Raw genomic sequence first — 115,343 nt, 5'->3', positions numbered from 1 at the left:
AAATTACCGCTTGAGTACGATTTTTTACTCCGAGTTTACGGAAAATCGCCGTCATATGCGCTTTGATGGTCGCTTCAGATACGTTGAGTTCGTACGCGATCTGTTTGTTGAGCAAGCCATCAGACAGCATGCCCAGTACCTTGTATTGCTGCGGTGTCAGGGTGGCAATTTTTTCCGCGAGATCGGTACACGCTGCGTTATTGGTAATGGATCCTTCGGGGAAGAAAGGTTCGCCATTGAGTACCTGATTGAGCGCACTGATCAGCTCGCGCATATCGCTCGATTTAGGGATAAAACCAAACGCACCGTGGCTTTTCACTTGAGTGACAACCGATGGTTCTTCACTGGCGGAAACGACGACAATCGGTAGATCAGGGTATTCAGCTCGAAGCTGAATTAAGCCTGACATGCCATTTGCCCCCGGCATTTTTAGATCAAGTAACAACAGATCCGGATCCGACTCTTTCGCCAACAATGTGAGCAGTGCTTCCAACGAGTCCGCTTCAAGCAAGTTCGCGCCACTGATAGCCATATGAATGGCTTGAAACAAGGCATTTCGAAATAGCGGGTGGTCGTCAGCAATAATAATCGTGTAAGTCGAATCCATGACGTTAATCACTTATTGTTATTTGGTTAATAGAATTATTATGTTGTTTGACTGATTGAACAATGTTTGTACGCTAAAAGTCTGAACTAAATCGACTTTTGTCTTAGAAATAAAAACGCCCCAGACAAACTGGGGCGTTTAACTTAACCATGATTGCGCTTAGAGCTGGTGGTTATCAAGATGCTGAATGAAGCTTGGCGCATCCATAAAACCTGTAATACGAGCACTAACTAAGTGCTGACCACTGTGGTCCCAAAACTCGATAGTCGGCAGTCCAAGTACGTTAAGGCGCTGAAGTAATTCAATATCTTGCATCTGATTTTTCGTTACATCGGCTTGCAGCAAAATGAAGTCTTGCAGTTTGGCTTCGACTTCTGGCGTATGGAAGGTGTATTTTTCAAACTCTTTACAGGCGACACACCAGTCTGCGTAGTAGTCGAGCATCACAGGTTTACCTGCTTGTTTCGCTTTTGCTAGTTGTGCTTCAAGCTCGCTGACCGTTGCAACCTTGATAAACTCAACGCGCGCTTGATGCTCTTGTGCGGGTGGGTTTATCCAGGTGCTGTATAGCGGTTGAACCGAAGTCACTAAGCCAAGTACCGCGATAATGCCGACCATGCTTTGCTTCCAACCACCAAATGTGAGGCTGTTTTTTATATGGTAGAGCCAACCAAAGGCTGCAATACCGAGAACAGACCAAAGTGTCGTTGCCCAACTTTCTGGCAAGATACGTTCAAGTAAGAAAATCGGCGCAGCAAGGAGCACGAAACCAAACAGGATTTTAACGCGATCCATCCAGCCGCCGGCTTTTGGTAGCAGTTTGTTGCCAAACACTGCCGCGAGCATCAGTGGAATACCCATACCTAATGCCAGCGCATAGAGTGCCACCGCGCCAGTTAGGAGATCGCCACTTTGAGCAACATAAAGCAGAGCACCAGAAAGCGGCGCTGTTGTGCAAGGTGAGCAGACTAAGCCTGATATCGCCCCCATGGCAAATACGCCAGCGTTACTGCCACCTTGCTGTTTGTTACTTAAACCACTTAGCCAGGTTTGCACACTGGCAGGCAGTTGTAAGGTGTAAGCACCAAACATCGACAGGGCAAGAGCAACGAACATGATGCTAAGACCAATCAATACGTATGGATGCTGCATCGCCGCTTGAAACTGCATGCCAGCGGAAGCCACGACTAACCCCAGCAGGGTATAAGTGAGCGCCATACCTTGCACATAAATAAACGATAAGCTTAGTGCTCGGCGATGGCTGAGCTTGCCACTGCCCAATACGATACTCGTAAGAATTGGGTACATCGGTAGTACGCATGGTGTGAAAGCCAGACCTACCCCCAAAGCTAAAAATAGCAGTGGTGTCCACCAGTTATCGGCAAGCTTGCTGGCAAGAGAACTCTCTTGCGACTGCGGTGCGCTTGATTGAGTCGCAGTGGTTTGAGCTGTTGTGGTGTTGGTCGTCAAGTTATCCGGTGCGCTTTCAACAGAGTCTGATTTGCTTGCGACGAAAGGGTCTACATCAATAACGCGTGTTTCTGGCGGGTAGCAAAAACCAGCTTTGGCACACCCTTGATATTGGACGATCAAACGTGCGCCAGTTTGATATTGTTCAAGTGGCACTTCAACAAACAGCGGCTCGGTATAGATGTGTACGTCACCAAAAAATTCATCGTTGTATGGTTCACCATTGCGCATGGTGATCTCACCAAGAGTGACATTTTCTGCGCTCACGGAGATACGTTCTTGGTATAGGTAATAGTCCGGTTTGACCTGCCAGTCGAGGAAAACACGGTTGCCTTGTTGAAAATGGTTGAACGGGAATGCTTCATCAACCGGCACAAAGCGGTTGTTGTCAGTGGCAAAACTTGGTGTGCTGCTATTGTTGTTAAACAGCGCCATTGCAGGTGTCGCCACGACACTCAGGCATAAAATCAGAATGGAAAAAACTGAGCGCATAAAAAAATCACTTAATTTAACTTGCGGGTATTTTACGTACAGGTTGGATTTTTATCCAATGCAACCTTCATTTGACTTAATAGGACAGAGAAAACAGCCAAATAGTTTCAGTATTGAGGCTTTTTATTGTCGAGTGACGATTGTAAGGGGAAAGAAAAAAGGCGCCGCAGCGCCTTTTGAGATGTTGTGTTGACTTGACGTTCGTCAGTTTGTGCGAGGTGAGTTAAATCACCATACCGCCAAAGATAAAACCAAGTGTCACCGCAGAGGTAATCGTGACCACACCAGGAATAAAGAATGGGTGGTTGAATACGTATTTACCAATGCGCGTTGAGCCAGTGTCATCCATTTCGACTGCGGCGAGTAGAGTTGGGTAGGTAGGCAGAACGAATAGGGCACTGACGGCGGCAAATGATGCAACTGCCGTTAGCGGTGCCACACCAATCGCAAGCGCTGCTGGCATGAGTGCAACCGTGGTCGCCCCTTGAGAGTAGAGCAGCATCGACGCGAAAAATAGCACCAGCGCAAGCATCCATGGGTAGTCTGCTAATAGTTCACCAGCGAGCTCTTTAATGCCATCAACGTGTGCGTTAACAAACGTTGCCCCAAGCCATGCCACACCAAGAACACACACACAAGCTGTCATACCTGAGCGGAAAGTGCTGGCTGATGGAATTTGGTTGGCATCAATTTTAGTGGTCATTACAATCACAGCTGCCGCGGCTAGCATAACGGTCATGATTGCTTCATTACGACCAAGCGCAGGGTTATCAATAAGACCGATTGAGTCAGAGATCATCGCGGCGTAACACACCACAAGCGCGATTGCGGTTAAGAAAATGTAGGTCGCTTTTTTGGCGGTCGGTAGGATGTCACGTTTTTCTTCGCTGGCAAGCTTGATAAGCCCCTGCTCCAAACGTTGTTGGTAGATAGGATCATCTTTGAGTTCGCAGCCCATGAAGTTCGCGACGAATGCGCCGATCATACAAGCGATGAAAGTGGTTGGAATGCACACTGCCAGCAGCGTGAGGTAATCAACACCAACTGGTGCTAGCATTGCCGCGAAAGCCACCACCGCCGCTGAAATTGGCGAAGCTGTGATAGCGATTTGTGATGCAATGACCGCGATAGACAGTGGGCGAGACGGGCGCACACCTTGACCTTTTGCTACTTCTGCAATCACAGGTAAGGTTGAAAATGCGGTGTGACCTGTACCTGCCATAAGCGTCATTAGAAAAGTCACAATTGGCGCATAGAAGGTGATTCGCTTAGGGTTTTTACGCAGAAAGTTTTCCGCGACTTGTACTAGCCACTCTAAACCACCGGCGACTTGCATAGCGGCGATAGCGGTAATCACCGACATGATGATTAAAATTACATCGATTGGGATGAACGCTTGGCTGGTTGGTACACCTAATCCCAGTGATAGAGCGATAACACCAGCACCACCTGCGAAACCAATGCCAATGCCCCCGATTCTTGCTCCCAAGAAGATAAAGAGCAGAACGACGAACAGTTCGACTGCTACCATAAAATGACCCCCGTCTTTTTAAGTTTTATTCCATGATGTTAGCGGCATAAGCAAAAAGTGCTTAGGCAAAACGCGCAATACATCATAAGGTAAATTTAATCGCCAAATTGCGGCGTTAAAAAAGGGTCCTTGCGGGACCCTTCTGGTATTTGTTATTCGTAACGTTTGGCTTTATACGTTGGATGCATGAAGTTTTCAACGCAAAGGATCTCGTCAAGCTCCTCAGCGGTCAATAATCCGCGATCCAGCACCACTTCGCGCACGCTCTTACCGGTTTCTGCACAGATTTTGCCCACGATGTCGCCTTCATGGTGACCAATGTATGGGTTTAGGTAAGTCACGATACCGATTGAGTTGTAAACGTAGTTCTCACAGATTTCTTTGTTCACTGTGATGCCGTCAATACACTTATCGCGTAGGTTCACACATGCATTGTGTAGTAGAGAGATAGACTCAAACATGCTTTGTGCGATAACCGGTTCCATTACGTTCAGCTGTAGCTGACCGCCTTCTGCGGCAAATGAGATGGTGTTGTCGTTACCGAGTACTTTAAAGCACACTTGGTTTACTACTTCTGGAATTACCGGGTTGACTTTTGCTGGCATGATTGATGAACCGGCTTGTAGTTCAGGTAGGTTCAATTCATTTAGACCTGCGCGAGGACCAGAAGAAAGCAGACGTAAGTCGTTACAGATCTTAGACAGTTTAACCGCTAGGCGTTTTAGGGCGCCATGCGTCATTACGTAAGCGCCACAGTCTGATGTCGCTTCAATCAAGTCTTCAGCTGGCACGACTTCTAAGCCCGTCACTTCACTTAGGTGTTTAACCGCAAGACCTTGGTAACCAGCAGGTGCGTTTAGACCTGTACCGATGGCTGTTGCACCTAGGTTGATTTCAAGCAGTAGCTTTGAGGTGTAGTCTAGAGCACGAATCTCTTCGTTTAGTGTCACAGCCCATGCGTGGAACTCTTGACCAACGGTCATTGGTACCGCGTCTTGCAGCTGAGTACGACCCATTTTAAGTACGCCTTTAAACTCTTGAGCTTTCAGTTCAAATGCGCCTTTTAGGTACTCAATTGCGTCCATTAGTTTATGTACGCTGTTGTAAACCGCGATACGGAAACCGGTTGGGTAAGCACAGTTGGTTGATTGGCTCTTGTTAACGTGATCATTTGGGTTGATGAAGTGGTATTCACCTTTCTCTTTACCCATCAGTTCAAGCGCAACGTTAGCAATCACTTCGTTGGTGTTCATGTTTACAGAAGTGCCAGCGCCGCCTTGGAAGACGTCTGATGGGAATTGATCCATGCACTTACCTGTTTCAAGGATCAAATCACACGCTTGAAGAATGTAATCAGCCACTTCTTTTGGAATTGCGCCTAGCTCTTTGTTGGCTAGTGCTGCAGCTTTCTTCGTCATTACCATGCCGCGCACAAACTCTGGTACATCTGAAATGGTAACGTTAGAAATGTTGAAGTTTTCGATTGCGCGTAGCGTGTGGATACCGTAGTAGGCATCTGCTGGAACGTGACGCTCGCCCAGTAGATCTTCTTCGATACGAGTAGCTGAATTAGTCGCTGTAAGGGTAGCCATAGGTGGATCCTTTAAGAATTATTATCAAATTAAGCTGAATGTCATGCCAATTCTGAAATTAAGAATCCATTCGCCAGAAATGTTGGCTGAAAATCCGTCCTGACTTATGTGCCACATGATACTGGACCCAATTCATAAAAATAGTAACTGGATCACTATTTGCACCAAAGCAATGAAAAATATTTCATTGCTTTGACGTACTTCATCCAGTAACCCTCGCTTGTTAACCAGAGTCGAAAACTAGGCATTTTTATTGTTAACACCCTCCGCTATTTTGGGGTGTTTTCCTAGTCACGATGGACTCGACCAACCATACTTAACCCTATTGATGATGTGATATCTGTCAGTTTTCGTACACTTAAGATGAACGGTCACGATTTCTAACATTTCGAATAGGGAAACAGTTGTCGCAATGGTGAGTTAGCGCTAATGTGTGCGTAACAAAGGAGGGCCTGTGTTTCCTATCTTACTTTTACTATTTATCTTAGTACCGATTATTGAAATTGGCCTGTTTATCCAAGTAGGCGGGTTTCTTGGTTTATGGCCGACCATTGCGCTGGTGCTGATCACCGCGTTTGTCGGGGCATCATTAGTGCGCAGTCAAGGTTTGCAGACGTTGATGAACGTGCAAAATCGTCTGCAGCAAGGTGAGTTGCCGGCTCAGCAAATTTTTGAAGGTGTGATGTTAGCGGTTGCAGGTGTATTACTGCTGACTCCGGGTTTTATGACCGATGCCTTGGGTATGTTAGTATTGCTGCCAGCGCCTCGCGCTGCAATTGCTAAGTATCTGATGAGCAAAATGGTGGTGAAATCCGTCGGTGGCAGTTTCCACGGCGGGTTTGGCAATCAAAGCGGCTTTGGTGAGCAAGGTGGTTTCGACCAAGATCCATTTCAGCGTAATCCATTTGATCAACGCGGTGATAATGGCAACACCTTTGAAGGTGAATATGAGCGCAAAGATGACGATGACAATGATCGTCACAAGCTCAACTAAGCTTGGTATTCATTCACACAAAGGGCGCTTCGGCGCCCTTTTTATATCGAAGCTATATCGAAGTTATATCAAAAATCTACGCTTACTGCGCACCGTCAAATCCCATCTGGCGCCACGCTTCGTACGCGATGATCGCCACTGCATTCGACAAGTTGAGGCTACGCGCATCTGGCATCATAGGAATGCGGATGCGTTGTTCCATTGGCAAGCTATCAATTACATCGGCAGGCAAGCCGCGAGTTTCCGGACCAAATAGCAGCACGTCGCCTTGCTGGAACTTGGCATCAACGTGATGACCGGTTGTTTTGGTGGTACAAGCGAAAATACGGTAATCGCCTTCACGTTCATCACGTAAATAGTCGAGGAATGCTTGTAGGTTTTTATGACGTTTCACGCGGGCAAGATCGTGGTAATCCAATCCAGCGCGGCGGACTTTTTTCTCTTCTAAATCGAAACCAAGTGGCTCGATTAGGTGTAGGTTGGCGCCACAGTTGGCACACAGTCGAATAATGTTGCCAGTATTTGGCGCAATTTCCGGTTCGTATAGAGCGATATCAAACATGGAATCTAACGGTATAAGTGAAGAAAACTGCATCGAGTATACCAGTATGCACGGATGTGGGGGATAGAGAGGCGAAATTTAGCGACGTTATGCACGTCGCTGACTGACGTTGTTAGTAAACTGACTATGCGATAGCTTGTCTATAGTTATCTTCAATCGCTGACCAGTTGACCACATTCCACCATGCATCGATGTATTCCGGGCGACGGTTTTGATAGCTGATGTAATAAGCATGTTCCCACACATCCAAAGCAAGGATGGGCTCGCCTTGTGTCGAGGCGACATCCATCAGTGGGTTATCTTGGTTAGGGGTGGAAACAATCTCTAGTTGACCATCTTTGACGATTAACCACACAAAACCAGAACCAAAGGTATTGACGGCGGCTTGTGCGAATTGCTCTTGAAACTCACTGAAGCTACCAAAGGTTTGAGTTATCGCTTGGGCTAATTGACCACTCGGTTGCCCACCACCATTTGGCGCCATACAATTCCAATAGAGAATATGGTTGTAATAGCCTCCACCATTATTGCGCACAGCGGGTGATAACTGAGAGACATTGGCGAAGATCTCTTCTAGGCGGGCGGCTTCAAGGTCGCTACCTGCGATAGCGGCAATAAATTTATCGTAATAAGTACGATGATGTTTGCTGTAATGAACTTCCATTGTTTTAGCATCGAGATATGGCTCTAACGAGTCATAAGCATAAGGAAGTTCTGGAAATAAATGCGACATAGTAAATCCTCCTTGGTGAAGGATTTACTTTAAATGATAATGAGATCGATTATCAACTGTGTTTTTGTAAGGGTATTCGCGGTTACGTAGCAAATAGGCTTATTCGTAGAGCAGTGGTAAACACACCGTTACTCGCAATCCACCAAGTGGGCTGTGGCTTGCTTCGATAGTACCGCTATGTTGACGCACTGCGGTTTGAGTAATCGCTAGCCCTAATCCAGTACCACCACTCACTCGGTCTCGCGCCGTTGAGACTCGGTAGAAAGGACGGAAAATCGCTTCGAGTTCCTGCTCTGGCACGCCTTCACCATTGTCATCAACATGGACGATCACTTGTTCACGATCGGCGAAGATCGACACTTCGATTTGATCTTTTCCGTAGTGGATCGCGTTGCGTACGATATTGTCTAACGCACTCATCAATAACTTGGGCTTGCCAGAAATGGTTCGCTCGGGAATCGGTGAGTAGCTGAGTGTTTTATTCATCTGCTCCGCTTCAAATTGCGCATCACTTAATATGGCTTCCCATAAACTGGATAGTGGTTGCTGTTCTCTGTCTGTATGACTGTCTAACTGTGTTCGTGACAGTTCAAGCAGTTCAGCGATCATCTGCTCTAGGCGCTGCGCTTCGGTATCAATACGCGTTAGCTCTGGACTCTCGCCTTGCTTGCGCGTTGCCAGTGCGGTTGCCATGCGTAGACGAGTCAATGGTGAGCGCAATTCATGGGAAATATCCGATAACAGGCGCTGCTGACCGGAGATCATCTGATTGACGTCTTGGACCATTTGGTTGAACGCCGTCCCCGCTTGACGAAACTCAGAGGTACCTTTTTCTAAGCTTGGATCGGCAATGAATTCTCCTTTGGCGACACGTTTCGCCGCGCGTTCTAACTTGCGTGCTGGTTGGCTCAACGCCCAAGCAAGCCACAGTAAAAATGGGGTACTCACTAGCATTACGGTCAGTAGCAGTTGTAACGGGTGATCGAAAAGGCGTAACAGAAACGGTGGCGGCTCATCCCACTTGAATGAGATGTACATATGCAATGGCTGATTGGCTAAGGTAACAGGGACAGGACCTGCGACCATAAACCGACCGTATAGTCGTTGTTTTGGTTGCTCTGGTGACTCAATGGTGGAGATGAGGTTTTGCAGTGCACGAATTTTGAAGTCATGCTGTTTCTGAATACTGACAATATTGCCATCGAGATCGGTGAGAAAGTAGAGTGGCTTTGGCGTTCGAGCGCGAGATTTAGCATCACGTGAATCTGACTTCGAGTGGTAAGGGGCAGGGCGATCCGCCTCTATTCTGCGCAGTAGCCGTTTGAAGTTGGTTTCACCTTGATAGCGTTTTTCCACCGATGCCGCGAAAAGTTGCATCTGTTTGTAGTTTTCCGCCGGAATAGCATGAGGCTTACGGGGATCGAGATGGGGCAGCGCAAGCACGGCAATCACCACTAACAACATAGTGAGCCAAAAAATCGCAAAGATACGCCCATATAGGCTGGTGAAACGCGGAAAGCGCATTAATCTTCCTCCACCAATAAGTAGCCACGTCCGCGAAGAGTTTTAATCCTTGGTTTACCATCGGTACGTTCAGGCAGTTTCTTGCGTAGGTTAGACACGTGCATATCAATGGCGCGATCAAAGGCTGCGAGGCGCTTGCCAAGCACATCTAAACTGAGTTCTTCTTTGGTGACGGTCGCACCAGGGTGAGCAATAAAGTGACTCAATAGGGCAAACTCGGTCGTAGTTAAATCAATCAGCTGCTCTTGGCAGTAAGCTTCCTGTTTGCCCGGGTAGACTTTGATATCTTGATACTCAAGGCAATCGCTTGATTTGCTGGTGGTATTTTGCGTGCGACGTAAAATAGCGCGAATGCGCGCAAGCAACTCTCTATCGCTAAATGGCTTGGGTAGGTAATCATCTGCGCCGAGCTCTAAACCGATAACGCGATCAATTTCTTCCCCTTTGGCGGTAAGCATCAAAACTGGGGTTTCCCACTTGTCACGGATACGTTTTAGAGTTTCCGTGCCATTGAGTTTTGGCATCATCACATCCAGTAGAATCAGATCGATCTCTTTGGTGAGCGCAGCTAAGCCTGCTTCACCATCATTGGCTTCAGAAACCGTGAAACCTTCAAAGCTAAGAACTTCTTTGAGAAGACTGGTTAATTCAGTATCGTCATCAATCAGTAAGATATGCGCCATTTCGTTGCCCTTCATATAAGCGTTACCTTGATTATATTACTGGTTATTGCTGTTAAGCATTAGCGTAAATTTTGCTCTTTACGTATCTTTACGCTCTCTAGACGCCAATTTACCTCCAGGGATCTAATCTATATTCAAGCGCTGCAATCGCAGCCTCACTAACACACTTAAAAGGTATAGATTATGAAAACTGTTAAGAAACTTGTATTGGCTGCGGCGGTTGTTCCAATGGTATTTGCATCAGCAAGCGCACTGGCATTTGGCGGCAAAGGCGAGCATAAAGGTGGACACTGTCAAGGTGGAATGGACCGCGGCATCATGAAACAGTTGGACTTAACCGATGCACAAAAAGATCAACTTAAAGAGATGCGTGAAGCAAACAAAGCGCAGATGAAAGAGCACTACCAAGCGAACTTTGAAGCGCGTAAAGCCGAGCGTCAAGCTCATCACGAGAAAGTGCAGCAGTTGGTATTAGCGGACAACTTTGACCAAGCGGCAGCCAACGATTTGGCGAAGCAAATGGTTGAGCAGCAAACTGAGCGTAAGGTTAAAATGCTCGAGAAGCAGTACCAAATGCTAAGTGTTCTGACGCCAGAACAAAAAGCTAAGTTTGTTGAACTGAGCAAAGAGCGTATGGACAAATGTGGTGAAAAACGTAAACACCGCAGCTAATTTAATTAGATATGATCCCAAGGCAGCCAAATGGCTGCCTTGTTGCTTTTTGGCTAAGCTGGTTATAATTGCGGCATCACAAATGATGAAAAAACAACGATGAAACAAGATTACGCAAAGCTTGTCACTATGGCGGCATGGGCTGCGACCCTAGTCGCGACTTTTCTATTAATTATTAAGCTAGTGGTTTGGTGGGTCACGGGATCGGTGAGCTTACTTGCTTCACTGATTGATTCAATGCTCGATATTGCCGCATCAGTCGTTAACTTAGTGGTGATTCGCTTCTCGTTGCAACCAGCAGATAAAGAGCACCGCTTTGGTCATGGTAAAGCGGAGTCGCTCGCCGCGTTAGCACAGGCGATGTTTATCTCGGGTTCTGCGGTGTTTTTGATCCTCAACGGTATTGAGCGTTTCTTTAGACCGCAAGATTTACAATCCCCAGAACTCGGTGTTTATGTGAGTTTGTTTGCCATCTTGGTCACTTTTGCTTTGGTGCGTTTCCAAAAGAGCGTTGTGCGAAAAACGGGTAGCCAAGCCATTGCAGCCGATTCCCTTCATTATCAAACTGACCTTTATATGAATGCGGCGATTATGTTGGCGCTGGGCTTAAGTTGGGCAGGGCTTGGACAGGCGGATGCGGTATTTGCAGTGGGGATTGGCATCTATATTTTGTATAGCGCGTTCAAAATGGTACACGAGGCGATTCAAACTCTGCTTGATCGCCAACTCCCTGAGGAAGAGCTTCTGAAAATAAAACAGGTCTGCTTACAGGTTGAAGGGGTGCTTGGGGTGCATCAGTTACGAACTCGTATGTCGGGTCCAGTGCGTTTTATCCAGCTGCATCTCGAATTGGAGGATGAATTAAAATTAATAGAAGCGCATCGAATTTCTGATCAGGTTGAACTCAGTTTACTGGCAGCCTTTCCGCAAGCGGATATCCTGATACACCAAGACCCATACTCGGTTGTGCATACTTCCGAGCGACTGCAAAAGTCTGCAGATTGGTAACAAAACAGAGGTTGGATTACGCGTTTTAATTGACTATCTTTTCAACGATACGACAAATAAACGTGATACTGATATGTATCAACAAAGTTAACCAATAAAACTGTAATACTCTTACATAAGTAGAAAACTTACATAATTTCGTGCAAATAAAAGTAGTATTCCTTACAAGGCAAGGTAACATATTGCACAACTAAAGAATCTGGTTAGCGGCTTGTTTTGAAAGCCTCTAACGTAAAAATTGAAACAAGATTCCCAAAAATCGAGGGTGAGCATGATTAAGAAGATCGGTGTTTTAACGAGTGGTGGTGATGCACCTGGTATGAACGCAGCTATCCGTGGCGTAGTACGTACAGCGTTATCTGAAGGTTTGGAAGTATACGGCGTTCAAGACGGTTACTTAGGTCTATACGAAGACCGCATCGTGAAACTGGACCGCTCTAGCGTGTCTGATGTGATCAACAAAGGCGGTACTTTCCTAGGTTCTGCACGTTTCCCAGAATTCCGTGAAGTTGAAGTTCGTGAAAAAGCGATCGAAAACCTGAAGAAGCACGACATTGATGCACTGGTTGTTATCGGTGGTGACGGTTCTTACATGGGTGCGAAAAAGCTAACTGAAATGGGTTACCCATGTATCGGTCTGCCAGGCACTATCGATAACGATATCGCAGGTACTGATTACACAATCGGTTACCTAACTGCACTAAACACCGTTATTGATGCGATTGACCGTCTTCGTGATACTTCATCATCTCACCAACGTATCTCTATCGTTGAGATCATGGGCCGTCATTGTGGTGACCTAACGCTAATGTCTGCGATTGCTGGCGGTTGTGAGTACATCATTACTCCTGAAACTGGTCTAGACAAAGAGAAGCTAATTGGCAATATCCAAGATGGCATCGAAAAAGGTAAGAAACACGCAATCATCGCTCTAACTGAGCTGATGATGGATGCTAACGAACTAGCGAAAGAGATTGAAGCGGCAACAGGTCGTGAAACTCGTGCAACGGTTCTAGGTCACATTCAACGTGGTGGTCGTCCGACTGCGTTTGACCGCGTACTTGCATCGCGCATGGGTAACTACGCTGTTCACCTACTTCTAGAAGGTCACGGTGGTCGTTGCGTGGGTATCGTTAAAGAGCAACTTGTTCACCACGATATCATCGATGCGATCGAGAACATGAAACGTCCAGTACGTAACGATCTATACAAAGTTGCTGAAGAACTATTCTAAACTGCTTTGATTGAGATAAAAAACCACCGCTTGAGGTGGTTTTTTTGTCTCTGAGATTAACCAACCTTTGGTCGTACTCGAACTCTCTGATAGCGCTAGCAGCCGCTAGTGGTAAATTCAAAGCGGGGTGGCTCAGTGGCGCTGGCTTCATAGTAGGTGAAGTAGCACTGTTCACTTGATGACTTGCGAGACTTTGGCATAAAACGTATCCAACCATCCTCATCGCTCCCCGGATTGTGGAAGTACCATTCACTCGGAATGTTTGCATCATGCTCACCATCGACAAAGGTGGTTTGAATAAGGTTTGCCCAATTCTCTTTGGCGATAGCAGCAGGGTAACCGTAAGCAAGTTTTACCTTATCACCTTCAATCGTCATCTCTGCACGGCTGACGCTGCCGAATCCTTCTCGTATCGCAATGGGGTGCACCATATCAGCAGCGCTTTGCATGCCCGCTTTTAACCCTTGCAGTGCCGAGATGCGAGCATCTGTCTGTAGATTTACCATGCGCGGTAAAGCGGTGACAGCCAGTATGCCAAGAACAACAATCACGACAACAAGTTCGATAAGGGTAAAGCCGATCACTTTTTTATACATGGTCAGTTAAAAGTTGGGTAGTTAACAGGCTGGAGTATTGTAACAACATCGCCTACCTGTTTACTGTGCGCTTAGTGTAAAAATTATTCTAAATGCAAATCGAGCGGCGTTTTGCTTGGGCGACCACCGATTTCTCGGGTTAAGGTTGGTACGAGATAACCCGAGACCTCTTCAATGAGACCTGCCATCAATCGTTTGGCTTCTTGATCACTCACCAAGAAATGCGCAGCCCCCTGCACCTTATCCAGCACATGTAAGTAATAAGGCAAAATATTGGCATCGAATAACGCTTCGCTGAGGGCGACTAACGCTTTAACACTGTCATTGACGCCCTTAAGTAACACGCCTTGATTGAGTAGGGTGACGCCGTTTTGCTTAAGCTGTGCGGTTTTGTCTGTCAGCTCTTGGTTGATCTCATTAGCGTGGTTGATGTGGGTGACCAAGATCACTTGCAAGCGAGTCGAACGGAAGATTTCTAGCAGTTCATCCGTGATACGCGCTGGGATCACTACGGGCAAGCGAGAGTGAATACGCAGACGCTTAATGTGTGGAATGGTAGCGATACGCTCAATTAGCCAACGCAGCTCATCGTCTTTTGCCATTAAAGGGTCGCCGCCGGAAAAGATCACTTCATTGAGTTCACTATGCGCAGCGATGTAATCCAAGCTTGCTTGCCACACCGATTTGCTGCCCTTGTTCTCTTGGTAAGGGAAGTGACGGCGGAAGCAATAACGACAGTTTACCGCGCAGCCACCTTTGACAATCATTAACGCTCGATTGCGGTATTTGTGCAAAAGCCCTGGGATTTGATTATCTTGCTCTTCCAACGGGTCGGTTGAGTAACCTTCATGTACCGCAAATTCTTCTGATAACGGTAAAACTTGGCGTAAAAGCGGATCAAAAGGATTGCCTTTTTCCATTCTATCGACAAAACTTTGCGGCACACGCTGTGCAAAAAGCGTCCTCGCTTCAAATCCGTGTTGCCATGGTGATGGATCGATCTCCAATTGTTCCAGCAGTTTTGCAGGATCAGAGATCCCATTAGCTAGCTGTTTGAGCCAGTTTTGCTCAACAGAATCGGCATTTCGGGTTATGATGTGCGGCATTAAATTTAACTCGAAGAATGGTAAGAGGAAAAAATGGCTACTGTTAGCACGAATGAATTCAAAGGCGGTCTTAAAATTATGCTTGATAACGAGCCTTGTGTCATTCTCGAAAACGAGTATGTAAAACCAGGTAAAGGTCAAGCATTCAACCGCGTTAAAATCCGTAAGTTGCTTTCAGGTAAAGTTCTAGAGAAAACATTCAAGTCTGGCGACACTGTTGAAGTGGCTGACGTAATGGATATCGATCTAGATTACCTATACAACGATGGCGAATTCTACCACTTTATGAACAACGAAACGTTCGAACAAATCGCTGCAGACATGAAAGCAGTTGGTGAGAACGCTAAGTGGCTAGTAGAAAACAACACTTGTATGCTAACACTTTGGAACGGTAACCCAATCGCTGTTACTCCACCAAACTTCGTTGAGCTTGAAGTTGTTGAAACAGACCCAGGTCTAAAAGGCGACACTCAAGGTACTGGTGGTAAGCCAGCAACACTGTCTACTGGTGCAGTGGTACGTGTTCCACTATTTATCGCTATCGGTGAAGTAATCCGCGTTGACACTCGTTCAGCAGAATACGTAAGCCGCGTAAAATAATCTATGCGAAATTTATAAAAGGTCACTTCGGTGGCCTTTTTATTTTTCTGCTAACTTTGATATGACACAATTCCTATTATTGGATAACTCACTAAACTGACGAGTATGAAACAGACGCTGCAAATATGGCTTGATGCCGCTCGACCAAAAACTTTGCCTTTGGCGCTGGTCTCTATTTTGACCGGCAGTGTTTTGGCGTTCTCGAGCCACCATTTTTCACTCTCCGTTGCGGTATTGGCATTTGTTACTGCGACTTTGTTACAGATCCTATCGAATCTGGCCAATGATTATGGAGATGCAGTCAAGGGAACCGACAACGAAGTACGCTTAGGTCCAACAAGGGCAATCCAATCGGGCGCGGTAACGCCTAAAACCATGAAACAAGCCATTATCGTCAATGTCATTCTGACTATGATTGCTGGTCTGGTATTGGTGCTGCATGCGCTCAATAGCTGGGAAAGCATCTTAGCGTTTATTGGGCTTGGCTTATTGGCGATAGGCGCTGCAATTGCTTATACCGTGGGAAACAAACCCTATGGCTATGTTGGCTTAGGTGATATTTCGGTATTTATCTTCTTCGGTCTTCTCGGTGTTGCTGGAACGTACTTTTTGCATACTGGCATTGTCGACCTGTCACTGGCTTTACCAGCGGTAGGTTGTGGACTTTTAGCTGTAGCCGTACTGAACATCAACAATATGCGTGATATTGAAAATGATGAGCGCTGTGGCAAACGCACAGTGGCTGTTCGTCTTGGACAAAAGCGCGCGAAGCAGTATCACTTTGTACTGTTGGGTGGTGCGGTAGCGGCGTTTATCGCTTATCTATTGCTGCAACCTTCTCCTGTGTGGGTAATGTTGCCATTTTTATTGAGCCTGATGGTGACCTTTAAACATGGTAAAGCGGTATGGCTCGCGGAGCAGCCAGCGCAAATTGCACCTATGATGCCGGTTGTGGTTAAGTGCTCTTTAGTAACCAACTTGCTGTTTGCAGGGGTGGTTATAGCTCAAACTCTGGTGAGTTAATTTCAGCTTGTCGTTGCAATGATAAAGTGACTGGATATACTCGATTTATATGACCAATGCTATGAGAAGAAAGGCTATGGAATACAATACTTCTGCATTATGCGATATCTACTTGGATCAAGTGGATGTGGTAGAACCTATGTTTAGTAACTTTGGCGGTAGTGCGTCGTTTGCCGGTCAAATCACTACGATTAAGTGTTTTGAGGACAACGGCATTATCCGCGATATTCTAGAGCAAGATGGTGTTGGTCGAGTCTTACTGGTCGATGGTGGCGGTTCTTTGCGTCGAGCTTTAGTTGATGCGGAGATCGCGGCACTGGCTGAAGAGAACGAGTGGGAAGGTATTGTCGTGTACGGTTGTGTGCGCGAAGTCGATGAACTGGAAGACATGAGCATTGGCATTCAAGCTTTGGCTTCTATCCCAGTGGGAGCAACTAACAAAGGTGAAGGGGAAATTGATGTACCGGTTAACTTCGGTGGCGTGACGTTTATCCCAGAAGATTACCTCTATGCCGATAACACTGGTGTCATTCTCTCTCAGGAACCTCTCAATATTGACCTCGAACTAGACGATGAGGTTGATGACGAAGACGTCTAAATGTAAAAAGCCAGCTGACTAAGCTGGCTTTTTTGCATCATGGGCGGCTGATTTGAGCGCTCATTCTGCCGAGAGGTGACGATATTGCTCTCGCAGTCTAACTGCATAGAGGTAACTTAAGCTTCCGCCGAGGATGTTACCCAACGCAATACCAAAGAATACGCCTTCGACGCTATAGTAAACCCCACCAATCCAAGCGAGCGGGAGTGTAAATAGGAACAAACGCATTGCACTCCATTGGAAGGCTTTAATCGGTTGATGCATCGCGTTGAGACCGGAAACTAGCATCATCATGATCCCTTGGAAGCCATAGCTAAACGGCACCACAATGAGATAATGCCACAGTTGGTTTTGTACGGCTTGCTCTTGCGAGAACATCGCTGACAATGGAATGCTGAGCGGTACCATCATGATGAAGACGACCAACTGGAAACCAATCGCGAAGCGCATACTGAGAAAGAGCCCGGCAAAGCTGCGCTGTGGATTATCTGCGCCAAAGTTTTGTGCCATAAATGGGGTTAATGCTGAGGTTAGGGACATTAAGACTAGAATCAAAATTGACTCGATGCGTTGCGCTGCGCCGTAAGCGGCAACGACCGATGTACCGTGCGTCGATAAGATCATCATCAGCAGTGCTCCCGATAGTGGAGACATGGCGTTTGACAGGGCTGCTGGCGTACCAATTTTTAAGATCATTCGACAGTCTTCAACCAGATAGTTGAAGTTGGGTAAAGCCAGCAACTTTTCACGCTTGATCAGTACATACAAAGAACCCACTAAAGCTCCTAACCAACTGACAGCGCTGGCAATCGCAGCGCCTTGAATACCAAGTTCAGGGAACGGACCGTAGCCAAATATCAATAATGGATCGAGCACACCGTTAATCAGCCCAGCCAGCATCATCATTTTCGCGGGTGTTTTGGTATCTCCAGTCGAACGAATGGCACTGTTGCCTGCCATGGGAATCACTAACAATGGGATCGAGAAGTACCAAATCGCCATATACTGCTCAATCAGCGGGATCAGTTTGGCTTCGGCACCCAGCGCAAGGAAGAGCGGCTCGATGGTTAGCAAACCTAAAGTCGAGGCGAGAGTGACTAAGACGACCGCAAGCAGCAGACCGTGGGTGGTAAAACGGGCTGCGTCTTGAGCATGACCTTGCCCCAACAAACGACCAATGTTGGTGGAGAGCCCAACGCCGATGCCCATAGTGATGCAGTTGACGGTAAACGTAACTGGGAAGGTATAACTGACGGCGGCTAGGGCTTGAGTACCCAATAGCGAGATAAAAAAGGTATCGACTAGGTTAAACATTAATATGGCGATCATGCCCATCGTCATTGGGATGGTCATTTGCCGCAGCACTTTAGGTATGGAGCCAGTCAGTAGACCGTGTTTATCGTGCATAAAGTAGTCGAACTTGGGGAAAAGCGTAGAATACTTGATTCACCGCGTGGGTGATAGGGCAAAGGTGTGAATTTGCCGCAAACTATAATTGTTACTTAGGTGGGTAGCAAAAAGGCCAGCCGAAGCTGACCTTTGAATCTATTTCGACAATGAAATCGAAAATTAAGCTTTCGCTGCTGCTGCCGCTTTAGCGATCGCTGCGAAGCTCTTAGCGTCTAGAGAAGCACCACCAACTAGAGCACCATCGATGTCTGGTTGTGAGAAGTAAGCTTCAGCGTTTTCTGGTTTAACAGAGCCGCCGTATTGAATGATTACTTGTTCTGCTACTGCTTCGTCTTTCGCTGCGATTAGAGCACGAATAGATGCGTGGATGCGCTGTGCATCTTCAGCAGTTGCTGCTTTACCAGTACCGATTGCCCAGATTGGTTCGTAAGCGATGATTGCGCCGTTTAGAGCTTCAACACCGTATGCGTCGATAACTGCGTTGATTTGACGTGCACATACTGCTTCAGTTTCGCCCGCTTCGTTTTGAGCTTCAGATTCACCGATACAGAAAACTGGAGTTAGACCATTTTCTTTTAGGAAGTTGAATTTCTTCGCGATGAACTCGTCAGATTCGTTGTGGTATTCACGACGCTCAGAGTGACCGATGATGATGTGAGTTGCACCGAAATCTTTTAGCATTTCTGGAGACATGTCGCCAGTGAATGCACCGCTGTTGTTTAGGTCAGTGTTTTGTGCACCAAGGATGATTTTGCTTTCGCCTTCTGCGATCACGCGCTCAGCTAGGTCGATGTAAAGTGCTGGTGGAGCAACTGCCACGTCTACACCTTCAACGCCTTGAAGTTCAGCGTTAAGACCAGTTAGCAGCTCTTTAACCATTGCTTTGCTGCCATTAAGTTTCCAGTTACCCATCACTACAGGACGACGCATAGGAATATCTCCATATTTAAATTAAAGCGTTAATGTAAAAAATCTACGTAAGAATATAACAGAATAAATCTTGTAGATCATGACCCGTATCATTTCTTATTTAGGAACTTTCTTTCGCTTTGATACAAACGTCTTTAGATGAGGGGCTTTGGGCTTGTATCAGTGATCTCCTAGACAGAATGATAGCAATTGGCTCGGCATCTGCTGATGAAATTGGTATTAGTGCGAGGTCAGAAGGGATCAACAACGCAATAGGGACATCTATGCCACATCTTGTTATGGAATATTCAAACTCAGTCGAAGAGCGCGTCAACATCCAACGATTATTGGAAGATTTACATCACGTTGCGATACAATCTGGTCTGTTTGATGCGCCCTCACTCAAATCGCGCGCGCATCGCTATCACGATTGGTTGATCGGAGAACACGCGGATAGTGTAGACTTTATCCATGTTACGTTTGATTTGTTAGATGGTCGTAGCGCAGAGCAAAAGCGGGAGTTATCGCGGATGCTTATGCTCGTGCTGCAAGAGCAGGCGAGTCACGTGCATAGCCTCACCATTGACATTCGTGATATGGACCGAGAATGTTTTCAAAAAGTGGTGAATTAGCCCATTTATTAGGTGTGTAAGATGTCGATAAAAGAACTACTATTTTCTTTTCAAGGTCGCATTGGACGTAAAGTCTACTGGACTTGGAATATTTTCTATTACTTATTAATTGTGGGTTTTGGTATAGGTTTAAACGCCTTATTCCCCGCACTGGCGCATTTGATTTTACCGGTGTTTTTGATTGTGGTGTTGATTCCAGATTTAGCGATCACCGCTAAGCGTTGGCATGACCGTGGCAAATCGAGCTGGTGGTTATTGCTTAATATTCCACTTATCATTGGACGTATGGCAGTACCGGCTGCTGATCCCGGTGTGCCTGTTGAAACTTCGACGTTACAGATGCTGATCTCATTAGCAGCCTTGGTGTGTGGTGCATGGATTCTGATTGAATGTGGTTTCCTTAAAGGTCAAGCGGGTGAAAACCAATTTGGACGTGAACCAGTTTAAGCGGAATGAGCGTGATGAGATAAACAAAAGAGCAAGCCATTGGCTTGCTCTTTTGTTATCGGAACTGAAAGTGAAACTGAAAGTGTTACGTTTCTACTTACGCAGTAAAATCTTTTCAACTAAGTGATGCGAGCCTTTTTTCAAAACGAGCTGCGCTCGCCCTTTGGTTGGCAAAATATTCTCTTCTAAATTGATCCCATTGATGCTGCGCCAAATGGCGCGTGCTTTATCAATCGCTTCTTGTTCGCTCAATTGAGTGTAGTGACTAAAGTAAGAACCAGGCTTGGTAAACGCACCTTGACGAAATTTCAAGAAGCGTTCCACATACCAGCTCTCTATCACATCCGTTTCAGCATCAACGTAGATAGTGAAATCGAGAAAATCGGAGACAAATACTCGATGGGGATCGTGTGGGTAATCCATACCACTTTGCAGTACGTTGAGACCTTCAATGATTAATACGTCTGGTCGGTCTACCGTTTTAAGCTCATCGGTGATGTCATAGGTAATATGCGAATAGACCGGAACTTGAAGTTCTGGTTTACCAGCTTTGATGTCAGAGACAAACTCGACTAAGCGTTTAATGTCGTAAGATTCAGGGAAGCCCTTACGATGCATAATGCCGCGCTCATCAAGTACCTTCTTCGGATAGAGAAAGCCATCGGTGGTCACTAACGCCACTTTAGGGTGGTCTTGCCAACGAGCAAGGAGCGCTTGAAGCAAACGAGCGGTGGTGCTTTTACCGACTGCGACACTGCCTGCAATACCAATAATAAAAGGGGGAGCTGCATTGGTAGCGCCAAGAAAATTTTGCAATACCGAATTGCGATTTTTACGCGCAGCAATATACAGATTGAGTAAGCGGGCGAGTGGTAGGTAGATCTCAACCGACTCTTCCATGGTTAGGTTTTCATTGACCCCTTGCAGCTCTTTTAAGTCTGCTTCGGACAAAGTCATCGGTACTGAATTGCGCAGTTCAGCCCATTGTTGCCGATTAAAAGAGAGGTATGGCGTCATAGTTGTCCTAACTGTTTTTATCGCTTAGAAGTTGCGAAAATACATCATGCGCATCAGAAAGCAAATCACTAGCGAGTCAGATTCATTATTTTATCGATAAAACTGTGCGAAATTTCAGCAAATGAACGGAATCTTGGCAAAAAAAATACTTTTTTTGATTTTGCTATTGCAAGCTAGAAAATCATTCAATAGAATGCGCACCACTTATGCCGACTTAGCTCAGTAGGTAGAGCAACTGACTTGTAATCAGTAGGTCACCAGTTCGATTCCGGTAGTCGGCACCATTCCCTCCTGTTCTAGGAGCAGGGTAGAGTGAATGGTTGAAAAATTTGGAGGGGTTCCCGAGTGGCCAAAGGGAGCAGACTGTAAATCTGCCGGCACTGCCTTCGATGGTTCGAATCCGTCCCCCTCCACCATATTCTTTAGGAAATAGCTCGAAGAGTTACGTGTGCGGGCATCGTATAATGGCTATTACCTCAGCCTTCCAAGCTGATGATGCGGGTTCGATTCCCGCTGCCCGCTCCAATCACATTTTGTTGCTGATATAGCTCAGGCGGTAGAGCGCATCCTTGGTAAGGATGAGGTCCCCAGTTCGACTCTGGGTATCAGCACCAGCTCTCAAAGCAAAATTTTCCTTTTGATATATACTTTATCACCAATAAGTTTGGTTACGTGGTCATTCGCGCCACTTAAATCCGTACCTAGAGGGACAACTCATGTCTAAAGAAAAATTTGAACGTGTAAAACCGCACGTAAACGTTGGTACTATCGGCCACGTTGACCACGGTAAAACAACTCTAACTGCAGCTATCTGTACTACTCTTGCAAAAGTTTACGGCGGTGCTGCTCGTGACTTCGCATCTATCGATAACGCTCCAGAAGAGCGTGAGCGCGGTATCACAATCTCTACTTCACACGTAGAGTACGACACTCCAACTCGTCACTACGCACACGTAGACTGTCCAGGACACGCTGACTATGTTAAAAACATGATCACTGGTGCTGCACAGATGGACGGTGGTATCCTTGTAGTTGCTGCGACTGATGGTCCAATGCCACAAACTCGTGAGCACATCCTACTAGGCCGTCAGGTTGGTATCCCTTACATCATCGTATTCATGAACAAATGTGACATGGTTGATGACGAAGAGCTACTAGAGCTAGTAGAAATGGAAGTTCGTGAACTTCTATCTGAATACGACTTCCCAGGTGATGACCTACCAGTTATCCAAGGTTCTGCACTAGGCGCACTAAACGGCGAAGAGCAGTGGGAAGCTAAGATCATCGAACTAGCTGAAGCACTAGATTCTTACATCCCAGAACCTGAGCGTGCAATCGATATGCCATTCCTAATGCCAATCGAAGACGTATTCTCAATCCAAGGTCGTGGTACAGTAGTAACTGGTCGTATCGAGCGCGGTATCCTAAACGTAGGTGACGAAGTAGCAATCGTTGGTATCAAAGATACAACAACTACTACTTGTACTGGTGTTGAGATGTTCCGTAAGCTTCTTGACGAAGGTCGTGCTGGTGAGAACGTTGGTGCACTTCTACGTGGTACTAAGCGTGATGACGTTGAACGTGGTCAAGTACTAGCTAAGCCTGGTTCAATCACTCCACACACTAAGTTCGAGTCAGAAGTATACGTACTATCTAAAGATGAAGGTGGTCGTCACACTCCATTCTTCAAAGGCTACCGTCCACAGTTCTACTTCCGTACAACTGACGTAACTGGTGATATCTCTCTACCAGAAGGCGTAGAAATGGTAATGCCAGGCGACAACATCCAAATGACTGTTGAGCTAATCGCACCAATCGCAATGGACGAAGGTCTACGTTTTGCGATCCGTGAAGGCGGCCGTACAGTAGGTGCTGGTGTTGTTGCTAAGATCTTCGAATAATTCATAGAATTAACGAAGTCTTCGGAAAATCTTTTGAATAAGATTTGACGAACCAGTAGCAAAAAGGGCATCATTTGATGCCCTTTTTCTGCACAAGACATAATGTTTGCTGATTTCTTGTCCAAGCAGATGTTAAGCAGGATTTTTTTGCTGGGGATTTTGTTCTCGGTGAAAGAAAAGAGTACGTCAATTGATTTTAAATTGCCGTTTCATGGATTTGCCCTGCAACAGCGGGGTTGTTGTCGTCTATATTAAGACTTGTGACAGGTTGGTTTTATGAAAGCAAATAATGCTGAAACTCCTGAAAGCTCAAATGGCGCAGATATCTTTAAGTGGATTATCACTTTTGTTCTGCTAACTGCCGCTGTTGTGGGTAATTACCTGTATGGTGATATGTCTGTAGTGGTTCGCGCTGCAGGTGTTGTTGTTCTAATTGCTGCTGCACTTGGTGTTGCTGCTACAACAACTAAGGGTAAAGCTGCGATCGCATTTGCGAAAGAATCTCGCATGGAAGTGCGCAAAGTGGTATGGCCAACGCGTCAAGAAACTTTGCAAACGACGCTGATCGTTCTAGCTGTAAGTATTGTAATGGCTCTAGCGCTATGGGGTATCGACGGCATTATGGTTCGTTTGGTAGCTCTAGTAACTGGGGTATAGAGGGTTTATTTACATGAGTGAAGCTCCTAAAAAACGCTGGTATGTAGTTCAAGCCTTTTCTGGATTTGAAGGTCGTGTAGCTCAGTCTCTACGTGAGCATATCAAAATGCATGCTATGGAAGAGCTATTCGGTGAAGTACTTGTCCCTACTGAAGAAGTAGTGGAAATCCGCGCTGGACAACGTCGTAAGTCAGAGCGTAAGTTCTTCCCAGGTTACGTCCTTGTTCAGATGATCATGAACGATGAATCATGGCACTTAGTGCGCAGTGTTCCGCGTGTCATGGGCTTCATTGGTGGTACCTCTGATCGTCCAGCTCCTATCACTGATAAGGAAGCTGACGCGATTCTTAACCGTCTTGAGAAAGCGAGTGAAGCTCCACGTCCACGTACTATGTACGAAGCGGGTGAAGTGGTACGCGTTACTGACGGTCCATTTGCTGACTTCAACGGTACGGTTGAAGAAGTGGATTACGAGAAGAGCCGCATGAAAGTGTCTGTATCGATCTTTGGTCGTGCGACACCAGTTGAGCTTGAATTTGGTCAAGTGGAAAAACTTGATTAAAAAAACACCTTATAAAGGCTTGTTAAAGGCGCGGATTATGACTATAATTTCGCGCCTTTTTACTTCTCCCTGAAGTAAAGAGTTTTGTAATAACCGGGGAGCTGATCAGTGGATTAGCGCTAGAACCCAAATTTAGGAATTATCATGGCTAAGAAAGTTGAAGCTTACATCAAGCTACAAGTTGCAGCTGGTATGGCGAACCCAAGTCCACCAGTTGGTCCTGCACTAGGTCAACACGGTGTTAACATCATGGAATTCTGTAAAGCGTTCAACGCAAAAACAGAATCTATGGAGAAAGGTCTACCAACACCAGTTGTAATCACTGTTTACAACGACCGTTCTTTCACATTCATCACTAAGACTCCACCTGCTGCTACTCTTCTTCTGAAAGCTGCTGGTCTTAAGTCTGGTTCAGGCCGTCCAAACACTGAAAAAGTGGGTACTGTAACTGAAGCTCAAATCCAAGAAATCGCTGAAACTAAAGCTGGCGACATGACTGGTGCTGACATTGAAGCGATGAAGCGCTCTATTGCGGGTACTGCTCGTTCAATGGGCCTAGTGGTAGAGGGTTAAGAACATGGCAAAACTTACTAAGCGCATGCGCGTAATCCGCGAAAAAGTTGACGTAACTAAAGAATACGAAATCAACGAAGCTGTAGCTCTTCTAAAAGAACTAGCAACTGCTAAATTCGTTGAGTCTGTAGACGTTGCTGTTAACCTAGGTATCGACGCTCGTAAATCTGACCAAAACGTACGTGGTGCAACTGTACTACCACACGGTACTGGTCGTGATATCCGCGTTGCTGTATTCACTCAAGGTGCAAACGCTGAAGCTGCTAAAGAAGCTGGCGCTGACCTAGTGGGTATGGAAGACCTAGCTGAGCTAGTTAAGAAGGGCGAAATGAACTTCGACGTAGTTGTTGCTTCTCCAGATGCAATGCGCGTTGTAGGTCAACTAGGTACTATCCTAGGTCCTCGTGGTCTTATGCCAAACCCTAAAGTTGGTACTGTAACTCCTAACGTTGCTGAAGCGGTTAAGAACGCTAAAGCTGGTCAGGTTCGTTACCGTAACGACAAAAACGGCATCATCCATACAACAATTGGTAAAGTGTCTTTCGGCGCAGAACAATTGCAAGAGAACCTAGAAGCACTTCTAGTGGCTCTTAAGAAAGCTAAGCCATCTTCAGCGAAAGGTACTTTCCTGAAGAAAGTTAGCATTTCTACTACAATGGGTGCTGGCGTTGCAGTTGATCAGGCTAGCCTGAACACTCAAGCTTAATTCATTTGATTAGGTGCAAAATTAGTGTATAATTCTGCGCCTAATATTTGTGGTTGGGGCTGAACTTTGGTTCGTTAAACTCTCGAGTTTAACTGAATTATGACCCAGTCTCCGTCCAAGACCGTAGGTGTTGAGCTTTGTTTACAAAGCCTGACTTAATCATCCTACGTAGATGGTGCCCGAACTGACAGAAAGCTCTATGTAAATAGTTACCTTTCTTCTGGGAAGCACCTAAATAGCTCTCACTGTTGTGATAATAGTGAGTGGTGTAATAACAACCAGGAGTAAATCCAAGATGGCTTTAAACCTTCTAGACAAAAAAGCAATTGTTGCTGAAGTCAACGAAGCTGCCAGTGGTGCACTTTCTGCAGTTGTAGCTGATTCTCGCGGTGTAGCTGTGGGTGAGATGACTGCTCTACGTAAACAAGCTCGTGAAGCTGGCGTTTACCTACGAGTTGTTCGTAACACTCTAGCACGTCGTGCAGTTGAAGGTACACAGTACGAGTGTCTAACTGACACTTTCACTGGTCCTTCTCTAATCGCGTTCTCTAACGAGCACCCAGGTGCTGCAGCGCGTCTTTTCAAAGACTTCGCTAAAGAGAACAAAGATTTCGAGATCAAAGCTGCTGCATTTGAAGGCGCTCTAACTGACGCTGAAGTACTAGCGACACTACCAACTTACGACGAAGCGATTGCACGCCTAATGATGTGCATGAAAGAAGCTTCTGCTGGCAAGCTGGTACGTACTATCGCTGCTATCCGCGACCAAAAAGAAGAAGCAGCGGCATAAGCCTTGCTTTTTACTGGTTGCTTAATAAACTTATTGTTGACTTAAAAGAGAATTGTTATGTCTATTACTAACGAGCAAATCCTAGACGCAGTTGCAGAAATGTCTGTAATGCAAGTTGTTGAACTAATCGAAGCTATGGAAGAGAAATTCGGTGTTACTGCAGCTGCTGCTGTAGTTGCTGGTGGTGCTGCTACTGAAGCTGCTGCTGAGCAAACTGAATTCGACGTAATCCTAACTTCTGCTGGCGCTAACAAAGTTGCTGTTATCAAAGCAGTACGTGGCGCTACAGGTCTAGGCCTTAAAGAAGCTAAAGCTCTAGTAGACGGCGCTCCTGCAGCACTTAAAGAAGGTGTTGACAAAGCTGAAGCTGACGCACTTAAAGCTCAGCTAGAAGAAGCTGGCGCTGCTGTTGAAGTTAAGTAATTATTACTTAATTTCTTAGCCGACAGGCTATGGCTGGTGGTTTTATGACCACCGGCCTTTTTGCGCTGTAGGGTATAGGTGAATTTTCCCGCTGTTTAAGCACCTTTACCTGAGCAAAAAACATGTATTCGATCAGAATAACATGTCCTACAGTAAACAGTTGTTAGTCACTGTCCCTCCCCATCAAACTAGATGAAAGGCGGACAGTTTGGGTCACTTATCAGCGAGCTGAGGAACCCCATGGTTTACTCTTATACCGAGAAAAAGCGCATCCGTAAGGACTTTGGTACTCGTCCACAAGTTTTGGACATTCCATACCTGCTATCGATCCAGCTCGATTCGTTCGAAAAATTTATCGAACAGGATCCTGAGGGACAATACGGTCTTGAGGCTGCTTTCCGTTCTGTATTCCCAATCCAGAGCTACAACGGCAACTCTGAGCTGCAATACGTTAGCTACCGTCTTGGTGAGCCAGTATTTGATGTTAAAGAATGTCAAATCCGTGGCGTAACGTACTCAAAGCCACTACGCGTAAAACTACGTCTAGTAATTTTTGATAAAGACGCGCCAGCAGGCACCGTTAAAGACATCAAAGAACAAGAAGTCTACATGGGCGAAATTCCGCTTATGACAGACAATGGTACCTTCGTAATTAATGGTACCGAGAGGGTTATCGTATCCCAGCTGCACAGAAGCCCTGGCGTTTTCTTCGACAGCGATAAAGGTAAGACCCACTCATCAGGTAAAGTTCTATACAACGCACGTATCATTCCTTACCGTGGCTCATGGTTAGACTTTGAGTTCGATCCTAAGGACAACCTGTACGTACGTATCGACCGTCGTCGTAAACTGCCTGCGTCAATCATCCTACGTGCACTTGGTAAGACTACCGAAGAGATCCTTGATCTATTCTTCGAGAAAGTGAACTTCCAAGTGAAAGATCAAACTCTAATGATGGAGTTGATCCCTGATCGTCTACGTGGTGAGACTGCTTCTTTTGATATCGAAGCAAACGGCAAAGTTTACATTGAGCAAGGTCGTCGTGTAACTGCGCGTCACATTCGTCAGCTTGAAAAAGATGGCGTTGACCACATCGAAGTACCAGTAGAGTACATCGTTGGTAAAGTTGCATCGAAAGATTACATCAATGAAGCGACTGGCGAGATCATCGTTGGTGCAAACCAAGAAATTAGCTTGGAAGCACTAGCTAACCTATCTCAAGCTGGTCACAAAGCTCTAGAAGTTCTATTTACGAACGATCTAGACCACGGCCCATTCATGTCAGAAACACTGCGCATCGACAGCACTGTTGATCGTATTTCTGCACTGGTAGAAATCTACCGCATGATGCGCCCTGGCGAGCCACCAACGAAAGAAGCTGCAGAAGCTCTATTCGAAAGCCTATTCTTCTCTGAAGAGCGCTACGATCTATCAACTGTTGGTCGTATGAAGTTCAACAGCTCGATTGCTCGTACTGACGCAGAAGAGCAAGGCACACTAGATGAGCAAGACATCATCGAAGTGATGAAGAAACTGATCGCGATCCGTAACGGTATCGGTGAAGTCGATGATATCGACCACCTAGGTAACCGTCGTATCCGTTCTGTTGGTGAAATGGCTGAAAACCAATTCCGCGTTGGTCTTGTACGTGTTGAACGTGCAGTGAAAGAGCGCCTAAGCCTTGGTGACCTTGATGCAATCATGCCTCAAGATCTAATCAACGCTAAGCCTATTTCAGCAGCGGTTAAAGAATTCTTTGGCTCTTCACAGCTTTCACAGTTCATGGACCAAAACAACCCGTTATCAGAAGTTACGCACAAACGTCGTATCTCTGCATTGGGTCCTGGCGGTCTAACTCGTGAACGCGCTGGCTTCGAAGTACGTGACGTACACGTAACTCACTACGGTCGTCTATGTCCGATCGAAACGCCAGAAGGTCCAAACATCGGTCTGATCAACTCTCTATCTGCGTTTGCGCGTTGTAACGAGTACGGTTTCCTAGAGACTCCATACCGTCGCGTTGTAGATGGCGTAGTAACAGACGAAGTAGATTACCTATCTGCAATCGAAGAAGGTCAATTCGTAATCGCTCAGGCGAACACGGTTCTGACTGAAGACGGTACATTTGCAGAAGAGCTGATCACAGCTCGTCAAAAAGGTGAATCTGGTCTTCACCCTCGTGAGCACGCTCAGTACATGGACGTTGCGACGAACCAGGTAGTATCAATTGCAGCCTCGCTAATCCCGTTCCTAGAACACGATGATGCGAACCGTGCCCTAATGGGTGCGAACATGCAACGTCAGGCAGTTCCAACACTGAAAGCTGACAAACCTCTAGTAGGTACTGGTATCGAACGTAACATCGCTGTTGACTCAGGTGTAACTGCAGTAGCGAAACGTGGTGGTGTAATCCAGTCTGTAGATGCTTCTCGTATCGTTGTTAAAGTGAACGAAGAAGAATTGATCCCTGGCGAAGCGGGTATCGATATCTACAACCTAACTAAATACACTCGTTCTAACCAGAACACTTGTATCAACCAGCGTCCATGTGTGATGCCAGGTGAACCAGTGGCTCGTGGCGACGTTCTAGCTGATGGTCCTTCAACAGACCTTGGTGAACTAGCACTTGGTCAGAACATGCGTATCGCGTTCATGCCTTGGAACGGTTACAACTTCGAAGACTCGATCTTAGTATCTGAGCGCGTAGTTCAAGAAGACCGCTTCACGACAATCCACATTCAAGAACTATCTTGTGTGGCACGTGATACTAAGCTTGGTGCTGAAGAGATCACAGCTGACATTCCAAACGTAGGTGAGTCTGCTCTATCTAAACTAGATGAGTCAGGTATCGTTTACATCGGTGCGGAAGTGAAAGGCGGTGACATCCTTGTAGGTAAAGTAACGCCTAAAGGTGAAACTCAGCTAACTCCTGAAGAGAAGCTACTACGCGCTATCTTCGGTGAGAAAGCGTCAGACGTTAAAGACACGTCTCTACGCGTACCAAACTCTGTTTCAGGTACTATCATCGACGTTCAAGTATTTACTCGTGACGGTGTTGAAAAAGACAAACGTGCACTTGAAATTGAACAGATGCAGCTGAAAGAAGCGAAGAAAGACCTAACTGAAGAATTCCAGATTCTTGAGGGTGGCCTTCTAAACCGTGTTCGCGCTGTATTGATCGAAGGTGGTTACGCTGAAGCGAAACTAGACACGACTGATCGTAAGAAGTGGCTAGAGCTAACGCTTGAAGATGATGCTCTACAGACTCAGCTTGAGCAACTAGCAGAGCAGTATGACGAGCTACGTGCTGACTTCGATAAGAAGTTCGAAACTAAGCGTCGTAAGATCACACAAGGTGATGATCTAGCACCTGGCGTACTGAAGATCGTTAAGGTTTACCTAGCGGTTAAACGTCGCATCCAGCCTGGTGATAAGATGGCGGGTCGTCACGGTAACAAGGGTGTAATCTCTAAGATCAACCCTGTTGAAGACATGCCATACGATGAAACTGGTCAGCCAGTAGATATCGTACTTAACCCACTGGGTGTACCTTCGCGTATGAACATCGGTCAGATCCTAGAAGTACACTTAGGTCTGGCAGCGAAAGGTATCGGTGACAAGATCAACAAGATGGTGAAAGAGCAGCAAGAGCTAGCGAAATTCCGCGAATTCCTGCAAAAAGTTTACGATCTAGGCGACACTCGCCAGAAAGTAGACATTGCTTCTCTATCTGATGCTGAAGTACGCACATTGATTGGCAACCTACGTGGTGGTCTACCAATCGCGACTCCAGTATTCGATGGTGCACCTGAATCATCAATCAAAGCTCTTCTAGAGCTAGCAGACCTACCAACATCTGGTCAGCTAAAACTGTTTGATGGTCGCACTGGTGATGAGTTTGAGCGTCCTGTAACTGTAGGTTACATGTACATGCTGAAACTGAACCACCTTGTTGATGACAAGATGCACGCTCGTTCAACTGGTTCGTACAGCCTAGTAACTCAGCAACCACTTGGTGGTAAAGCTCAGTTCGGTGGTCAGCGTTTCGGTGAGATGGAAGTATGGGCACTAGAAGCATACGGTGCTGCTTACACGCTACAAGAAATGCTAACCGTTAAGTCGGATGACGTTAACGGCCGTACTAAGATGTACAAAAACATCGTAGACGGTAACCACAGCATGGAACCTGGCATGCCAGAATCGTTCAACGTACTGTTGAAAGAGATTCGCTCGCTAGGTATCAACATCGAGCTAGAAGACGAAGAGTAATCTCTTATCTCCCCAAGCTAAGGCTTGGGGAAGTAAAAGCGATTATTAGGTAGAAGGTGCTCACTTAACGGTGGGCTCCTTTTAACTCCTTACAGGAGCTGATTGTGAAAGACTTATTAAACTTTCTAAAAGCACAGCATAAGACCGAAGAATTTGATGCAATCAAAATCGGTCTATCTTCACCAGACATGATCCGTTCATGGTCTTTCGGTGAAGTTAAAAAACCTGAAACGATCAACTATCGTACGTTCAAACCTGAACGCGATGGTTTGTTCTGTGCGCGTATCTTTGGTCCAGTTAAAGACTACGAATGTCTTTGTGGCAAATACAAGCGCTTGAAGCACCGTGGTGTTATCTGTGAGAAGTGTGGCGTTGAAGTTACACAAACTAAAGTTCGTCGTGACCGTATGGGCCACATCGAGCTTGCATCGCCAGTTGCTCACATCTGGTTCCTAAAATCACTACCGTCTCGTATCGGTCTACTAATGGATATCCCTCTACGTGATATCGAACGTGTTCTTTACTTCGAAATGTACGTAGTAACTGAACCAGGTATGACTGATCTAGAAAAATCTCAGATGCTGACTGAAGAAGAGTATCTGGATCGTCTAGAAGAGTGGGGCGATGAGTTTACTGCTAAGATGGGTGCAGAAGCGATCAAGGACCTACTAGGTTCTATGGATCTGCACGCTGAAGTTGAGCAGATGCGCGAAGAGCTAGATACAACTAACTCTGAAACTAAGCGTAAGAAACTAACTAAGCGTTTGAAACTGGTTGAAGCGTTTATCTCTTCAGGTAACAACCCTGAGTGGATGATCCTAACGGTACTTCCAGTTCTTCCGCCAGATCTACGTTCACTAGTACCACTAGATGGCGGTCGCTTTGCGACTTCAGATCTGAACGACCTATACCGTCGTGTGATCAACCGTAACAACCGTTTGAAGCGTCTTCTAGAGCTAGCTGCTCCGGATATCATCGTACGTAACGAAAAACGTATGCTGCAAGAGTCTGTTGATGCGCTACTAGATAACGGTCGTCGTGGTCGTGCGATCACAGGTTCGAACAAGCGTCCTCTGAAATCTCTTGCTGATATGATCAAGGGTAAACAAGGTCGTTTCCGTCAGAACCTTCTAGGTAAACGTGTAGACTACTCAGGCCGTTCTGTAATCACAGTTGGTCCATACCTACGTCTGCACCAGTGTGGTCTTCCTAAGAAGATGGCACTTGAGCTATTCAAACCATTTATCTACAGCAAGCTAGAGACTCGTGGTCTTGCGACTACAATCAAAGCTGCTAAGAAGATGGTAGAGCGTGAAGAAGCGGTAGTTTGGGATATCCTAGACGAAGTAATCCGTGAACACCCAGTACTACTAAACCGTGCACCTACACTTCACCGTCTAGGTATCCAAGCGTTTGAACCAGTACTAATCGAAGGTAAAGCGATACAGCTACACCCACTTGTTTGTGCGGCGTACAACGCGGACTTCGATGGTGACCAAATGGCGGTTCACGTGCCTCTAACTCTAGAAGCACAGCTTGAAGCACGTACACTGATGATGTCGACAAACAACATTCTGTCGCCAGCGTCAGGTGATCCGATCATCGTACCTTCTCAGGACGTTGTATTGGGTCTGTACTACATGACTCGTGAAAAGATCAACGCGAAAGGTGAAGGCATGTACCTTTCTGGCCCTGCAGAGGCTGAGAAAGCATACCGCACTAAGACGGCTGAACTACACGCACGCGTTAAAGTACGTATTACTGAAACTGTTGTTGATGAAGACGGCAACAGCACAACTGAAACGAAGATGGTTGATACAACTGTCGGTCGTGCAATGTTGTGGCAAATCGTACCAGCAGGTCTACCGTACAGCATCGTTAACCAAAAACTAGGTAAGAAGCAGATCTCTAGCCTACTTAACGAGGCGTACCGTAAACTAGGTCTAAAAGACACAGTAATCTTCGCTGACCAAATCATGTACACAGGTTTCGCATACGCGGCACTTTCTGGTGTATCTGTAGGTATCAACGACATGGTTGTTCCTGCGGCTAAGTACACTGAAATCGCAGCAGCGGAAGAAGAAGTACGTGAAATTCAAGAACAGTACCAATCTGGTCTTGTAACAGCGGGCGAACGCTACAACAAAGTGATCGATATTTGGGCATCGACCAACGATCGCGTAGCAAAAGCGATGATGTCAAACCTATCTTCTGAAACGGTTATTAACCGTGACGGTGAAGAAGAGCAACAAGAGTCGTTCAACAGCATCTACATGATGGCTGACTCGGGTGCTCGTGGTTCTGCAGCTCAGATTCGTCAGCTAGCTGGTATGCGTGGTCTGATGGCTCGTCCAGATGGTTCGATCATCGAAACGCCGATCACTGCGAACTTTAAAGAAGGTCTAAACGTACTTCAGTACTTTATCTCAACGCACGGTGCTCGTAAGGGTCTTGCGGATACGGCACTGAAAACAGCGAACTCGGGTTACCTAACTCGTCGTCTAGTAGACGTAGCGCAAGACGTTGTTGTAACTGAACATGACTGTGGCACTGTAGAAGGTGTTGACATGATGCCTCACATCGAGGGTGGTGATGTTAAAGTTGCTCTAACTGAACTTGCTCTTGGTCGTGTAGTTGCTGAAGATGTTCTAAAACCAGGTACAGAAGAAGTTCTGATCCCACGTAATACTCTAATTGATGAGAAGTGGTGTCAGATCATGGAAGAGAACTCAGTAGACAGCATTAAAGCTCGCTCTGTAGTTACTTGTGACTCTGACTTCGGTTGTTGTGCGCTATGTTACGGTCGTGACCTAGCACGTGGTCACCTAGTGAACCAAGGTGAAGCAGTAGGTGTAATCGCTGCGCAATCTATCGGTGAACCAGGTACACAGCTAACGATGCGTACGTTCCACATCGGTGGTGCGGCATCGACAGCAGCAGCAGAGAACAGCGTTCAAGTTAAGAACACTGGTACGATGAAGCTAAACAACGCTAAGTCAGTACTAGCAGACGACGGTAAGATCGTAATCACTTCTCGTGCAGCAGAACTAACCATCATTGATGAGTTCGGTCGTACGAAAGAGAAACACAAACTTCCATACGGTACACTACTAAACAAAGCTGACGGTTCTATCGTTGAAGCTGGTGAAACAGTAGCGAACTGGGAAGCGCACACTATGCCAATCATCACTGAAGTGGCAGGTCGCGTACAGTTTGTTGACATGATCGATGGCGTGACTATCTCTCGTCAAACGGATGATCTAACTGGTCTATCTTCAAGTGAAGTGACTGAACCAGCAGCTCGTCCAGCAGCAGGTAAAGATATGCGTCCAGCTATCAAACTTGTTGACGAGCAAGGCAACGATGTAATGATCCCTGGTACCGATATGCCAGCTCAATACTTCCTACCAGGTAAAGCGATTGTAAACATCGTTGATGGTGCAGAAGTGGGCGTGGGTAATACGCTAGCACGTATTCCTCAGAAATCTGGCGGTAACAAGGACATCACGGGTGGTCTACCTCGCGTAGCTGACCTATTCGAAGCACGTAAGCCGAAAGAGCCTGCGATTCTTGCTGAGCACACAGGTACTGTGAGCTTCGGTAAAGAGACCAAAGGTAAGCGTCGTCTAGTTATCACTCGCGAAAGCGGTGAAGCTTACGAAGAGATGATTCCTAAGCACCGTCAATTGAACGTGTTCGAAGGTGAGAAAGTTGAACGTGGTGACGTTATTGCAGATGGTCCAGAGACTCCGCATGACATCCTACGTCTACGTGGTATCCACGCAGTAACTCAATACATCGCTAACGAAGTACAAGAAGTTTACCGACTACAAGGCGTTAAGATTAACGATAAGCACATTGAGACTATCGTTCGTCAAATGCTACGTAAGTGTACTATTACACACGCAGGTGACTCTGAGTTCCTACCTGGCGAGCAAGTTGAATACTCACAAGTTAAGATTGCTAACCGTAATCTAGAAGCTGAAGGCAAAGAGCCTGCACGTTATGAACGTGACCTTCTAGGTATCACTAAAGCATCTCTAGCGACTGAGTCGTTCATCTCTGCGGCATCGTTCCAGGAGACAACTCGCGTACTAACAGAAGCTGCGGTTTCTGGTAAGCGTGATGAGCTACGTGGTCTGAAAGAAAACGTAATCGTGGGTCGTCTGATCCCAGCGGGTACTGGTTTCGCATACCACCAAGAGCGTCAAGCTAAGCGCGCTGAAGAGCAAGAAGGTCCATCAGCTGAACAAGCAACTGATAACCTAGCGGCACTTCTAAACGCAGGTTTCTCATCAGAAGACTAATTCGTCGCTGATAAAGAAATGATAAAAGGCACCTTCGGGTGCCTTTTTTGCGTTTGGGGGTGATGGAGCGCTCAACTAAGTTGAGATAGCGGAACACCAAGCGGTGCTTGGCTTCGGGATGCGGGAACGCTCAACGAAGTTGAGCTTACGGAGCGTCAAGTGTAGCCTGGCTTTGGGAACGTTGAGCAAAGCTAAATTAAGAGAGCGTTCAGCTTAGCGCCTCACTTTTAGAAGCGAGAAGGAAGTTCTAAGAAGTGAGATCAGAGAGTTGAGAGCCGAGATCGAAGAATCTAGATGCGAGATTGAAGAGTAGAAAAAATAAGTGCGAGAGAGATATGAACCGTTTTCACGGTTTATAACGAGCGAATAAAGCAAGGCTGACGCTTGAGAGACATATTCCGTAGCGCAGCGGTCTGTAGCCCAACAAGGTTGGGCATTCTATTTTCATAGCCCAGCTAGGCTGGGCGTTCCAATACCTGCGCGTTAATACCTACGCACCTGGCGGCACGGCTAAGCTATCAGCGATCAGTTGGATCAGGTGATCTTCTACCCCAAAACGAATTTCTAGAATTTCACCGACATTGGAAAGATCGGCATCAAAATCATCCAGCGTATCGTCGTCACTAACATCGGCGTACTTATCGGTAAAGTTCAGCAGTGGGTCGGTAGTTAATACTATTTTCGCGTAAGCGGCGTTGATCTCATCGGTGGCTTGAAATCCGGTTGAGCGCCACTGATCCATTACCATATCGTAGATCTTAAAGTGACCTTCCGAGATATAGTCGACCAGATGTTGGCAAAAGCTTTGCAGCTCTGCTGGGGTAGGAAGCGAAGAAAGTGGTGCTTTCTGACTAGCGGGTTGAAGTGCGGCAAGCTTACAGTATTCGACAATCAGTGATTGACGAGTCTCTAACCAATGGTCGATGACCTCACTTGAGCCACCCCACTGTTCCTGTGTTTGTTGGAATTTTTTTAGCATGACCATGCCCTCATGATCTAATCACACTCCGGTGATTATTTAGCCTTGCTGAGCAAAGCGATGATAGATATAAAACCTATTGTCCTTACCAAATTTGTAGTCAAAAAATTCAATAGATACAAACTCTGGTATGAAATTAGATTGCCAGTAAAATGGATGAACTGCAAGCATAGAGGGAAGGTAATGAGCGAGAAGGGTGAAGTTAGCATAGAACAAAAAGCCTATTGGTGTGTGGTGTCCGGTAGTGATGTTTGGCTTCAAGCAGGCGAGCTTCCAATAGGCACAGCAAAGCAATTTGGCTTCGATATCGAGAAATGTATTTGCATCGGTGAGTTTAATGCCCTGCCAGTGATTTGGCTCAATGATCAGGATGTTGAAAAGCAGTTGCCGCTTACCTCGCTAAGGGAGTGCCTTGGTTTTAGTGAGCCGTTATTTTTGTTGATCAGTAAAGCGGTGCAATATGGTCATATGTCACAGAGCATGCGCTTTTGTCCGCAATGTGGTGGTCGCAATCATCTCAACCACAATCAGTTGGCGATGCAGTGTGGCGAGTGCCGTACGTTGCATTATCCGAGGATCTTCCCTTGTATTATTGTTGCGGTGCGTAAAGACGATCAGATCTTACTTGCTCAGCACCCTCGTCATCGCAACGGTATGTACACGGTCATTGCGGGTTTTCTCGAAGTAGGTGAGACGCTTGAACAGTGTGTCGCACGTGAAGTGCTTGAGGAAACCGGTATTGTTGTGACCAATATACGTTATTTTGGTAGTCAGCCATGGGCTTTTCCATCCAGCATGATGATGGGATTTCTCGCCGATTATCATTCGGGTAATGTTAAGCCTGACTACACTGAGCTCAGTGATGCTCAGTGGTTTACGCCCAATAACATGCCACCAGTGGCACCAGAAGGCACCATCGCTCGTGCATTGATTGAGCAGACTCTTGATGATATTAAAACTACATCTCACTGAAATTTAGATAAAAAAAAACCCTCCGAGAGGGAGGGGGTAAGTAAGATGTCGTTATGAGATGCTGAGTACTAGGTACTCAGTTAATTATTGTAGTTTTCGCTAGCGAGAGAATTTTTAACACTGTTAAGAGTAGGGTGCAAATTAACCAATCAATAAAAAGTTAATAACTTGATCTAGGTTGCAAAGCACTCGGCTTTTGCGAGCAAAACAGTGTTAGAATACGGGCGTTAAAATAAGGCCCAAGATTGGAAAAGCATAATGACAGAATTAAAGAATGATCGTTATCTGCGCGCGCTTTTAAAACAGCCAGTAGATTACACCCCAGTATGGATGATGCGCCAAGCAGGTCGTTACCTACCTGAATACAAAGCGACGCGTGCCCAAGCGGGTGATTTTATGTCACTGTGTCGTAACGCAGAGCTAGCTTCGGAAGTGACTCTACAGCCATTGCGTCGTTTCCCACTCGATGCGGCTATTTTGTTCTCTGATATTCTGACCATCCCAGATGCGATGGGTCTAGGTCTACGCTTCGAAACAGGCGAAGGTCCAGTGTTTGATAACCCAATCACTTGTAAAGCGGATGTAGAGAGGATCGGGATCCCTGATCCAGAAGGTGAACTGCAATACGTAATGAATGCAGTGCGTCAGATCCGCAAAGATCTGCAAGGTGAAGTGCCACTTATCGGTTTCTCTGGTAGCCCATGGACGCTGGCGACTTACATGGTTGAAGGCGGCAGCTCGAAAGCGTTCACTAAGATCAAAAAGATGATGTACGCAGAGCCACAAACTCTGCACCTACTACTTGATAAGCTAGCAGACAGCGTTATCGAATACCTAAACGCACAGATCAAAGCGGGTGCTCAATCAGTGATGGTATTTGATACTTGGGGTGGCGTTCTGACTCCTCGTGATTACAACCTGTTCTCGCTGCAATACATGCACAAGATCGTGGATGGTCTGATCCGTGAAAATGAAGGTCGTCGCGTACCAGTAACGCTATTCACTAAGAACGGCGGCATGTGGCTTGAGCAGATCGCAGCAACGGGTTGTGATGCTGTCGGTCTAGACTGGACAATCAACATTGCTGACGCAAAAGCACGCATTGGCGATAAAGTGGCACTGCAAGGCAACATGGACCCCTCCATGCTATACGCGTCACCTGAACGTATTCGCGAAGAAGTCGCATCAATCCTCGAAGGTTTTGGTGATGCAGGTACCGGTCACGTGTTTAACCTAGGTCATGGTATTCATCTAGATGTGCCGCCAGAAAATGCGGGTGTATTTGTTGAAGCGGTTCACGAGCTATCTAAGCCGTACCACAAGTAACCAAACCGATAATAAAAGCGCCTGATTAGACCAGGCGCTTTTTTGTTATTAGGTACACTTGTGCATATATACTTATGATAACTCAGTTATACTAATATCGAACTCATTGAAAGGAATACGCTAATCATGAAGACGCGCGATAAAATTGTCCTCGCGGCTCTGGATCTCTTTAACGAGCATGGTGAGAGAAATATCACCACCAATCATATCGCCGCGCATATCGATATTAGCCCGGGCAACCTCTACTACCACTTCCGCAATAAGCAGGAAATCGTGCGTGAAATTTTTGCCCTTTACTCAAATGAGTTGCTAGAGCGTTTTACACCGATCTCGGTGCAGCAAGAGAGCTTAGTGATGCTCAAGCGTTACTTGAACTCTATTTTTACTTTGATGTGGAAGTATCGCTTTTTCTACGCCAATCTGCCGGAGATTTTGCAACGTGATGAAGATCTGCATGATGATTACATTGCGGTGCAGGAGAAGCTCCAAGCAAACCTAGTCAGTATCATGGCTGAATTTGTGTCATTGGGTTTACTTGATCTAACGCCGGCAGAAATGAAATCACAGGTTCGCACTTTACACCTGATTGCGACCAGTTGGTTGGGTTACCAATCAGCCATGTCACCTAAGACACAAATCACCGAAGAGATCATTCATCAAGGCATGCTACAGATGATCTCTGTGGTCAAACCGCGTGCGACACAAACCGGTCTCGAGCAACTGCAATTGCTTGAAGAAGGCGTCAAAGCAATGCACGCTTGAGACAAGAGCGATAGATATAATTGAAGCGGAGGGTTTATAACCTTTCGCTCTTTGTTTAATTGCATAGCAAAGGGTAGATTAATCATAATCTTATGATTTGAGTATTGTTATGCACTATGACGTTTTTAATGGTGATGCAGATGGCATCATCTCTCTGTTGCAGCTTCGCTTAGCTGAGCCCAAGCAAGCTAAGCTCATTACTGGCGTCAAACGTGATATCCAACTGCTCGATGGGCTTACTCTGCATCACAATGACTCCTTGACCGTGTTAGATATCTCAATGAGTCGTAATCAGCAGGGTTTACTACGCGCATTAGACAGTGGCGTATCAGTCTTCTATGCCGATCATCATCAAAGTGGTGACATTCCTCAAGCGACCAATTTAGACGCGCACATCAACCTTGATGCTAATACTTGTACAGCTTTGATTATTGATCAGCTTTTACAGGGGCGTTTTCATCATTGGGCGATAGCCGCAGCTTTTGGTGATAATCTGATAGATCGTGCGCAGCAACTCGCCCACGCGGCAGAGCTCTCGGCGTTGCAGACTGAGCAACTGAAAGAGTTGGGCACTTTGATAAACTATAACGGCTATGGTGAGAGCGTTGAGGACTTGCATTTTCATCCCGCAAAGTTGTTTGAGGCGCTTTTAGCCTACGATGATCCTTTTGCTGTTATCGCTGCACCTAATTCCCCTTACCATATTTTGCGTGATGCTTACCAACAAGATATGGCGCTGGCACAATCTCTTGAGCCCTATTATCAAGATGAGAATTTGGCGGTATTTATATTGCCAAATAACGCCGCGTCACGGCGTATTAGTGGTGTTTATGGCAACTGGCTAGCCAATCAGACACCACAACGAGCCCATCTTGTTTTGAGCGAGAATAGCCAGCAAGGCTGGACGGTATCGTTACGTGCACCTTTGCAGGACAAACAAGGGGCGGGAGAACTGTGCGGTCGATTTAGCACTGGTGGTGGTAGAGAAGCGGCTGGTGGCATTAATCACCTCCCCACATCACAGCTGGAGGAATTGATTGCTCTGGTGACGAGCTATTATCGTTAGGCTAATGGCATCGATAGAATTCGGGCGCTACGATGAGCGCCCGAATGATTGAGTTTAACGGCGTTTTAGCCAAGCGATCGGATCTTGAGTTTTGCTGTTGCGGCGGATCTCGAAGTAGAGTGACGGCTGGGCTTGACCACCTGTATCGCCAGCTAAAGCAATCGACTCACCGGCTACCACCTTATCGCCTTCTTTTTTCAGTAAACTTTGGTTGAAGCCATACAAAGTCATGTCGCCTTTACCATGATCCAACAACACCACTAAACCATAACCGCGCAAGTAGTCAGCAAACACCACCGTACCTGAATATACCGCTTTGACTGACTGTCCATAGTTGGCTTTGACCACCATGCCTTTCCAGTTGATCTGACCAGTTTGGCGCGAACCATAGCTGTTGAGTACCTTGCCTTGAATTGGCCAAGGAAGTTTACCTTTTTGACGAGCAAGACCGTCCATTGGAACCGCATTACGTTTGGCGGCTTTGGCGATTTCGGCTTTTAGACGCGCTTCATTGCGTTGTAGCTCAGACAAATAGACCTTATCACTCGAGATACTCTTTTTGATCTTCCCGACCGTACCTTTACGCTGAGATTGAGCTTTACTCAGTTGGTTGCGCTTGGTGGTCTGCTGTTCGAGCAATCGGGTGATTTGCTGTTTTTCTAATTGAAGTTGCTCTTCACTCTGTTCGAGTTCAGACACCGTTTTTTCCAGCTCTTCAATGGTTTCTGCACGCTGTTTGGCGAGATGCTGAAAATACTGACTCATACGATCTTCTTCTACGCCTTGGGTGAGAATATTGGCGGAAGATTTAGCACGTTGCGTCACGTAGTAGGTTTGCAGTAATTGGATCAACTTTTCGCTTTGGGCTTTTTTCTGCGTTTTCAGTGTGCCAATTTTGCCATCAAGGGCGGCAATATTGTTGTTGGTCTGCGTCAGCGAGGATTTGGTTTGTTTTATTTCTCGCTCAAGTTTGTTGATGCTGAGTTCTTGATCCTTTAACGACTTCTGTAAGTTATCGAGTTGCTTTTGTTGTGACGTCAGATTTTGCTTTTGGCGTGAGATCTCGCTTTTAACCCCAGTTAACTCGCTTTGTGATGCGCCATAGGCAAGCGGTGATGCGAGCGTGCCAATACACGCAGACATTGCCAGTAAGGTGGTGATTTTTCGGCGTAAACCTGATGTAGCTTGAAGCGTCATTAGCGCGAATTATCCTAAGGGGTTGAATTGCTGCCAGTATACATAAAGAAAAACCGCGGGCGAAAGCACTAAGTCAAATCTTGCGTTGAAACTGGCATATCGAGATACAGTCACATTGTTGCAATGCCAATACAAAAACGCCCAAGCTAGGCTTGGGCGTTTATCCAGCGACGTTAAACTTATTTAACGATAACTTGACCAGACATTTCTGCTGGGATTTCTAGACCTGCTAGCGATAGCATGGTTGGCGCTAGGTCAGACAGTTTACCGCCTTCAACGAACTCAACCGATTTGTTGCCTACATATACTAGTGGTACTGGTAGGTTAGTGTGAGCTGTGTGGATACCACCAGTTTCAGGATCAACCATCATTTCTGCGTTACCGTGGTCAGCAGTGATAAGCATTTGACCATCAACTTCGTTGATTGCTTCTACTACACGACCAATACACTCATCGATCGCTTCGATAGCTTGTTTAGCCGCTTCGTAAACACCAGTATGACCAACCATATCTGGGTTAGGGTAGTTACAGATGATAGTGTCGTACTTACCAGACTTGATCGCAGCAATTAGCTTCTCAGTAAGCTCTGGAGAGCTCATTTCTGGTTGAAGATCGTAAGTTGCAACTTTAGGCGATGCCACTAGTTGACGCTCTTCGCCTGCAAATTCGTTTTCAACACCACCGTTGAAGAAGAATGTAACGTGTGCGTACTTCTCTGTTTCAGAGATACGTAGCTGAGTTTGACCTTGCTTAGATAGCCACTCACCGTAAGTGTTCTCTAGCGATGCTGGTGGGAATGCGGTAGCTAGCGGGATATCGGCTGCGTATTGAGTTAGCATTACAAAGTTGATTGCTGGGAATACAGCGCGCTCGAAGCCATCAAAACCAGGTACGAAAGTACGAGTAATTTGACGTGCACGGTCAGCACGGTAGTTCATGAAGATAACCGCATCGCCATCTTGCATGATTGCATCTTCTTGATCAGCGGTTTTGATTGCGGTTGCTTTCACAAACTCATCATTTTCATCACGAGCGTAAGCCGCTTCTAGACCTTCAACAGCAGTGTCAAAAGTGAATTCAGCTTTAGCTTGAGTCAACAGATCGTAAGCGACTTGAACGCGATCCCAGTTGTTGTCACGGTCCATAGCGTAGTAACGACCCACTAGTGAAGCCACGCGACCTTTGCCTAGTTTAGCAAATAGCTCTTGGAAGCGTTGTAGAGAGCCTTCAGCACTGCGTGGTGGCGTATCACGACCATCTAGGAAGCAGTGTAGGTAGATCTTTTCAGCGCCACGCTCAGCAGCCATTTCAACTGCAGCATAGATGTGATCTTCGTGAGAGTGAACGCCACCTGGTGACATTAGACCCATGATGTGAACCGCTTTGTCTGCTTTAACTGCAGCGTCAATGGCTTCAACTAGTGCAGGCGTTTGTACGAATTCACCATCAGCAATTGATTTAGTGATACGAGTAAGATCTTGGTAAACAATACGACCAGCACCGATGTTGGTGTGACCAACTTCAGAGTTACCCATTTGACCATCAGGTAGACCCACATCCATACCAGACGCAGAGATTAGCGTGTTAGGGTGGTTAGCAAATAGCTTGTCCAAGTTTGGAGTATTAGCGTTTGCGATAGCGTTATTTGCTGTATCTTCACGGTGACCGTAACCGTCAAGAATAACTAGAGCCAATGGCTTCTTAGCAGACATAGATTGAACCTCGTCAAATTTAAGTAACTGTCGGTGTTGGGAAGTTTCCCAAGTACCTTGAAACAAAACTAGCGTAATTTTACTACACTTTTTAACCAAAACTGTAGGCTAAGATCAAATATTGTTCGCGATTTCGCGTAGCAATCTTTCAGCGTATTGTCTATTTCGCCAAAATCTTACACTGATAATAGCTCTTATTCTCACCGATTTTCAGGCATTGTAAATTCGGTAAAACCAATCATTTTGATAGCTAGTACGCGAGAAAATACTCATTGCACCAAAATCGCCGTGCCTGATACCGCTAATATCGCTCCAAGCCATGCGTAGCGGTTGGGAACTTGTTTGGTATAAATCCAAAGTATAGGTAGTAACATGATCGGTGTAGTGGAAGAAAGCAGTGCCACCATACCGACGTTGCCTTTTTGCAGCGCGTATAGGATCAGCGTCATGCCGACAGCCATGGCAACAAACGCGTTTAAAGCGGTCAGAGTAAAGACTTGCATATTGATCGTTTGATTAGCTTTCGCAATTCGAGCACCGCTGAATAATAAGATCGAATGGGCGGTAAACGCAGTCATCATGCGCATCGCGGAAGCGGCCACAGGATCAATCTCGGTCTGCATAATGGGTTTGGCGATAATGCCGCCTAACGCTTGGCACAGTGCAGCCAGTAGCCCAAGCGATACGCCAATCCAGACTCTGCCTTGCACGTTTTCTAATTGATTTTGGCTTTGACCACGACGACCAAAAAAGATGGCTAAGACTACCCCGGAGAACACTAATGTGGCGCCCAAAAGTTCGAACGATGTCATCGCTTCACTGAAAAGAAAATAGCCGAGAAGAGTGGAAAACAACGCGTGGCAAGAAAACAGTAAACCGGACTGCCTTGGACCCATGCGGTTTAAGCAGGCAAAGAGTGCGGTATCGCCAATAAAAATACCAATCAGCCCAGAGAGCATCATCGCACTGATTGCGGGCATTGTAACGGTTGACCAACCTCCAGTAATCAGCGCCATGGTGGCTAAAATGGTACTGGCACAGCCCATACGCCAGCGACTGTAAGCAAAACTGCCTAAGTGCTTAGCGGGGACAACAGAAAGGACACTGGAAAACGCCCACATTAATGCCGCAAACAGAGCGAGCCATTCATAGCCCATGTTTGATTTCATCCTTGATTGAGGTGGTCCGCTAAATTGCGGGATGCACACCGTCAGTAGTGTGCAGAGAATGGACAATATGCCTGATTTAGCACAGTAAGCAAAGGGCAAATGCCGTACCACTTTGCTTACTGTCGGGGAAATGCAGTTCAGATTGAATTAGGTGAGGATCCAGTTCGCCATATAAACAATTGATAAGCCGATCACGCCAATAATGACTCCCGTTTTCGCCATATCTTTGCTCTCAATTAGCCCGGTTGAGTAGGCCAGTGAGTTAGGCGGTGTTGAGACTGGGAGAATCATCCCGAGTGAAGCGGAGAAAGCGACCACAACCAGCAGGTTTTGCATATCCAGCGTTTGCATTGAAACACCAATTGCTGCCGCTATCGGCATTAACAAGTTCGCGGTTGCGGTATTGGACATAAAGTTGGCCATTAACCAACATACCAGCGACATGGTAATGATCACCGCGGTTGGCGAGAGTGACTCATAGTCAATCGCATGAGCAAGAGCCGAAGCAAGCCCAGTCTTATCCAATGCAATACCAATCGCAATACCACCGGCCACCAACCACAGCACATCCCAGTTGATCAGCTTAAGCTCCTCTTTGCCCATAATGCCAGTTAAGGTAAAGACGGCGAGAGGGATAATCGAAACCACATAGGTATTCATGCCGTGTAACTTAGTGGTCATCCACATCAAAATGGTGATCGCGAAGGTCGCGTATACCACTATCGCTCGCCAATTTTTTTGAAACTTACCATTAAGTTTGAGCACCATTTTCTCTTGCGATGAAGGGAACAGTTTCTGCAATAAGAACCACGCAATCGTCAATTGCACCACCACAAAGGGTAAGCCCATCATCATCCAAGAAAGAAAGTCGATGCTGTTTTCACCGGTTAAATATTGCAAGGCAATGGCGTTTGGTGGTGTACCAATAGGAGTGGCAATACCCCCGGTATTGGCTGCAATGGGAATACATAACACCAAGGCTTTAATACCTAAATCCCCTTTGGGCGCAGAAGCCACAATCGGTCCGAGCAATGCCAGCATCATCACAGTGGTCGCGGTATTAGACATAAACATCGAGAACACCGCGGTAATCAGCATTAACCCCAACATGATGTATTTGGGCTGGGTACCAAAGGGTTTAAGTAATACTCGCGCGAGGTTGTTATCCAGTTCATATTTAGAAGCGGAGATCGCCAAGGCAAAGCCGCCCATAAATAGGATTATGATCGGTGAGGAGAAGGCACTAAATATATCGGTGTAAGCGATCAATTCGCCTAAATCATGCCCAGCTGGTGGATTGCGAAACAGGTGCAAGCCTTTATCGGAAATCATGATCAGCTCTAAGGCAATGATCAGAATTGAAGTGGCAAAAACCGGAACGGGCTCTAATACCCAAAGCAGGGCGGCGAGAAGGAAAATAGCCAGAAGTCGATGTTGAATAAGAGTTAAGTCGTCGATTGGGATGGAATCAATCGGCATAAATAGTACTGCGAGCGGAAGCCCAAAGCAGATGAGTAGCCTAATTATGGTGCCGGAATGAATTTTTTTCATAGGCGAGCAGACCTTCCAATTCAATAGGAAAGAACAGCTTAAAAGATAACCAAATTAAGGTCTTAGACTAAGGTTAGAGTTTTGCAAAAACGTAAAAAATGTTGCAGGAATCTTGTCGCGGGTCAAAAAAATCCCTGAACGAGTCAGGGATTGATAATTCATTTACTGGCTTGTTATTCCGCGCTTTGACGCTGCGCGTAAGGGGTGCCCATGACAGTCGGTTCGCCTAGCTGCATCGATGCATCAAATTGGATGCTATCTTTGGCAAATAGGTTAATCACTGTTGAACCAAGTTTGAAGCGACCCATCTCTTCACCTTTTTTCAGCACAACCGCTTTATCACCTTCTGCTGGGTAATCCCAACGGTGTACAGTGTTGCCGCGTGGTGGTGTTACTGTGCCTGCCCAAACTTGCTCAATGCTGCCAACAATAGTTGCACCAACCAGTACCTGAGCCATAGGACCAAACTCAGTATCAAAGATGCATACCACTCGCTCGTTACGTGCAAATAGGTTTGGCACGTTTTCAGCTGTTAATGGGTTTACTGAGAATAGATCGCCCGGTACGTAAATCATTTGGCGTAGCGTACCATCACATGGCATGTGCACACGGTGGTAATCGCGTGGTGATAGGTACAAGGTCGCAAATTCGCCATCCGCAAACTCTTGCGCTAATTGCTCGTCACCGCCAAGCAGCTCAAGTGCCGTGTAATCGTGACCTTTAGCTTGAATCAGCTTGCCATCTTGGATTGGACCAAATTGGCTCACGCACGCATCCGCTGGATGAGTGATGATGTTGTCACCTTCAGTAATCGGGCGTGCACCTTCTTTTAGCTCACGGACAAAGAATTCATTGAATGTCTTAAAGTAAGCAGGATCAGTGTGTAACGCTTCATCCATATTGACGTTGTATTGCTTGATGAACCAACGAATGATCGCGGTAGTTAGACCGCCAGCTTTAGCCGACGCTAACTTACCCACTAGGCGAGTTAAACCATGCTGAGGAATCCAGTATTGCAGTCTAACTTTAATCTTATCCATTGTGTTTAATTCCAATGTTAATTATCTGTTTCAAACTTTTGGGCGCGAGATGTTACTTAAAAAATCAGCAAATGTCAGCACTTGCTGATGCTTGTCCTCTCGCAGTGCGCTACAGATCCGCTTTCTTACTGCGTGAATACTGTCGGTTTGCTTTGTTTTCGGTCATGCTCTCAAGGATGCGGTGGTAGTTTTCAAAACGAACTTCGCTCACGTCGCCGTTTTCTACCGCTTCACGTAAGATACAACCCGGATCATCAAGGTGTTTACAGTCGCGGAACTTGCAACCACCTAAGTAAGGTTTGAACTCGACAAATGCCTTGGTAACTTCTTCGGCTTCTAAGTGCCATAAACCAAACTCACGAACCCCAGGAGAGTCAATCAGATCACCACCTGAAGGGATATGGTAGAGGCGTGCTGCGGTTGTCGTGTGTTGACCCAGTCCCGAGTTTTCTGAAATGGCGCCTTCTTCAACGTCTAACTCTGGCATCAGGGCGTTAACTAGGCTGGATTTACCTACCCCAGATTGACCAACAAAAATGTTAATGCGCCCATGCAAGGCAGTTTCTAACTCAGCGATACCTTCACCAGACTGTTTGCTTACCAACAGCACTTTGTAGCCAATGCGCTCGTATTCACTCAACCACTCACGGTAAGTATTACGTTGCTCGTCTTCAAGCAAGTCGACTTTGTTCAACACAATCAGTGGCGCAATCCCCAATGTCTCTGATGCGACTAAGTAGCGATCGATGATATTGAGTGATAGCTCAGGTAGTACTGAGGAGACAATCACCATTTGGTCGATGTTTGCCGCAACAGGCTTTAAACCATCATAGTAATCTGGTCGGGTAAGCACAGAGCTACGAGGCTCAACCGCTTCAACCACGCCTGAAATACCGTACATTGATTCAAGACCAGCACGCCAAATTACTCGGTCGCCGGAGACAAGCGTTTCGATACCACGACGCAAGTTACAACGATGGACTTCACCACTTTCATGGTCTTCAATATCGGCATGCTGACCAAAACGGGTAATCACTAGCCCAGTTTTGGTTCCGCCCAGCATCGATTCATCCCACTGAATGCTTTCGGCTTTAGTGAGTTTACGTTTTTGATTACTACGAACGCGTCGTACCTGACCTTTAGTTAGCTTTTTCTGTTTTGCCACGATGATCTACTTAATCTATTTCTCTTAGGTTCGATACCTGAGTTTGCTATCTTGGGTATCCGAATTTGGGTATAGTACCTTTTTTAGCGAAAAACCAATAGGCAACGATTTATGTCCTTTAGCGATCAAAACTTAATTTGGGTCGATTTAGAGATGACGGGACTTGATCCTGAAACTCACAAAATCATTGAAATCGCGACCATTGTTACTGACAGTGAGCTAAATATCTTAGCTGAAGGTCCTGTTTTGGCAGTACATCAGCCAGAAGAAGAATTAGCGAAAATGGATGACTGGTGTACCAATACTCACACCAACAGTGGCTTAGTTGAGCGTGTTCGTAATAGCCAAGTGGATGAGCAAGACGCGATTCGCCAAACCATTGCTTTTCTAGAGCAGTGGGTACCAAAAGGTAAATCACCAATCTGTGGTAACAGTATTGGTCAAGATCGTCGCTTCTTATACAAGCATATGCCAGAGCTTGAAGAATACTTCCATTACCGTTACCTAGATGTCAGTACGCTAAAAGAACTGACTCGCCGCTGGCAACCAGAGATTTTGGATGGCTTCTCTAAGCAAGGTAGCCACTTAGCATTGGATGATATTCGTGAATCCATTGCGGAGTTGAAATACTACCGTCAAACCATCTTCAAAATTTAAAGTAAGTTTTGATTCAAGCCGCAGCATGGTCTGCGGCTTTTGTTTTTAGTGTCTGCGCTAGGGGACAGGTAAAAAGACAAACTGGGCAACGCCTTGCGCGACTTTAGTAATACTACGATCGGTTTTATCAGCCACAATCAGTGCCATCATGTCTTGAATGCTCACCATTTTGCTAAAAATACGGTCGAAGCTAATATCAAACTCATTGTCGCTGTAGTGGTTACTCAGCAAGTAGAGTTCACCTTGGCTATTGCGACGATGATAGATCCGCCAAACGAAAATTTCGATATTGCGGGCGCTGTTATACAGAGATTGCTCATCCAAGGAATCGAGAATAAAGAACTCTTGCTGGTGGTTATAAGAACGTCGCAGCATTTCAGCAAGACCAACAACGGCAGCAAAGACGCGATCACCCTGATAAGACTCATCAAACGCAAGCAAGATAGCATCGATACTTGTTTTTCCGCCTAACTCAGCAAACAGCAGAGGTTGAGACTCTAATTCACCCGGTCGACCAAAGATTTGCAGCATGCGATCTTCGAGTGTCATCCCCTCAATTTTTCTGAGTTGCTCTGGATTTCGCACGTATAGCTTTCGTGTCAGCTCCATCAGCAGCGCCTTTTGTTCCCTGACATGCACGTCCATAACAAAGTCGACATCCGTTTTACCGAGGTTTCGGACTGGCTTCGGCATTGAGCCACAACCGGATAATGAGGTGAAGAGAAGTAGGGTTGAACAGAAAGCAATAAATCTTAGGCGATACCCAGCGAATGCCATTGCGAGCTCCATCTTATGCAATTGCCATTTAGTGATCATCAAAGCGATACCCAGTTTGCGCAGATTACTTGGGTATAAATCAGACGATTGGTCATTTGTTATATCGAAAAGCTCATATTTAAACCAGTGAGAATAGACTTTGTGAATCCGTTTACTGGCTCAGGTCTCATTTACTCATGACTAAAATTAAATAGGATGATCTTTTTATCAGTAGCTTATGATCAAAAATAGTTAATTGAGTTCAACAATACTTCAACAAACCGTCGCTTGTACGCTTACTTTTGTGTGCTTTTTCATCAAACGGGAAAAAAACTCATTTTTTTTGTAGGAAGGACTTGCATCACAAAAAAATGCTCTTATAATTCGCAGCCCTGAACGACGGAAACGTTGTTGATGCGACACTAGCTCAGTTGGTAGAGCGCAACCTTGCCAAGGTTGAGGTCACGAGTTCGAACCTCGTGTGTCGCTCCACTTTCTTTTCGAAGAGAGAGGGATAGTTCTCATTGTACTTAACAATGACATCCGGACGCGGGATGGAGCAGCTTGGTAGCTCGTCGGGCTCATAACCCGAAGGTCGTAGGTTCAAATCCTGCTCCCGCAACCAAATTTACAGGCGTTATGATTCGCTAGCTCGTCGGGCTCAGCCATTCATAAAACCTAGCGAAGGTCGTTGATTTAAATCCGACTTCCGCAACAAATTAAGATAAATTGCTCAGGCGATTTGTCAATGCGACACTAGCTCAGTTGGTAGAGCGCAACCTTGCCAAGGTTGAGGTCACGAGTTCGAACCTCGTGTGTCGCTCCACTTTCTTTTCGAAGAGAGAGGGATAGTTCTCATTGTACTTAACAATGACATCCGGACGCGGGATGGAGCAGCTTGGTAGCTCGTCGGGCTCATAACCCGAAGGTCGTTGGTTCAAATCCAGCTCCCGCAACCACATTTAGATGAATTGCTCAGGCGATTTATCAATGCGACACTAGCTCAGTTGGTAGAGCGCAACCTTGCCAAGGTTGAGGTCACGAGTTCGAACCTCGTGTGTCGCTCCACTTTCTTTTCGAAGAGAGAGGGATAGTTCTCATTGTACTTAACAATGACATCCGGACGCGGGATGGAGCAGCTTGGTAGCTCGTCGGGCTCATAACCCGAAGGTCGTTGGTTCAAATCCAGCTCCCGCAACCACATTTAGATAAATTGCTCAGGCGATTTGTCAATGCGACACTAGCTCAGTTGGTAGAGCGCAACCTTGCCAAGGTTGAGGTCACGAGTTCGAACCTCGTGTGTCGCTCCAAATAGACAGTTCTCATTGTACTTAACAATGACATCCGGACGCGGGATGGAGCAGCTTGGTAGCTCGTCGGGCTCATAACCCGAAGGTCGTTGGTTCAAATCCAGCTCCCGCAACCACATTTAGATGAATTGCTCAGGCGATTTATCAATGCGACACTAGCTCAGTTGGTAGAGCGCAACCTTGCCAAGGTTGAGGTCACGAGTTCGAACCTCGTGTGTCGCTCCACTTTCTTTTCGAAGAGAGAGGGATAGCTCTCATTGTGCTTAACAATGACATCCGGACGCGGGATGGAGCAGCTTGGTAGCTCGTCGGGCTCATAACCCGAAGGTCGTTGGTTCAAATCCAGCTCCCGCAACCACATTTAGATGAATTGCTCAGGCGATTTATCATTGCGACACTAGCTCAGTTGGTAGAGCGCAACCTTGCCAAGGTTGAGGTCACGAGTTCGAACCTCGTGTGTCGCTCCACTTTCCTTCAAGTGGATAACGATAGCCCTCATTGTGCTTAACAATGATAATAAATGCGACACTAGCTCAGTTGGTAGAGCGCAACCTTGCCAAGGTTGAGGTCACGAGTTCGAACCTCGTGTGTCGCTCCAATTTCCTTCAAATGACGTTGTTATTTGATTTGGTCTCACAGACCATCCGCTCTTTCTAATGCTGTGAAGCATAAATCCCCAAAAAACATTAAAAGTCCACCTAGTTTCTAGGCGGGCGTTTGACTTTTTTACTCTCTGCGATATCTCGTCAGCGTGCGAACAGTTATATGCACTGGTTTAGTTCGTGTAATTAACAGACTTATCCACAGAATCCATATTGTGGATAACTTGGTGGGTAACCTGATTTTTTGCTCTGAATAAAACAATTAAAAAAGATCTTTTTCTATACATCAATCACATTTTTAACACATCGAATCTGTAAATGTATGATTTTTAAGTGTTTATTTCATTGGCTGCATTTTCTGTTAACAAAAAATGGATCATTAACTAAAAAATCATTGATCCTAGTCATTTAATCGTCTTGTGATTAACTTTCGTTTGGTTATCAATTTATTTGCTTTGCGCAGTTTTTTTCCACATTCCTAATTTGGGAACCAAGTCAAACTATTCAATCGCCATGTTGGCAAGCATTATGCGTCCCTTGGTAAGCCTTTCTGTACAATTCTAATTAGCCGTTGATGCTTAGTGGTGGTGCGGCTGCTCTCTGCAATTTGCGAGAGTTGCTCTTCAATTGCCCAGTTGATATGTATATCAAGCAGTTCTGATAATCCCTTGCGACTTTCGAGTGACTCAATGATTGCTTGGGAGAAAGGGGCATTACCCATCGCAATGGCAATATTACGCAACCACTGCTGGTGACCAATACGGCGGATGGCTGAGCCCTCCATATTTTTAAGAAACGTCTCCTCGTCCCAACTGAATAAATCAATCAGTTCTGGGCTATGCAGCGCTTTGCGGCGATGAAAGTCTTGTTCTTCGGTTATCGAGGCGAATCGATTCCAAGGACAGACTAATTGACAGTCATCACAACCATAAATCCTATTTCCCATGGCTTTGCGAAATTCTAATGGAATCACACCATCAAACTCGATGGTTAAGTAAGAAATACAGCGTCTCGCGTCAACCACTCCATCTTCGACAATCGCGCCGGTAGGACAAGAAGTGATACACGCTTTACAGTGACCGCATTGATTGTCACTAGGGGTATCAACGGGGAGAGGTAAATCGATCAGCAGTTCGCCTAAAAAGAACCATGAACCGCACTCTTTGTCGAGAATGAGGGAATGCTTGCCTGACCAACCTAATCCCGCCTTTTGTGCCAAAGGACGTTCAAGAATCGGAGCAGAATCGACAAAAGGTCGGTAATTCATACTTGCGACTTCTTGTTCAATCATCTGCCCTAGCTTTTTTAGTTGGTTACGTAGCAATTTATGATAGTCGCGGCCAAGAGCGTATCGACTGATGTAAGCATGGTTTGGATTGTCTAGGTTGCTAGCAAACTGAGCCTCAGGTGGTAGGTAATCCATTCTCGCGCTAATAACACGCACGGTTCCAGGCAATAATTCATCGGGGCGGGCACGCATCATGCCGTGACGAGCCATCCAATCCATACTACCGTGATAGCCAGCCTCTAACCATTTCTGCAGCTCTGCTTCATGTTCTTTCAAATCAACATCGCAGATCCCGACTTTTTGAAAGCCAAGTTGTTTGGCCCAAATTTTAATTTTGTCTGCTAGTTCTTGATAGTCCATGCGAGCGTTACTCAAACGAAAGGGGGCGGGATCTTACAAGATCTTCCCCATCGGATCTAGCGGGCTTTTTAGCCAATAGTTACGATTATTTTCCTTTAACTTACACAAGAGAGCTTGTCTCTCAATTCCAACCCAGTTTACTATTCGAGTTCTTTTGATTTTTATATAGTCATTTTCGAGAAGAGTAGTCATGAGCACGAAACAATTTGCCCTATCCGATGAACAAGCAACCATTCAACTGGGCACAGTACTGGCTGGCTTATGCTCGCAACAAACGACCATCTATTTGCATGGTGATCTTGGCGCGGGGAAAACAACTTTCAGTCGAGGCTTTGTGCGTGCGCTTGGTCATCAAGGTAATGTGAAAAGTCCAACTTATACTTTGGTTGAACCATACCAGTTAGATCAGTGGCAGGTGTACCATTTTGATCTATATCGCTTAGCGGATCCTGAAGAGCTCGAATTTATGGGGATTCGTGACTACTTTACATCTGATGCTATCTGTTTAGTCGAGTGGCCAGAAAAAGGCGCAGGCTTACTACCAGAAGCTGATCTTGATATTACGATCCGTTACAACGGCGAACAGCGTATCGCTCAAGTCGCGGCAAACAACCCTTATGGAATTACTCTTTTAGACCAGTTGGAGTTATGTTGATCATTCACCCTTTGCGTGCCTTCACTATTTGTATTGCCCTAGCGTTATCGCTGTTTTCTGTTTCTTCATGGGCAAATGCATTGGAAAGTCTCCGAGTGTGGCCATCACCCGATGAGACACGAGTCGTTATTGATCTTAAGTCAGAAGCCGAGTACAGCTACTTTACGTTATCTGGACCTGCTCGCCTGGTGGTTGATCTCAAAGATACTCAGCTTAAAACCAAACTGCCTTTAGACGTTAAGGGCAGCCCGGTGCTGCGTAAAATTCGTAAGAGTTCTCCACCGAATAGCGGTACTTACCGCTTGGTTTTCGAGCTGTCGAAAAAAACACCTGTACAGCTGTTTAAGCTCGCGCCGACTCCCGGTGGTCAATATGGGCATCGACTGGTGGTTGACATTAGTCATGGCGGCAGTAAAGCGACGCCTGCTGTAACGTCATCATCACCAAGTAAGACTCAAGTAAGTCGTGATGCTTCACAGTTGTTAGGCACAGCAGACATTGTTGTGGCGCTGGATGCAGGGCACGGTGGTGAAGACCCAGGTTCCATCGGTCCTACGCGTAAATATGAAAAACATGCGACGTTAGCCATTTCTAAAAAGGTTGCGGATCAGATCAACGCGATTCCGGGTATGAAAGCGGTTTTGACCCGTCGTGGTGATTACTTTGTTAATTTGAATAAACGCTCAGAGATCGCGCGTAAGAACAAAGCACACCTGCTTGTTTCAATTCACGCTGATGCATTCCATTCGCCGAAGCCTCGTGGTGGTTCGGTATTTGTATTGAATACGCGTCGAGCGAACACAGAAATCGCTCGCTGGGTTGAAAACCATGAAGAGCAGTCACAACTGCTGGGCGGCGCAGGGGAAGTGTTAGCCAAGAATAATAACGATAAAAACGTTAGCCAGACACTCCTTGATCTGCAGTTTAGCCATTCGCAAAAAGAAGGCTATAAAGTTGCCACTAAGATTTTGCGTGAAATGGGTAGCGCAGGCGTTCACCTGCACAAGAAAGAGCCGGTTAATGCGAGCTTGGCAGTATTGAAATCGCCGGACATTCCTTCAGTGTTGGTTGAAACGGGCTTCATTTCCAATCCGACCGAAGAGCGACTGCTTTTCCAACGTAGTCACCAAGACAAATTAGCGCGAGCGCTAACTAAGGCGATAGTGAAGTACTTTGAAGAGAACCCTCCAGAGGGAACGCTGTTTGCTAACCGTGGTAAGAGCATTAAACACAAAGTCGCTCGTGGTGAGTCGTTATCGGTGATCGCTAAAAAGTATGGTTCGTCGACTAAGGCCATCATGTCCGCTAACAAGCTGAAAAGCACCAGCTTAGCAGTAGGGCAACTGTTGACGATTCCTGGCGCACAGGCTTCGGTATCCGTGCCTAAAGCGAGCAACCCTGTCGAGACAAAGGTAGTGACACACGTAGTTCAACGGGGTGACTATCTAGGCAAGATTGCCGCTAAGTATAAAGTCTCGGTGGCGGACATTAAGCGTGAGAACAACATGCGTTCAGACACACTTAAGTTGGGACAAAAACTGAAAATTACCGTGAGCCTAAAGGATCAACCTCTGCGCAAGCATAAGGTTCAACGTGGTGAGTTCTTGGGTAAGATTGCCAATAAGTATGGCGTGAGTGTCAACAGTTTACGCCGAGCTAATAACTTGAAGTCTGATCAATTAGCGGTAGGTCAGACGCTCATCATTCCTCATAACTAGTTAGTGAGATAGATATGACCATCAAGATCCTACCGGCTCGACTGGCGAACCAAATTGCCGCAGGTGAGGTGGTCGAAAGACCGGCCTCGGTCGTAAAAGAGCTGGTAGAAAATAGCATAGATTCAGGTGCGACCCGGATTGATATCGATATCGAGAAAGGTGGTGCTAAGTTGATCCGCGTTCGCGATAACGGTAAAGGCATTGCCAAAGATGAACTGGGTTTGGCTTTGAGTCGTCATGCAACCTCGAAGATCCACTCACTTGATGACTTAGAAGCCATTATGAGCTTGGGTTTTCGTGGAGAAGCGCTTGCCAGTATCAGCTCGGTCTCACGATTAACTCTGACTTCACGCCCTGCCACGCAAGACCAAGCCTGGGCTGCGCACAGCGAAGGGCGAGAAATGGCGGTACAGCTTCAACCCGCCGCTCACCCGATTGGCACGTCGGTTGAAGTGCTGGATCTTTTCTTCAACACGCCGGCTCGTCGTAAATTTCTGCGCACGGAAAAGACCGAGTTTGCTCATATTGATGAGCTGATTAAGCGCATTGCATTGAGTCGTTTTGATGTCACCATCAACTTGCGTCACAACGGTAAACTGATCAAACAGTATCGAGCGGCGAAAACCGAAGTTCAGGCAGAGAAACGCATTGCGGTCGTGTGTGGCAACAACTTTGTTCGTCACATGCTGAAGATCGAGCTTGAGCATCAAGGGTTGAAATTACATGGCTGGATCACCACACCAGATGGCGCTCGCCAGCAAAGTGATTTGCAATACTGTTATGTGAATGGTCGTATGATGCGTGATAAACTGATCAATCACGCGATTCGTCAAAGTTATGAAACCAGCTTGCGACCTGAGCAGTTTGCAACGTACGTTTTGTATATCGAGATCGATCCTCACCAAGTCGACGTGAACGTCCATCCAGCCAAACACGAAGTGCGTTTTCATCAAGCCCGTCTGGTGCATGATTTTATTTATCAGGCGTTAGCCGATGCACTGGCGCAGAGTCATCATATTGATAAACCAGAAATCAATGCTTCAGCGTTTCATCAACCGAGCGTTGAGCTTGGCAGCAATGAGCCGCAACCTCAGCCTGAAGACCAAGGGACGAATAGCCAACAGACGTCATCGATCACTTCTGTGGTTCCAGAACAAGTTTATCAAGCCGTTGAACGCGTGCCGAGCTATCCCGGGCGTATCAATGAGCCTAAGCCGGGTAGAGAGTCAGCATCATCTCAATCGACACGTGCGGATTGGGTAGAGAGCCGTTCGGCGCCAAGATCAAAAAGTGGTGAAAGATACGCGCAACCATCGCCGTCAAAGCAAGAGGTGGAAGTGTATCAGCAACTGATGCAGACCCCAGAAGTGCCGGTCATGCAGGCGTCATCATCAGTGACACCGTCAAAGCCAACGGATGCCATTCAGCCCATCGAGTCATTAGGTAAAGCGATCTGTATGGCGTCAGGGCAGTTGGTCATGATGGCAGACAAAGCAGGGGCGCATTTGGTTTCATTGGCGAAAGCGGAATGGCTTCGTGTTTATGGCCAATTACAAGTCGAAGGCGATGGGCTAAAGAGTCAACCTCTGCTGGTTCCTCTGGCGCTTAAAATTGATCCGCCACAGAGCAAAGCGTTACAAGCTTACCAGGCATTATTTGCTAAGCTTGGGCTGGAAATTAAAGTGCGCAATCAGCAAAGCGTAATGGTGATGGGAGTGCCTTCACCATTAAGACAACAAAATTTACAACAGCTGATTCCAGATCTGTTATCTTACGCCGCTTTGAGAGCCGAGCAGGGGCAACAAGAGCAGAACTTGTCTCTTGGCGCGTTGTCCAAATGGCTAGCGGATCAAGTAGTTCGCGTAAAAACTGACTACACTTTGTCTGAAGCGATACAAATCGTCGCTGAAGTTGAGATGCTATGGCAAGGAAGGCTGCCTTTGCACGATACACAGTTTGTAAGACCGATTGATTTTTCTGCGACTATTGCAGCATTTAACCTATGAATAAACAATTACCATTAGCCCTATTCTTGATGGGGCCAACGGCGTCAGGTAAAACGGATTTAGCGATTCGTCTGCGTCAGAAATATCCTGTCGAAATTATCTCGGTGGATTCTGCATTGATCTACAAAGGGATGGATATCGGTACCGCAAAGCCTGACGCTGATGAATTGGCATTAGCGCCGCATCGCTTAATTGATATATTGGATCCAACCGAATCCTATTCCGCTGCGGACTTTCGTCGTGACGCGATTCGCGAAATGAATGAGATCGTTGCGCAGGGTAAAATACCGCTATTAGTAGGCGGTACAATGTTGTATTACAAAGCATTATTGGAAGGTTTATCACCACTTCCGGCTGCAAACCCTGAAATACGCAAACAAATCGAACAAGAGGCATTGACTCACGGTTGGGACGTGCTGCACGATCAATTACGTGAGATCGATCCCGTTTCCGCTGAGCGTATTCATCCGAATGATCCACAAAGATTATCTCGGGCGTTGGAAGTTTATCGGATTTCGGGTAAAACTCTTACTGAGTTAACTAAAACTAAAGGCGAAAGCCTGCCGTTCAACGTTAAACAATTTGCTATAGCTCCCAAGGATAGGGCTGAGCTCCACCGCCGTATTGAGCTGCGTTTTGAAAAAATGATGGACGCAGGGTTTGAGCAAGAGATGCGCGCGCTATACGCTCGTGAAGATCTTCACCCTGATCTCCCATCGATTCGTTGCGTAGGTTATAGGCAGATGTGGGACTATTTGGATGGGAATTGCACCCTTGATGAAGCGATTTTTCGTGGCGTCTGTGCAACCCGCCAATTGGCCAAGCGACAAATTACCTGGTTACGCAGCTGGGATAATTTAACTTGGTTGGATAGCGAAAACATTGAACAAGCACTAGAAACTGTTTCAAATGCCGTGGCATCTGATAGTTCAAGCTGTGTATAATGTGATCGCTTTTGCGTGAATGTGCCCTGTAAAGGATCTGTTACTTGAATTTTGTGGTATTTACCGCCATAACAGTAATTCAGGGGTGTTTTTATCTTCGTTTAGCTCAGATGTAACACAACACTGTTGCAATAAACCACTAGCTAAATAACTAGAACAAAATTACAAAATAAGGAAAATAAAATGGCTAAGGGGCAATCTCTACAAGACCCATTCTTAAACGCTTTACGCCGCGAGCGTATTCCAGTGTCTATCTACCTTGTGAACGGAATTAAGCTTCAAGGTCAGATCGAATCTTTTGACCAATTCGTGATCCTATTGAAGAACACGGTTAACCAAATGGTATACAAGCACGCAATCTCAACAGTTGTACCTGCGCGCCCAGTAAGCCACCATAGCGGTGACCGTCCACAGAATGGCGATCGTCAATCAGACAAATCGGAAGATTAATCTCTGATTGCATTTAGTTTTACATTGAGGAGTTGATGCTTGTTTGACCGTTATGAAGCCGGTGAGCGAGCCGTACTTGTTCATATCAACTTCACGCAAGAAGGGGAGTGGGAAGATCTCAACGAATTTGAAATGTTGGTGTCTTCCGCTGGTGTGTCTTCGTTACATGTCGTAACGGGCAGTCGTCAGTCACCACTCCCTAAATATTATGTCGGTGAGGGTAAAGCTCAAGAGATCGCACAAATTGTGCAATCAACAGATGCCGATATTGTGATTTTTAATCACGCCCTTTCTCCTGCTCAAGAACGTAACCTTGAAGCACTTTGTCAGTGTCGAGTCGTCGACCGTACTGGTTTGATCCTCGATATCTTTGCACAACGTGCCCGTACTCACGAAGGTAAGCTACAAGTTGAGCTTGCTCAGCTGCGTCATATTTCGACTCGCCTAATTCGTGGTTGGACTCACCTTGAACGTCAAAAAGGTGGTATCGGTTTACGTGGTCCAGGTGAAACGCAGTTAGAAACTGACCGACGTTTATTGCGTGAACGTATCAAAGCTATCTTGCGCCGTTTGGAGCGAGTGGCGAAACAACGTGAACAAGGTCGCCGAGCCAGAAGTCGAGCAGAAATTCCAACCATCTCTTTGGTTGGTTACACCAACGCAGGGAAATCAACCCTGTTTAACCGTATTACAGAAGCGGGTGTTTACGCAGCGGATCAGTTATTTGCTACATTGGATCCAACGTTACGTAAGATAGACCTAGCAGATGTTGGAACAGCAATACTTGCTGATACAGTAGGTTTTATCCGACATCTTCCTCACGATCTTGTTGCCGCTTTTAAAGCGACGCTACAAGAAACGCAAGAAGCTGACATTTTGTTACATGTTGTTGATGCCAGTGACGAACGTTTTCGTGAGAATATGAAAGCTGTACACGAAGTACTAGAAGAGATCGATGCCCACGAGGTGCCAACTCTAGTTGTCATGAATAAGATTGATAATCTAGATGGGCAACAACCACGTATTGAACGTGATGAGGAAGGTATTCCTCGTACCGTTTGGGTATCTGCAATGGAAGGCAAAGGTATTGATCTTCTATTCACCGCTTTGACTGAGCGTTTAGCCAGCCAAATGGTGCAATACCAATTGTGTATTCCTCCGCAACATCAAGGTCGACTGCGTAGTACATTTTTCCAAATGAAGTGTATTCAGCACGAAGAATATGACCAAGATGGTAACTTGTTGATTAATATTCGTATGCAACAGGTAGATTGGTCTAGACTTGAAAAAAGAGAAGGGGCAGTTTTACGTGACTTTATAGTTACTTAAATGACTGCTACAGTATAACGTCATATCTAATGATGGAGCTTTCTAATGGCGTGGAATGAGCCTGGTAATAACAACGGCAACAATGGCCGCGATAATGACCCTTGGGGTAATAATAATCGCGGTAACAAAGGTGGCCGTGATCAAGGACCGCCAGACTTAGACGAAGTCTTCAATAAACTGAGTCAGAAACTGGGTGGAAAGTTTGGTGGAAAGGGTGGTAAAGGCCCGACTATCGGTGGTGGTGGTGCACTAGGTTTTGGTGTCATTGCTGCAATCGCAGTCGCAATTTGGTTCTTTGCTGGCTTCTACACCATAGGCGAAGCAGAGCGCGGTGTTGTTCTGCGACTAGGTAAATACGACCGTGTGGTCGATCCTGGTCTTAACTGGCGTCCTCGTTTTATTGACGAAGTGACCGCAGTTAACGTACAAGCGATTCGTTCGCTACGTTCATCAGGTCTAATGCTGACCAAAGATGAAAACGTAGTAACAGTTGCGATGGACGTGCAATATCGTGTCGCTGATCCATATAAATATTTATTCCGTGTAACGAACGCTGATGACAGCTTGCGTCAAGCTACGGATTCTGCACTACGTGCAGTAATCGGTGACTCATTGATGGATAGCATTCTAACCAGCGGTCGTTTGTCAATTCGTCAAAACACTCAGGTAACCCTTGAGAAGATTGTCGATAGCTACGACATGGGTATTGAAGTTGTCGCGGTGAACTTTGAAGATGCTCGTCCGCCAGAAGAAGTAAAAGATGCATTTGATGATGCAACCGCTTCTCGTGAGGATGCGCAACGTTTCAAACGTGAAGCAGAAGCTTACCAAAACGACATCATTCCTAAAGCGAAAGGTCGTGCTGAGCGTCTGTTAAAAGAAGCTCAAGGTTACAGCGAGCGCATTACCAATGGTGCATTGGGTCAAGTAGCTCAGTTCGAGAAATTGCTACCAGAATACCAAGCGGCGCCAGAAGTAACGCGTAATCGTCTATACCTAGACACGATGGAAAAGGTATACGCAAACACGTCGAAAGTGCTGATTGATTCTGAATCGAGCGGTAACCTGCTTTACCTTCCAATTGATAAATTGGCTGGTGAGAAAGGCGGCTCGAAGCGCGACACCACCCAACAAACGTCAACTTATGACCAAATTGAATTGGAGCCACAGTTGAATATTCCGAGTTCTGACTCATCGTCACGCTCAACTACTACACGTCAAGGGAGATATTAATAATGCGTAAGTTAATGATCCCTGTTTTGGTAGTTGCGCTAGTACTGATGCTAATGTCACTATTCGTTATCCCTGAAGGGGAACGTGGTATCGTAATTCGTTTCGGTCGAGTACTGAAAGACAACAACGAAATCGCTCGTATCTACGAGCCTGGCTTGCACTTCAAAATGCCATTGTTCGATCGCGTAAACACTTTGGATGCGCGTATCCAAACCATGGACGGCCGTGCAGACCGTTTCGTAACGTCTGAGAAAAAAGACGTAATCATCGACTCATACGTGAAATGGCGTATTGAAGACTTCGGTCAATACTACCTGGCAACAGGTGGCGGTAACGCTGCGACAGCGCAAACACTATTGAGCCGTAAAGTGACAGACGTCCTGCGTTCTGAAATCGGTGCTCGTGAAATCAAGCAGATCGTATCAGGTCCTCGTAACATTGATATCCTGCCAGATGACCAAGCGGAAGTGACAACAGAAGCGGCGAAAGAAGCACTAGAGATCGATGGCGAACGTGACATCATCATGAAGAATGTTCTTAACGGCACTCGTAAAGATGCGATGGAAGACTTAGGTATTCACATCGTTGACTTCCGAATGAAGAAGATCAACCTTCCTGACAGTATCAGTAAGTCAATCTATGATCGTATGCGTGCAGAGCGTGAGTCGGTTGCTCGCCAATTCCGTTCGCAAGGTCGTGAGCAAGCGGAAGTTATCCGTGCTCAAGCTGAACTAGAAGTGGCAACAATTCTAGCAGAAGCGGACAAAACAGCTCGAGTAACTCGAGGTGATGCGGACGCAGAAGCAGCTAAGATCTACGCAGACGCGTACAACAAAGATCCTGAGTTCTTTAGCTTTATTCGTTCACTACGCGCGTATGAGAAATCATTTAGCGAGAAGAGTGACATTCTAGTACTGGATCCGAACAGTGAGTTCTTCCAATACATGAATGATGCGAAAGGCGCTCAATAATCGTCTTTGAAAATCGATAAGCAAAAGGCTCCGCAAGGAGCCTTTTTTGATTTTACTTTAAGTAGGAAGTAACGATGTCTAACTCAATTTGGTTGGCGATTGGTTTAGTGCTGATCGTCGAAGGTTTAGGCCCTCTGATTGCCCCAAACGGCTGGCGTAATATGGTGGCTGAACTCAGCAGACAGCCAGATACTCAACTGCGACGTATCGGCGGTTGCCTCGTTGTCGCAGGCGCTGTCATCGCTTATTGCTTCGCTTGAGTCTTATTCGTCACCATCAGTAGTGTGGTGGTGGCGTTTCTTCTGATGGGTCGGCTAAATTTGAGCTATCCATGTTTTTCATCTTACCTACCACATACTTCATCTGATCTTGCATCTTAGTGATCAGCAACTGCTGCTGACTAAGCGCATCATTCAACGAATCAATAGTTTGCTCTTGGAAAGCGATTTGGCATTCCAAGTCGTTGATGCGGTTTTCTAATTCAATGATATGCTTTTCTGTCATGGTCTTAATCTAGTTTCCAAGCCTGAGCGATGCCAGCAGAAGTACCAGTGACCACGCGGCTTTGATTATCGAAGGCTGCATCATACACTACTGCCCGTGGAGGACGAGCATCTTTTAATGGCTCGGCTTCAAATCCATCGATGCGCTTGCCCGTTTGTGTATCCCAGACCATCACCCGGCTTGAGGGGGTACCTGTGACCAGTTTTGAGCCGTCATCAGAGAAGCGCGCGGCAGAGAAAATTAACTGGCGTGATAGGCTACTTAGTTGTGAAACCTCTTTACCGGAGATCAGATCCCAAACGATCGCATGGTTACCACCGTCAGAGCTAAAGCCATATTGACCATCGCGATGTAATGCCACGCGATTCACTCTCTGCTCGTGTTCAAATTTATGCAACGCTTGTCCGCTGGTGGTATCCCAAAGATAGGCGTTATAGTCATTGCCACCCGTGAGCGCGAAGCGCCCATTAGGCGCGAGAGCGACGGAATTAACTTTTTCTCTATGAGCAAGGAACTCTAAGCGACGACCGGTGCCCAAGTTGACATAGATCGCTTTACCATTAGAAAGCCCAAGCAGAATTTGTTCACCATTGTTGGCAATATCCACATCACGGATAGTGCCATCGGAAATTGACCACAGTCCTTCGGCTTGTGTCCAAGCAAGATCCCAAACGGCAAAATTAGTTTGGCTGGCAGTAATGGCGTAGCGACCATTGTCAGAAATACGAATGCGGGAAACGGTACTGGCTTGTTGGTCTTGAGCGCCAAGCTCAGCAAGCCTTTTGTCGTCGTACAAGTCCCACAGTTCTAACTGATTTTGCTTGGAATAGAGTAAAGCGAAATGTGCATCGCGACTGAGTGCGAGACTGCTGGTGCCTTTAGGCTCAAGATTCCAACGTTGATCGTCGGATTTCGAGAAAAAGCAGCCATTTAACGCTATGATGACAAAGACACTAACAAGAGTGTTTACAAATAATCGCATTAAAGTCCCAAATATCTACTTGGTTTTCATCAATTTGAAGGCATATTAGGTATATTGGTACATCACGCTGATGCACACCAGTTTTTATTCAAGATTTGTGCACAATGGCAAACGCCATCATTTGGAGAATTCAATGAAATCAATTTTTAAAGTGTCACTGCTTGCAGCAACAGTCATGCTAGCGGTTGGCTGTCAAAAAGAAGAACCAAAACAAGAAGTCAAACCTGCAGTAGAGCAAGTTCAAGCTGAAAAAGCGGTTCACTTTAAGAGTGAAGATGACAAAGCGGCTTACGCGATTGGCGCATCATTTGCTAACTACCTAGCACAAAGCATCGAGAAACCGAGTGAGATTGGTATTGATCTGAAAAAAGAATTGGTACTTAAAGGTATTGAAGATGTGTTCGCAGACAAAGCTGCACTTAACGAAGACGAAATTCGTGCAGCGCTAGAAAGTCTAGATAAACGTGTTGCGGAGAATATGCAAAAGCAAGCGGCTGAGAAATCTGCAGCAGCGAAGAAAGCAGGTGACGACTTCCGCGCTGAGTTTGCGAAGCAAGAAGGCGTTAAAACGACTGAATCTGGTCTAATGTACCAAGTACTAACACCTGCTGAAGGTGAGCAACCAAAAGATACCGATACGGTTGAAGTTCACTACAAAGGTACCCTAATTGACGGTACGCAATTCGATAGTTCATACGACCGTGGTGAAACCGCAACTTTCCCACTTAACCGTGTGATCCCTGGTTGGACGGAAGGCGTGCAGCTAATGCCTGTTGGTTCTAAATTCAAGTTTGTTATTCCGCCAGAGCTTGCTTACGGTGAACAAGACACACCAAGCATCCCAGCAAACTCAACCTTAGTTTTCGAAGTTGAGCTAGTGGGTATCGACAACGGTGAACAAGCAGCACAATAAGCTTGTTTGTTGAAATGTATAAGGCTCGGATTTTCCGGGCCTTTTTTGTTTTTGTTCCTATAATTCGATGTTGTTCTAAAAAATGCCTAATAAGCAAATTGTTGCTTTTGGTTGGCTGGCGAAAAGCGCATGATTTATTTGTGCTAAATCACTAGTTAGCCTTATAGCTTAGTGTTCTATTCAAAATTTCTGATAAACTTACGTCAATTTGTTGATTAATCGCTCGAAGGCTAAAAAAAGTGACGACGACAGAAACCCTAAATACGGATATGTTGCTCGAAATGGAATCCGTCAACGTGATGCCATTCAGTGAGCACGACAAAATCATACTCAAATCTTACGAAGCGGTAGTCGATGGTATAGCGAGCTTAATTGGTCCTTTTTGTGAGATCGTTTTGCACTCATTGGAAGACTTGAATACCTCTGCAATTAAAATTGCTAACGGTGAAAACACCGGTCGCCAAGTGGGTTCGCCTATTACCGACTTAGCGCTAAAGATGCTGAAAGACATCGAAGGCTCTGAGCGCAACTTTTCTCGTTCTTACTTTACTCGCGCTAAGGGCGGCGTGTTGATGAAGTCAATTACGGTGGCAATTCGCAATGGTGATAACCGTGTAATCGGCCTGCTGTGTGTCAACGTCAACCTTGATGCGCCTTTCTCTCAAGTACTGCAATCTTTCATGCCAACTCAAGAAGCAAAAGATGCCGCTTCATCGGTAAACTTTGCTAGTGATGTGGAAGAGTTGGTCGATCAAACGGTTGAACGCACCATTGAAGAGATCAACGCGGATAAGTCTGTATCGAACAATACTAAGAATCGTCAGATCGTGATGGAGCTGTACGATAAAGGTATTTTTGATATCAAAGACGCCATCAACCGTGTTGCTGATCGTTTAAATATCTCTAAGCACACCGTTTACCTGTATATTCGTCAGCGTAAAACTGAGGATGATGAGAAGTGAGTTTGACTTACACTCTGGTGGTAAATGGCTCGGTATACGGTAGCCAATCGGCGCGCAGTGCCTATCAATTTGCGCAAGCCTTGATAGCGCAAGAACACACTCTAGTGAGTGTGTTCTTTTATCAAGATGGCGTGACCAATGGTACGGGTCTAACCGTGCCCGCCAATGATGAATTTGATTTGACCAAAGCATGGCAAGAGCTAGCGAGCCAACACAATGTCCGTTTAGAAACCTGTGTGGCAGCCGCACTGCGTCGCGGTGTTGTTGGGCAAGATGAAGCCACACAGCATGGTTTAACTCAGTGTAATTTGGCCGAAGGCTTCCATCAGGCAGGGCTTGGTAGCTTGGCTGAAGCGATGCTAGTGCAAGATAGAGTGGTGCAGTTTTGAGTCAATTAACTTATTTATTTCGTAGTGCCCCTCATTCGAGCTCAGCAGGGCGTGAAGGCGTCGATGCTTTGCTAGCGGCTTCTGCCTATTGTGAAGACATTAGCGTGCTGTTTATTGGCGATGGTGTGTATCAATTGCTACAAGGACAGCAACCTAGTCAAATCCTGACTAAGGATTATGCACCGATGCTTAAACTGTTTGATCTCTACGATATCGAACAGGTTTATGTGTGTGAGAAGTCACTCGCTGAGCGAGGGTTGGCTCAAGCCGATTTAGTCATTGATGTTGAGCGCCTTGATTCTGATGCTATTCAGTCTAAGCTCCATCAAGCAGGCAAACTACTGTCATTCTAAGAGTCCAATATGCTGCATATCGTTAAATCTCTTTCTGCATTGAACGAACTGGCTCCCTTATATAAAGAAGGCGATCAGTTGTTGCTGGTGGAAGACGCTGTATACGCCAGCAATGCACAACACCCGATGTTTTCTATACTCAAGACATTTGAGACCTTGGTCTTAAGTGCGGATGTTCAAGCGCGTGGTATTCAAAACCGCGTGAGCCCGTCATGTACTCAAGTCGATTTTTCTGGATTTGTCGAATTGACGGCTACACACAGTAATTCTCTGACCTGGAATTAGCTTACAAGCCAGATTCTCTGGGTATGAAGTGTTACAGGACTCTAGAAGGCTAAAAAAGATCTGTATATTTCTTGACACACATCTCACTGCTGCATAGAATTTTGCGTCCCGTATTGCCACATGGCGATTCGGGATAGATTTTTCACAAAGCTTACTTTCAAGTAAATCAGGAGCTAGTTAATGGCAACTATTAACCAGTTGGTACGTAAGCCACGTGCAAAGCAAGTTGTTAAAAGCAACGTGCCTGCACTAGAAGCGTGCCCACAAAAACGTGGTGTATGTACTCGTGTTTACACTACTACACCTAAAAAACCTAACTCAGCACTTCGTAAAGTTTGTCGTGTACGTCTGACAAACGGCTTCGAAGTTACTTCGTACATCGGCGGTGAAGGTCACAACCTTCAAGAGCACTCAGTTGTTCTAATCCGTGGTGGTCGTGTTAAAGACCTTCCAGGTGTGCGTTACCACACTGTTCGCGGCGCACTAGACTGTGCTGGCGTAAACGACCGTAAACAAGGTCGTTCTAAGTACGGTGTGAAACGTCCTAAGTCTTAATGGATTCCGTTAAGTAAGGCCAAACACTAAATTATTTTGAATTTTTTGAAAAAACTGAAAAGTTTTGGATAAAACCTGAAGAAGACAACGGAGAAAATCCATGCCACGTCGTCGCGTTATTGGTCAGCGTAAGATCCTTCCAGATCCAAAGTTCAAATCTGAACTGCTGGCAAAATTCGTTAACATCCTAATGGTTGACGGTAAAAAATCTACTGCAGAGAAAATCGTTTACACTGCACTAGACACTATGGCTGAGAAATCTGGTAAAGATCACTTAGCTGTATTTGAAGAAGCTCTTGAAAATGTACGCCCAGCGGTAGAAGTTAAATCTCGCCGTGTAGGTGGTTCAACTTACCAAGTGCCAGTAGAAGTACGTCCGGTTCGCCGTAACGCACTTGCTATGCGCTGGGTTGTTGAAGCTGCGCGCAAGCGTGGTGAAAAATCTATGGCTGCTCGCCTAGCTGCTGAAATGCTAGACGCGTCAGAAAACAAAGGTACTGCTGTTAAGAAACGTGAAGACGTTCACCGTATGGCAGAAGCGAACAAAGCATTCGCTCATTACCGCTGGTAATACCTTTATAGTGCTGCAAGGTTCCTTGCAGCACTTCTTTAGTTCCTATGCATTTGCTAGGAACTATTGCTATATCTGGGGGTTAGGTTTTTTATCTTCTCCTTGGTCATAGCAATAGTCCCTAAGTTAAGAGGATTCAACCGTGGCACGTAAAACTCCTATTGAGCGCTACCGTAATATCGGTATCTGTGCGCACGTAGATGCGGGTAAAACCACCACAACTGAACGTATTCTGTTCTACACCGGCCTTTCTCACAAAATCGGCGAAGTTCACGATGGTGCTGCTACCATGGACTGGATGGAGCAAGAGCAAGAGCGTGGTATCACAATCACTTCAGCTGCTACGACGACCTTCTGGCGTGGTATGGAAGCACAATTCCAAGATCACCGCGTTAACATCATTGATACTCCAGGACACGTAGACTTTACGATTGAAGTTGAACGTTCACTGCGCGTACTTGATGGTGCAGTCGTTGTATTCTGTGGCTCTTCTGGTGTTGAACCTCAGTCTGAAACTGTATGGCGTCAAGCTGACAAATACCAAGTTCCACGTATGGTATTCGTAAACAAGATGGACCGTACCGGTGCAGACTTCTTACGCGTTGTTGATCAAATTAAAAACCGTCTTGGTGCGAACCCAGTTCCAATCCAACTAAACGTTGGTGCAGAAGAAGAGTTCAAAGGTGTTATCGACCTAATCAAGATGAAAATGATCAACTGGAATGAAGCCGATCAAGGCATGTCGTTTACATACGAAGACATTCCAGCTGACATGGTTGAGCTTGCTGAAGAATGGCGCAACAACCTAGTTGAAGCGGCAGCAGAAGCAAGTGAAGAGCTAATGGATAAGTACCTTGAAGAAGGTGAACTGTCTGAAGTAGAGATCAAACAAGCTCTGCGTGCTCGTACACTAAACAATGAAATCGTACTGGCAACTTGTGGTAGTGCATTCAAGAACAAAGGTGTGCAAGCAGTACTAGACGCAGTGGTTGAATATCTACCATCACCTGTTGATGTACCTGCAATCAAAGGTATTGATGACAGTGAGAATGAAGTTGAGCGTCATGCTGACGACAACGAACCATTCGCAGCTCTAGCATTTAAGATTGCAACAGACCCATTCGTGGGTACGTTAACTTTCATGCGTGTTTACTCAGGTGTGGTTAATACAGGTGATTCTGTATACAACTCAGTAAAAGGCAAGAAAGAACGCTTTGGTCGTATCGTTCAGATGCATGCTAACAAGCGTGAAGAAATTAAAGAGATTCGCGCAGGTGATATCGCAGCTGCAATCGGTCTGAAAGACGTAACGACGGGTGAAACTCTATGTGATCAGAACCATAAAGTGATTCTAGAGCGCATGGAATTCCCAGAGCCAGTTATTCAGATTGCAGTAGAGCCTCGCTCTCAAGCCGATCAAGATAAGATGGGTATCGCACTAGGTAAACTAGCGGCAGAAGACCCTTCTTTCCGCGTGGAAACGGACGATGAAACAGGTCAGACTCTGATCTCTGGTATGGGTGAGCTTCACCTAGACATCATCGTAGACCGTATGAAGCGTGAATTCAGCGTTGATTGCAACGTTGGTAAACCTCAGGTTGCTTACCGTGAGACCATTCGTGGCAGCGCGGAAGTGGAAGGCAAGTTCGTTCGCCAATCAGGCGGTCGCGGTCAATACGGTCACGTATGGATCAAACTTGAGCCTTCAGAACTGGGTGAAGGTTTCGTTTTTGTTGACGAAATCGTGGGTGGTGCCGTTCCTAAAGAGTTCATCAGCTCTGTAGCGAAAGGTATCGAAGAACAAATGAATAGTGGTGTTCTAGCTGGTTACCCAGTTCTAGATATTAAAGCTACACTATTTGATGGTTCTTACCATGATGTCGATTCAAGCGAAATGGCGTTTAAAATCGCAGGTTCAATGGCATTCAAGAAGGGCGCACTAGAAGCTAGTCCTGTCATTCTTGAACCAATGATGAAAGTTGAAGTAACTACGCCTGAAGATTGGATGGGTGATGTTGTTGGTGACCTTAACCGTCGCCGCGGCATGATCGAAGGTATGGATGAAGGTGTGGCTGGCCTGAAGGTCATTCGCGCACAAGTACCGCTATCTCAAATGTTTGGTTATGCAACAGACCTACGTTCTGCAACTCAAGGTCGTGCTTCATACTCAATGGAATTCCATGAGTATGCAGAAGTACCTAAGAACTTTGCAGATGCAATCATTGCAGAGCGTGGTTACTAATTGACGAAGGATCAAAAAAAGTCCTAGACTTTTTTTAAGATCAATACGTCCAAATATTGCGCTGACGGACGTTGGCGCATAAAATAGCAGATTCTGGCGCGTCGATGATCAATTCTGGTCACGACGAATCATAACTAGGAAGGAACACGAACGTGTCTAAAGAAAAATTTGAACGTGTAAAACCGCACGTAAACGTTGGTACTATCGGCCACGTTGACCACGGTAAAACAACTCTAACTGCAGCTATCTGTACTACTCTTGCAAAAGTTTACGGCGGTGCTGCTCGTGACTTCGCATCTATCGATAACGCTCCAGAAGAGCGTGAGCGCGGTATCACAATCTCTACTTCACACGTAGAGTACGACACTCCAACTCGTCACTACGCACACGTAGACTGTCCAGGACACGCTGACTATGTTAAAAACATGATCACTGGTGCTGCACAGATGGACGGTGGTATCCTTGTAGTTGCTGCGACTGATGGTCCAATGCCACAAACTCGTGAGCACATCCTACTAGGCCGTCAGGTTGGTATCCCTTACATCATCGTATTCATGAACAAATGTGACATGGTTGATGACGAAGAGCTACTAGAGCTAGTAGAAATGGAAGTTCGTGAACTTCTATCTGAATACGACTTCCCAGGTGATGACCTACCAGTTATCCAAGGTTCTGCACTAGGCGCACTAAACGGCGAAGAGCAGTGGGAAGCTAAGATCATCGAACTAGCTGAAGCACTAGATTCTTACATCCCAGAACCTGAGCGTGCAATCGATATGCCATTCCTAATGCCAATCGAAGACGTATTCTCAATCCAAGGTCGTGGTACAGTAGTAACTGGTCGTATCGAGCGCGGTATCCTAAACGTAGGTGACGAAGTAGCAATCGTTGGTATCAAAGATACAACAACTACTACTTGTACTGGTGTTGAGATGTTCCGTAAGCTTCTTGACGAAGGTCGTGCTGGTGAGAACGTTGGTGCACTTCTACGTGGTACTAAGCGTGATGACGTTGAACGTGGTCAAGTACTAGCTAAGCCTGGTTCAATCACTCCACACACTAAGTTCGAGTCAGAAGTATACGTACTATCTAAAGATGAAGGTGGTCGTCACACTCCATTCTTCAAAGGCTACCGTCCACAGTTCTACTTCCGTACAACTGACGTAACTGGTGATATCTCTCTACCAGAAGGCGTAGAAATGGTAATGCCAGGCGACAACATCCAAATGACTGTTGAGCTAATCGCACCAATCGCAATGGACGAAGGTCTACGTTTTGCGATCCGTGAAGGCGGCCGTACAGTAGGTGCTGGTGTTGTTGCTAAGATCTTCGCTTAATTCTTAAGAATTAAATGAAATCTTGCACACTTCTTCGTTAGAAGAATGCGCATCTAGAGAAAGGGAAGCTTAGGCTTCCCTTTTTCATTTTTAGTTATATCGATCTATCCCATCTTCATTCTTTGTAGATCGAATCAAAACAAAAACTTAGTCTTACTCAGATTTCTCGTCCTTCGTATAAAGCCTGTTTTGCCGCGTAAGCCCTCTTTAGATATAACAAATCGGTATTAATAATTTTATAAATCTAACTGGTAGTAAGAACTATTCTTGTTTATATTGCGTCTACAAACAGTGGTCGTTGAGAATTGAAATGTACGTTTGCCTTTGTCATGGTGTATCCGATAAAAAAATCAGACAGTTAGTACTCGAAGAGGGGATTGCTGATATGCGCAGTATTAAGCGCTGTACCGCACTCGGTTCGCAATGTGGTAAATGCATCAAGCAAGCCAAACAGATAATTAACGAAACGGCTCCGCAATTGTACAAGCAAGCCTGCTAAAACAGCAGGGCGCCTTTTTGACTCTTGGGTGATTGGTTCTACAGTTAAATGAACCAACGAGGAGGGTTATTTCATGAAAGGCGATCCCATCATTATCCAGCACCTCAATAAAATTCTCGGCAATGAATTGGTTGCCATCAATCAATATTTTCTTCACGCCCGTATGTACAAAGATTGGGGTTTAAAGCACCTCGCGGATAAGGAATATCATGAGTCGATCGATGAGATGAATCATGCCGATCATCTGATTGAACGCATACTGTTTTTAGAGGGGCTTCCCAATCTGCAAGACTTAGGCAAGTTAATGATTGGTGAAGACACCAAAGAGATGCTTGAGTGTGATCTGAAACTTGAGATGATGGCGATACCGGATCTTAAGGCTGCGATTGCTTACGCTGAGGATGTGCATGATTACGTTTCACGTGATCTGTTCCAAGACATTCTTGAAGATGAAGAAGAGCATGTCGATTGGCTGGAAACCCAGTTAGGCTTGATTGAAATGACCGGCATTCAAAATTATCTACAAGCTCAATTTGTCGACGAAGATGATGATGATTAACCTTGTTCCATGCGCTCGCGAGTGCGGGCGCAGTTGATTTACCTACCTGATTTTTCTCTCTTTTCAAACCACTACATTTTGCTTGCTTAAACTGCTCTCTTTCTGTACTATTCGTGCTCTTAAATTCTCGGTCAATTATCTTTCGTTCCTTGCTTCCTCTGGATGACCGGGCCATTTGTGGAAGCTGAATAATCCGTAAGGAGCAACACATGCGTCATTACGAAATCGTATTCATGGTGCACCCAGATCAAAGCGAGCAAGTTGCTGGCATGATCGAGCGTTACACTGGTTCAATCACTGAAGCTGGCGGTACTATCCACCGTCTAGAAGACTGGGGCCGTCGTCAACTGGCTTACCCAATCAACAAGCTTCACAAAGCTCACTACGTTCTAATGAACGTTGAAGCTGACCAAGCTGTTATCGATGAGCTAGAAACTGCTTTCCGTTACAACGATGCAGTTCTACGCAACATGATCATGCGTACTAAAGCGGCTATCACTGAGCCATCAATCATGCTTAAACAGAAAGAAGAACGTTCTGCTAAGCGTGAAGAGCGTGCTGAAGCTGCTGCTGAGTAATTGATTGTATGACCAATCGAATGGAGCTGAGCGGCACTGTTGCTAAGCCTCCAATTCGGTCAAAAAGCCCGAGTGGAATTGAGCACTGCCGTTTTTGGTTAGAACATCGTTCCACCGTTATTGAAGCCGACCTACCACGTCAAGTTTATTGTCGTATGCCAGTCGTCGTCAGTGGGGCAAGGTCAACAGCATTCACTCAAAACTTAGTACAAGGCAGTAACATTAAGGTAGGGGGCTTTGTCGCTTACCAAACCGGCCGAAATGGCGTAGGTAAATTAGTGTTGCATGCCGACAACATTACTCAAATTTAAGATCAGGAGATAGCCCATGGCTCGTTTCTTCCGTCGTCGTAAATTCTGCCGTTTCACTGCAGAAGGCGTACAAGAGATTGATTACAAAGACGTAGCAACTCTTAAAAACTACATCACTGAAGCTGGTAAAATCGTTCCTAGCCGTATCACTGGTACAAGCGCTAAATACCAACGTCAACTAGCTCGCGCTATCAAGCGTTCACGCTACCTAGCACTACTACCGTACACTGACAAGCATCAGTAATCGGTCGGTTTATTAAGAAAGAGGATTAAACAATGCAAGTTATTCTACTTGATAAAATCGGTAACCTAGGTGGTCTTGGCGACACAGTAAACGTTAAATCTGGCTACGCTCGTAACTTCCTTATCCCTCAAGGTAAAGCGGTTATGGCTACTAAAGCTAACGTTGAAATGTTCGAAACTCGCCGCGCTGAACTAGAAGCTAAAGTTGCTGAGCAACTAGCTGCTGCTGAAGCACGTGCAGAGCAAGTTAACGCTCTAGAAGCAGTTGTTATCGCATCTAAAGCTGGTGACGAAGGTAAACTATTCGGTTCTATCGGTACTCGTGACATCGCTGACGCAGTTACTGCTGCTGGCGTTGCAGTTGCTAAGAGCGAAGTTCGTCTTCCTGAAGGCGCTCTACGTACAACTGGTGAGTTCGAGATCAGCGTTCAACTTCACTCTGAAGTTTTCGCTACAGTTAACCTACAAGTTGTTGCTGCTGACTAATATCAGTATCAAGACGTATTTTAAAAGCACCTCTTTGAGGTGCTTTTTTTATGCCTGCATACCGTCCTGAATAAGGTTGAAGTTAGAAAGCGAACAGCAGGTTAACTGAAAAAATGCTGTCTGAGTTCTCTAAGCCCTCTGGTACGCGGTCATGGTATTGGCGTGAGTAGGCGAGCTTTAACGCAATGTCTTCGGTGATCGCGTTGATGACACTGGCATCAGTATCGACACGGGTATTACTGTGACCAGAGACGAGCGTCATCGTGGCTTCAAACGCTAAGTTGTCTAACGCTTGCCAGCGCGAATTGACTTTGCCACGGAAAATAGCTTCTTCGACTAGATCGGGAAAAATGATGTCGTCGTCGTCAATCTCATCCAAGTTAGGCTCTTGATAACGAAAGCCTGGTCCCATTTCCACTTCCAGCAAGAAATCTTCGCTGTTGGCGAACTGATAACCCAAACCGCCTGAAACGGTATAATCTTTATAGTAGGCACTATAGCGAGAGTCGACTCCTTTGAAACTGCCATAGAGGTACGTTTTGGGACTGAGTTTGTAGTCCGACTGTGCACTGTACGTTGATTGGCGCTTATCTTCCTCACCATCTTTGTACAGTAGATAGAACTTCCACTCACCACTGGTACGGTGACGTCCTTTGATGTACTCAGCATCAATGCGTGAGTTAAGGGATTCTGAATCTGAGTTACCTGAGTGTGCTTGGTAACCAAATTCCACTTCACTGTTCCACGGCGATGGGACCTCAATGTCACTAGCGGTTTCCGTTTCATGGGCGTGCACAATGGTGGCACTTAATAAACCAAAACAGGTCAACCAAACTTTTGTCACACAGATCCTCGTCGTCATTAAAAAAGCGGGCGGATAAAATAGCATGAAATGGTAATAGTAACGCACTGCTAATCGGTCAAGGGTAGGTTAATTATTGCAACGAACCGACAATCTTCGTCCCAATGGAAGACAAGCGGTCTAATCTCGTTATAATGAGCGGTCATAGAAAGTAGTTGAGCAGAACCATGGCAGAGAACAGAGCGGATAATCGCAGGCGTAATAAAACTGATGCACAAGTTGATGCAATTAAGGCTCCACCACACTCATTAGAGGCTGAGCAATCAGTTATTGGTGGTCTATTGCTGGATAACGAGCGTTGGGATACGGTTGCCGAGCGTGTTGTCGCACGTGATTTTTATAGTCGTCCACATCGCATCATTTTTGAGGCGGTGCAGCGTATTCTTGAAGACAGTAAACCGCTGGATTTAATCACTCTCTCTGAATACCTCGAGTTGCATGAAAATCTCGAAGATGTCGGTGGTTTTGCCTACCTAGCAGACTTAGTAAAAAATACCCCAAGTGCGGCCAATATTAATGCCTATGCCGATATCGTTGCTGAACGCGCCGTCGTGCGTGAACTGATCGGTGTGGCGAATGAAATTGCTGATGCGGGTTATGATCCGCAAGGTCGCTCTTCAGAAGATTTGGTCGATTTAGCCGAAAGTAAGGTATTTGCGATTGCCGAATCGCGTACCAAAGAGAGCGATGGTCCACAAAATGTCGACAACATTCTTGAGAAGACGCTGGAGCGTATCGAGCTGTTGTACAAGTCGCCACAAGATGGTGTGACCGGGGTTGATACCGGCTTTACTGACCTCAACAAGAAAACCGCTGGTCTGCAAGGCTCTGACTTAGTTATCGTCGCAGCACGTCCTTCGATGGGTAAAACCACCTTTGCGATGAACTTATGTGAAAACGCTGCGATGGTGTCGGATAAGCCGGTGTTGATCTTCTCACTAGAGATGCCAGCAGAACAGATCATGATGCGTATGCTCGCGTCACTGTCACGCGTTGACCAAACCAAGATCCGTACCGGTCAGCTTGATGATGAGGATTGGGCGCGAATTTCTTCTACCATGGGTATCCTGATGGAGAAGAAGAACATGTACATCGATGATAGCTCAGGCTTAACACCGACCGAAGTTCGCTCTCGTGCCCGTCGTATCGCCCGAGAACATGGCGGTTTATCGCTTATCATGGTCGACTACTTGCAGCTAATGCGTGTGCCAGCGCTATCCGATAACCGTACTCTAGAAATCGCGGAAATCTCTCGCTCGCTAAAAGCACTGGCGAAAGAGCTAAATGTTCCTGTGGTCGCACTGTCTCAGCTTAACCGTTCCCTAGAGCAACGGGCCGATAAACGCCCGGTTAACTCGGACTTGCGTGAATCAGGCTCTATCGAGCAGGATGCCGACTTGATCATGTTTATCTATCGTGACGAGGTTTATAACCCGGACAGTTCGATGAAAGGTACCGCTGAAATTATCCTAGGTAAGCAGCGTAACGGTCCTATCGGTTCAGTACGTTTGACGTTCCAAGGACAATATTCACGCTTCGATAACTACGCGGGTCCTGCGTTTGATATGGATGACGAGTAATAGTATGAGTTATATGAAGGCGGCGACGGCTCATGTAGACCTCGCGGCATTGCAGCACAATTTGCAGCAACTAAAGCAGCAAGCGCCAAGCAGTAAGATGATGGCGGTAGTCAAAGCCAATGGTTATGGGCATGGTTTAGTGCAGATCGCCAAGCATGCAGATTATGCTGACGCTTATGGCGTTGCACGTATCGAAGAAGCGTTGCAACTGCGAGCAGCTGGCATTGTTAAGCCGATCTTATTGCTGGAAGGCTTTTATTCACCAGGCGACTTACCAGTATTGGTGACCAATAATATTCAAACCGCGCTGCATTGCGTTGAACAGCTTGAAGCGTTGGAAAATGCCATTTTAGAAACCCCAGTACAGGTGTGGCTGAAAATCGACAGTGGTATGCATCGTTTGGGCGTGCGTCCTGAGCAATTGGATGACTTTATTTCACGCCTAAAAGCGTGCGAAAACGTTGCGAAGCCACTACGCTACATCAGTCACTTTGCCAGTGCTGATGAGCTTGAAAAAGCCACGACTCATGAGCAAATTGAGCTGTTTCGTTCGCTAACGAATGGCTGCAAAGGTGAACGCTCTCTTGCTGCATCAGCCGGTGTATTGGCTTGGCCGCAAAGCCATCTAGACTGGGTGCGTCCCGGCATTATTATGTATGGTGTTTCGCCATTTGCTGAGAAATCTGCTGTGGAATTGGGTTTTCAACCAGTTATGACGTTAAAGTCTCACATCATCGCGGTACGCGAGGTGAAAAAGGGAGAAAGCGTCGGTTATGGTGGTACATGGACCAGTGAGCGCGACACCAAAGTGGGCGTGATTGCGATTGGTTACGGTGATGGTTATCCACGCACTGCGCCAAATGGTACGCCAGTGTTTGTTAATGGTCGTAAAGTGCCGATAGCGGGTCGAGTGTCGATGGATATGCTGAGTGTCGACTTAGGACCGGAAGCGACCGATAAGGTCGGTGACGAGGCAATTTTGTGGGGTAAAGAGTTACCTTCGGAAGAAGTGGCGGCTCATATCGGCACGATTGCATACGAGTTGGTGACCAAACTGACACCACGCGTCGATATGGTTTATTCAGATTGATGTTATCAAAGGGAGCTTTTGCTCCCTTTGTTGTTTTTGGTGCTGAGTTTTCTCAACCGCCGAGAGCTGGATTACTCCCCCTGAATCGTGGCTATCACGTTGCGACGACCACCATGATCACGATGCTCACCTAAGTAAATGCCCTGCCATGTGCCTAAAGCTAAGCGACCGTTGCTAATTGGTATCGTCACACTGGTGCCTAGCGTTGAGGCTTTAATATGAGCTGGCATATCATCGTCCCCTTCGTAGGTATGTTGATAGTAAGGCGCGTGCTCAGGCACAAAATGATTAAAGTGCTTTTCCATGTCCGCGCGTACGGTCGGGTCGGCATTTTCATTGATGGTTAAACTGGCTGAGCTGTGTTGAATGAATAGATGTAATAAACCTACTGAAATCGAGTCTATTTGTGGCAACTGTTGTTCAATTTCATCAGTAATCAGATGAAATCCACGCGCTTTAGCGCCTAGCGTGATACTTTTTTGTGTCCACATAATCTTTCCTTACTCAATAATTTGGCAATTTTGTCGATGCTGACTAGTCTAGTTTCACGGCTTCTACAATATTACGTACATGAACTAAGCGATTGAACGTGATATAACTCAATGTGATTGAGAAAGGGCTGAGTCATAATTGTCCTATGAAAAAAAATTACAGGCTCTTGTTTTGTCGCGTTTAGCCCAAACATCTAGCCCAGAACCAAATTTTTTTGCTTAAAAATCGGGGATTCCAACGTTGACGAACAACTGAGGAATAGAACCTACTGTAACATCGGAATAGAGACCATGTTGAAAAATATTAACCCAACGCAAACTCAAGCGTGGAAAGCGTTAACAGCACATTTTGAATCTGCTCAAGATATGGATTTAACTGAGTTGTTCGCGAGCGATGCAGCACGCTTTGACAAGTTTTCTACTCGTTTTGGTAACGATCTTCTTATCGATTACTCGAAAAACCTAATCAACCAAGAAACGTTACAACATCTTTTTGCGCTAGCAAAAGAAACGGACCTTCAATCTGCGATTGAAGCGATGTTCAGTGGTGAAGCGATCAACCAGACTGAAGGTCGTGCAGTACTGCACACAGCTCTGCGTAACCGTTCAAACAAACCAGTCATGGTTGACGGTGAAGACGTAATGCCAGCAGTAAATGCGGTTCTTGAGAAAATCAAATCTTTCACTGAGCGCGTAATTGGCGGTGAGTGGAAAGGTTACACAGGCAAAGCAATCACAGATATCGTCAACATCGGTATCGGTGGTTCTGACCTTGGTCCTTACATGGTGACGGAAGCACTAGCGCCATACAAGAACCACCTAAATCTGCACTTTGTTTCAAACGTTGACGGTACTCACATCGTTGAAACATTGAAGAACGTAAATCCAGAAACGACCCTATTCTTGATCGCGTCTAAGACATTCACAACTCAAGAAACCATGACTAACGCGCACACAGCGCGTGACTGGTTCCTAGAGTCTGCTCAAGATCAAGCACACGTTGCTAAGCACTTTGCAGCACTTTCAACTAACGCGCCAGCGGTATCTGAGTTTGGTATCGACACAGATAACATGTTTGAATTCTGGGACTGGGTTGGTGGTCGCTACTCTCTATGGTCAGCAATCGGTCTTTCAATCGCTCTATCGGTAGGCTACGACAACTTTGTTGAGCTTTTAGATGGTGCGCACGAAATGGATAACCACTTCGTTGCAACGGATCTAGAAAGCAATATTCCTGTGATCTTGGCGCTAATCGGTATTTGGTACAACAACTTCCACGGCGCGGAAACTGAAGCGATCCTGCCTTACGATCAGTACATGCATCGTTTTGCTGCGTACTTCCAACAAGGTAACATGGAATCAAACGGTAAATACGTTGACCGTAACGGCAACGCAGTCACTTACCAAACCGGTCCAATTATTTGGGGTGAACCAGGTACAAACGGTCAGCACGCGTTCTACCAACTAATTCACCAAGGTACTAAGTTGATCCCTTGTGACTTTATTGCACCAGCAATCAGCCACAATCCAGCAGGCGATCATCACCAAAAACTGATGTCGAACTTCTTCGCACAAACAGAAGCTCTAGCATTTGGTAAAACAGCAGAAACAGTACTAGCTGAGTTTATTAAAGCGGGTAAAACAGAAGAAGAAGCAGCATCACTAGTACCATTCAAAGTATTTGAAGGTAACCGCCCAACGAACTCAATCCTAGTTAAGCAGATCACTCCGCGCACGCTAGGTAACTTGATTGCGATGTACGAGCACAAGATCTTCGTACAAGGTGTGATCCTAAATATCTTCAGCTTCGACCAATGGGGTGTAGAGCTAGGTAAACAACTAGCAAACCAAATCCTACCTGAGCTTGCTGATGAGTCTGCAATTGATTCTCACGATAGCTCAACTAATGGTTTGATCAATGCATTCAAAGCGTTCAAAGCGTAATAACCTGCATATTTGAAGCCGCAGCGTTGTTGACTGCAGCTTCAATTATTCGGTTATCTTTAGAAAACAAAAACGCCAGCAGTAACATGCTGGCGTTTTTTCTCAATTCTCAATTCCCGATTCTCAACTCTAGGTTTTAGGCTCTATCCGTAGCTCAGTAACGCTGAGCGTTCCCGCATCCCGAAGCAAAGCCTTGCTTTGCGTTCCGTCCTCAGCTTTCGCTTTGCGTTCCTACCTTCCGCTCACTAAACCGCATGATGAACGCTACTTTTTACTTCAGTTTGCACGCTGAATTTCTGCCCTAGCAGAGCCACCACTTGGTCGTAATACTGCATATTAGGCTTGTTACCCAGCAGCTTACACAGTTCATTCCCAGTTGGAGTAAAGCGGTAATACAGGAAGCGAACCCCTTTGCTGTGAGCTTGGAGTGACAGGTTTTTGCCTTGGTAGGTGAGTGGTAATGGGGATTCTAATTCGATTTCACCGGATTCAAGTTCGGTGCCGTGCATCAAGCCAAGTTCGAATAGTACTAACAAATTCGAGTACGGCAGTTGGAAACTACCGATGTTGATGTTGTTGGTAATGGTACGTTTACCAAAGCTGAACATTCCCCCTTGGGCGCGAAAACCGATTAACAGTTTGCGACTACTATCATGACCAAAACTACAAGCCAGTGAGGCGGCGCGTTGTAGAATTTGTGCTTCTTTTGGTGCCATGTCATGTAGGACTTTTAACGCTTTCATCGACGTGGAACCTGGATTGGTCACTTCACGTTTAAAGACTTGCGCCCAAAGTCTTTGCATCGAGGGATTATGAACTTCTTGAGCCATATCAAAGAAGCGGTATAACCAATCTTGATCGGGTTCACCGGCAGTCTCATCGCTACAAGAGGCATAGGCAAGTTTGAGGATTTGCTCGAGGTTCTTCTGCTGCTGTTCACGACGACGACGCTCTCTAAGCAATGCGCGTTCAAGCGCTGGCTTTTGTGGCGCTTCTTTTTGTAGCAGTGCATCTAAGCCATGTGCTTGGGCAATGTACAGCACGCGACTAGAACTGTCTTTGACGTAGCTGGACTTTTTCTCCTGGCGATTCTCTGCTTTCGCCTCGTGTTCAAGGGTGACAGGTTTGTGACTCTCAGACATAGGATTACCTTAACCAACAGTGAGTTATGACCAAGTCTTGCCATTTTGCTTGGGAACCTAACTGTACCTTTTTCATCGGAAGGCTACCAGTGAAACTAATGTGAGAGCACCCGGCAAAATTGACTATGCCAATTGATAATAATTTGTTAAAGTTGTTATCGGTATTTGTGAGGTGTTTATGAAGTTTTCGCTTGATAATAAACTAAGGAAGCACCTGTCAATCGCCTTGCTACTACTGGTTTACCTAGCAGTGCTAGTGTATCTGTCTAGATACCTAATATAACAAGGAAGATTAACAGGTTGTTAGTTTGTTAATTAATTATTAGTAGTCATCATATTCGGCAATTTCGGTTCCCTCGATAAGGTAAGCGGTTTCTGCCAGCTCATGATTGAGCGTTTCTGTTTTTAATGTGCCTATCACGTAGATCACATCCCAAAGTTGCTGTATTGGTGCGCCAGAAGGGAACTTTACGTAGATAATTTGGTTTGGCGGCGGCGGCGGTACATGGATACATGCGCCAAAGTACGGCACTAATAAAAATTCAGTAATCTTCTCGTCATCCCCTTCAAGTGGAATCACAAAGCCCGGGATTTTTACTTTGCTGCCATTGAGCTCTTGGCGCACGGTGCCAACTTTGGATTGCTGCATGGCACCACCAGAGTGGTCTGAGACCATTGGCATTCCCATCGCATCAAATTGGTTCCGCTCAGATTCGGGGATCAAATCGATCCAGTCTAAAGTTAAAGTATCTTCACTTACTACGGCAGTGAGGGGCAGGGCTAAGCTAAATAGCGAGCAAAGCAATACGATTATTTTCTTCATGGTTACACCTAATTACACACGTATCGTCATACCATCACTGAGAGATTGACGATAAGCTCGCAGCGCTGGGAAAATGCCAATCACTGTTCCGGCAAATTGCACCGCAGCGATTAATCCTAATTCATAATGTGAGAGCATCACTAACGGCAGTTGAATACCGTAGTTTTGTGTCACATAGGGACCGACTAGCGCCAGTATGCCGTAGAGTAGAGCGATCCCCAGTAATATACCGATAGAGGTTAATACGCTCGCTTCTAAGATTAGCAGGCTGAAGATATGTCGCGGTCTTGCCCCCATCGCACGTAGAATTGCCATCTCTCGACGTCTTTCCTGCAAGCTAGTCAGTAAGCTAGAGAGCATACCAAGTAAGCCCGCGACAACCACAAAACCCGAGACCACCATCAATGCTTGCTCTGCCACCGACATCATGCCCCATAATTCATGTAAAGCGACACCGGGTAAGATAGCGCTGAGTGGCTCCTGCGGATAGGTATTGATCTGGCGTTGTAGGGCAAAGGTCTGAATTCTCGACTTTAAGCCAATCAGCATCGCAGTGATCTGCTTGGGTTGAAAGTTATGTTGCTCGAGTTGCTCTGCCGTTGGGGTCGGACCAAGTCTTGCCCCCGATTCCCAACCGACATGAATGGCTTCAATCGCCTCTAAAGAGACATGCACGGTTTTATCCACCGGTGTACCGGTAGGTGCAAAGATGCCAACCACTTTAAATGGTAGGTTATCGTGACGGCTAAAGCCGACATCACTGATGCCATGAGCAATAATAATTTCGCTGCCTATCTCGTAACCGAGTTTCTTCGCTACATCTGCCCCAATCACGGTTTCAAATAACTGATTAAATGGACGACCTTGAGCGAGTTCAAGATGTTGTTTGCTGCCGTAGCGGTAGTGGTCAAAGTAGCTTTGGTTAGTGCCTAAAACTCGAAAACCTTTATGTGAATCACCAAGCGATAGGGGAATGGTCCAATCGACGGCGCGATGCTGGCTAAACTCCTCAAAGCTTTTCCAGTCGATGTTGTTGGTGGCATTACCAATTCGAAAGACAGAGTAAAGCAGCAAGTTCACTTGCCCCGAACGCCCGCCCACAATCAGATCGGTTCCGGAGATGGTATTGGCAAAACTGGTCTTAGCTTGGGTTCGGATACGCTCAACCCCTAGCAGTAGCACCAGTGATACGGCAACGGTAAGAATGGTTAAAAATGCGGTAAGACGTCGATTATTAACACTCTTCCAAGCTAGCATTAAGGTTGGGCTCATAGGTACTCCCCAGCTCGGTTAACTTGACGTAGGTCGAGGTTGCGATCAAATAGTGGCTCTAAAGTCGGATCGTGGCTGACAAACACCAATGTGGCATCGACTTGATTCGCTTGTTCTAGCAATAACTCAATAAACGCGCTGCGGTTATCATGATCCAATGATGATGTTGGTTCATCGGCAATGATCAAGGGCGGGTTGCCAATCAGCGCTCGAGCCGCAGCGACGCGCTGCTGTTGACCAATACTTAATTCAACCACAGGCTTGTGCAGCAAATTGGGGCTCAGATGCAGCTTAGTTAATAGTTCCACTGCACGCTGCTCTAAACTGCCGTTTACGCGTGCTAGGCGTTGCTTGGAGAAGCGGCAGGGTAGAGTGACATTTTCAATCACGCTCAAGTAAGGCAATAGATTGAACTGCTGAAAAATATAACCAATATTATCCGCGCGAAAACGGTCACGCTGACGGCTACTTAAACCGCTCAAGTTCTGTCCGAGTACGGTGACACTGCCGGTTTGGGTTTGGTTAATGCCGGTCAGCAAGCCAAGCAGAGTTGATTTGCCACAACCACTAGGTCCTTTGATAAATAAGTGTTCCCCACGATCCACTTGCAACTGATCAATCACTAGCGTTGGGTTAGCGTTATTGGACCAAGTGAACTGTACGTTGTGGAGATTGATCACCTGCTGAGAAGCGGTGTTATTCATTGAGTTTTCCAATCAAAAATCGATGACAAAAGAGCTTGGCAAACTTGCCAAGCTCATTAGCAATTACAGCTTAATCGTGCTGTTTTTTGCGTTTAGCTCTACCGCGGTTTGCGCGCTATCTGTCAGTACATTGGCATGTACTTTTTCTGTGCTTGGGAATAGGTTAAACCAAGCGGTATCAATCTGCTCTAACTTGCTGATATCGCCACATTGGTAGTGGTATTCGATGGTAAATTCACCGTGCCCACCTTTTTCATGATCATGTCCAGCGTGGTCATCATGTCCCTTATGCTCATCGTGTCCGTGATGATCATCATGGTCATGATGGTCAGCATGTTTTTCTTGATGTTGATGGTGGTCTTTATCACCATGATGGTCGTGGTCGTGGTGAGCGTGCTCATCTTCACCAAGTGTATGACTTACTGCCACATGCTCAACTTGACAGTTTGCCGCCGCTGAAATTGATAGCACGTCCGTCGCTTGGTTTAGTTTTGCCACCGCTTTCTCTAAGGCTTGTTTTTGGGCATCGTTTTCTGGCGCATGCTCAAAGCCAACCACATCAGCACCTGGCGCGGTGATCTCTACCAGTAACTCATTGCCATCTTGAGCAATATTAAATTCTACTTCGCCGTGTACATGCGCATCATGTTGACGGAATCCATCTTCAGCGATAGCTGAATGAGCAAAAACTAATCCAAGAGCGAGTGCAACGGGAGAAAACTTGTTCATCATATATTCCTAGAACTTATCAAAATATGTAGTGATGCCCACAAAATGGTTGTGAGCGTTCGCGTTACCGATGTGTTTTATTGGTAGCGCAGAATAAATCTGTTTTATTTAGATAAGCTTAGGCGGTGCGCGAGCAATTTGCGCGATCACCGAAGCCTCAAGGTATTGATATACAGCAAGCGAAGGTGGAGGTTCGGTGGAGAGATTGAGAAGGTGCGCTTGTGCGCTTGATTTGGCGCCATGCACTACGCTTGCAAACAGCTGGCAGTGATGGTGCTCATGATGTGAGATATCCAAATCCAGTTGATGATGAATCACCGCTAAGTTTGTCCATAGCAGTAGCATGACTGTACAAAGTACAACCATTAGCTTGCGTAGCGACAATAAACCAAAGCGAGGTAACACAGTCATTAACCAAATAAAAAAACGGAGTTGTTATACTATAACAACTCCGTTTGTAAACGTCAGGATAAATTTAATTCCTTACAAGTTTTGTGTAATTAGCTCAAGAACTTGCTGGATTTCAGCGGGTGAAAGCTGCCCCTCTTTAACAAACAACACTTTGCCCTGTTTGTCTTGCACCACAATCGCTGATGATTCAGGTTGTAGCTGCCAGCTATTGGCGACGATGCCGTTCTCATCGAGCACCATAGAAGACCATGGGAACTCCATTTTGCTGTCTTCGGCGGATGATTTAACAAATGAGCCCGTGCCCCACATCGCATCATCTTGGTTGATGATGGTGGTGGTTTGGTAGCTTTCCGCTGGGAATTTTGCCGCGGTAATTGCCGTCATCAAAGGCGCGTTCATCTCTTTTGAGCTGCTGCGACCGGCAATGGCTTGTACCACTCGTACCTTGCCAAGCATATTGTTGCTATTCCATGCCTGATAAATCGTCTCTTTACCATCGACTAAAATTTCACCATGGTTGGCGATCGCGACATTAGGTGTGGTTTGACCAACCGTCAAATTGTGTGCAAAGGCGAACATTGGAGAGCATGCCATAGCCAGCGCAAGTAGAGTTTTGTTTGTCATTATTTTCTTCCTGTTTTAGTCATGCTAAATGCGTAGACAAACTAAAGTATATACTCAAATCTTGATTTCACTAGCCAGACCATAGTCGACTATGATTGCGGTGGAAAACAGATGCCAGTACCGCCCAAGCCACAGTAACCATTCGGGTTTTTGGCTAAATATTGCTGGTGGTAGTTCTCGGCATAATAGTAGTTTCCAGCCAAAGCTATCTCTGTGGTAATCCCCGTGTCGCCAAGTAATGTTTGATATTCAGCTTGGCTTTGTAGCGCAAGCTCGAGTTGGCTTTGCTCATAGACATAAATCACCGAACGATATTGAGTGCCCCGGTCATTGCCTTGGCGCATACCTTGGGTTGGATCATGACGTTCCCAAAATTTGTGCAACAGGCTTTGTAGTGTGAGGTGACGGGTATCAAACACGACGCGAACTACTTCGGCATGCCCGGTTTGTCCGCTGCATACTTCTTCATAGCTTGGGTTGGGTGTATAACCGCCAGCGTACCCTACCGAGGTACTGACCACCCCTTCCATCTGCCAGAAAAGGCGCTCAGCTCCCCAGAAACAACCCATACCAAATAAGATCTGCTGTTGGTGCTCGGTGAGTGGCGCTTTAATTGGTGAACCGTTAACAAAATGGGTTTGGTCAATCACCATTTCTTCGCTGCGTCCAGGCAGCGCTAGCTCAGGTGTCACAAGGGTTTGTTTATCTAACATACGACTTTCCTTACTCTAATTCTTATAAACAAGACCGGGAAATTAACGTTTTTCCTACAGACGAATTTAATAACTCACGTTATCATTTACTACAAACAATACGTAACAAAAGTGCCAAAAGTCCATGATTAAAAAGCCATTAGCTCTCGCCATCGCTCTGCTCTGTATTCCGACTACAGTGATGGCAAGTGGTGTGAAGCTATCGATTGAAGGCTTAAAAGGCAAAGTAGAAGAGAACGTCGAGGTCTATCTATCTTCGATTCCAGAGAAAGAGTATGACACTTCTCTGCGTTTTCAAGCGCGTTTAGAACGCAGCATTACTGAGGCACTTAACGCTTTAGGTTATTACCATCCTAAGTTTGATTTTCAGGTGTCAGATAAGGGTAACCAATTAACGGTTAAGGTAACCAAAGGGGAGCCAACCTTAATTGAGCAGTTGGATATCGTATTTGAAGGCGAAGCAAAGCAAGACAAAGATTTTGCTAACCTAGTTAAAAATAGCGGGTTGAAAGTCGGTAAGCGCCTTAATCATGGCGCTTACGATGCGCTGAAATCTGGCATTCGTAATCTCGCTTTGCAGAAAGGCTATTTTGATGGTGACTTTCAGCTTAGCCGTTTAGAAGTTGCGCCCGAATTAAATCAAGCCTACATCAAACTGCAGTATGACAGTGGTATTCGCTATCACTTTGGCGACACCATCATTACTGGCAGCCAAATTGAAGAAGATCGCGTTCATTCACTTGAGCCTTATGAGAAAGGTGAGCCCTACTTAGTTTCTCAAGTGGGGGAATACAACCAAAATCTCTCTAATACTGACTGGTTCTCTTCGGTATTTGTTGAGCCAGATTTGAGTATGCTCGGTGAAGGGCGTGAGCTACCAATCAAAGTCTCTCTCGCACCTCAAGCGCGTAATAAGTTGGAAACCGGTATTGGTTACTCCACCGATGTGGGGGTGCGAGGCTCGTTGAAATGGAAAAAACCTTGGGTGAACTCTCGAGGTCATAGTTTTGATAGTAGCTTTTCTCTGTCTAAACCCGAGCAAACCATCACGGCGGGCTATCGTATTCCATTGGAAGACGTCCTCAATGATTATTACCGTATTCAATATGGCATGAAGAATGTCGACAACCGTGATACCAAGAGTTTGGAATCCAATTTAGCCCTTGAGCGTCACTGGACGTTGGATAATGGTTGGCATCGAACGCTATTTATTCGTTACTTGCTCGAAAACTATGAGCAGGGTATTCAAGACGATAATGCTCAGTTCTTGCTACCTGGCATCTCGTTTAACCGCACTCGTGCGCGCGGTGGTGCGATGCCTTATTGGGGTGATAAGCAAACACTGACGGTCGAGTATGGCAACCCCAAAGCACTATCAGAAACAGAGGTGCTGCGTTTGATTGGTGGTATGTCGTGGATTCGCAGTGCCGGTGAAAACCATCGCGGCATTCTCCGTTTTGGTGGTGGTGCCAATATTGTTGATGACTTTGACAAGTTGTCGCCATCGCTGCGTTTCTTTGCTGGTGGTGATAACAATCTACGTGGTTATGGCTATGAATCCATCTCGCCACGCGATAGCAGTGGTGCGTTAACCGGTGCCAAGTTCGTTGCGGTGACTTCACTGGAATACAACTATCGTGTGGTCGGCAACTGGTGGGGCGCGATGTTCTACGATTATGGTGATGCTTTCAACGATAAGCCTGATTTTAAGCGTGGTGTCGGTGTTGGTATTCGCTGGGCATCACCGGTTGGTCCGGTTCGTTTAGATTTTGCTTGGGGTCTTGATGCCAACCCAGGTGATGAATTCCAATTGCACTTTACTTTAGGTCCTGAACTATGACCAAGATGGTATTAAAGTGGTCAAAGTGGCTATCTTTATCTCTATTGGGCTTGGTGTTAGCGATCATGCTGGCACTGAGCTTTCTACTGTTTACGCATTCTGGGCTTGGCGTGGTGCTTTCTACTGCCGAGCGATTTGTTCCACAACTCCAAGTTGGGGAATATCAAGGGGCAATTTTCCCTCGTTTCACATTAAAGCAAGTGCGCTACCAAGATGAACAATTGCATGTCGATACCTCGATTGACTCAGTGACGTTAGCGGTTCGTGCGGCATGTTTAACGGAGCCAAGCCTGTGTGTTGATGAGATAGCATTGCAAGGCGTTAAGTTTTCTTTAACTCAATTACCTGCCACGAGTGAAACCACGCAACCAGAACAGAGTTCGAGTGGTGCAATTACAACGCCAATCCCAATTCGCGTGAGTAAGATTTTGCTCGAAGATATTGAGCTGGATGTACTGGGTAATCATATCCAGTGGCGAGTTTTTGAGACCGGGTTGCTGTTTCAAGGTAACCGTTTAAAGGTAGATAAAACCTTACTTTACGATCCTTATATCAAACTCGCACCTACGGCGAATGATCCTGCGCCTCAAGCTGCATCAAACAACACTGAGCCTAGTGTGATTGTATTACCCGATGTTGAGCTACCACTGGCCATCGAGCTATCACGCTTGGATGTGAATAAATTTAAACTCGATCAAGCTTCTCCGGTGATCGTTAAGCACCTTGGTTTATCGGCGATTGCTGCCGGCTATGATGTGACGGTTTCGACTTTAGAGTTGGATATGCCGGAGGTGAAGGGCGATCTCAAGGGCAAAGTGACATTAAAGCAAGGCTATCCACTCGATCTGGATGTCAAAGCCACGCTTGGTATTGATCCTGTTAAAGGTCAGCAGGTGGAATTAAGTGCGGATGGCAGTGTTGAGAAGTTAGCGTTACAAGCCAAACTGCGCAAACTCATTACCGCAGATATCGAAGCGAATGTAGAGCCGTTAGATCCGGAGGTGCCATTTGCCATCACGGTCGATCAATTAAAAGCGCAGTGGCCATTGAGTGGCGCGGCAGATTACCAAGCGGATGTCACGAGTTTTAGTGGCAAAGGATCGTTGAAAGGTTATCAGGTCGCACTGCAAGGGAAGGCACAGGGCAAACAAATCCCAGATGTGGCGCTCGACTTGAAGGGTAAGGGTGATTTATCACAGCTGACCCTGACCGCTCTGAAGATAAACAGTTTGGGTGGCTCAGTGGCAGGGCAAGCGATGGTCAATTGGCAGGCGCCGTTAAATTGGTCCGCGGATCTCTCGCTCGATAATATTCAGCCCGGGCTGCAATGGCAGCAAGCAGAAGGCAATATTAGTGGCAAGTTAAGTACAACCGGTAGCTTAACCAAGCAAGGTGGTTGGCAAGTCTCACTACCGATGCTGGATATTGATGGTATTTTGCGTCAATACCCACTCAATATTATCGGTTCATTGGACGTCTCCGATCGCAAAGGGAAAGGCATTCTTTCATTGCAAACACCAAAATTGGTGCTGTCTCATGGTCCTAACTCGATTGAAGCGAACGGTATGTTAGAGCAGCAGTGGGACATGGATGTACGTCTCAACCTGCCTGAATTAGCCAAATCAGTCCCTGAGCTCAAAGGCAGTGCCATGGGCTCTATTCAGATGAGCGGTAAGTTGGCTGAACCACAAGTGATTGCCGATCTAACCGTGAATAAGATCGATTGGCGTGGCGAAGCGCAAGTTGATTCACTGTTACTTAAGGGGGATGTAACACCACTCCCAGCCCCCCATGGTAACGCTCAGTTAGTTGTGAAAGGCATCAATTATCAAGGCACGATAATTGATGATGTGACACTTGAGGCTTCGGGCACTGAGCAAGCCCATGAAGTCACCTTAGATGTGAATTCATCGCTGTTAACCACCAGTTTAGCACTGAGTGGCAATGTGATTACACAGCCAGAAGTTAAGTGGACAGGGCAATTACAGCGCATGGATCTGCGTAGTGAGCAAGGGGAATGGCGTCTTGAAGAAGCCACTCGTCTTGGCTTTGATATGGCGACGCAACAGGCATTTGTCGCTGCGCACTGTTGGCGACAGGACAGTTCAAATATTTGTTTAGATAAAGATATTCAAGTTGGCACCAGTGGGGAAGCTCAGCTTTCGATCAACCAGTTTAACTTTAAACAGTTGGCGATGTTCTTACCAGAAAATACCGAACTGGCAGGCTCACTTGATGGTTTAGTCTGGGCGAAATGGGCGCCGAATCAAGCACCAGAGCTTAACGCGTCAATCACCCTACCAAAAGGCTCGGTGACTCAACGTATAGAGCAGCCTTTGGTTTTCGGGTGGGACAGCGTCAAACTGAATACCACCATAGCCAATGGTCGACTTCAGGCTGATTGGGTGTTTGATATTACTGACAATGGCGATATCAGCGGTGAACTGACAATTCCTGATATTCAAGCGCAAGATAAACAGATCGATGGACGATTGGCGTTGGGGACGTTCAATTTAGATTTCCTCAATGTCTTAGTGGGAGAATATAGTCAGTTAAAGTCGAATATCGAAACCGACCTCAAAATTTCGGGACCGCTGCTTCATCCACGTGTGAATGGTCAGTTTAAGATCGACGATATGTTGCTTAAAGGCGACATTTCTCCGATTGAAGTTGATTCAGGTGGTTTGACGTTAAACTTTACCGGTTATGACGCAACCATTGATGCGGCACTACAAACCCCAGATGGTCAGCTAAAAGTGATCGGTGATGCCAATTGGCAAGATCTCAAAGATTGGCGCAGCCAAATGCGAGTGTATGCGGAAGAACTCAAGGTGGTGGTACCGCCGATGGTCAAGATCAAAGTGATCCCAGATATGACCATCTCCGCTTCACCCAAACATGCGCGTATTGATGGCAAGATAGCGTTGCCTTGGGGACGAATTGTGATTGATGAACTGCCACCAAGTGCGGTCAGTGTGTCAAAAGATCAAGTGATCGTCGATGCGCAAGGCAAGCCAATTAAAGAAGATACGACGGTTCCGTTTGATATCGAGACCAATATCAACATTAAGATTGGCGATGATTTCAAATTATCGGCATTTGGTTTGGAAGGTGGCTTAATCGGTGATCTTAATGTGACTCAGAAGAATAAAGGTCCATTTATTGTCGGTGAGGTGAATATCGAGGACGGTTCGTATAAGTCATTCGGTCAAGACTTGTTGATCACCGAAGGTAAGATCTTAATGAATGGTCCCGCCGATCAACCTTATGTACAAATTAAAGCGATTCGTAACCCGGATAATACTCAAGACGATGTTACTGCAGGGGTGCAAGTTACCGGTCCGGCGGATGATCCGCAACTGACGATTTTTTCCGATCCTGCCATGCCACAAGCTAATGCGCTTTCGTATCTATTGCGGGGGCAAGATATTGATGGTGAAGCGGGTGGTAACGCGATGACCACGACGTTGATTGGCTTGAGTCTAGCCAAAAGCGGTAAAGTGGTTGGCGAAATCGGTGAAGCTTTTGGGGTACAAGATCTCCAATTGGATACGGCAGGTTCTGGCGATGATTCGCAAGTCACCGTGAGTGGCTATGTTTTACCGGGCTTACAGGTGAAATATGGGGTGGGGATTTTTGACTCAGTGGGCGAATTCACTGTGCGTTATCGTTTGATGAAAGATCTCTACTTAGAAGCGGTTTCTGGCTTAGACAGTGCCGTGGACTTGCTTTACCAATTTGAATTCAATTAAAGAGGCTTGTTATGCAGCATCTGGTTTTTGTTTATGGCACGTTACGTCGTGGTGAGAGTAATCATCACTTTCTTTCTGCAGCTCAATTTCTGGGATTGCATGAAACTGCGGCAGAATATGCCATGTACGATTTAGGTGCTTATCCCGCAGTAATAAGTGGTCATCAATCTATTTTTGGGGAAGTCTATTTAATTGATAATGAAATATTAAATTCACTAGATAGATTAGAAGATGTTCCTGTTGAGTATCGTCGTGAATTAATTAACACGCCGTTCGGAGATGCATGGATATATATTTTCCAAGATGAAAAAAAATTAAATTCAATTATTTCCTCCGGTAATTGGGATCTGCGTCTATAATAAAATTGATTTATTCCCTTACACATAAGGAGATTTTATGAAGTGGAACGCGCTAGCACTAGTATTGGTATTATTTGGATGTTCATCTCAAGCGGTACCAACATTGGCTGACAATCCAGCAGCATGGCAGTCTTATGGTGAAGAAAGAGCAAAAGGTGGATATATCGTTCAGTCAGAGAGTAAACTTGATGCATTTTCTACGACCGGACAAGTTTCTCAAGCTCAATACCAAGCTTATTTAGCTGGATATGAATCAGGTAAAGCGGCCTACTGTAGTTTAGCGCCGAGTTATTTAGCGACGAAAGGTGAAATTTACCGTGGCATTTGTGATGATGTAGATCCGTTCTTCCGCGCTAAATTCTCGAAAGCTATCTAGTAGATCAAGCCTCATAAGCAAAAAGCCAGCGAAGAGCTGGCTTTTTATGATTTGAGCAAGCGGGTTATTTCTGTGCTCGCTCGTAAGACTCGAGGATTTCCTGACGTGCAGCCTCGGCATCCGCCCAACCATCCACTTTCACCCACTTGCCTGACTCAAGCTCTTTGTAACGCTCAAAAAAGTGTGTGATTTGTGCCTTAAGCAGTTCTGGAAGGTCGTCGACATCTTGGATGTGGTCGTACTCTTTAGAGAGCTTAGTATGTGGTACCGCGACAACTTTTGCATCTTCACCAGATTCATCGGTCATTTTCAATACGCCAACAGGACGACAGCGAATGACAGAGCCCGGCATTAGTGGATGAGGTGTTGGCACCAACACATCAACTGGGTCACCATCGAGTGATAGCGTATTATTTACATAGCCGTAGTTGCATGGGTAAAACATGGGTGCAGACATAAATCGGTCAACAAATACGGCGCCAGAGTCTTTATCTACTTCGTATTTAATTGGGTCTGCATTAGCAGGGATTTCTATTACTACATACAGATCATCAGGTAAAGATTTGCCTGCTGGTACGTCATTCAAGCTCATGCGAAATATCCTTATTTTTACTTGGTACACTTATTCAGTATGGTTGCTCGATAAAATATACGCTACTACCATAAAGCGAAATAGTATTTAATGTAAACATACTGTGATAAAAATCATTTAAAAAAGCGCCCTAGAGCGCTTTTATATCATTTTGATTTTATAATTCTGCAATATATATATGTAACGATATTTATTGCTCTTCGTTACGATATTTATCGATAAACTCTTCGACTTTGCTCACCATGTTTTTAGAACCGACAACAAATGGAACGCGTTGATGCAGTTCCGTTGGTTTAATGTCCATAATACGGTTAACACCATCGGACGCCGTGCCGCCTGCTTGCTCGACAATATAAGCCATTGGGTTGCACTCATAAAGTAAGCGCAATTTTCCATTTGGATGGCTCTGTGTACTTGGGTATAGGTAAACCCCACCTTTGAGTAAGTTACGGTGGAAGTCAGCCACGAGCGAACCTATGTAGCGTGAGGTATAAGGGCGATTGGTTGCGGTATCATTTTCTTGGCAGTACTTAATGTACTTTTTAATTCCCATTGGGAAGCGGATGTAATTGCCTTCGTTGATCGAATAAATCTGACCATCTTGAGGAATCATCATGTTTTCATGTGAAAGGCAGAAAGTGCCCAGTGAAGGGTCGTAAGTAAAGCCATTTACGCCGTTACCTGTAGTGTAAACCAGCATGGTTGAAGAGCCGTAGATGACATAACCAGCTGCCACTTGCTTATTACCCGGTTGCAAGAAATCTTCTTGGGTTGGTGGCGTACCAATCGGAGAGACACGACGGTAAATAGAGAAGATAGTGCCCACAGAAACATTAACATCAATGTTCGATGAACCATCAAGTGGATCCATCAGAACCACATATTTGGCGTTCTTGTTCAGCTCTTTATTAAACGCAACCGCTTCATCTTCTTCTTCACTTGCCACACCACATACTTGATCGCGCGCTTCCAATGCAGCTTTGAATTTCTCATTGGCGTACAGGTCGAGTTTTTGTTGCTCCTCACCTTGAACGTTTTCTGCGCCTACAGAGCCCGTAATGTCAGCAAGACCTGCTTTATTAATCTCTCGGTTCACGATTTTGGCAGCAAGTCGAATTGAAGCAAGTAACGAAGAAAGATCGCCACTTGCGTGCGGGAAGTCTGCTTGTTTCTCAACGATAAATTCGCCAAGGGTGCGCATTCCAGACATGATGTTTCCTTTTCAGTTTAGCTATTTGGGGGCTTAAAAATAGTGGGCTTTCTACCGAAGCCTCACTGGTCTACATAAGTGTAAGACCTAGATCTTTTTATGGGTACTAAAGTAACTGTCTGAGATCTCAATTTATTTAGATGCAAAAGGCGGATTTTTATTGATAGCTTTATTAAGATAATTGTTGCCGAAAGTGGCAGTTCAAGCGCAGTGAGAGCGATCAAAATGTTTCGCTTTTAGGCGCATTATCGCCATAATGAAGTGGTAATTTTTCGCGTAATACAAGGTTTAGTTTATGCATATTCATATCTTGGGGATCTGTGGCACCTTTATGGGTGGTGCGGCAATGTTAGCGCGCCAACTTGGGCATAAAGTGACCGGGAGTGACGCAAACGTTTACCCACCAATGAGTACAATGCTTGAATCTCAAGGTATTGAAATTATAGAAGGTTTCGATCCAAGTCAGCTTAACCCAGCGCCGGATCTCGTGGTGATTGGTAATGCGATGAGTCGCGGTAATCCATGTGTGGAATATGTACTAAATAATAACCTGCGTTACACCTCGGGACCGCAATGGTTACAAGAGTTTTTACTGCACGATCGCTGGGTATTAGCGGTGTCTGGTACCCATGGCAAAACCACGACTTCAAGCATGCTGGCTTGGGTATTAGAAGAGTGTGGTTATCAACCTGGCTTCTTGGTAGGCGGGGTGCTCGGTAACTTTGGTATTTCAGCTCGACTCGGCGAAAGTATGTTTTTTGTCGTCGAAGCCGACGAATATGACAGTGCTTTTTTTGATAAGCGTTCAAAGTTTGTTCATTACCACCCGCGCACCTTAGTGATGAATAACTTGGAGTTCGATCATGCCGACATTTTCGATGATCTTGAGGCGATTAAGCGTCAATTCCACCATCTAGTACGAACTGTGCCAGGTAATGGTCGCATTCTAGCACCAAGTAAAGATCAGTCACTTGCTGACGTACTAGCGCGTGGTTGCTGGAGCGAAAAAGAGTTTACCGGTGAGAATGGCGATTGGCGCGCAGAGAAGATCAAGAAAGATGGTTCTGAGTTCCGTGTCTATCTGCAAAATCAGCATGTCGGTACCGTTAACTGGGACTTGGTGGGCGATCACAATGTCGATAATGCTCTGATGGCAATTGCTGCGGCACGTCATGTTGGTGTTACACCAGATCTGGCTTGTGAAGCACTTGGTAAATTTATTAATACCAAGCGTCGTTTAGAGCTAAAAGGAGAGGTGAATGGCATCAAAGTTTATGATGATTTTGCTCATCATCCGACGGCGATTGAACTGACCAGTGGCGGTTTGCGTAACAAGGTCGGCACAGACAAGATTATTGCTGTGCTTGAGCCTCGCTCCGCCACCATGAAGCGCGGCGTTCACAAAGAAACTTTAGCGGCTTCTTTACACCATGCTGATGAAGTCTACCTCTATCAACCGGAGGGTATTGATTGGTCGGTACAAGAGATTGCAGAGCAATGCTCACAGCCTGCCTTCAGCAGCGCGGATATTGATCAATTGGTTGAGCAGATCGTGGCGAGCGCCAAACCAGGCGATCACATTTTAGTGATGAGTAACGGTGGCTTTGAAGGTATTCACGGTAAGCTTTTAGCCAAACTAGCGGAATAACAGTAAATGACTAAGCAAAACAGCAAAGCAATGACCCTCGCTTTTACTGGAGCTTCAGGCGCACCCTATGGGTTGCGTCTGCTTGAGTGCTTACTCGCGGCGGATTATCAGGTTTATCTGCTGATCTCATCGGCAGCACGTGTGGTGCTAGCCACAGAGCATGGTTTAAAACTACCCAGCGGTCCTGATGCGGCCAAACAAGCTTTGGTTGAACATCTCAATTGCGACCCAGAAAAATTGGTGGTGTGCGGCAAGGATGATTGGTTCTCGCCTGTCGCGTCAGGCTCTGCCGCACCGAAACAAATGGTGGTGTGCCCATGTTCGGCCGGCAGCGTTGCTGCGATCGCGCATGGTATGTCAGACAATTTGATTGAGCGTGCTGCGGATGTGGTGATGAAAGAGCGTGGTCAGTTATTGTTGGTGGTACGTGAAACGCCTTTTTCTACCTTGCATTTAGAAAATATGCATAAGTTATCGCAGATGGGCGTGACGATTATGCCAGCGGCGCCGGGTTTTTATCATCAACCGAAAACGATAGAAGACTTAATTGATTTTATGGTCGCTCGGATCTTGGATCATCTAGGCGTTGAGCAAGGGTTAGTTCCGCGATGGGGTTATGATCAACGTCCTTAGCCATTCTCTACCGCATTTGCTTGGTTACTCTATTTTATGTTGATTGATTGTAGCCATTGATAATCGGAATGATTACAATCCATCCGAAACTCATCGGGGAGCAAAGTGCTGAGCACTGGCTGAGATCGACTTTTGTCGGGACCCGTGACCTGAACCAGATAATGCTGGCGTAGGAATTGAGTCAGGATAATTGATGATTATGGATAATTAAGCCTCGACTTCAAACCTGTGCCGCTCAACCTTTGGAGAGCGAACAGTGAAAACCACTCTAACAGCCCTAGCCGTGGCTTGTGCTTCTTTTTCGGCGATTGCCGCAGATAATACACTGACTATCTACACCTATGACTCTTTTGCAGCCGATTGGGGACCAGCTCCGGCGGTTAAAAAAGCCTTTGAAGCGCAATGTGATGGCTGTGAAGTTAACTTTGTTGCTTTAGATGATGGTGTCTCAATTCTTAACCGTCTGCGTTTGGAAAACGGTAACAGCAAAGCGGATATCGTATTAGGTTTGGACAACAACCTAATGGCAGAAGCAAAGAAAACCGGCTTTTTGGCTGAGCACTCGGTAGATACCTCAAGCGTCACCATTCCAGGTGGTTGGCAAGATAAAACCTTTGTCCCTTATGACTTTAGCTACTTCGCCTTTGTCTACAACACTGAGAAACTGACCAATCCACCGACCAGCCTGAAAGAGTTGGTTGAGCAGCGCGATGATCTAAAAGTCATCTACCAAGATCCGCGTACCTCAACACCGGGACAAGGCTTTATGTTGTGGATGAAGTCAGTCTATGGTGATGATGTTGCTGCGGCGTGGCAGAAAGTCGCGAAGAAAACGGTAACCGTAACCAAAGGTTGGTCAGAAGCGTATTCTATGTTCCTCGAGGGGGAAGCTGACATGGTGTTGTCATACACAACCTCACCGGCCTATCACATTATTGCCGAGCAAGATAAGCGTTTTGCTGCGGCTAATTTCTCTGAAGGTCATTACACCCAAGTTGAAGTGGCAGCGAAAGTGAAAGGCTCGCAAAACCCAGAGCTAGCCGACCAATTCATGCAGTTTATTCTGAGCGAAGGATTCCAATCGGCAATGCCAACCGGCAACTGGATGTATCCGGTTACTGATATCAAGTTGCCGCAAGGGTATGAAGCTTTGACTGTGCCAGCTAAGGCACTCAGCTTTACTTCTGATGAAGTTGCTGCGCAGCGTAAAGCCTGGATTCGCGAATGGCAAAGTGCATTGACTCGATAGGATGATTGTTTGAATCGTACGCCTAAAATCGGGCTGGTGGTCGCGGTGCTTATCGCGACCTTTGTTTTTTCAGCCCTTGCTGCCTTGTTTCACGCAGCACCCTCACTTAATGTTCTTTCGGTATGGCAAGATCCGTACTACCGTCATGTAACACAATTTAGCTTCTATCAATCGTTTCTTTCAACGCTGCTCAGCGTTGGCTTTGCTTTGCCAGTTGCTCATGCGCTGTCTAAACGCGATTTTAAAGGTAAATCGCTGTTGCTAAGGCTGTTCAGTTCAACCTTGGTTTTGCCTGTTTTAGTTGGGGTTTTTGGCCTGCTGGCGATTTATGGTAATTCGGGGTTGTTCGCCGATCTATTTGCCTATTTCGGTGGTGAGTTGCCGTTCTCTATCTATGGACTAAACGGCATTTTACTCGCGCACGCATTCTTTAATTTGCCTTACGCTGCCCGTCTTTTGTTACAGGCTTTGGAGTCGATTCCACAAGAGCAGCATAAGCTGTGCGCGCATCTTGGTATGAGCCAATGGCAGAAATTTAAGTGGGTAGAGTGGCCGCGCTTGCGTCAACAACTGCCTCATGTCTCTGGTTTAGTGTTTATGTTGTGCTTTACCAGTTTTGCCACTGTGATGGCGCTGGGAGGTGGTCCCAAGTCAACGACGATTGAATTGGCTATCTACCAAGCGATCAAGTTTGATTTTGACCTGCAAGCTGGCGCATTGTTGGCAATTTGGCAGATGCTGCTGTGTGGTGTGTTAGCTCTGACTATTCAAAGATTAGCTAAGCCAGTTGCAGTCAGTAGTGGCTCGACAACCCGTCAGCGTTATTTGGTCAATGACACTCTGAAATGGCGACTTTGGGATGGCGCTTGGATTGCGATGGCGAGCCTGCTGGTGGTGCCGCCGCTGTTAGTGGTGATCATCAGTGGTTTGAACTCACAGCTATTTAGCGTACTGACCGATGCTCGTTTTTGGCAAGCATTGCTGGCTTCCCTACAAGTGGCTGTAGTGGCGAGTGTGATTGCACTGTCTGCAGGTCTTGCGGTATTGACCACCAGTCGCCGTTTACGTCTCAATCACAAGGCGCGCCGAGCTGATCAGATTGAGTTACTCGGGACGATCATTTTAGTCACGCCCGGCTTGGTGATCTCTACGGGGCTGTTCTTACTACTGCGCAACGTTACTGACGTGTTCAGTATGGCGTTTTTTATTGTTGTTGCGGTCAATGCTTTAATGGGTTTGCCTTATGTGGTGAAAACGCTCTCGCAGCCGATGTTGCAGATTGAGCAGCAATACCAATACCTAGCCGCAAGTTTGGGGCTAAAAGGCTGGCAACGCTTTAAAGTGGTGGAATGGCGCGGATTGAAGAAGCCAATGGCGCATGCTTTTGCGATCAGTTTTATGTTGGCGATTGGTGATCTTGGCGCGATTGCCTTATTTGGCGGACAAGAGTTTCGCACGCTACCTCTGTATCTATTCCAACTGCTAGGCAGCTATCAAATGGAAGCGGCAGGGGTGGTTTCGTTGACCCTGCTGATATTGAGTGTGGTCTGTTTTACCTTGATAGAAAAACTGTTTAAAACAGAGACAAAGGTTAACCATGATAAACGTTAAGCAAGTTCACTATACCTATCATAATCAACCATTCGATTTCGACTTGCAGATAGCGCCTGGCTCGATTTGTGCTCTGATGGGACCAAGTGGTGCGGGTAAGTCGACGCTGTTGGCATTAATAGCGGGTTTCATCGAACCACTGAGTGGCGACATCATTGCTGCCGGCGACTCGCTGATAGGTAAAGCGCCACACCAAAGACCCGTCGCGATGTTGTTTCAAGAGCACAACTTGTTTGCTCATTTGAGCGTTCGAGAAAATATCGGTTTAGGTTTGCACCCAGGTTTGAAACTGACGGATGAGCAACAGCAGCAAGTGGCGTTGGCAGCGCAACAAGTGGGGGTGGGTGAGTTTCTTGACCGCCTACCAGAGCAACTCTCAGGTGGACAACGTCAACGAGTCGCCTTGGCGCGCTGTTTTGTTCAGCCACATCCGATTTGGCTACTGGATGAACCTTTCTCTGCGCTTGATCCGCTGTTGCGAGAAGAAATGTTGAATTTGGTAATGCGTTTAGCCAATGAACGCAATCTAACCGTGGTGATGGTGACGCACCATGTTAGTGATGCGCGTTCAATTGCGACGGATTTTGCCTTTATCACGGATGGCAAAATTAGTGTTGCCGAGAAGATCAATCAGCTAAGTGCTGAGCACGCAAACCCTGAGCTAGCAGCGTTTGTTAAAGCGGGACATTGATCGGGTGATAGCAGATTCTAAAAATAAAAAAGGTTGCCGCATTGGCAACCTTTTGACTATTTCGAACAGCGTTAACTCGAGTTAGAACTCTTCGTCATTCAGCTCTTTGATGATTTGGAAAATTTCACGGTACGCCTTTGGTGGCTTGTTCGATGATTTTTCTTTTGCTGCTTGACGAGCTAGCTGGCGTAGACGTTGACGGTCTGCCGCTGGGTAAAGCTCCATCACTTCGTCAATTGCTGCGTCGCCTTGCTCAACAACACGATCACGCAGTTGCTCAAGCTTGTGCAGTACCGCCGTGTTTTGTGAGTGCTTGTTACGAATCTTATCCAGTGCTGCTTGAATTGGTTCTGGATCTTCGTAACGCATCAATTTACCAATGCGTTGCAATTGACGACGACGCGCTTCGTTTTTAAAACGTTGTGCATCTTGAATCGCTTCCGCTAGCTCTTCGCTCAATGGGAATTTTTTCAGCGTAGAAGGTTTTAGACCAACCAGCTCTTCGCCTAGTTTTTGCAACTCTTCCATATCGCGTTTCATCTCGGATTTACTAACCCAGATGATCTCTTCTTCCGGTTCCCATGGCGCTTTTTGATTTTTACGTGCCATCTGTTTTGCCTTATTTGACTATCTATTCCTCTATTTTAACAAGAATCGTGGGGAGAAAGCGAAATTCTTGTTATCCTAGAAGCAATACTCACCAATATTTAGATGAAATATGGACGTAAAAGAGCAAGTCGCTCAGCAACGTGCTGAGCTAGAAGCTGCAGTCGCGAAAGCGCTGGAGATGGCAGCAGTCAAAGCTGATGCCGCAGAAGTTGCCATTACTAAGTCAACCGGCTTAAGTGTTTCCACTCGTATGTGCGACGTGGAAAACGTGGAATTCAATAGCGATGGTGCGCTGGGTATTACTGTTTACCGTGGTCAACGTAAAGGCAGTGCATCAACTTCTGATTTGAGTGAGAAGGCGATTCAGCAAACGGTATTAGCCGCGTTAGATATCGCACAATACACTTCTGAAGATCCTTGTGCGGGTCCGGCACCAAAAGAATTGATGGTGCAAGAGATCCCCGATCTTGACTTGTTCCACCCTGACACGCCAGATCCTGATTACGCAGCGCAAGTGGCGATTGCCGCAGAAGAGCGCGCATTGGCGTTTAGCAGCAAAATCAAGCAGAGTGATGGTGCGAGCTACGATAGCCATTACGGCGTGAAAGTATATGGTAACAGCCATGGCTTACTGGCGAGTTATGCTAGCAGCCGTCACAGCACCAGTTGTTGTGTGATTGGTCAAGGTGCCAATGGTGAAATGGAGCGTGATTACAGCTATACCGTTGCGCGTCATAAAGATGATTTATGGGCACCAGAGCAAGTTGGTGCGCAAGCCGCTGAGAAAACGGTAAGTCGCTTAGACGCGAAGCGTCTTGCTACCGGTAAATACCCAGTGATGTTTGCTGCTGATGTGGCTACAGGGCTGTTAGGTCACTTAGTGATGGCGATCAGCGGTGGTAACCTCTACCGTAAATCTTCGTTCCTGCTTGACCACCTGGGTGAACAGATTCTGCCAAGTTGGTTTAATCTTTCTGAGCGTCCGCATGTCTTACGTGGTCTAGCGTCTAGCCCATTTGACAGTGAAGGTGTCTACACCCGTGATACGGAAATTATCACTGATGGTGTATTGGCAACCTACCTGCTAACCAGTTACGCGGCGCGTAAGATGAAAATGACCCCAACGGGTCATGCTGGTGGTATCCATAACTGTTACGTGCAATCAACCGGTCAGAACTTCGAGCAGATGCTCAAAGAACTGGGTACGGGCTTGCTAGTGACAGAAGTCATGGGACAGGGCGTTAACGTGGTAACGGGTGATTACTCACGCGGTGCTGCGGGCTTCTGGGTTGAAAACGGTCAGATCCAATACCCAGTGTCTGAAATTACCATTGCGGGTAATTTGAAAGATATGTATCAGCAGATTGTCGCGGTTGGCAGTGATGTCGAAACGCGTTCACAGATCCAAACCGGTTCTATCCTGCTAGAAACCATGAAGGTAGCAGGCGAGTAATCGCACTCAATTTGAAACGAAAAATCCCAAGCTCAGGCTTGGGATTTTTGTTTTCAGCAAATGCTCACTGAGCAGGGCGATTATTCACCCCACTGGGCTTCAAACCAACTTTCTAAAATTACCACGGCAGATTGGCAGTCGATATTGCCTTTCGAGAGTGCTTTGTAGCCACCCATTGAAAACAGCTCTGCACGCGCTTCTGCGGTGGATAGACGTTCATCATGCAACTCGACAGGTAAGCCGTAACGACCTTGTAGGCGCTTAGCGAATTTCTTCGCACGTGGCGTGATGGTCTCTAAGTCTTTACCGTGCAAATCGGTAGGTAGACCAACGACAAGTAGGTTGGGTTGCCACTCTTTGATCTGCTTTTCAATATCATCCCAGTTGGGGATGCCGTCATTGGCTTTGAAGGCTTTAAGTGGTGAAGCGGTGCCAGTGATCTCCTGACCAATTGCACTGCCAATGCTCTTGGTGCCAAAGTCGAAAGCCATGATGGTTCTGTCAGACATAGTTTACTTCTAATTAATATTTAAAGGAGTGAATTGCGAGTATTTATCGGCGCAACGATTTATCGCTATAGCCTAGGCGTGCCCAATGTCACTTGATAGTTGGGCGACATCAATACCGAGCATCTGCACGGCTTTTTGCCAGCGCTCTTTTACTGGGGTTTCAAACAGCACACTTGGGTCCGCTTCTACGGTTAGCCAGGAGTTTTCAGCTAATTCCACTTCTAACTGTCCCGCTTCCCAACCTGAGTAACCGAGTGCGACTAAGTAATGATTCGGCTCAGCTTCAGTCCCCAAGACACTTAAGATATCTTTTGAGGTGGTGACTGAGATTTGATCGGTCATTTGAATGCTCGACTCGTAGCGGTCTTTTGGTTGATGCAAAATAAACCCACGATCTTCAGAGACCGGACCACCATTAAGTACTGGCATCGCCAAGTTTTCAGTTCTTAGCTGGGGATGAACTGGCTGGACATCGACTTGCTCCAACATTTTTCCAACCGTGATTTCAATCGGTGAGCTGATCATCAGCCCCATGGCACCATCTTGGTTGTGTTCACAAATGTAGATAACGCTGCGTTTGAAATAGGGATCTTTCATCCCTGGCATTGCGACCAAAAAGTGGTTAGTTAAATTCATAAGTATCCAGCCTTATGTCAAACCAAATTGGGGCGAACTCGCGCCCCATTGGACTCTATTTTTGAATGCGACGCTCGATAGCATCCATCAACTTGCCCGTAATTGAGATATCGAAAGCGGCTTCGATTTCACGAATACAAGTCGGGCTTGTTACATTGATTTCAGTTAGCTTGTCACCAATAACGTCGAGGCCAACAAAGATCAGCCCTTTTTCTTTAAGTGTAGGCGCTACAGCTTCAGCGATCTGTTTATCTGTCTCGCTAAGTGGACGCGCTTCACCACGACCGCCAGCCGCTAGGTTACCGCGGGTTTCCCCTTCTGCTGGGATACGCGCTAGGCAGTAAGGCATAGGCTCGCCATCAACCACCAGAATACGTTTATCACCGTTGCTGATATCAGGAACGAAGGTTTGTGCCATCGCGTAGTTTTGACCGTGGTTAGTCAGCGTTTCAATGATTACCGAGACGTTTGGATCGTTCTCTTTGACACGGAAAATGGACGCGCCGCCCATGCCGTCGAGTGGCTTCAAGATCACATCGCCATGCTCTTCACGGAAAGCTTTAATTTTTTCTGCTTTACGCGTCACAATCGTGGTTGGCGTTAACTCTGGGAACCAAGCGGTAAACAGCTTTTCGTTACAGTCACGTAGGCTTTGCGGTTTGTTGACGATCAGCGCACCTTCATCTTCTGCACGCTCAAGAATGTAGGTCGCGTAGATGTATTCAGTATCGAAAGGGGGATCTTTACGCATCAACACAGCGTCTAAGTCTGCCAACTTAATCGTTTGTTCTGATTTAAACTCATACCAGCCATTTGGATCTTCTTTGAGCTCAACCACTTTGGTATCTGCGATAGCGACACCTTGATCTAGGTGCAGATCATTCATTTCCATGTAGTGGATTTCGTAGCCACGACGCTGCGCTTCTAGCATCATGGCAAAGCTAGAATCCTTCTTAATGTTGATGGACGAAATAGGGTCCATCACAATGCCAAGTTTGATCATGATCTTCTCCGTTTAACCAAGGTCGCCAAAGCGAACTTGCAGGGCTGTAATTGCGGTTAACGCTGCGGTTTCAGTGCGCAGTACTCGCGGACCTAACAACGTTTCTTCAAATTGGTATTCTTGTGTCATATCGATCTCCTGTGCGGATAAGCCGCCCTCAGGACCAATCAGTAGACGCACTTTTTCCACCGGTGTTGGTAGCGTGTTGATTGAGTATTTTGCGCGTGGATGCAGGTTGAGCTTCAAGCCGTCGTATTCTTCAGCACACCAATCTTCGAGTTTCATGATTGGGCGGATCTCTGGCACGGTATTACGACCACATTGCTCACAAGCACTAATGGCGATCTTTTGCCATTGGTCGAGCTTCTTCTCGAAACGCTTTTGATCCAGCTTCACGCCACAACGCTCAGAGATGAGTGGCGTAATGGTGTTGACGCCAAGTTCTACCGATTTTTGAATGGTGAACTCCATCTTATCGCCACGTGATACCACTTGACCAAGATGCAGATCCAAAGGCGATTCACTGCTGCGCTCAATACGCTCGGTCACTTCTACTTCGACCGATTTTTTTGATACCGAGCTAATTACGGCTGGAAACTCCGCACCGCTGCCATCAAATAACAACACCTCTTGGCCTGCCTGCATGCGCAACACACGACCAATATGACCGGCTGCGTCATCGCTTAGGGCAATCACGCCAAGTTGGTGGATAGTTTCAGGGTGGAAAATTCGAGGAATTCGCATGGTGTATCAGTTCCAGCTTAATTTTAATATCTAGAGAGTAACATGGATGCGTTAAGCAGAAAAAACAAGGGTTCGACTGCTTAACGCCAAGGTTTAATTACTTGCGATTACAGCTTGCGGCAAGCTTCAATCACGAATGGGTTGTGGTTGCCTTGTACTTTAGCAATGCGTTTATCACGCTCACATTCCCACTTTTCTGCTGGGTAAGATTTATTCCACGCCAGCATTAGGTTGCGCTGCTGTTTTGACAGTTTAAAGCCATACTCTTGGCTCATATACAGATAAGTACGCGCAATTGAACCGCGAGCACGATCTGGTGGCATTACCTGGCGCTGTTTAAAGTTAACCTGCATTTCGCAAGCACCATAGGTTACACCATCAATACCGTTCCATTGACTGAAGTTGAAGTTAGAACGGTCGCCGTTAACCTCACCAATCGCGGGTGTGAGGTTGTGTAGATCGGCTTCCATCATTTTGAACTGCTTATCACGGCGTGAGCAGTTCTTACGACCGCCGTCTTGCCAACATTGTAGCTGGTGACCAAATTGCCATGCGGGTACAACGTGTTCCCACTCGATGCGCGTTGCACGTACTTTTTGGGTTTGTTTGCGGATCTTATAACCACAGCCTTCAAGATCTGGGATGCCTTTTTTGCCTTGCCAATTGATATCACAACCACAGTAAAAGCTGGTGGCGTAGTTAATATCTTGTTCAAGATCTTTATAGATACTGACCGCTTCACGTTTCGCGGCTGAAAAGGAGGTTGGTGGCGCAGCCACCGCACTACCTGCGGTAACCGCAAGTAATAGACATAAGAGTTTACGCATTAAAAAGTCTTATAAAGGAATGACTTTTTGCATGATAGCACTCAAATTAAGACTTTCTAGTTGATAATTTAACAATTAAGACAACTGGCGACCGGTAAAGTTAAGCAGTTGCTGACATTTTTGACAGCGGTAACTGGCTTGATGACGGATGACTTTGTTATGGCGACGAATCGACAGTGGGTAGAAGGTACATTGGCACTGATATTCAAAGGTTTTGCCTTGTACTGATTGGGTGGCAAAACTGTGGGTGGTATTGGCTGATACGCCAAACACTGCTTCCATCACGCCTTGCCACTCTTTGCCATGTGGGCGTACGCGCCCATAGACTTGATACGTGATCAAGTGGGCCACTTCATGGGGAATGACTTCTTCAAGAAAAGCTTGCTGGTTCTCGACAAATAGCACTGGATTTAAGCGGATTTCATTCAGTTGCAAGTAAGCTTTGCCTGCGGCTTTTCCGCGTAGAGCGTAACGCATAATTGGTTTGGCGAACGGACGTTTAAATGCTTGTTCAGCTAATTGTAAGCAGTGAGCGACCTTTTGCTGTGCCCGGTAGCGAAGTTCTATATCCAAAGTGATTCCATCGAGTCGTGCCAGAGACAATTCAGCCCAGCAAAAGCGCTGGGCTGAGGCATCATAGCTTGGAAGGTTTAATCTGTTAAGGTTGATGTTTCTTCTTAATCACTTCGTGATAACCGTGCCATGTGGCATAGCCCAAGATAGGCATGGTAAACAACATCCCAATCCCGTAAGTGGCAAAACCAATCAGTACCCCACCACAAATTACCGCAGCCCATACCACCATGGCGGGAATATTGGATCGCACGGCGTTAAAGCTGGTAAATACTGCCGTCATCATATCTACGCGACGTTCCATCATCAGTGGAATAGAGAAGGCAGAAATACTAAATACGACACATGCCAATACGAATCCAACCATGGAGCCAATCACCAAGAAGGGAAGGAAATCAGTCAGTGGTGCGCCCTGTACGGAAGGGTAGAGTGCATGCAGTAAAGCGGCGATACGCATCCAGAAAATCATACAAACGGCTAAAAGCACGGCGAAAGCCCATTGTGAACTGGAATTGCGACCTATGGCTTTGATGGAATGGAAAAGAGTGGCGCTATGCCCGCGTTCTCGCTCCCAACTGGCGTCGTAAAGACCAAGAGCAAGGAAAGGACCGATCAGCATGTAAACCACGAGGCTTGGCATGATGACCAAATGTGTGCCTTGCCATTGGACTAACAGCACGATACCGACCGCAGCCGCCATAAAGCAGAGTCCATAAAAGGCGCTGATGATCGGCATACGCACAAAGTCGTGTAAACCAAGTGCTAACCAATGGAACGGTGCACTAATGCTCACCGTATTGCAGGGAAAGGTTCGAGCATACTCATGGTTGGGGACCGTTTTCCGCTCTTGTTTCAGTTCTGATGGATTGTTAACTATTCGAGGCATGACTCCTCCTTGATTGTCTCTCACTAAAGCCACTAGCGCGCGTGGCTATAAATAGCGATGCTGACTAACGCGAGGACATCTTATTGTCGTGAGCCGCATCATGGTTTTGTACGTCACAAATAACATTTAACATTAATTTAACTATTGGCGCAGATGAAAGAATTTACAAATTATTTGCTGCTTGGCGTGTTAGTTGAGGGGATCTTCGAACAAGAAAAAGCCCTTGCATCGGCAAGGGCTAGAAATAGGCATTACTTTAACAGTTTGAAATGAAAGGCTTAACAGCCGACAAACTGAGTAGGAATTATTTGATACCAGCAAACTCACGCAGTAGAGCCGCTTTATCAGTCGCTTCCCATGGGAACTCTTCGCGACCAAAGTGACCGTATGCTGCTGTCTTTTTGTAGATAGGTTGCAGTAGGTTCAACATCTCTTGTAGACCGTATGGGCGTAGGTCGAAGAACTGACGTACCGCTTCAATAATGATGTTGTGCGCTACTTTTTCAGTACCGAAAGTTTCGATCATGATAGACGTTGGATCTGCAACACCGATAGCGTAAGAAAGTTGGATTTCACAACGATCAGCCATACCTGCCGCAACGATGTTTTTCGCTACGTAACGTGCTGCGTATGCTGCACTGCGGTCTACTTTCGATGGATCTTTACCAGAGAATGCACCACCACCGTGACGCGCTGCGCCGCCGTAGGTATCGACGATGATCTTACGACCTGTTAGACCACAGTCACCCATTGGACCACCGATCACGAAACGACCTGTTGGGTTAATGAAGTATTTGGTCTCTTTGTTTAGCCACTCTGAAGGTAGAACTGGTTTGATGATCTCTTCCATCACCGCTTCGCGTAGATCTGGAGTAGAGATTGAATCACAGTGCTGAGTTGAAAGTACAACTGCATCGATACCAACGATCTTGCCTTGGTCATACTGGAACGTCACCTGAGATTTTGCATCAGGACGTAGCCAATCAAGCGTACCGTTTTTACGTACTTCTGCTTGGCGTTGAACTAGGCGGTGTGAGTAAGTGATCGGTGCTGGCATCAGTACGTCAGTTTCGTTACATGCGTAACCGAACATAATGCCTTGGTCACCTGCGCCTTGCTCTTTAGGATCAGCCTTATCAACACCTTGGTTGATGTCTGGTGATTGCTTACCGATAGTATTTAGTACTGCACAAGAGTTAGCATCAAAGCCCATGTCTGAGTGAACGTAACCAATTTCACGTACTGTTTCACGAGTGAGTTCTTCGATATCTACCCATGCTGAAGTGGTGATCTCACCACCCACCATTACCATACCGGTCTTAACGTAAGTTTCACACGCAACACGTGCTTTCGGGTCTTGTTCTAGGATCGCATCAAGAACAGCATCAGAGATTTGGTCTGCAATTTTATCTGGATGGCCTTCTGAAACAGACTCAGAAGTAAACAGGTGCTTAGCCATGTGAGCTCCATATTTGGTTGAAAAGAGCAGGCTTTACCTACTCAAAAAAATAGCCTTAGGGTGTGTAGGTGTTTCTACATCTAGACGTCTATTTTAAATTTGATAGCTCGAATTACAAGCTCTTTTTCATGAAAATTGTGAAACAAACGTTTGCATCGCCACGTGGTGGTGACGCGAAGTTTGCTTATTTCGACGCTAAAAAGGCTTTTTTTGTGTTTTTTTTGTCTGGAAAACGTTTGCAGTGCTCTGGTCGCTTTGAGAGAATACGCCCACAACAATTCCCCGAACGATTAACTCGCTTACTTGCACTCAGGAGCAGACATGTCTTCTCGTAACGTTTCTTTGAATAGAAAGCTTGCTAACGCAATTCGCGCTCTAAGCATGGATGGTGTTCAACAAGCTAACTCTGGTCACCCAGGCGCACCTATGGGTATGGCAGATATCGCTGAAGTTCTTTGGCGTTCTCACCTAAACCACAACCCAGCGAACCCAGAATGGGCTGATCGCGACCGTTTCGTACTGTCTAACGGTCACGGCTCAATGCTAATTTACTCACTACTACACCTAAGTGGCTACGAGCTATCTATTGACGATCTGAAAAACTTCCGTCAATTGCACTCGAAGACCCCAGGTCACCCTGAGTACGGTTACGCGCCAGGTATCGAAACAACCACTGGTCCTCTAGGTCAAGGCATCACCAATGCTGTGGGTATGGCAATGGCTGAGAAAGCAATGGCTGCTCAGTTCAATAAAGAAGGCCACGACATCGTTGACCACCACACTTACGTGTTCATGGGCGACGGCTGTCTAATGGAAGGTATCTCGCACGAGGCATGTTCTCTAGCTGGTACGCTTGGTCTTGGTAAACTAATCGCATTCTGGGATGACAACGGTATTTCTATCGATGGTCACGTAGAAGGTTGGTTCTCAGATGACACACCGAAACGTTTTGAAGCGTACGGCTGGCACGTAATCCCAGCGGTGGATGGTCACGATGCTGAAGCGATCAACGCTGCAATCATCGCTGCGAAAGCAGACCCACGCCCAACGCTAATCTGTACCAAAACCATCATCGGTTTTGGCTCGCCAAACAAATCAGGTTCACACGATTGCCACGGTGCACCACTAGGTGCAGAAGAAATCGCAGCAGCGCGTGAATTCCTAGGTTGGGAACACCCAGCATTTGAAATCCCAGCTGACGTTTACGCAGAGTGGGATGCAAAAGCAGCAGGCGCTGACAAAGAAGCGGCTTGGAACGCAAAATTTGACGCGTACGCAGCAGCATACCCTGCAGAAGCGGCAGAGCTTAAACGTCGTATCAACGGCGAACTGCCTGCACAGTGGGAAGAGAAAGCAAGCCAAATCATTGCTGACCTTCAAGCAAACCCAGCGAACATCGCATCACGTAAAGCATCACAAAATGCACTAGAAGCATTTGGTCAAATGCTACCAGAATTTATGGGCGGCTCTGCTGACCTAGCGCCTTCTAACCTAACCATGTGGTCGGGCTCTAAGTCTCTAGAAGCAAACGACTTCTCTGGTAACTACATCCACTACGGTGTACGTGAGTTCGGTATGACCGCGATCATGAACGGTATCGCGCTACACGGTGGTTTTGTTCCTTACGGTGCAACTTTCCTAATGTTCATGGAATACGCACGTAACGCAATGCGCATGGCTGCTCTGATGAAAGTTCAGAACATCCAAGTTTACACGCACGACTCTATCGGTCTTGGTGAAGACGGTCCAACTCACCAACCGGTTGAACAAATGGCTTCACTACGTCTAACACCAAACATGAGCACATGGCGTCCATGTGACCAAGTTGAGTCAGCAGTGGCTTGGAAACTGGCGATTGAGCGTAAAGATGGTCCTACATCATTGATCTTCTCTCGTCAAAACCTAGCGCAGCAGCCTCGTTCAACAGAGCAAGTAGCGGACATCGCTAAGGGTGCTTACATCCTAAAAGATTGCGCAGGCAAACCGGAGCTAATCCTAATCGCAACAGGTTCTGAAGTTGAACTTGCAGTGAAAGCGGCAGAAGAGCTAACAGCAGCCGGTAAAGCGGTACGTGTAGTATCAATGCCATCAACCGATGCATTTGATAAGCAAGACGCCGCTTACCGTGAGTCAGTACTGCCATCAGATGTGACGGCACGTATCGCAATTGAAGCCGGTATTGCTGACTTCTGGTACAAGTACGTTGGCTTTGATGGTCGCATCATCGGTATGACTACCTTTGGTGAGTCAGCGCCTGCTGAGCAACTATTTGAAATGTTTGGCTTCACAGTAGAAAACGTAGTGAACACTGCTAACGAACTACTTGCTTAAGCAAAGATTAGAAATGAAAAACCGAGCAATTTGCTCGGTTTTTTTATGTCTACTCAAACTCGTTGCCTTTATTGTCCAGCTCTTTGTGACCACAAACTTTACACTCAACATAGCGATCCATATCGTAGTATTCACCGCCATTAATAAAGGTATGTGCGAGTAATTTAATCCGACCCAGTAGCGAAGTATCGGTATCGTAGCTGCTTGGCTTACGTACCATGATTTCACTATGTGGTGTATCAGACTGACATTTTTTACAAAAGTGCGAAGCGGGATATGACAACATAACCTATTCCTTTGGTTGATAAACAGTGAGAAAAATCGCCGAAGGTTGCTGCGCACTGTAATCAAGCCTAGCGCGAGAAAGTGTAAATTGTTAGTGGCATCAAGGATTACACAAGTGTACAGCGAGGGGCTGCGTAATATGTCACTCTTTTGCTGCTTATAGGGGGGATATCGAGTACCATCGGTAACCGATAGAACACATATAATAAAGGCGATGGAACTATGCTGAAAGTTGCGATCAACGGGTTTGGACGAATCGGTCGGAATGTTTTACGTGCTGTCTATGAGAGCGGTAAACATCACGAGATCAAAGTGGTAGCAGTCAATGAACTAGCCCAGCCAGAAGCTATGGCACATCTACTTCAGTACGACACGAGCCACGGTCGATTCGGCAAGCGCATTAGCCATGATCAAGAACATCTCTACATTCATCACGACAACGGCGATCAAGATGCCGTGCGTATCCTACATCTAAATGAAATAAAATTACTTCCTTGGCGAGATCTCGATGTTGATATCGTATTCGATTGTACCGGTGTGTACGGATGCCGAGCCGACGGTTTAGCTCATATTGAGGCGGGGGCGAAAAAGGTTTTATTCTCTCACCCGGGAGATAATGATCTTGATAACACCATTATCTACGGCGTGAACCATGAAACCTTAACCGCAGACCAAACTATTGTCTCCAACGGCTCTTGCACCACCAACTGTATCGTGCCGATCATTAAAGTACTCGATGATGCCTTCGGCATTGATTCGGGCACCATTACTACCATTCACTCCTCAATGAATGATCAGCAAGTGATCGATGCTTATCACACCGATTTACGCCGAACTCGCGCGGCGAGCCAATCGATCATTCCGGTTGATACCAAATTGCATCAAGGTATTGAAAGAATCTTCCCGAAATTTTCTAACAAATTTGAGGCAATTTCTGTAAGGGTACCAACGGTAAACGTTACAGCAATGGATTTAAGTGTCACAATTAGTACAAATGTGAAAGTTAATGACGTAAATCAAACCATTATTAACGCATCTCAGTGTACATTACGTAATATTGTTGACTATACTGAAGCACCACTGGTTTCGGTGGACTTCAATCATGATCCGCACAGCGCCATTGTTGATGGTACCCAGACAAGGGTCAGCAATGGTCAGTTAGTGAAAATGCTGGTGTGGTGTGATAACGAATGGGGCTTTGCCAACCGCATGCTGGATACGGCATTAGCGATGCAGGCTGCAAAATAGAGAGCCCTGAACGGATATGGAGAAATAATTTATTTCTACCCTTGAAATAAATTGTAGAGATCTCCATATTCGTAACCAGATTAAAGAATTCACAGGCTTGGCAGGGTTGCCGAGTTGTCAAAAAACTTTATTTAATATTTGAGAGGACAAATCATGTCTGTAATCAAGATGACTGACCTGGATCTAGCAGGTAAACGTGTATTCATCCGTGCTGACCTTAACGTGCCAGTAAAAGACGGTAAAGTAACTTCAGATGCACGTATCATCGCATCACTTCCAACTATCAAACTATGCCTAGAAGCAGGCGCGAAAGTGATGGTTACTTCTCACCTAGGTCGTCCAACTGAAGGTGAATACGCAGAAGAGTTCTCTCTACAACCTGTAGTTAACTACCTAAACGACGCACTAGACTGCGAAGTTAAACTAGCGAAAGACTACCTAGACGGTCTAGAGCTAAACGCTGGTGAACTAGTGGTTCTTGAAAACGTTCGCTTCAACAAAGGCGAGAAGAAGAACGAAGAAGAGCTATCTAAGAAATACGCATCACTATGTGATGTATTCGTAATGGATGCATTCGGTACAGCTCACCGTGCACAAGCTTCAACTCACGGCGTGGGTATGTTTGCTGACGTAGCGTGTGCAGGTCCTCTACTAGCTGCTGAACTAGAAGCACTAGGTAAAGCAATGAGCAACCCAGAGCGTCCACTAGTTGCTATCGTTGGTGGTTCAAAAGTTTCTACTAAACTGACTGTTCTTGAGTCGCTATCTAAAATCGCTGACCAACTTGTTGTTGGTGGTGGTATCGCGAACACATTCATCGCAGCTGAAGGTCACAACGTAGGTAAGTCTCTATACGAAGCAGACCTAGTTGAAACTGCACAAAAACTAATGAAAGAGTGTGCAATTCCAGTTGCAACTGACGTTGCTTGTGCAAAAGCATTCGATGAAAACGCAGAAGCTGAAATCAAAAACGTTGCTGACGTTCAAGATGACGACATGATCTTCGACCTAGGTCCAGATTCAACTGCAGCTCTAGCTGAAATCATCGCAAACGCGAAAACTATCCTATGGAATGGTCCTGTAGGCGTATTCGAATTCAAGAACTTCGAAGCAGGTACGAAAGGTATCTCTGAAGCAATCGCTAAGTCTGCAGCATTCTCTGTAGCAGGTGGTGGTGACACGCTAGCAGCTATCGACCAATTTGGTATCAAAGCTGACGTTTCATACATCTCTACTGGCGGCGGCGCTTTCCTTGAATTCGTTGAAGGTAAAGTTCTTCCAGCAGTTGAAATGCTAGAAGCACGCGCAAAGTAAGAATTAAAAGAGCGGGGGAGTAATCTCCCGCTCTGTTGTTTGCTGCATGTCACAATATTCTCTGATAGAATAGCTTGAGTTGTGAGCAAACGTTTGCAAAATTTTAAATTAGTAAGTTTTAATTTTTAAAACGACAGATAAATAGGACTACATCCCATGTCTAAGATCTTCGATTTCGTAAAACCAGGTGTTATCTCTGGTGATGACGTTCAGAAAGTATTTGAAGTTGCTAAAGAGAACAACTTTGCACTTCCAGCAGTTAACGTAGTTAACACTGACTCAATCAACGGCGTACTAGAAGCTGCAGCGAAAGTTAAAGCTCCTGTTGTTGTTCAGTTCTCTAACGGCGGTGCTGGTTTCTTCTGTGGTAAAGGTCTAAAACTAGAAGGTCAAGAAGCTCAAATTCTTGGCGCTGTAGCTGGTGCTAAATACGTACACGCTGTAGCTGAATCTTACGGTGTTCCTGTAATTCTTCACACTGACCACGCTGCGAAGAAACTACTTC

110 protein-coding genes, 16 tRNA genes and 1 riboswitch (2 of these 127 cut by a window edge) are annotated in these 115,343 nt (G+C 46.1%); of the genes, 80 read left to right on the top strand and 46 right to left on the bottom strand.

Annotation, left to right across the window (positions count from 1 at the left end):
- The 4 genes from GZN30_RS11900 to aspA all read right to left on the bottom strand — a co-directional run.
- Positions 1 to 607, bottom strand: the 5' portion of a protein-coding gene (locus tag GZN30_RS11900) for a response regulator (RefSeq protein ID WP_075649462.1). The gene continues 29 nt to the left of window position 1, outside the view; only the first 607 of its 636 coding nucleotides appear in the window; it begins with the start codon at positions 605 to 607; the stop codon falls past the left edge of the window.
- A gap of 159 nt (positions 608 to 766) precedes the next feature.
- A complete protein-coding gene (locus GZN30_RS11895; RefSeq protein ID WP_075649461.1) occupies positions 767 to 2,569 on the bottom strand; it encodes a protein-disulfide reductase DsbD in 1,803 nt (600 codons plus the stop codon).
- Positions 2,570 to 2,792: 223 nt separating this feature from the next.
- A complete protein-coding gene (locus tag GZN30_RS11890; RefSeq protein WP_075649460.1) occupies positions 2,793 to 4,100 on the bottom strand; it encodes an anaerobic C4-dicarboxylate transporter in 1,308 nt (435 codons plus the stop codon).
- A 152-nt stretch (positions 4,101 to 4,252) separates the two neighbouring features.
- Entirely contained in the window at positions 4,253 to 5,692 is a 1,440-nt protein-coding gene (gene aspA / locus GZN30_RS11885; protein WP_075649459.1) for an aspartate ammonia-lyase, read from the bottom strand.
- A gap of 454 nt (positions 5,693 to 6,146) precedes the next feature.
- Between aspA and GZN30_RS11880 the strand changes: the two genes are divergently transcribed.
- Complete coding sequence (locus tag GZN30_RS11880; protein WP_075649458.1) at positions 6,147 to 6,686, top strand: FxsA family protein; 540 nt, start codon at positions 6,147 to 6,149, stop codon at positions 6,684 to 6,686.
- An 82-nt stretch (positions 6,687 to 6,768) separates the two neighbouring features.
- On the opposite strand, the gene trmL is transcribed toward GZN30_RS11880, so the two are convergent.
- From trmL to GZN30_RS11860, 4 genes are all read right to left on the bottom strand, one after another.
- The gene (trmL, locus tag GZN30_RS11875; protein ID WP_075649457.1) at positions 6,769 to 7,248 is read right to left on the bottom strand and encodes a tRNA (uridine(34)/cytosine(34)/5-carboxymethylaminomethyluridine(34)-2'-O)-methyltransferase TrmL; all 480 of its coding nucleotides are present in this window, start codon (positions 7,246 to 7,248) and stop codon (positions 6,769 to 6,771) included.
- 124 nt (positions 7,249 to 7,372) lie between these two features.
- A complete protein-coding gene (locus GZN30_RS11870; protein ID WP_075649456.1) occupies positions 7,373 to 7,981 on the bottom strand; it encodes a superoxide dismutase in 609 nt (202 codons plus the stop codon).
- A 99-nt stretch (positions 7,982 to 8,080) separates the two neighbouring features.
- The gene (cpxA, locus tag GZN30_RS11865) at positions 8,081 to 9,505 is read right to left on the bottom strand and encodes an envelope stress sensor histidine kinase CpxA (RefSeq protein WP_075649455.1); all 1,425 of its coding nucleotides are present in this window, start codon (positions 9,503 to 9,505) and stop codon (positions 8,081 to 8,083) included.
- Positions 9,505 to 10,188 carry a response regulator gene (locus tag GZN30_RS11860; RefSeq protein ID WP_075649489.1) on the bottom strand — a complete coding sequence of 228 codons (684 nt, stop codon included), beginning with the start codon at positions 10,186 to 10,188 and terminating at the stop codon, positions 9,505 to 9,507. The genes cpxA and GZN30_RS11860 overlap by 1 nt, the downstream gene beginning before the upstream one ends.
- A gap of 183 nt (positions 10,189 to 10,371) precedes the next feature.
- Between GZN30_RS11860 and GZN30_RS11855 the strand changes: the two genes are divergently transcribed.
- The 3 genes from GZN30_RS11855 (at position 10,372) to pfkA (ending at position 13,102) form a co-directional block, all read left to right on the top strand.
- Positions 10,372 to 10,860: a CpxP family protein gene (locus tag GZN30_RS11855; protein WP_075649454.1), complete on the top strand. Its 489-nt coding sequence runs from the start codon at positions 10,372 to 10,374 to the stop codon at positions 10,858 to 10,860.
- A 99-nt stretch (positions 10,861 to 10,959) separates the two neighbouring features.
- Positions 10,960 to 11,868: a CDF family cation-efflux transporter FieF gene (gene fieF / locus GZN30_RS11850; protein ID WP_075649453.1), complete on the top strand. Its 909-nt coding sequence runs from the start codon at positions 10,960 to 10,962 to the stop codon at positions 11,866 to 11,868.
- A 271-nt stretch (positions 11,869 to 12,139) separates the two neighbouring features.
- Entirely contained in the window at positions 12,140 to 13,102 is a 963-nt protein-coding gene (gene pfkA, locus GZN30_RS11845) for a 6-phosphofructokinase (protein WP_075649452.1), read from the top strand.
- A 95-nt stretch (positions 13,103 to 13,197) separates the two neighbouring features.
- On the opposite strand, the gene GZN30_RS11840 is transcribed toward pfkA, so the two are convergent.
- Positions 13,198 to 13,698, bottom strand: a complete 501-nt coding sequence (locus tag GZN30_RS11840) for a prepilin-type N-terminal cleavage/methylation domain-containing protein (protein WP_075649451.1) — start codon at positions 13,696 to 13,698, stop codon at positions 13,198 to 13,200.
- A gap of 83 nt (positions 13,699 to 13,781) precedes the next feature.
- Entirely contained in the window at positions 13,782 to 14,804 is a 1,023-nt protein-coding gene (gene epmB / locus GZN30_RS11835) for an EF-P beta-lysylation protein EpmB (protein WP_075649450.1), read from the bottom strand.
- 33 nt (positions 14,805 to 14,837) lie between these two features.
- Between epmB and efp the strand changes: the two genes are divergently transcribed.
- The 3 genes from efp (at position 14,838) to rraA (ending at position 17,025) form a co-directional block, all read left to right on the top strand.
- Entirely contained in the window at positions 14,838 to 15,404 is a 567-nt protein-coding gene (gene efp / locus GZN30_RS11830) for an elongation factor P (protein WP_075649449.1), read from the top strand.
- Positions 15,405 to 15,509: 105 nt separating this feature from the next.
- The gene (locus GZN30_RS11825; RefSeq protein WP_075649448.1) at positions 15,510 to 16,427 is read left to right on the top strand and encodes a 1,4-dihydroxy-2-naphthoate polyprenyltransferase; all 918 of its coding nucleotides are present in this window, start codon (positions 15,510 to 15,512) and stop codon (positions 16,425 to 16,427) included.
- 76 nt (positions 16,428 to 16,503) lie between these two features.
- Positions 16,504 to 17,025, top strand: coding sequence for a ribonuclease E activity regulator RraA (gene rraA, locus GZN30_RS11820; protein ID WP_075649447.1), 522 nt, complete (start codon positions 16,504 to 16,506; stop codon positions 17,023 to 17,025).
- A gap of 60 nt (positions 17,026 to 17,085) precedes the next feature.
- Here rraA and GZN30_RS11815 read toward each other — a convergent pair whose 3' ends face one another.
- Positions 17,086 to 18,432, bottom strand: a complete 1,347-nt coding sequence (locus GZN30_RS11815; protein WP_075649446.1) for an MATE family efflux transporter — start codon at positions 18,430 to 18,432, stop codon at positions 17,086 to 17,088.
- A gap of 162 nt (positions 18,433 to 18,594) precedes the next feature.
- A complete protein-coding gene (tpiA, locus tag GZN30_RS11810) occupies positions 18,595 to 19,365 on the bottom strand; it encodes a triose-phosphate isomerase (RefSeq protein WP_075649445.1) in 771 nt (256 codons plus the stop codon).
- A 263-nt stretch (positions 19,366 to 19,628) separates the two neighbouring features.
- Between tpiA and GZN30_RS11805 the strand changes: the two genes are divergently transcribed.
- The gene (locus tag GZN30_RS11805) at positions 19,629 to 19,976 is read left to right on the top strand and encodes a 5-carboxymethyl-2-hydroxymuconate Delta-isomerase (RefSeq protein ID WP_075649488.1); all 348 of its coding nucleotides are present in this window, start codon (positions 19,629 to 19,631) and stop codon (positions 19,974 to 19,976) included.
- A 21-nt stretch (positions 19,977 to 19,997) separates the two neighbouring features.
- On the top strand, positions 19,998 to 20,423 hold the full coding sequence (locus GZN30_RS11800) for a DUF805 domain-containing protein (protein ID WP_075649444.1): 426 nt from the start codon (positions 19,998 to 20,000) through the stop codon (positions 20,421 to 20,423).
- A 93-nt stretch (positions 20,424 to 20,516) separates the two neighbouring features.
- On the opposite strand, the gene coaA is transcribed toward GZN30_RS11800, so the two are convergent.
- On the bottom strand, positions 20,517 to 21,440 hold the full coding sequence (coaA, locus tag GZN30_RS11795; RefSeq protein WP_075649443.1) for a type I pantothenate kinase: 924 nt from the start codon (positions 21,438 to 21,440) through the stop codon (positions 20,517 to 20,519).
- Positions 21,441 to 21,648: 208 nt separating this feature from the next.
- On the opposite strand from coaA, the gene GZN30_RS11790 reads away from it, so the two are divergent.
- The 13 genes from GZN30_RS11790 (at position 21,649) to rpoC (ending at position 35,628) form a co-directional block, all read left to right on the top strand.
- Positions 21,649 to 21,724: transfer RNA gene (locus tag GZN30_RS11790), tRNA-Thr, on the top strand.
- 47 nt (positions 21,725 to 21,771) lie between these two features.
- Positions 21,772 to 21,856, top strand: a tRNA-Tyr gene (locus GZN30_RS11785).
- Between the two features lie 34 nt (positions 21,857 to 21,890).
- Positions 21,891 to 21,965: transfer RNA gene (locus GZN30_RS11780), tRNA-Gly, on the top strand.
- A gap of 13 nt (positions 21,966 to 21,978) precedes the next feature.
- A tRNA-Thr gene (locus tag GZN30_RS11775) sits at positions 21,979 to 22,054 on the top strand.
- 102 nt (positions 22,055 to 22,156) lie between these two features.
- A complete protein-coding gene (tuf, locus tag GZN30_RS11770) occupies positions 22,157 to 23,341 on the top strand; it encodes an elongation factor Tu (protein WP_161987050.1) in 1,185 nt (394 codons plus the stop codon).
- 276 nt (positions 23,342 to 23,617) lie between these two features.
- Entirely contained in the window at positions 23,618 to 23,998 is a 381-nt protein-coding gene (secE, locus tag GZN30_RS11765; RefSeq protein WP_075651602.1) for a preprotein translocase subunit SecE, read from the top strand.
- A gap of 13 nt (positions 23,999 to 24,011) precedes the next feature.
- Entirely contained in the window at positions 24,012 to 24,560 is a 549-nt protein-coding gene (nusG, locus tag GZN30_RS11760) for a transcription termination/antitermination protein NusG (RefSeq protein ID WP_075651604.1), read from the top strand.
- Positions 24,561 to 24,704: 144 nt separating this feature from the next.
- Positions 24,705 to 25,133, top strand: a complete 429-nt coding sequence (gene rplK / locus GZN30_RS11755) for a 50S ribosomal protein L11 (protein WP_075651606.1) — start codon at positions 24,705 to 24,707, stop codon at positions 25,131 to 25,133.
- 4 nt (positions 25,134 to 25,137) lie between these two features.
- Positions 25,138 to 25,839 carry a 50S ribosomal protein L1 gene (gene rplA, locus GZN30_RS11750; RefSeq protein WP_075651609.1) on the top strand — a complete coding sequence of 234 codons (702 nt, stop codon included), beginning with the start codon at positions 25,138 to 25,140 and terminating at the stop codon, positions 25,837 to 25,839.
- Between the two features lie 295 nt (positions 25,840 to 26,134).
- Positions 26,135 to 26,629 carry a 50S ribosomal protein L10 gene (gene rplJ / locus GZN30_RS11745; RefSeq protein WP_075651611.1) on the top strand — a complete coding sequence of 165 codons (495 nt, stop codon included), beginning with the start codon at positions 26,135 to 26,137 and terminating at the stop codon, positions 26,627 to 26,629.
- A gap of 57 nt (positions 26,630 to 26,686) precedes the next feature.
- Positions 26,687 to 27,052: a 50S ribosomal protein L7/L12 gene (rplL, locus tag GZN30_RS11740; protein WP_075651613.1), complete on the top strand. Its 366-nt coding sequence runs from the start codon at positions 26,687 to 26,689 to the stop codon at positions 27,050 to 27,052.
- 240 nt (positions 27,053 to 27,292) lie between these two features.
- On the top strand, positions 27,293 to 31,321 hold the full coding sequence (rpoB, locus tag GZN30_RS11735; protein ID WP_075651615.1) for a DNA-directed RNA polymerase subunit beta: 4,029 nt from the start codon (positions 27,293 to 27,295) through the stop codon (positions 31,319 to 31,321).
- A 104-nt stretch (positions 31,322 to 31,425) separates the two neighbouring features.
- Positions 31,426 to 35,628, top strand: a complete 4,203-nt coding sequence (rpoC, locus tag GZN30_RS11730) for a DNA-directed RNA polymerase subunit beta' (RefSeq protein WP_075651617.1) — start codon at positions 31,426 to 31,428, stop codon at positions 35,626 to 35,628.
- Between the two features lie 490 nt (positions 35,629 to 36,118).
- Here the strand turns inward: rpoC and GZN30_RS11725 are convergent, their stop codons facing one another.
- Positions 36,119 to 36,613 (bottom strand): Rsd/AlgQ family anti-sigma factor, encoded by a 495-nt coding sequence (locus tag GZN30_RS11725; protein ID WP_075651619.1) that lies wholly within the window; start codon positions 36,611 to 36,613, stop codon positions 36,119 to 36,121.
- Between the two features lie 177 nt (positions 36,614 to 36,790).
- Between GZN30_RS11725 and nudC the strand changes: the two genes are divergently transcribed.
- From nudC to GZN30_RS11705, 4 genes are all read left to right on the top strand, one after another.
- Positions 36,791 to 37,579 carry an NAD(+) diphosphatase gene (gene nudC, locus GZN30_RS11720; RefSeq protein WP_075651621.1) on the top strand — a complete coding sequence of 263 codons (789 nt, stop codon included), beginning with the start codon at positions 36,791 to 36,793 and terminating at the stop codon, positions 37,577 to 37,579.
- A 258-nt stretch (positions 37,580 to 37,837) separates the two neighbouring features.
- Positions 37,838 to 38,905, top strand: a complete 1,068-nt coding sequence (hemE, locus tag GZN30_RS11715) for a uroporphyrinogen decarboxylase (RefSeq protein ID WP_075651623.1) — start codon at positions 37,838 to 37,840, stop codon at positions 38,903 to 38,905.
- Between the two features lie 126 nt (positions 38,906 to 39,031).
- Positions 39,032 to 39,667, top strand: a complete 636-nt coding sequence (locus GZN30_RS11710) for a TetR/AcrR family transcriptional regulator (RefSeq protein ID WP_075651625.1) — start codon at positions 39,032 to 39,034, stop codon at positions 39,665 to 39,667.
- 109 nt (positions 39,668 to 39,776) lie between these two features.
- Positions 39,777 to 40,733, top strand: coding sequence for an acetyltransferase (locus tag GZN30_RS11705; RefSeq protein ID WP_075651627.1), 957 nt, complete (start codon positions 39,777 to 39,779; stop codon positions 40,731 to 40,733).
- Positions 40,734 to 40,787: 54 nt separating this feature from the next.
- On the opposite strand, the gene GZN30_RS11700 is transcribed toward GZN30_RS11705, so the two are convergent.
- The 6 genes from GZN30_RS11700 to rsgA all read right to left on the bottom strand — a co-directional run bounded on the left by GZN30_RS11700 (position 40,788) and on the right by rsgA (position 48,567).
- The gene (locus GZN30_RS11700; RefSeq protein WP_408646834.1) at positions 40,788 to 41,876 is read right to left on the bottom strand and encodes a murein hydrolase activator EnvC family protein; all 1,089 of its coding nucleotides are present in this window, start codon (positions 41,874 to 41,876) and stop codon (positions 40,788 to 40,790) included.
- A gap of 233 nt (positions 41,877 to 42,109) precedes the next feature.
- Positions 42,110 to 43,642, bottom strand: a complete 1,533-nt coding sequence (gene gpmM / locus GZN30_RS11695) for a 2,3-bisphosphoglycerate-independent phosphoglycerate mutase (RefSeq protein ID WP_075651631.1) — start codon at positions 43,640 to 43,642, stop codon at positions 42,110 to 42,112.
- 269 nt (positions 43,643 to 43,911) lie between these two features.
- Entirely contained in the window at positions 43,912 to 44,799 is an 888-nt protein-coding gene (locus tag GZN30_RS11690) for a DMT family transporter (protein ID WP_075651634.1), read from the bottom strand.
- Positions 44,800 to 44,958: 159 nt separating this feature from the next.
- Entirely contained in the window at positions 44,959 to 46,362 is a 1,404-nt protein-coding gene (locus GZN30_RS11685) for an SLC13 family permease (protein ID WP_075651636.1), read from the bottom strand.
- Between the two features lie 173 nt (positions 46,363 to 46,535).
- Entirely contained in the window at positions 46,536 to 47,402 is an 867-nt protein-coding gene (gene asd / locus GZN30_RS11680; RefSeq protein WP_075651638.1) for an archaetidylserine decarboxylase, read from the bottom strand.
- Between the two features lie 109 nt (positions 47,403 to 47,511).
- Positions 47,512 to 48,567, bottom strand: a complete 1,056-nt coding sequence (gene rsgA / locus GZN30_RS11675; RefSeq protein ID WP_075651641.1) for a small ribosomal subunit biogenesis GTPase RsgA — start codon at positions 48,565 to 48,567, stop codon at positions 47,512 to 47,514.
- A gap of 111 nt (positions 48,568 to 48,678) precedes the next feature.
- Here rsgA and orn point away from each other — a divergent pair, with 111 nt between their 5' ends.
- The gene (orn, locus tag GZN30_RS11670) at positions 48,679 to 49,224 is read left to right on the top strand and encodes an oligoribonuclease (RefSeq protein WP_075651643.1); all 546 of its coding nucleotides are present in this window, start codon (positions 48,679 to 48,681) and stop codon (positions 49,222 to 49,224) included.
- 57 nt (positions 49,225 to 49,281) lie between these two features.
- On the opposite strand, the gene GZN30_RS11665 is transcribed toward orn, so the two are convergent.
- Positions 49,282 to 50,040 (bottom strand): hypothetical protein, encoded by a 759-nt coding sequence (locus GZN30_RS11665; protein ID WP_232060478.1) that lies wholly within the window; start codon positions 50,038 to 50,040, stop codon positions 49,282 to 49,284.
- Positions 50,041 to 50,396: 356 nt separating this feature from the next.
- Between GZN30_RS11665 and GZN30_RS11660 the strand changes: the two genes are divergently transcribed.
- The 12 genes from GZN30_RS11660 to GZN30_RS11600 all read left to right on the top strand — a co-directional run bounded on the left by GZN30_RS11660 (position 50,397) and on the right by GZN30_RS11600 (position 51,888).
- Positions 50,397 to 50,472: transfer RNA gene (locus GZN30_RS11660), tRNA-Gly, on the top strand.
- Positions 50,473 to 50,528: 56 nt separating this feature from the next.
- Positions 50,529 to 50,605: transfer RNA gene (locus tag GZN30_RS11655), tRNA-Met, on the top strand.
- Between the two features lie 125 nt (positions 50,606 to 50,730).
- A tRNA-Gly gene (locus GZN30_RS11650) sits at positions 50,731 to 50,806 on the top strand.
- Positions 50,807 to 50,862: 56 nt separating this feature from the next.
- A tRNA-Met gene (locus GZN30_RS11645) sits at positions 50,863 to 50,939 on the top strand.
- 33 nt (positions 50,940 to 50,972) lie between these two features.
- Positions 50,973 to 51,048 (top strand) — tRNA-Gly (locus tag GZN30_RS11640).
- Positions 51,049 to 51,104: 56 nt separating this feature from the next.
- A tRNA-Met gene (locus GZN30_RS11635) sits at positions 51,105 to 51,181 on the top strand.
- Positions 51,182 to 51,214: 33 nt separating this feature from the next.
- Positions 51,215 to 51,290: transfer RNA gene (locus GZN30_RS11630), tRNA-Gly, on the top strand.
- A 39-nt stretch (positions 51,291 to 51,329) separates the two neighbouring features.
- Positions 51,330 to 51,406: transfer RNA gene (locus GZN30_RS11620), tRNA-Met, on the top strand.
- A gap of 33 nt (positions 51,407 to 51,439) precedes the next feature.
- Positions 51,440 to 51,515: transfer RNA gene (locus GZN30_RS11615), tRNA-Gly, on the top strand.
- 56 nt (positions 51,516 to 51,571) lie between these two features.
- Positions 51,572 to 51,648, top strand: a tRNA-Met gene (locus GZN30_RS11610).
- Between the two features lie 33 nt (positions 51,649 to 51,681).
- Positions 51,682 to 51,757, top strand: a tRNA-Gly gene (locus tag GZN30_RS11605).
- A gap of 55 nt (positions 51,758 to 51,812) precedes the next feature.
- Positions 51,813 to 51,888: transfer RNA gene (locus GZN30_RS11600), tRNA-Gly, on the top strand.
- A gap of 530 nt (positions 51,889 to 52,418) precedes the next feature.
- On the opposite strand, the gene queG is transcribed toward GZN30_RS11600, so the two are convergent.
- Entirely contained in the window at positions 52,419 to 53,540 is a 1,122-nt protein-coding gene (queG, locus tag GZN30_RS11595; RefSeq protein ID WP_075652227.1) for a tRNA epoxyqueuosine(34) reductase QueG, read from the bottom strand.
- Positions 53,541 to 53,730: 190 nt separating this feature from the next.
- Here queG and tsaE point away from each other — a divergent pair, with 190 nt between their 5' ends.
- From tsaE to GZN30_RS11550, 9 genes are all read left to right on the top strand, one after another.
- On the top strand, positions 53,731 to 54,195 hold the full coding sequence (gene tsaE, locus GZN30_RS11590; RefSeq protein WP_075652228.1) for a tRNA (adenosine(37)-N6)-threonylcarbamoyltransferase complex ATPase subunit type 1 TsaE: 465 nt from the start codon (positions 53,731 to 53,733) through the stop codon (positions 54,193 to 54,195).
- Positions 54,189 to 55,913, top strand: coding sequence for a LysM peptidoglycan-binding domain-containing protein (locus tag GZN30_RS11585; RefSeq protein WP_075652229.1), 1,725 nt, complete (start codon positions 54,189 to 54,191; stop codon positions 55,911 to 55,913). The genes tsaE and GZN30_RS11585 overlap by 7 nt, the downstream gene beginning before the upstream one ends.
- Positions 55,914 to 55,927: 14 nt before the next feature.
- Positions 55,928 to 57,919, top strand: a complete 1,992-nt coding sequence (gene mutL, locus GZN30_RS11580) for a DNA mismatch repair endonuclease MutL (protein ID WP_075652230.1) — start codon at positions 55,928 to 55,930, stop codon at positions 57,917 to 57,919.
- Positions 57,916 to 58,863: a tRNA (adenosine(37)-N6)-dimethylallyltransferase MiaA gene (gene miaA, locus GZN30_RS11575; protein WP_075652231.1), complete on the top strand. Its 948-nt coding sequence runs from the start codon at positions 57,916 to 57,918 to the stop codon at positions 58,861 to 58,863. Before mutL ends, miaA begins: the two co-directional genes overlap by 4 nt.
- A 183-nt stretch (positions 58,864 to 59,046) precedes the next feature.
- Positions 59,047 to 59,313 carry an RNA chaperone Hfq gene (gene hfq, locus GZN30_RS11570; protein ID WP_075652232.1) on the top strand — a complete coding sequence of 89 codons (267 nt, stop codon included), beginning with the start codon at positions 59,047 to 59,049 and terminating at the stop codon, positions 59,311 to 59,313.
- Between the two features lie 39 nt (positions 59,314 to 59,352).
- Positions 59,353 to 60,642 (top strand): ribosome rescue GTPase HflX, encoded by a 1,290-nt coding sequence (gene hflX / locus GZN30_RS11565; protein WP_075652233.1) that lies wholly within the window; start codon positions 59,353 to 59,355, stop codon positions 60,640 to 60,642.
- Positions 60,643 to 60,687: 45 nt separating this feature from the next.
- Entirely contained in the window at positions 60,688 to 61,875 is a 1,188-nt protein-coding gene (gene hflK / locus GZN30_RS11560; protein ID WP_075652234.1) for an FtsH protease activity modulator HflK, read from the top strand.
- Positions 61,876 to 61,877: 2 nt separating this feature from the next.
- Positions 61,878 to 62,846, top strand: coding sequence for a protease modulator HflC (gene hflC, locus GZN30_RS11555; RefSeq protein WP_075652235.1), 969 nt, complete (start codon positions 61,878 to 61,880; stop codon positions 62,844 to 62,846).
- Positions 62,847 to 62,920: 74 nt separating this feature from the next.
- Positions 62,921 to 63,106, top strand: coding sequence for a DUF2065 domain-containing protein (locus GZN30_RS11550; protein WP_075652236.1), 186 nt, complete (start codon positions 62,921 to 62,923; stop codon positions 63,104 to 63,106).
- A 16-nt stretch (positions 63,107 to 63,122) separates the two neighbouring features.
- Here GZN30_RS11550 and GZN30_RS11545 read toward each other — a convergent pair whose 3' ends face one another.
- Entirely contained in the window at positions 63,123 to 63,350 is a 228-nt protein-coding gene (locus GZN30_RS11545) for a SlyX family protein (protein WP_075652237.1), read from the bottom strand.
- A 4-nt stretch (positions 63,351 to 63,354) separates the two neighbouring features.
- Positions 63,355 to 64,332 carry a WD40 repeat domain-containing protein gene (locus GZN30_RS11540; protein WP_075652238.1) on the bottom strand — a complete coding sequence of 326 codons (978 nt, stop codon included), beginning with the start codon at positions 64,330 to 64,332 and terminating at the stop codon, positions 63,355 to 63,357.
- Between the two features lie 133 nt (positions 64,333 to 64,465).
- Between GZN30_RS11540 and fkpA the strand changes: the two genes are divergently transcribed.
- The 15 genes from fkpA (at position 64,466) to rplI (ending at position 74,615) form a co-directional block, all read left to right on the top strand.
- The gene (gene fkpA, locus GZN30_RS11535; RefSeq protein ID WP_075652239.1) at positions 64,466 to 65,245 is read left to right on the top strand and encodes an FKBP-type peptidyl-prolyl cis-trans isomerase; all 780 of its coding nucleotides are present in this window, start codon (positions 64,466 to 64,468) and stop codon (positions 65,243 to 65,245) included.
- A 239-nt stretch (positions 65,246 to 65,484) separates the two neighbouring features.
- Positions 65,485 to 66,207, top strand: a complete 723-nt coding sequence (locus GZN30_RS11530) for a helix-turn-helix transcriptional regulator (protein WP_075652240.1) — start codon at positions 65,485 to 65,487, stop codon at positions 66,205 to 66,207.
- Positions 66,208 to 66,209: 2 nt separating this feature from the next.
- The gene (gene tusD, locus GZN30_RS11525) at positions 66,210 to 66,596 is read left to right on the top strand and encodes a sulfurtransferase complex subunit TusD (RefSeq protein ID WP_075652244.1); all 387 of its coding nucleotides are present in this window, start codon (positions 66,210 to 66,212) and stop codon (positions 66,594 to 66,596) included.
- Positions 66,593 to 66,949: a sulfurtransferase complex subunit TusC gene (tusC, locus tag GZN30_RS11520; protein ID WP_075652241.1), complete on the top strand. Its 357-nt coding sequence runs from the start codon at positions 66,593 to 66,595 to the stop codon at positions 66,947 to 66,949. The genes tusD and tusC overlap by 4 nt, the downstream gene beginning before the upstream one ends.
- A 9-nt stretch (positions 66,950 to 66,958) precedes the next feature.
- A complete protein-coding gene (tusB, locus tag GZN30_RS11515) occupies positions 66,959 to 67,234 on the top strand; it encodes a sulfurtransferase complex subunit TusB (protein ID WP_075652242.1) in 276 nt (91 codons plus the stop codon).
- 180 nt (positions 67,235 to 67,414) lie between these two features.
- Complete coding sequence (rpsL, locus tag GZN30_RS11510; RefSeq protein ID WP_004399892.1) at positions 67,415 to 67,789, top strand: 30S ribosomal protein S12; 375 nt, start codon at positions 67,415 to 67,417, stop codon at positions 67,787 to 67,789.
- Between the two features lie 100 nt (positions 67,790 to 67,889).
- The gene (gene rpsG / locus GZN30_RS11505) at positions 67,890 to 68,360 is read left to right on the top strand and encodes a 30S ribosomal protein S7 (RefSeq protein WP_053397177.1); all 471 of its coding nucleotides are present in this window, start codon (positions 67,890 to 67,892) and stop codon (positions 68,358 to 68,360) included.
- Positions 68,361 to 68,502: 142 nt separating this feature from the next.
- Positions 68,503 to 70,602, top strand: a complete 2,100-nt coding sequence (gene fusA / locus GZN30_RS11500) for an elongation factor G (protein WP_075652243.1) — start codon at positions 68,503 to 68,505, stop codon at positions 70,600 to 70,602.
- Between the two features lie 152 nt (positions 70,603 to 70,754).
- A complete protein-coding gene (tuf, locus tag GZN30_RS11495; RefSeq protein ID WP_075652508.1) occupies positions 70,755 to 71,939 on the top strand; it encodes an elongation factor Tu in 1,185 nt (394 codons plus the stop codon).
- A gap of 310 nt (positions 71,940 to 72,249) precedes the next feature.
- Positions 72,250 to 72,438 (top strand): (2Fe-2S)-binding protein, encoded by a 189-nt coding sequence (locus tag GZN30_RS11490; protein WP_075652509.1) that lies wholly within the window; start codon positions 72,250 to 72,252, stop codon positions 72,436 to 72,438.
- A 73-nt stretch (positions 72,439 to 72,511) separates the two neighbouring features.
- Complete coding sequence (gene bfr / locus GZN30_RS11485; RefSeq protein WP_075652510.1) at positions 72,512 to 72,997, top strand: bacterioferritin; 486 nt, start codon at positions 72,512 to 72,514, stop codon at positions 72,995 to 72,997.
- A gap of 209 nt (positions 72,998 to 73,206) precedes the next feature.
- Positions 73,207 to 73,575, top strand: a complete 369-nt coding sequence (gene rpsF / locus GZN30_RS11480) for a 30S ribosomal protein S6 (RefSeq protein ID WP_075652511.1) — start codon at positions 73,207 to 73,209, stop codon at positions 73,573 to 73,575.
- An 8-nt stretch (positions 73,576 to 73,583) separates the two neighbouring features.
- Positions 73,584 to 73,886 (top strand): primosomal replication protein N, encoded by a 303-nt coding sequence (gene priB / locus GZN30_RS11475; RefSeq protein ID WP_075652512.1) that lies wholly within the window; start codon positions 73,584 to 73,586, stop codon positions 73,884 to 73,886.
- 16 nt (positions 73,887 to 73,902) lie between these two features.
- The gene (rpsR, locus tag GZN30_RS11470) at positions 73,903 to 74,130 is read left to right on the top strand and encodes a 30S ribosomal protein S18 (RefSeq protein ID WP_000090472.1); all 228 of its coding nucleotides are present in this window, start codon (positions 73,903 to 73,905) and stop codon (positions 74,128 to 74,130) included.
- A gap of 32 nt (positions 74,131 to 74,162) precedes the next feature.
- Positions 74,163 to 74,615 carry a 50S ribosomal protein L9 gene (gene rplI / locus GZN30_RS11465; protein WP_075652513.1) on the top strand — a complete coding sequence of 151 codons (453 nt, stop codon included), beginning with the start codon at positions 74,163 to 74,165 and terminating at the stop codon, positions 74,613 to 74,615.
- Between the two features lie 82 nt (positions 74,616 to 74,697).
- Here rplI and GZN30_RS11460 read toward each other — a convergent pair whose 3' ends face one another.
- Complete coding sequence (locus GZN30_RS11460) at positions 74,698 to 75,504, bottom strand: DUF481 domain-containing protein (protein ID WP_408646833.1); 807 nt, start codon at positions 75,502 to 75,504, stop codon at positions 74,698 to 74,700.
- Between the two features lie 140 nt (positions 75,505 to 75,644).
- Between GZN30_RS11460 and GZN30_RS11455 the strand changes: the two genes are divergently transcribed.
- Both GZN30_RS11455 and alr read left to right on the top strand, forming a co-directional pair.
- Complete coding sequence (locus tag GZN30_RS11455; RefSeq protein WP_075652515.1) at positions 75,645 to 77,057, top strand: replicative DNA helicase; 1,413 nt, start codon at positions 75,645 to 75,647, stop codon at positions 77,055 to 77,057.
- Positions 77,058 to 77,070: 13 nt separating this feature from the next.
- Positions 77,071 to 78,147 (top strand): alanine racemase, encoded by a 1,077-nt coding sequence (gene alr / locus GZN30_RS11450; protein WP_075652516.1) that lies wholly within the window; start codon positions 77,071 to 77,073, stop codon positions 78,145 to 78,147.
- A gap of 71 nt (positions 78,148 to 78,218) precedes the next feature.
- Here alr and GZN30_RS11445 read toward each other — a convergent pair whose 3' ends face one another.
- Complete coding sequence (locus tag GZN30_RS11445; protein WP_075652517.1) at positions 78,219 to 78,638, bottom strand: secondary thiamine-phosphate synthase enzyme YjbQ; 420 nt, start codon at positions 78,636 to 78,638, stop codon at positions 78,219 to 78,221.
- 291 nt (positions 78,639 to 78,929) lie between these two features.
- On the opposite strand from GZN30_RS11445, the gene pgi reads away from it, so the two are divergent.
- A complete protein-coding gene (pgi, locus tag GZN30_RS11440; protein WP_075652518.1) occupies positions 78,930 to 80,582 on the top strand; it encodes a glucose-6-phosphate isomerase in 1,653 nt (550 codons plus the stop codon).
- A gap of 245 nt (positions 80,583 to 80,827) precedes the next feature.
- On the opposite strand, the gene GZN30_RS11435 is transcribed toward pgi, so the two are convergent.
- The 8 genes from GZN30_RS11435 to msrA all read right to left on the bottom strand — a co-directional run bounded on the left by GZN30_RS11435 (position 80,828) and on the right by msrA (position 87,000).
- On the bottom strand, positions 80,828 to 81,724 hold the full coding sequence (locus GZN30_RS11435; protein ID WP_075652519.1) for a TIGR03899 family protein: 897 nt from the start codon (positions 81,722 to 81,724) through the stop codon (positions 80,828 to 80,830).
- 322 nt (positions 81,725 to 82,046) lie between these two features.
- Positions 82,047 to 82,547 carry a DUF3299 domain-containing protein gene (locus tag GZN30_RS11430; protein ID WP_075652520.1) on the bottom strand — a complete coding sequence of 167 codons (501 nt, stop codon included), beginning with the start codon at positions 82,545 to 82,547 and terminating at the stop codon, positions 82,047 to 82,049.
- A 12-nt stretch (positions 82,548 to 82,559) separates the two neighbouring features.
- A complete protein-coding gene (locus GZN30_RS11425) occupies positions 82,560 to 83,819 on the bottom strand; it encodes an ABC transporter permease (protein WP_075652521.1) in 1,260 nt (419 codons plus the stop codon).
- Positions 83,816 to 84,523 carry an ABC transporter ATP-binding protein gene (locus tag GZN30_RS11420; protein ID WP_075652522.1) on the bottom strand — a complete coding sequence of 236 codons (708 nt, stop codon included), beginning with the start codon at positions 84,521 to 84,523 and terminating at the stop codon, positions 83,816 to 83,818. Before GZN30_RS11420 ends, GZN30_RS11425 begins: the two co-directional genes overlap by 4 nt.
- A 63-nt stretch (positions 84,524 to 84,586) precedes the next feature.
- Positions 84,587 to 85,252, bottom strand: coding sequence for a zinc uptake protein ZrgA (gene zrgA, locus GZN30_RS11415; RefSeq protein WP_161987049.1), 666 nt, complete (start codon positions 85,250 to 85,252; stop codon positions 84,587 to 84,589).
- A 108-nt stretch (positions 85,253 to 85,360) separates the two neighbouring features.
- Positions 85,361 to 85,663 carry a DUF2607 family protein gene (locus tag GZN30_RS11410; protein WP_075649620.1) on the bottom strand — a complete coding sequence of 101 codons (303 nt, stop codon included), beginning with the start codon at positions 85,661 to 85,663 and terminating at the stop codon, positions 85,361 to 85,363.
- A 72-nt stretch (positions 85,664 to 85,735) separates the two neighbouring features.
- Positions 85,736 to 86,287, bottom strand: a complete 552-nt coding sequence (locus tag GZN30_RS11405; protein WP_075649619.1) for a YtfJ family protein — start codon at positions 86,285 to 86,287, stop codon at positions 85,736 to 85,738.
- A gap of 89 nt (positions 86,288 to 86,376) precedes the next feature.
- Positions 86,377 to 87,000 (bottom strand): peptide-methionine (S)-S-oxide reductase MsrA, encoded by a 624-nt coding sequence (gene msrA, locus GZN30_RS11400; protein WP_075649618.1) that lies wholly within the window; start codon positions 86,998 to 87,000, stop codon positions 86,377 to 86,379.
- A gap of 124 nt (positions 87,001 to 87,124) precedes the next feature.
- Here msrA and tamA point away from each other — a divergent pair, with 124 nt between their 5' ends.
- From tamA to GZN30_RS11380, 4 genes are read left to right on the top strand one after another with little or no spacing between them, the layout of a single operon-like run.
- Positions 87,125 to 88,840: an autotransporter assembly complex protein TamA gene (gene tamA, locus GZN30_RS11395; RefSeq protein WP_075649617.1), complete on the top strand. Its 1,716-nt coding sequence runs from the start codon at positions 87,125 to 87,127 to the stop codon at positions 88,838 to 88,840.
- Positions 88,837 to 92,592: an autotransporter assembly complex protein TamB gene (gene tamB / locus GZN30_RS11390; protein WP_075649616.1), complete on the top strand. Its 3,756-nt coding sequence runs from the start codon at positions 88,837 to 88,839 to the stop codon at positions 92,590 to 92,592. The genes tamA and tamB overlap by 4 nt, the downstream gene beginning before the upstream one ends.
- A gap of 11 nt (positions 92,593 to 92,603) precedes the next feature.
- The gene (locus tag GZN30_RS11385; RefSeq protein ID WP_075649615.1) at positions 92,604 to 92,951 is read left to right on the top strand and encodes a gamma-glutamylcyclotransferase family protein; all 348 of its coding nucleotides are present in this window, start codon (positions 92,604 to 92,606) and stop codon (positions 92,949 to 92,951) included.
- A gap of 37 nt (positions 92,952 to 92,988) precedes the next feature.
- Positions 92,989 to 93,327: a DUF2799 domain-containing protein gene (locus GZN30_RS11380; RefSeq protein ID WP_075649614.1), complete on the top strand. Its 339-nt coding sequence runs from the start codon at positions 92,989 to 92,991 to the stop codon at positions 93,325 to 93,327.
- Positions 93,328 to 93,391: 64 nt separating this feature from the next.
- Here the strand turns inward: GZN30_RS11380 and ppa are convergent, their stop codons facing one another.
- Complete coding sequence (gene ppa, locus GZN30_RS11375; RefSeq protein ID WP_075649613.1) at positions 93,392 to 93,919, bottom strand: inorganic diphosphatase; 528 nt, start codon at positions 93,917 to 93,919, stop codon at positions 93,392 to 93,394.
- Between the two features lie 190 nt (positions 93,920 to 94,109).
- Positions 94,110 to 95,129, bottom strand: coding sequence for a class 1 fructose-bisphosphatase (gene fbp / locus GZN30_RS11370; RefSeq protein WP_075649612.1), 1,020 nt, complete (start codon positions 95,127 to 95,129; stop codon positions 94,110 to 94,112).
- 295 nt (positions 95,130 to 95,424) lie between these two features.
- On the opposite strand from fbp, the gene mpl reads away from it, so the two are divergent.
- The 5 genes from mpl to thiQ all read left to right on the top strand — a co-directional run bounded on the left by mpl (position 95,425) and on the right by thiQ (position 100,961).
- Complete coding sequence (mpl, locus tag GZN30_RS11365; RefSeq protein ID WP_075649611.1) at positions 95,425 to 96,777, top strand: UDP-N-acetylmuramate:L-alanyl-gamma-D-glutamyl-meso-diaminopimelate ligase; 1,353 nt, start codon at positions 95,425 to 95,427, stop codon at positions 96,775 to 96,777.
- A 6-nt stretch (positions 96,778 to 96,783) separates the two neighbouring features.
- On the top strand, positions 96,784 to 97,410 hold the full coding sequence (locus tag GZN30_RS11360; RefSeq protein ID WP_075649610.1) for a flavin prenyltransferase UbiX: 627 nt from the start codon (positions 96,784 to 96,786) through the stop codon (positions 97,408 to 97,410).
- 84 nt (positions 97,411 to 97,494) lie between these two features.
- Positions 97,495 to 97,603, top strand: a riboswitch (TPP riboswitch).
- Positions 97,604 to 97,666: 63 nt separating this feature from the next.
- Positions 97,667 to 98,659, top strand: a complete 993-nt coding sequence (thiB, locus tag GZN30_RS11355; protein ID WP_075649609.1) for a thiamine ABC transporter substrate binding subunit — start codon at positions 97,667 to 97,669, stop codon at positions 98,657 to 98,659.
- A 9-nt stretch (positions 98,660 to 98,668) separates the two neighbouring features.
- Positions 98,669 to 100,270: a thiamine/thiamine pyrophosphate ABC transporter permease ThiP gene (gene thiP / locus GZN30_RS11350; RefSeq protein WP_075649608.1), complete on the top strand. Its 1,602-nt coding sequence runs from the start codon at positions 98,669 to 98,671 to the stop codon at positions 100,268 to 100,270.
- The gene (gene thiQ / locus GZN30_RS11345; protein WP_161987048.1) at positions 100,257 to 100,961 is read left to right on the top strand and encodes a thiamine ABC transporter ATP-binding protein; all 705 of its coding nucleotides are present in this window, start codon (positions 100,257 to 100,259) and stop codon (positions 100,959 to 100,961) included. Before thiP ends, thiQ begins: the two co-directional genes overlap by 14 nt.
- Positions 100,962 to 101,042: 81 nt before the next feature.
- Here the strand turns inward: thiQ and yjgA are convergent, their stop codons facing one another.
- Positions 101,043 to 101,570 carry a ribosome biogenesis factor YjgA gene (gene yjgA / locus GZN30_RS11340; protein WP_075649606.1) on the bottom strand — a complete coding sequence of 176 codons (528 nt, stop codon included), beginning with the start codon at positions 101,568 to 101,570 and terminating at the stop codon, positions 101,043 to 101,045.
- A 109-nt stretch (positions 101,571 to 101,679) separates the two neighbouring features.
- Here yjgA and pmbA point away from each other — a divergent pair, with 109 nt between their 5' ends.
- Positions 101,680 to 103,023: a metalloprotease PmbA gene (gene pmbA / locus GZN30_RS11335; RefSeq protein ID WP_075649605.1), complete on the top strand. Its 1,344-nt coding sequence runs from the start codon at positions 101,680 to 101,682 to the stop codon at positions 103,021 to 103,023.
- Positions 103,024 to 103,103: 80 nt separating this feature from the next.
- Here the strand turns inward: pmbA and ruvX are convergent, their stop codons facing one another.
- From ruvX to metK, 8 genes are all read right to left on the bottom strand, one after another.
- On the bottom strand, positions 103,104 to 103,532 hold the full coding sequence (gene ruvX, locus GZN30_RS11330) for a Holliday junction resolvase RuvX (RefSeq protein WP_075649604.1): 429 nt from the start codon (positions 103,530 to 103,532) through the stop codon (positions 103,104 to 103,106).
- A 72-nt stretch (positions 103,533 to 103,604) separates the two neighbouring features.
- Complete coding sequence (locus tag GZN30_RS11325; protein WP_075649603.1) at positions 103,605 to 104,168, bottom strand: YqgE/AlgH family protein; 564 nt, start codon at positions 104,166 to 104,168, stop codon at positions 103,605 to 103,607.
- Between the two features lie 55 nt (positions 104,169 to 104,223).
- Positions 104,224 to 105,171, bottom strand: coding sequence for a glutathione synthase (gene gshB, locus GZN30_RS11320; protein ID WP_075649602.1), 948 nt, complete (start codon positions 105,169 to 105,171; stop codon positions 104,224 to 104,226).
- Positions 105,172 to 105,183: 12 nt separating this feature from the next.
- On the bottom strand, positions 105,184 to 105,915 hold the full coding sequence (rsmE, locus tag GZN30_RS11315) for a 16S rRNA (uracil(1498)-N(3))-methyltransferase (protein ID WP_075649601.1): 732 nt from the start codon (positions 105,913 to 105,915) through the stop codon (positions 105,184 to 105,186).
- Between the two features lie 107 nt (positions 105,916 to 106,022).
- On the bottom strand, positions 106,023 to 106,742 hold the full coding sequence (locus tag GZN30_RS11310; protein ID WP_075649600.1) for an endonuclease: 720 nt from the start codon (positions 106,740 to 106,742) through the stop codon (positions 106,023 to 106,025).
- A 75-nt stretch (positions 106,743 to 106,817) separates the two neighbouring features.
- The gene (locus GZN30_RS11305; protein ID WP_075649599.1) at positions 106,818 to 107,315 is read right to left on the bottom strand and encodes a SprT family zinc-dependent metalloprotease; all 498 of its coding nucleotides are present in this window, start codon (positions 107,313 to 107,315) and stop codon (positions 106,818 to 106,820) included.
- 85 nt (positions 107,316 to 107,400) lie between these two features.
- Positions 107,401 to 108,201, bottom strand: coding sequence for a DUF2189 domain-containing protein (locus tag GZN30_RS11300; protein ID WP_075649598.1), 801 nt, complete (start codon positions 108,199 to 108,201; stop codon positions 107,401 to 107,403).
- A 304-nt stretch (positions 108,202 to 108,505) separates the two neighbouring features.
- The gene (gene metK / locus GZN30_RS11295) at positions 108,506 to 109,660 is read right to left on the bottom strand and encodes a methionine adenosyltransferase (RefSeq protein WP_075649597.1); all 1,155 of its coding nucleotides are present in this window, start codon (positions 109,658 to 109,660) and stop codon (positions 108,506 to 108,508) included.
- Positions 109,661 to 109,981: 321 nt separating this feature from the next.
- Here metK and tkt point away from each other — a divergent pair, with 321 nt between their 5' ends.
- Positions 109,982 to 111,991, top strand: a complete 2,010-nt coding sequence (gene tkt / locus GZN30_RS11290; protein ID WP_075649595.1) for a transketolase — start codon at positions 109,982 to 109,984, stop codon at positions 111,989 to 111,991.
- Between the two features lie 49 nt (positions 111,992 to 112,040).
- Here tkt and GZN30_RS11285 read toward each other — a convergent pair whose 3' ends face one another.
- Positions 112,041 to 112,277 carry a hypothetical protein gene (locus tag GZN30_RS11285; protein ID WP_075649594.1) on the bottom strand — a complete coding sequence of 79 codons (237 nt, stop codon included), beginning with the start codon at positions 112,275 to 112,277 and terminating at the stop codon, positions 112,041 to 112,043.
- Positions 112,278 to 112,498: 221 nt separating this feature from the next.
- On the opposite strand from GZN30_RS11285, the gene epd reads away from it, so the two are divergent.
- The 3 genes from epd to fbaA form a co-directional block, all read left to right on the top strand.
- Complete coding sequence (gene epd, locus GZN30_RS11280; protein WP_075649593.1) at positions 112,499 to 113,524, top strand: erythrose-4-phosphate dehydrogenase; 1,026 nt, start codon at positions 112,499 to 112,501, stop codon at positions 113,522 to 113,524.
- Between the two features lie 153 nt (positions 113,525 to 113,677).
- A complete protein-coding gene (locus GZN30_RS11275) occupies positions 113,678 to 114,838 on the top strand; it encodes a phosphoglycerate kinase (RefSeq protein ID WP_075649592.1) in 1,161 nt (386 codons plus the stop codon).
- A gap of 156 nt (positions 114,839 to 114,994) precedes the next feature.
- Positions 114,995 to 115,343 carry the beginning of a class II fructose-bisphosphate aldolase gene (gene fbaA, locus GZN30_RS11270; protein WP_075649591.1) on the top strand. The gene runs 728 nt beyond the window's last position, so only the first 349 of its 1,077 coding nucleotides appear in the window; it begins with the start codon at positions 114,995 to 114,997; the stop codon falls past the right edge of the window.

The sequence above is a fragment of the Vibrio ponticus genome (assembly GCF_009938225.1).
Lineage (GTDB): Bacteria > Pseudomonadota > Gammaproteobacteria > Enterobacterales > Vibrionaceae > Vibrio > Vibrio ponticus.
This window is presented reverse-complemented; position numbering and strand designations above follow the sequence as displayed.

Coding starts and splice junctions, on each gene's coding strand:
- nudC (WP_075651621.1), top strand. CDS start 36,791: ATGAGCGAGAAGGGTGAAGTTAGCATAGAACAAAAAGCCTATTGGTGT.
- yjgA (WP_075649606.1), bottom strand. CDS start 101,570: ATGGCACGTAAAAATCAAAAAGCGCCATGGGAACCGGAAGAAGAGATC.
- fkpA (WP_075652239.1), top strand. CDS start 64,466: ATGAAATCAATTTTTAAAGTGTCACTGCTTGCAGCAACAGTCATGCTA.
- pgi (WP_075652518.1), top strand. CDS start 78,930: ATGTTGAAAAATATTAACCCAACGCAAACTCAAGCGTGGAAAGCGTTA.
- GZN30_RS11385 (WP_075649615.1), top strand. CDS start 92,604: ATGCAGCATCTGGTTTTTGTTTATGGCACGTTACGTCGTGGTGAGAGT.
- epmB (WP_075649450.1), bottom strand. CDS start 14,804: ATGCCGCACATCATAACCCGAAATGCCGATTCTGTTGAGCAAAACTGG.
- pmbA (WP_075649605.1), top strand. CDS start 101,680: ATGGACGTAAAAGAGCAAGTCGCTCAGCAACGTGCTGAGCTAGAAGCT.
- GZN30_RS11800 (WP_075649444.1), top strand. CDS start 19,998: ATGTCGATAAAAGAACTACTATTTTCTTTTCAAGGTCGCATTGGACGT.
- GZN30_RS11325 (WP_075649603.1), bottom strand. CDS start 104,168: ATGAATTTAACTAACCACTTTTTGGTCGCAATGCCAGGGATGAAAGAT.
- rplL (WP_075651613.1), top strand. CDS start 26,687: ATGTCTATTACTAACGAGCAAATCCTAGACGCAGTTGCAGAAATGTCT.
- hemE (WP_075651623.1), top strand. CDS start 37,838: ATGACAGAATTAAAGAATGATCGTTATCTGCGCGCGCTTTTAAAACAG.
- alr (WP_075652516.1), top strand. CDS start 77,071: ATGAAGGCGGCGACGGCTCATGTAGACCTCGCGGCATTGCAGCACAAT.
- rplK (WP_075651606.1), top strand. CDS start 24,705: ATGGCTAAGAAAGTTGAAGCTTACATCAAGCTACAAGTTGCAGCTGGT.
- GZN30_RS11710 (WP_075651625.1), top strand. CDS start 39,032: ATGAAGACGCGCGATAAAATTGTCCTCGCGGCTCTGGATCTCTTTAAC.
- GZN30_RS11665 (WP_232060478.1), bottom strand. CDS start 50,040: ATGATCACTAAATGGCAATTGCATAAGATGGAGCTCGCAATGGCATTC.
- GZN30_RS11410 (WP_075649620.1), bottom strand. CDS start 85,663: ATGACTGTGTTACCTCGCTTTGGTTTATTGTCGCTACGCAAGCTAATG.
- GZN30_RS11300 (WP_075649598.1), bottom strand. CDS start 108,201: ATGCCTCGAATAGTTAACAATCCATCAGAACTGAAACAAGAGCGGAAA.
- GZN30_RS11460 (WP_408646833.1), bottom strand. CDS start 75,504: ATGCTATTTTATCCGCCCGCTTTTTTAATGACGACGAGGATCTGTGTG.
- GZN30_RS11890 (WP_075649460.1), bottom strand. CDS start 4,100: ATGGTAGCAGTCGAACTGTTCGTCGTTCTGCTCTTTATCTTCTTGGGA.
- priB (WP_075652512.1), top strand. CDS start 73,584: ATGACCAATCGAATGGAGCTGAGCGGCACTGTTGCTAAGCCTCCAATT.
- pfkA (WP_075649452.1), top strand. CDS start 12,140: ATGATTAAGAAGATCGGTGTTTTAACGAGTGGTGGTGATGCACCTGGT.
- rpsG (WP_053397177.1), top strand. CDS start 67,890: ATGCCACGTCGTCGCGTTATTGGTCAGCGTAAGATCCTTCCAGATCCA.
- GZN30_RS11870 (WP_075649456.1), bottom strand. CDS start 7,981: ATGTCGCATTTATTTCCAGAACTTCCTTATGCTTATGACTCGTTAGAG.
- tpiA (WP_075649445.1), bottom strand. CDS start 19,365: ATGCGTCGTCCTGTAGTGATGGGTAACTGGAAACTTAATGGCAGCAAA.
- efp (WP_075649449.1), top strand. CDS start 14,838: ATGGCTACTGTTAGCACGAATGAATTCAAAGGCGGTCTTAAAATTATG.
- GZN30_RS11455 (WP_075652515.1), top strand. CDS start 75,645: ATGGCAGAGAACAGAGCGGATAATCGCAGGCGTAATAAAACTGATGCA.
- GZN30_RS11840 (WP_075649451.1), bottom strand. CDS start 13,698: ATGTATAAAAAAGTGATCGGCTTTACCCTTATCGAACTTGTTGTCGTG.
- ppa (WP_075649613.1), bottom strand. CDS start 93,919: ATGAGCTTGAATGACGTACCAGCAGGCAAATCTTTACCTGATGATCTG.
- rpsL (WP_004399892.1), top strand. CDS start 67,415: ATGGCAACTATTAACCAGTTGGTACGTAAGCCACGTGCAAAGCAAGTT.
- GZN30_RS11585 (WP_075652229.1), top strand. CDS start 54,189: ATGTTGATCATTCACCCTTTGCGTGCCTTCACTATTTGTATTGCCCTA.
- GZN30_RS11540 (WP_075652238.1), bottom strand. CDS start 64,332: ATGCGATTATTTGTAAACACTCTTGTTAGTGTCTTTGTCATCATAGCG.
- rraA (WP_075649447.1), top strand. CDS start 16,504: ATGGAATACAATACTTCTGCATTATGCGATATCTACTTGGATCAAGTG.
- secE (WP_075651602.1), top strand. CDS start 23,618: ATGAAAGCAAATAATGCTGAAACTCCTGAAAGCTCAAATGGCGCAGAT.
- asd (WP_075651638.1), bottom strand. CDS start 47,402: ATGGATAAGATTAAAGTTAGACTGCAATACTGGATTCCTCAGCATGGT.
- rpoB (WP_075651615.1), top strand. CDS start 27,293: ATGGTTTACTCTTATACCGAGAAAAAGCGCATCCGTAAGGACTTTGGT.
- GZN30_RS11725 (WP_075651619.1), bottom strand. CDS start 36,613: ATGGTCATGCTAAAAAAATTCCAACAAACACAGGAACAGTGGGGTGGC.
- rpsF (WP_075652511.1), top strand. CDS start 73,207: ATGCGTCATTACGAAATCGTATTCATGGTGCACCCAGATCAAAGCGAG.
- GZN30_RS11310 (WP_075649600.1), bottom strand. CDS start 106,742: ATGCGTAAACTCTTATGTCTATTACTTGCGGTTACCGCAGGTAGTGCG.
- msrA (WP_075649618.1), bottom strand. CDS start 87,000: ATGTTAGATAAACAAACCCTTGTGACACCTGAGCTAGCGCTGCCTGGA.
- GZN30_RS11815 (WP_075649446.1), bottom strand. CDS start 18,432: ATGCACGATAAACACGGTCTACTGACTGGCTCCATACCTAAAGTGCTG.
- GZN30_RS11705 (WP_075651627.1), top strand. CDS start 39,777: ATGCACTATGACGTTTTTAATGGTGATGCAGATGGCATCATCTCTCTG.
- GZN30_RS11700 (WP_408646834.1), bottom strand. CDS start 41,876: ATGTCTGCGTGTATTGGCACGCTCGCATCACCGCTTGCCTATGGCGCA.
- GZN30_RS11805 (WP_075649488.1), top strand. CDS start 19,629: ATGCCACATCTTGTTATGGAATATTCAAACTCAGTCGAAGAGCGCGTC.
- bfr (WP_075652510.1), top strand. CDS start 72,512: ATGAAAGGCGATCCCATCATTATCCAGCACCTCAATAAAATTCTCGGC.
- gpmM (WP_075651631.1), bottom strand. CDS start 43,642: ATGTCTGCTAAGAAGCCATTGGCTCTAGTTATTCTTGACGGTTACGGT.
- rplI (WP_075652513.1), top strand. CDS start 74,163: ATGCAAGTTATTCTACTTGATAAAATCGGTAACCTAGGTGGTCTTGGC.
- queG (WP_075652227.1), bottom strand. CDS start 53,540: ATGGACTATCAAGAACTAGCAGACAAAATTAAAATTTGGGCCAAACAA.
- tamA (WP_075649617.1), top strand. CDS start 87,125: ATGATTAAAAAGCCATTAGCTCTCGCCATCGCTCTGCTCTGTATTCCG.
- mutL (WP_075652230.1), top strand. CDS start 55,928: ATGACCATCAAGATCCTACCGGCTCGACTGGCGAACCAAATTGCCGCA.
- trmL (WP_075649457.1), bottom strand. CDS start 7,248: ATGTTTGATATCGCTCTATACGAACCGGAAATTGCGCCAAATACTGGC.
- coaA (WP_075649443.1), bottom strand. CDS start 21,440: ATGACGCCATACCTCTCTTTTAATCGGCAACAATGGGCTGAACTGCGC.
- GZN30_RS11445 (WP_075652517.1), bottom strand. CDS start 78,638: ATGTGGACACAAAAAAGTATCACGCTAGGCGCTAAAGCGCGTGGATTT.
- aspA (WP_075649459.1), bottom strand. CDS start 5,692: ATGGCTACCCTTACAGCGACTAATTCAGCTACTCGTATCGAAGAAGAT.
- GZN30_RS11425 (WP_075652521.1), bottom strand. CDS start 83,819: ATGAGCCCAACCTTAATGCTAGCTTGGAAGAGTGTTAATAATCGACGT.
- GZN30_RS11420 (WP_075652522.1), bottom strand. CDS start 84,523: ATGAATAACACCGCTTCTCAGCAGGTGATCAATCTCCACAACGTACAG.
- GZN30_RS11685 (WP_075651636.1), bottom strand. CDS start 46,362: ATGAAAAAAATTCATTCCGGCACCATAATTAGGCTACTCATCTGCTTT.
- miaA (WP_075652231.1), top strand. CDS start 57,916: ATGAATAAACAATTACCATTAGCCCTATTCTTGATGGGGCCAACGGCG.
- tkt (WP_075649595.1), top strand. CDS start 109,982: ATGTCTTCTCGTAACGTTTCTTTGAATAGAAAGCTTGCTAACGCAATT.
- tusB (WP_075652242.1), top strand. CDS start 66,959: ATGCTGCATATCGTTAAATCTCTTTCTGCATTGAACGAACTGGCTCCC.
- GZN30_RS11545 (WP_075652237.1), bottom strand. CDS start 63,350: ATGACAGAAAAGCATATCATTGAATTAGAAAACCGCATCAACGACTTG.
- tuf (WP_161987050.1), top strand. CDS start 22,157: ATGTCTAAAGAAAAATTTGAACGTGTAAAACCGCACGTAAACGTTGGT.
- GZN30_RS11285 (WP_075649594.1), bottom strand. CDS start 112,277: ATGTTGTCATATCCCGCTTCGCACTTTTGTAAAAAATGTCAGTCTGAT.
- GZN30_RS11275 (WP_075649592.1), top strand. CDS start 113,678: ATGTCTGTAATCAAGATGACTGACCTGGATCTAGCAGGTAAACGTGTA.
- hfq (WP_075652232.1), top strand. CDS start 59,047: ATGGCTAAGGGGCAATCTCTACAAGACCCATTCTTAAACGCTTTACGC.
- GZN30_RS11435 (WP_075652519.1), bottom strand. CDS start 81,724: ATGTCTGAGAGTCACAAACCTGTCACCCTTGAACACGAGGCGAAAGCA.
- gshB (WP_075649602.1), bottom strand. CDS start 105,171: ATGATCAAACTTGGCATTGTGATGGACCCTATTTCGTCCATCAACATT.
- thiQ (WP_161987048.1), top strand. CDS start 100,257: ATGATAAACGTTAAGCAAGTTCACTATACCTATCATAATCAACCATTC.
- hflC (WP_075652235.1), top strand. CDS start 61,878: ATGCGTAAGTTAATGATCCCTGTTTTGGTAGTTGCGCTAGTACTGATG.
- GZN30_RS11405 (WP_075649619.1), bottom strand. CDS start 86,287: ATGACAAACAAAACTCTACTTGCGCTGGCTATGGCATGCTCTCCAATG.
- metK (WP_075649597.1), bottom strand. CDS start 109,660: ATGGCTAAGCACCTGTTTACTTCTGAGTCTGTTTCAGAAGGCCATCCA.
- GZN30_RS11860 (WP_075649489.1), bottom strand. CDS start 10,188: ATGGCGCATATCTTACTGATTGATGACGATACTGAATTAACCAGTCTT.
- tsaE (WP_075652228.1), top strand. CDS start 53,731: ATGAGCACGAAACAATTTGCCCTATCCGATGAACAAGCAACCATTCAA.
- GZN30_RS11550 (WP_075652236.1), top strand. CDS start 62,921: ATGTCTAACTCAATTTGGTTGGCGATTGGTTTAGTGCTGATCGTCGAA.
- rpsR (WP_000090472.1), top strand. CDS start 73,903: ATGGCTCGTTTCTTCCGTCGTCGTAAATTCTGCCGTTTCACTGCAGAA.
- orn (WP_075651643.1), top strand. CDS start 48,679: ATGTCCTTTAGCGATCAAAACTTAATTTGGGTCGATTTAGAGATGACG.
- cpxA (WP_075649455.1), bottom strand. CDS start 9,505: ATGCGCTTTCCGCGTTTCACCAGCCTATATGGGCGTATCTTTGCGATT.
- GZN30_RS11430 (WP_075652520.1), bottom strand. CDS start 82,547: ATGAAGAAAATAATCGTATTGCTTTGCTCGCTATTTAGCTTAGCCCTG.
- GZN30_RS11360 (WP_075649610.1), top strand. CDS start 96,784: ATGACTAAGCAAAACAGCAAAGCAATGACCCTCGCTTTTACTGGAGCT.
- GZN30_RS11490 (WP_075652509.1), top strand. CDS start 72,250: ATGTACGTTTGCCTTTGTCATGGTGTATCCGATAAAAAAATCAGACAG.
- zrgA (WP_161987049.1), bottom strand. CDS start 85,252: ATGAACAAGTTTTCTCCCGTTGCACTCGCTCTTGGATTAGTTTTTGCT.
- GZN30_RS11690 (WP_075651634.1), bottom strand. CDS start 44,799: ATGGGCTATGAATGGCTCGCTCTGTTTGCGGCATTAATGTGGGCGTTT.
- epd (WP_075649593.1), top strand. CDS start 112,499: ATGCTGAAAGTTGCGATCAACGGGTTTGGACGAATCGGTCGGAATGTT.
- tamB (WP_075649616.1), top strand. CDS start 88,837: ATGACCAAGATGGTATTAAAGTGGTCAAAGTGGCTATCTTTATCTCTA.
- GZN30_RS11380 (WP_075649614.1), top strand. CDS start 92,989: ATGAAGTGGAACGCGCTAGCACTAGTATTGGTATTATTTGGATGTTCA.
- fieF (WP_075649453.1), top strand. CDS start 10,960: ATGAAACAAGATTACGCAAAGCTTGTCACTATGGCGGCATGGGCTGCG.
- mpl (WP_075649611.1), top strand. CDS start 95,425: ATGCATATTCATATCTTGGGGATCTGTGGCACCTTTATGGGTGGTGCG.
- hflK (WP_075652234.1), top strand. CDS start 60,688: ATGGCGTGGAATGAGCCTGGTAATAACAACGGCAACAATGGCCGCGAT.
- GZN30_RS11855 (WP_075649454.1), top strand. CDS start 10,372: ATGAAAACTGTTAAGAAACTTGTATTGGCTGCGGCGGTTGTTCCAATG.
- rplJ (WP_075651611.1), top strand. CDS start 26,135: ATGGCTTTAAACCTTCTAGACAAAAAAGCAATTGTTGCTGAAGTCAAC.
- fbp (WP_075649612.1), bottom strand. CDS start 95,129: ATGTCTGGAATGCGCACCCTTGGCGAATTTATCGTTGAGAAACAAGCA.
- rsmE (WP_075649601.1), bottom strand. CDS start 105,915: ATGCGAATTCCTCGAATTTTCCACCCTGAAACTATCCACCAACTTGGC.
- GZN30_RS11825 (WP_075649448.1), top strand. CDS start 15,510: ATGAAACAGACGCTGCAAATATGGCTTGATGCCGCTCGACCAAAAACT.
- GZN30_RS11895 (WP_075649461.1), bottom strand. CDS start 2,569: ATGCGCTCAGTTTTTTCCATTCTGATTTTATGCCTGAGTGTCGTGGCG.
- ruvX (WP_075649604.1), bottom strand. CDS start 103,532: ATGTCTGACAGAACCATCATGGCTTTCGACTTTGGCACCAAGAGCATT.
- rplA (WP_075651609.1), top strand. CDS start 25,138: ATGGCAAAACTTACTAAGCGCATGCGCGTAATCCGCGAAAAAGTTGAC.
- nusG (WP_075651604.1), top strand. CDS start 24,012: ATGAGTGAAGCTCCTAAAAAACGCTGGTATGTAGTTCAAGCCTTTTCT.